This is a genomic window from Terribium retamae, assembly GCF_022347545.1.
GTDB lineage: Bacteria > Pseudomonadota > Alphaproteobacteria > Rhizobiales > Rhizobiaceae > Mesorhizobium > Mesorhizobium retamae.
In genome coordinates, this window is record NZ_JAKREW010000017.1 from 1 (window position 1) to 114,305 (window position 114,305).

98 protein-coding genes, 1 tRNA gene and 1 pseudogene are annotated in these 114,305 nt (G+C 62.1%); 48 read left to right on the plus strand and 52 right to left on the minus strand.

The features are described 5' to 3' along the window. Positions 1–141 precede the first annotated feature (141 nt). The 5 genes from L4923_RS16925 to L4923_RS16945 form a co-directional block, all read right to left on the minus strand. Positions 142–1,017 carry an alpha/beta hydrolase gene (locus tag L4923_RS16925; protein ID WP_239367150.1) on the minus strand — a complete coding sequence of 292 codons (876 nt, stop codon included), beginning with the start codon at positions 1,015–1,017 and terminating at the stop codon, positions 142–144. After that, a complete protein-coding gene (locus L4923_RS16930; RefSeq protein ID WP_239367151.1) occupies positions 1,017–1,385 on the minus strand; it encodes a DMT family transporter in 369 nt (122 codons plus the stop codon). Before L4923_RS16930 ends, L4923_RS16925 begins: the two co-directional genes overlap by 1 nt. Continuing rightward, positions 1,382–2,305 (minus strand): arginase family protein, encoded by a 924-nt coding sequence (locus L4923_RS16935; protein WP_239367152.1) that lies wholly within the window; start codon positions 2,303–2,305, stop codon positions 1,382–1,384. Before L4923_RS16935 ends, L4923_RS16930 begins: the two co-directional genes overlap by 4 nt. A gap of 278 nt (positions 2,306–2,583) precedes the next feature. Continuing rightward, entirely contained in the window at positions 2,584–4,011 is a 1,428-nt protein-coding gene (locus tag L4923_RS16940; RefSeq protein WP_239367153.1) for an aspartate aminotransferase family protein, read from the minus strand. 14 nt (positions 4,012–4,025) lie between these two features. Continuing rightward, entirely contained in the window at positions 4,026–4,727 is a 702-nt protein-coding gene (locus L4923_RS16945) for an HAD-IB family phosphatase (protein WP_239367155.1), read from the minus strand. Positions 4,728–5,022: 295 nt separating this feature from the next. Between L4923_RS16945 and L4923_RS16950 the strand changes: the two genes are divergently transcribed. The 9 genes from L4923_RS16950 to L4923_RS16990 all read left to right on the plus strand — a co-directional run bounded on the left by L4923_RS16950 (position 5,023) and on the right by L4923_RS16990 (position 15,563). Further along, positions 5,023–6,156, plus strand: coding sequence for a sugar-binding transcriptional regulator (locus L4923_RS16950; protein WP_239367157.1), 1,134 nt, complete (start codon positions 5,023–5,025; stop codon positions 6,154–6,156). Positions 6,157–6,527: 371 nt separating this feature from the next. Continuing rightward, the gene (locus L4923_RS16955; protein ID WP_239367159.1) at positions 6,528–7,838 is read left to right on the plus strand and encodes an ABC transporter substrate-binding protein; all 1,311 of its coding nucleotides are present in this window, start codon (positions 6,528–6,530) and stop codon (positions 7,836–7,838) included. Positions 7,839–8,053: 215 nt separating this feature from the next. Then, positions 8,054–8,926: a carbohydrate ABC transporter permease gene (locus L4923_RS16960; RefSeq protein WP_239367161.1), complete on the plus strand. Its 873-nt coding sequence runs from the start codon at positions 8,054–8,056 to the stop codon at positions 8,924–8,926. A 9-nt stretch (positions 8,927–8,935) separates the two neighbouring features. Further along, entirely contained in the window at positions 8,936–9,760 is an 825-nt protein-coding gene (locus tag L4923_RS16965) for a carbohydrate ABC transporter permease (RefSeq protein ID WP_239367163.1), read from the plus strand. 27 nt (positions 9,761–9,787) lie between these two features. Then, complete coding sequence (locus tag L4923_RS16970; protein WP_239367165.1) at positions 9,788–10,786, plus strand: ABC transporter ATP-binding protein; 999 nt, start codon at positions 9,788–9,790, stop codon at positions 10,784–10,786. 7 nt (positions 10,787–10,793) lie between these two features. Then, the gene (locus tag L4923_RS16975; protein WP_239367322.1) at positions 10,794–11,183 is read left to right on the plus strand and encodes a VOC family protein; all 390 of its coding nucleotides are present in this window, start codon (positions 10,794–10,796) and stop codon (positions 11,181–11,183) included. A 31-nt stretch (positions 11,184–11,214) separates the two neighbouring features. Beyond that, entirely contained in the window at positions 11,215–11,988 is a 774-nt protein-coding gene (locus L4923_RS16980; protein ID WP_239367167.1) for an L-iditol 2-dehydrogenase, read from the plus strand. Positions 11,989–12,151: 163 nt separating this feature from the next. Beyond that, on the plus strand, positions 12,152–13,630 hold the full coding sequence (locus tag L4923_RS16985) for a mannitol dehydrogenase family protein (RefSeq protein WP_239367169.1): 1,479 nt from the start codon (positions 12,152–12,154) through the stop codon (positions 13,628–13,630). A 367-nt stretch (positions 13,631–13,997) separates the two neighbouring features. Beyond that, complete coding sequence (locus L4923_RS16990) at positions 13,998–15,563, plus strand: FGGY-family carbohydrate kinase (RefSeq protein ID WP_239367171.1); 1,566 nt, start codon at positions 13,998–14,000, stop codon at positions 15,561–15,563. Between the two features lie 24 nt (positions 15,564–15,587). Here L4923_RS16990 and L4923_RS16995 read toward each other — a convergent pair whose 3' ends face one another. Continuing rightward, positions 15,588–16,274 carry a TetR/AcrR family transcriptional regulator gene (locus L4923_RS16995; RefSeq protein WP_239367173.1) on the minus strand — a complete coding sequence of 229 codons (687 nt, stop codon included), beginning with the start codon at positions 16,272–16,274 and terminating at the stop codon, positions 15,588–15,590. A gap of 198 nt (positions 16,275–16,472) precedes the next feature. On the opposite strand from L4923_RS16995, the gene L4923_RS17000 reads away from it, so the two are divergent. After that, on the plus strand, positions 16,473–16,910 hold the full coding sequence (locus L4923_RS17000; protein ID WP_239367324.1) for a RidA family protein: 438 nt from the start codon (positions 16,473–16,475) through the stop codon (positions 16,908–16,910). Between the two features lie 160 nt (positions 16,911–17,070). After that, positions 17,071–17,571: a GNAT family N-acetyltransferase gene (locus tag L4923_RS17005; RefSeq protein ID WP_239367176.1), complete on the plus strand. Its 501-nt coding sequence runs from the start codon at positions 17,071–17,073 to the stop codon at positions 17,569–17,571. Between the two features lie 5 nt (positions 17,572–17,576). Here L4923_RS17005 and dapA read toward each other — a convergent pair whose 3' ends face one another. From dapA to L4923_RS17025, 4 genes are all read right to left on the minus strand, one after another. Next, positions 17,577–18,569, minus strand: a complete 993-nt coding sequence (dapA, locus tag L4923_RS17010; protein ID WP_239367179.1) for a 4-hydroxy-tetrahydrodipicolinate synthase — start codon at positions 18,567–18,569, stop codon at positions 17,577–17,579. A gap of 92 nt (positions 18,570–18,661) precedes the next feature. Then, the gene (locus L4923_RS17015; protein ID WP_239367181.1) at positions 18,662–18,883 is read right to left on the minus strand and encodes a hypothetical protein; all 222 of its coding nucleotides are present in this window, start codon (positions 18,881–18,883) and stop codon (positions 18,662–18,664) included. Positions 18,884–18,889: 6 nt separating this feature from the next. Further along, entirely contained in the window at positions 18,890–19,051 is a 162-nt protein-coding gene (locus tag L4923_RS17020) for a hypothetical protein (RefSeq protein WP_239367183.1), read from the minus strand. 160 nt (positions 19,052–19,211) lie between these two features. After that, entirely contained in the window at positions 19,212–19,931 is a 720-nt protein-coding gene (locus tag L4923_RS17025; protein WP_239367185.1) for a type 1 glutamine amidotransferase, read from the minus strand. A gap of 158 nt (positions 19,932–20,089) precedes the next feature. Between L4923_RS17025 and L4923_RS17030 the strand changes: the two genes are divergently transcribed. After that, complete coding sequence (locus L4923_RS17030) at positions 20,090–21,400, plus strand: NAD(P)H-dependent oxidoreductase (protein ID WP_239367187.1); 1,311 nt, start codon at positions 20,090–20,092, stop codon at positions 21,398–21,400. A 7-nt stretch (positions 21,401–21,407) separates the two neighbouring features. Here the strand turns inward: L4923_RS17030 and L4923_RS17035 are convergent, their stop codons facing one another. Together L4923_RS17035 and proC are read right to left on the minus strand one after the other, a co-directional pair. After that, positions 21,408–21,740 (minus strand): hypothetical protein, encoded by a 333-nt coding sequence (locus tag L4923_RS17035; protein WP_239367189.1) that lies wholly within the window; start codon positions 21,738–21,740, stop codon positions 21,408–21,410. A 22-nt stretch (positions 21,741–21,762) separates the two neighbouring features. Further along, on the minus strand, positions 21,763–22,578 hold the full coding sequence (gene proC / locus L4923_RS17040; RefSeq protein WP_239367191.1) for a pyrroline-5-carboxylate reductase: 816 nt from the start codon (positions 22,576–22,578) through the stop codon (positions 21,763–21,765). Positions 22,579–22,807: 229 nt separating this feature from the next. Between proC and folD the strand changes: the two genes are divergently transcribed. Both folD and L4923_RS17050 read left to right on the plus strand, forming a co-directional pair. Next, complete coding sequence (folD, locus tag L4923_RS17045) at positions 22,808–23,698, plus strand: bifunctional methylenetetrahydrofolate dehydrogenase/methenyltetrahydrofolate cyclohydrolase FolD (protein ID WP_239367193.1); 891 nt, start codon at positions 22,808–22,810, stop codon at positions 23,696–23,698. A 60-nt stretch (positions 23,699–23,758) separates the two neighbouring features. Continuing rightward, positions 23,759–24,721: a GlxA family transcriptional regulator gene (locus L4923_RS17050; RefSeq protein WP_144378861.1), complete on the plus strand. Its 963-nt coding sequence runs from the start codon at positions 23,759–23,761 to the stop codon at positions 24,719–24,721. Between the two features lie 17 nt (positions 24,722–24,738). Here the strand turns inward: L4923_RS17050 and L4923_RS17055 are convergent, their stop codons facing one another. Continuing rightward, positions 24,739–25,539: an SDR family NAD(P)-dependent oxidoreductase gene (locus L4923_RS17055; protein WP_239367195.1), complete on the minus strand. Its 801-nt coding sequence runs from the start codon at positions 25,537–25,539 to the stop codon at positions 24,739–24,741. 77 nt (positions 25,540–25,616) lie between these two features. Between L4923_RS17055 and L4923_RS17060 the strand changes: the two genes are divergently transcribed. After that, positions 25,617–26,069 (plus strand): MarR family winged helix-turn-helix transcriptional regulator, encoded by a 453-nt coding sequence (locus tag L4923_RS17060; protein ID WP_239367197.1) that lies wholly within the window; start codon positions 25,617–25,619, stop codon positions 26,067–26,069. 108 nt (positions 26,070–26,177) lie between these two features. Continuing rightward, on the plus strand, positions 26,178–27,830 hold the full coding sequence (locus L4923_RS17065; RefSeq protein WP_239367200.1) for a vWA domain-containing protein: 1,653 nt from the start codon (positions 26,178–26,180) through the stop codon (positions 27,828–27,830). A 54-nt stretch (positions 27,831–27,884) separates the two neighbouring features. On the opposite strand, the gene edd is transcribed toward L4923_RS17065, so the two are convergent. The 3 genes from edd to zwf all read right to left on the minus strand — a co-directional run bounded on the left by edd (position 27,885) and on the right by zwf (position 31,933). Then, positions 27,885–29,702, minus strand: a complete 1,818-nt coding sequence (gene edd / locus L4923_RS17070; protein ID WP_239367203.1) for a phosphogluconate dehydratase — start codon at positions 29,700–29,702, stop codon at positions 27,885–27,887. Between the two features lie 61 nt (positions 29,703–29,763). After that, positions 29,764–30,459 (minus strand): 6-phosphogluconolactonase, encoded by a 696-nt coding sequence (gene pgl, locus L4923_RS17075; RefSeq protein ID WP_239367205.1) that lies wholly within the window; start codon positions 30,457–30,459, stop codon positions 29,764–29,766. 1 nt (position 30,460) lies between these two features. Continuing rightward, positions 30,461–31,933, minus strand: coding sequence for a glucose-6-phosphate dehydrogenase (gene zwf / locus L4923_RS17080; RefSeq protein ID WP_239367207.1), 1,473 nt, complete (start codon positions 31,931–31,933; stop codon positions 30,461–30,463). 244 nt (positions 31,934–32,177) lie between these two features. Here zwf and L4923_RS17085 point away from each other — a divergent pair, with 244 nt between their 5' ends. Next, positions 32,178–33,653: an aldehyde dehydrogenase family protein gene (locus tag L4923_RS17085; protein WP_239367209.1), complete on the plus strand. Its 1,476-nt coding sequence runs from the start codon at positions 32,178–32,180 to the stop codon at positions 33,651–33,653. Positions 33,654–33,817: 164 nt separating this feature from the next. After that, positions 33,818–34,564, plus strand: a complete 747-nt coding sequence (locus tag L4923_RS17090) for an SDR family oxidoreductase (RefSeq protein WP_239367211.1) — start codon at positions 33,818–33,820, stop codon at positions 34,562–34,564. A 34-nt stretch (positions 34,565–34,598) separates the two neighbouring features. On the opposite strand, the gene L4923_RS17095 is transcribed toward L4923_RS17090, so the two are convergent. Further along, entirely contained in the window at positions 34,599–35,444 is an 846-nt protein-coding gene (locus tag L4923_RS17095; protein WP_239367212.1) for an SH3 domain-containing protein, read from the minus strand. A gap of 480 nt (positions 35,445–35,924) precedes the next feature. Here L4923_RS17095 and L4923_RS17100 point away from each other — a divergent pair, with 480 nt between their 5' ends. The 3 genes from L4923_RS17100 to L4923_RS17110 are packed head-to-tail and all read left to right on the plus strand — an operon-like array spanning position 35,925 to position 38,458. Then, entirely contained in the window at positions 35,925–36,308 is a 384-nt protein-coding gene (locus tag L4923_RS17100) for a hypothetical protein (protein ID WP_239367213.1), read from the plus strand. A gap of 42 nt (positions 36,309–36,350) precedes the next feature. After that, positions 36,351–37,025: a response regulator gene (locus L4923_RS17105; protein WP_239367214.1), complete on the plus strand. Its 675-nt coding sequence runs from the start codon at positions 36,351–36,353 to the stop codon at positions 37,023–37,025. Then, positions 37,022–38,458: a sensor histidine kinase gene (locus L4923_RS17110; RefSeq protein WP_239367215.1), complete on the plus strand. Its 1,437-nt coding sequence runs from the start codon at positions 37,022–37,024 to the stop codon at positions 38,456–38,458. Before L4923_RS17105 ends, L4923_RS17110 begins: the two co-directional genes overlap by 4 nt. Positions 38,459–38,526: 68 nt before the next feature. On the opposite strand, the gene L4923_RS17115 is transcribed toward L4923_RS17110, so the two are convergent. The 3 genes from L4923_RS17115 to L4923_RS17125 are packed head-to-tail and all read right to left on the minus strand — an operon-like array spanning position 38,527 to position 41,721. Beyond that, a complete protein-coding gene (locus L4923_RS17115) occupies positions 38,527–39,813 on the minus strand; it encodes an NAD(P)/FAD-dependent oxidoreductase (protein ID WP_239367216.1) in 1,287 nt (428 codons plus the stop codon). Between the two features lie 54 nt (positions 39,814–39,867). Further along, positions 39,868–40,236, minus strand: a complete 369-nt coding sequence (locus L4923_RS17120; RefSeq protein ID WP_343303492.1) for a four helix bundle protein — start codon at positions 40,234–40,236, stop codon at positions 39,868–39,870. 51 nt (positions 40,237–40,287) lie between these two features. Beyond that, positions 40,288–41,721, minus strand: a complete 1,434-nt coding sequence (locus L4923_RS17125) for a glutamine synthetase family protein (protein ID WP_239367218.1) — start codon at positions 41,719–41,721, stop codon at positions 40,288–40,290. Positions 41,722–41,860: 139 nt separating this feature from the next. Between L4923_RS17125 and L4923_RS17130 the strand changes: the two genes are divergently transcribed. After that, a complete protein-coding gene (locus tag L4923_RS17130) occupies positions 41,861–42,583 on the plus strand; it encodes an HAD family hydrolase (RefSeq protein WP_239367219.1) in 723 nt (240 codons plus the stop codon). Positions 42,584–42,673: 90 nt separating this feature from the next. Here the strand turns inward: L4923_RS17130 and L4923_RS17135 are convergent, their stop codons facing one another. The 3 genes from L4923_RS17135 to aceA all read right to left on the minus strand — a co-directional run bounded on the left by L4923_RS17135 (position 42,674) and on the right by aceA (position 45,011). After that, complete coding sequence (locus L4923_RS17135; protein WP_239367221.1) at positions 42,674–43,129, minus strand: ANTAR domain-containing protein; 456 nt, start codon at positions 43,127–43,129, stop codon at positions 42,674–42,676. Between the two features lie 257 nt (positions 43,130–43,386). Further along, positions 43,387–43,629 (minus strand): SMc00767 family acetate metabolism repressor, encoded by a 243-nt coding sequence (locus L4923_RS17140; RefSeq protein ID WP_024926069.1) that lies wholly within the window; start codon positions 43,627–43,629, stop codon positions 43,387–43,389. Positions 43,630–43,721: 92 nt separating this feature from the next. Further along, the gene (gene aceA / locus L4923_RS17145; protein WP_239367223.1) at positions 43,722–45,011 is read right to left on the minus strand and encodes an isocitrate lyase; all 1,290 of its coding nucleotides are present in this window, start codon (positions 45,009–45,011) and stop codon (positions 43,722–43,724) included. Between the two features lie 252 nt (positions 45,012–45,263). Here aceA and L4923_RS17150 point away from each other — a divergent pair, with 252 nt between their 5' ends. Both L4923_RS17150 and L4923_RS17155 read left to right on the plus strand, forming a co-directional pair. Further along, positions 45,264–46,706: a helix-turn-helix domain-containing protein gene (locus tag L4923_RS17150; RefSeq protein WP_239367225.1), complete on the plus strand. Its 1,443-nt coding sequence runs from the start codon at positions 45,264–45,266 to the stop codon at positions 46,704–46,706. Positions 46,707–46,739: 33 nt separating this feature from the next. Further along, positions 46,740–47,207, plus strand: coding sequence for a DUF2167 domain-containing protein (locus tag L4923_RS17155; protein ID WP_239367326.1), 468 nt, complete (start codon positions 46,740–46,742; stop codon positions 47,205–47,207). A gap of 102 nt (positions 47,208–47,309) precedes the next feature. Here L4923_RS17155 and L4923_RS17160 read toward each other — a convergent pair whose 3' ends face one another. Continuing rightward, positions 47,310–47,879, minus strand: coding sequence for a TetR/AcrR family transcriptional regulator (locus L4923_RS17160; protein WP_239367227.1), 570 nt, complete (start codon positions 47,877–47,879; stop codon positions 47,310–47,312). A gap of 81 nt (positions 47,880–47,960) precedes the next feature. On the opposite strand from L4923_RS17160, the gene L4923_RS17165 reads away from it, so the two are divergent. The 6 genes from L4923_RS17165 (at position 47,961) to L4923_RS17190 (ending at position 54,303) form a co-directional block, all read left to right on the plus strand. Then, the gene (locus tag L4923_RS17165) at positions 47,961–48,338 is read left to right on the plus strand and encodes a nuclear transport factor 2 family protein (RefSeq protein WP_239367229.1); all 378 of its coding nucleotides are present in this window, start codon (positions 47,961–47,963) and stop codon (positions 48,336–48,338) included. Positions 48,339–48,703: 365 nt separating this feature from the next. Then, entirely contained in the window at positions 48,704–49,642 is a 939-nt protein-coding gene (locus tag L4923_RS17170; protein WP_239367231.1) for a DMT family transporter, read from the plus strand. Positions 49,643–50,081: 439 nt separating this feature from the next. Then, positions 50,082–51,182: a polyamine ABC transporter substrate-binding protein gene (locus L4923_RS17175; RefSeq protein ID WP_239367233.1), complete on the plus strand. Its 1,101-nt coding sequence runs from the start codon at positions 50,082–50,084 to the stop codon at positions 51,180–51,182. Positions 51,183–51,364: 182 nt separating this feature from the next. After that, a complete protein-coding gene (locus L4923_RS17180; RefSeq protein ID WP_239367235.1) occupies positions 51,365–52,504 on the plus strand; it encodes an ABC transporter ATP-binding protein in 1,140 nt (379 codons plus the stop codon). 10 nt (positions 52,505–52,514) lie between these two features. After that, complete coding sequence (locus L4923_RS17185) at positions 52,515–53,483, plus strand: ABC transporter permease subunit (RefSeq protein ID WP_239367237.1); 969 nt, start codon at positions 52,515–52,517, stop codon at positions 53,481–53,483. A gap of 1 nt (position 53,484) precedes the next feature. After that, positions 53,485–54,303 carry an ABC transporter permease gene (locus L4923_RS17190; protein WP_239367239.1) on the plus strand — a complete coding sequence of 273 codons (819 nt, stop codon included), beginning with the start codon at positions 53,485–53,487 and terminating at the stop codon, positions 54,301–54,303. Between the two features lie 43 nt (positions 54,304–54,346). Here L4923_RS17190 and L4923_RS17195 read toward each other — a convergent pair whose 3' ends face one another. Further along, positions 54,347–56,299 (minus strand): AsmA family protein, encoded by a 1,953-nt coding sequence (locus tag L4923_RS17195; RefSeq protein ID WP_239367241.1) that lies wholly within the window; start codon positions 56,297–56,299, stop codon positions 54,347–54,349. 171 nt (positions 56,300–56,470) lie between these two features. Between L4923_RS17195 and L4923_RS17200 the strand changes: the two genes are divergently transcribed. Continuing rightward, on the plus strand, positions 56,471–58,429 hold the full coding sequence (locus tag L4923_RS17200) for an acetoacetate--CoA ligase (protein ID WP_239367243.1): 1,959 nt from the start codon (positions 56,471–56,473) through the stop codon (positions 58,427–58,429). A gap of 522 nt (positions 58,430–58,951) precedes the next feature. Here L4923_RS17200 and L4923_RS17205 read toward each other — a convergent pair. Beyond that, on the minus strand, positions 58,952–62,872 hold the full coding sequence (locus L4923_RS17205; RefSeq protein ID WP_239367245.1) for a PAS domain-containing sensor histidine kinase: 3,921 nt from the start codon (positions 62,870–62,872) through the stop codon (positions 58,952–58,954). Between the two features lie 265 nt (positions 62,873–63,137). Here L4923_RS17205 and L4923_RS17210 point away from each other — a divergent pair, with 265 nt between their 5' ends. The 3 genes from L4923_RS17210 to L4923_RS17220 all read left to right on the plus strand — a co-directional run bounded on the left by L4923_RS17210 (position 63,138) and on the right by L4923_RS17220 (position 64,685). Beyond that, entirely contained in the window at positions 63,138–63,590 is a 453-nt protein-coding gene (locus L4923_RS17210; protein ID WP_239367247.1) for a phasin, read from the plus strand. A gap of 499 nt (positions 63,591–64,089) precedes the next feature. Continuing rightward, positions 64,090–64,166 (plus strand) — tRNA-His (locus L4923_RS17215). A 270-nt stretch (positions 64,167–64,436) separates the two neighbouring features. Next, positions 64,437–64,685 carry a hypothetical protein gene (locus L4923_RS17220; RefSeq protein ID WP_239367249.1) on the plus strand — a complete coding sequence of 83 codons (249 nt, stop codon included), beginning with the start codon at positions 64,437–64,439 and terminating at the stop codon, positions 64,683–64,685. Between the two features lie 55 nt (positions 64,686–64,740). Here L4923_RS17220 and xseA read toward each other — a convergent pair whose 3' ends face one another. Then, on the minus strand, positions 64,741–66,348 hold the full coding sequence (gene xseA / locus L4923_RS17225; protein ID WP_239367251.1) for an exodeoxyribonuclease VII large subunit: 1,608 nt from the start codon (positions 66,346–66,348) through the stop codon (positions 64,741–64,743). Positions 66,349–66,485: 137 nt separating this feature from the next. Here xseA and L4923_RS17230 point away from each other — a divergent pair, with 137 nt between their 5' ends. Continuing rightward, entirely contained in the window at positions 66,486–67,436 is a 951-nt protein-coding gene (locus L4923_RS17230) for a DMT family transporter (RefSeq protein WP_343303498.1), read from the plus strand. Positions 67,437–67,462: 26 nt separating this feature from the next. Here L4923_RS17230 and L4923_RS17235 read toward each other — a convergent pair whose 3' ends face one another. After that, the gene (locus L4923_RS17235; RefSeq protein ID WP_239367253.1) at positions 67,463–68,419 is read right to left on the minus strand and encodes a LysR substrate-binding domain-containing protein; all 957 of its coding nucleotides are present in this window, start codon (positions 68,417–68,419) and stop codon (positions 67,463–67,465) included. 171 nt (positions 68,420–68,590) lie between these two features. Here L4923_RS17235 and L4923_RS17240 point away from each other — a divergent pair, with 171 nt between their 5' ends. After that, complete coding sequence (locus L4923_RS17240) at positions 68,591–68,872, plus strand: DUF1127 domain-containing protein (RefSeq protein WP_239367255.1); 282 nt, start codon at positions 68,591–68,593, stop codon at positions 68,870–68,872. A gap of 145 nt (positions 68,873–69,017) precedes the next feature. On the opposite strand, the gene L4923_RS17245 is transcribed toward L4923_RS17240, so the two are convergent. The 4 genes from L4923_RS17245 to L4923_RS17260 form a co-directional block, all read right to left on the minus strand. After that, complete coding sequence (locus tag L4923_RS17245) at positions 69,018–70,052, minus strand: aldo/keto reductase (protein WP_239367257.1); 1,035 nt, start codon at positions 70,050–70,052, stop codon at positions 69,018–69,020. A gap of 389 nt (positions 70,053–70,441) precedes the next feature. Next, positions 70,442–71,350 (minus strand): DUF937 domain-containing protein, encoded by a 909-nt coding sequence (locus L4923_RS17250; protein ID WP_239367259.1) that lies wholly within the window; start codon positions 71,348–71,350, stop codon positions 70,442–70,444. Between the two features lie 89 nt (positions 71,351–71,439). Then, the gene (locus L4923_RS17255) at positions 71,440–72,813 is read right to left on the minus strand and encodes a glutamate--cysteine ligase (protein WP_239367261.1); all 1,374 of its coding nucleotides are present in this window, start codon (positions 72,811–72,813) and stop codon (positions 71,440–71,442) included. A 204-nt stretch (positions 72,814–73,017) separates the two neighbouring features. After that, positions 73,018–73,620 (minus strand): TetR/AcrR family transcriptional regulator, encoded by a 603-nt coding sequence (locus L4923_RS17260; protein ID WP_239367263.1) that lies wholly within the window; start codon positions 73,618–73,620, stop codon positions 73,018–73,020. Between the two features lie 91 nt (positions 73,621–73,711). On the opposite strand from L4923_RS17260, the gene L4923_RS17265 reads away from it, so the two are divergent. Then, entirely contained in the window at positions 73,712–74,623 is a 912-nt protein-coding gene (locus L4923_RS17265) for an alpha/beta hydrolase family protein (RefSeq protein ID WP_239367265.1), read from the plus strand. 3 nt (positions 74,624–74,626) lie between these two features. On the opposite strand, the gene L4923_RS17270 is transcribed toward L4923_RS17265, so the two are convergent. Continuing rightward, complete coding sequence (locus L4923_RS17270) at positions 74,627–75,358, minus strand: 16S rRNA (uracil(1498)-N(3))-methyltransferase (protein WP_239367267.1); 732 nt, start codon at positions 75,356–75,358, stop codon at positions 74,627–74,629. 149 nt (positions 75,359–75,507) lie between these two features. Between L4923_RS17270 and L4923_RS17275 the strand changes: the two genes are divergently transcribed. Beyond that, a complete protein-coding gene (locus tag L4923_RS17275; RefSeq protein WP_239367269.1) occupies positions 75,508–75,903 on the plus strand; it encodes a GFA family protein in 396 nt (131 codons plus the stop codon). Between the two features lie 3 nt (positions 75,904–75,906). On the opposite strand, the gene L4923_RS17280 is transcribed toward L4923_RS17275, so the two are convergent. Next, on the minus strand, positions 75,907–76,341 hold the full coding sequence (locus L4923_RS17280; RefSeq protein ID WP_239367271.1) for a GFA family protein: 435 nt from the start codon (positions 76,339–76,341) through the stop codon (positions 75,907–75,909). 178 nt (positions 76,342–76,519) lie between these two features. Here L4923_RS17280 and L4923_RS17285 point away from each other — a divergent pair, with 178 nt between their 5' ends. Both L4923_RS17285 and L4923_RS17290 read left to right on the plus strand, forming a co-directional pair. Then, entirely contained in the window at positions 76,520–76,897 is a 378-nt protein-coding gene (locus tag L4923_RS17285) for a winged helix-turn-helix transcriptional regulator (RefSeq protein WP_239367273.1), read from the plus strand. 201 nt (positions 76,898–77,098) lie between these two features. Beyond that, positions 77,099–78,541 (plus strand): MFS transporter, encoded by a 1,443-nt coding sequence (locus tag L4923_RS17290; RefSeq protein ID WP_239367275.1) that lies wholly within the window; start codon positions 77,099–77,101, stop codon positions 78,539–78,541. Between the two features lie 54 nt (positions 78,542–78,595). Here L4923_RS17290 and L4923_RS17295 read toward each other — a convergent pair whose 3' ends face one another. Further along, complete coding sequence (locus L4923_RS17295) at positions 78,596–79,564, minus strand: AraC-like ligand-binding domain-containing protein (protein ID WP_239367277.1); 969 nt, start codon at positions 79,562–79,564, stop codon at positions 78,596–78,598. Positions 79,565–79,782: 218 nt separating this feature from the next. Here L4923_RS17295 and capB point away from each other — a divergent pair, with 218 nt between their 5' ends. After that, positions 79,783–81,531: a caprolactamase subunit beta gene (capB, locus tag L4923_RS17300; protein ID WP_239367279.1), complete on the plus strand. Its 1,749-nt coding sequence runs from the start codon at positions 79,783–79,785 to the stop codon at positions 81,529–81,531. Positions 81,532–81,541: 10 nt separating this feature from the next. Continuing rightward, the gene (gene capA, locus L4923_RS17305) at positions 81,542–83,620 is read left to right on the plus strand and encodes a caprolactamase subunit alpha (protein WP_239367281.1); all 2,079 of its coding nucleotides are present in this window, start codon (positions 81,542–81,544) and stop codon (positions 83,618–83,620) included. Between the two features lie 51 nt (positions 83,621–83,671). Here capA and L4923_RS17310 read toward each other — a convergent pair whose 3' ends face one another. Further along, complete coding sequence (locus L4923_RS17310; protein WP_239367283.1) at positions 83,672–84,577, minus strand: LysR family transcriptional regulator; 906 nt, start codon at positions 84,575–84,577, stop codon at positions 83,672–83,674. 285 nt (positions 84,578–84,862) lie between these two features. On the opposite strand from L4923_RS17310, the gene L4923_RS17315 reads away from it, so the two are divergent. From L4923_RS17315 to L4923_RS17325, 3 genes and pseudogenes are all read left to right on the plus strand, one after another. Next, positions 84,863–85,663, plus strand: a complete 801-nt coding sequence (locus tag L4923_RS17315) for a 5-oxoprolinase subunit PxpA (RefSeq protein WP_275448451.1) — start codon at positions 84,863–84,865, stop codon at positions 85,661–85,663. A 3-nt stretch (positions 85,664–85,666) separates the two neighbouring features. Beyond that, entirely contained in the window at positions 85,667–85,909 is a 243-nt protein-coding gene (locus L4923_RS17320) for an acetyl-CoA carboxylase (RefSeq protein ID WP_239367285.1), read from the plus strand. Beyond that, a pseudogene (locus L4923_RS17325) lies at positions 85,906–86,409 on the plus strand (biotin carboxylase N-terminal domain-containing protein); the annotation flags it as partial. The gene L4923_RS17320 and the pseudogene L4923_RS17325, both read left to right, overlap by 4 nt. Before the next feature lie 291 nt (positions 86,410–86,700). Here the strand turns inward: L4923_RS17325 and ilvC are convergent. Then, positions 86,701–87,720: a ketol-acid reductoisomerase gene (ilvC, locus tag L4923_RS17330; protein WP_054308143.1), complete on the minus strand. Its 1,020-nt coding sequence runs from the start codon at positions 87,718–87,720 to the stop codon at positions 86,701–86,703. A gap of 4 nt (positions 87,721–87,724) precedes the next feature. Further along, on the minus strand, positions 87,725–88,414 hold the full coding sequence (locus tag L4923_RS17335) for a TetR/AcrR family transcriptional regulator C-terminal domain-containing protein (protein WP_239367287.1): 690 nt from the start codon (positions 88,412–88,414) through the stop codon (positions 87,725–87,727). A 171-nt stretch (positions 88,415–88,585) separates the two neighbouring features. Between L4923_RS17335 and L4923_RS17340 the strand changes: the two genes are divergently transcribed. After that, complete coding sequence (locus L4923_RS17340; RefSeq protein WP_239367290.1) at positions 88,586–89,305, plus strand: GNAT family N-acetyltransferase; 720 nt, start codon at positions 88,586–88,588, stop codon at positions 89,303–89,305. Between the two features lie 117 nt (positions 89,306–89,422). On the opposite strand, the gene L4923_RS17345 is transcribed toward L4923_RS17340, so the two are convergent. From L4923_RS17345 to L4923_RS17360, 4 genes are all read right to left on the minus strand, one after another. After that, a complete protein-coding gene (locus L4923_RS17345; protein WP_239367292.1) occupies positions 89,423–90,337 on the minus strand; it encodes a LysR family transcriptional regulator in 915 nt (304 codons plus the stop codon). Positions 90,338–90,457: 120 nt separating this feature from the next. Further along, positions 90,458–91,723 (minus strand): FAD-dependent oxidoreductase, encoded by a 1,266-nt coding sequence (locus tag L4923_RS17350; RefSeq protein WP_239367294.1) that lies wholly within the window; start codon positions 91,721–91,723, stop codon positions 90,458–90,460. A gap of 169 nt (positions 91,724–91,892) precedes the next feature. Then, positions 91,893–93,812 carry a potassium transporter Kup gene (locus L4923_RS17355; RefSeq protein WP_239367296.1) on the minus strand — a complete coding sequence of 640 codons (1,920 nt, stop codon included), beginning with the start codon at positions 93,810–93,812 and terminating at the stop codon, positions 91,893–91,895. Between the two features lie 106 nt (positions 93,813–93,918). Beyond that, positions 93,919–94,659: a pyridoxine 5'-phosphate synthase gene (locus tag L4923_RS17360; RefSeq protein WP_239367298.1), complete on the minus strand. Its 741-nt coding sequence runs from the start codon at positions 94,657–94,659 to the stop codon at positions 93,919–93,921. Between the two features lie 119 nt (positions 94,660–94,778). Between L4923_RS17360 and L4923_RS17365 the strand changes: the two genes are divergently transcribed. Further along, complete coding sequence (locus L4923_RS17365; RefSeq protein WP_239367300.1) at positions 94,779–95,666, plus strand: hypothetical protein; 888 nt, start codon at positions 94,779–94,781, stop codon at positions 95,664–95,666. A 153-nt stretch (positions 95,667–95,819) separates the two neighbouring features. On the opposite strand, the gene L4923_RS17370 is transcribed toward L4923_RS17365, so the two are convergent. From L4923_RS17370 to L4923_RS17410, 9 genes are all read right to left on the minus strand, one after another. Next, a complete protein-coding gene (locus L4923_RS17370; protein ID WP_239367302.1) occupies positions 95,820–99,743 on the minus strand; it encodes an autotransporter domain-containing protein in 3,924 nt (1,307 codons plus the stop codon). A 321-nt stretch (positions 99,744–100,064) separates the two neighbouring features. Beyond that, positions 100,065–101,192 carry an ATP-dependent DNA helicase gene (locus L4923_RS17375; RefSeq protein ID WP_239367304.1) on the minus strand — a complete coding sequence of 376 codons (1,128 nt, stop codon included), beginning with the start codon at positions 101,190–101,192 and terminating at the stop codon, positions 100,065–100,067. Between the two features lie 289 nt (positions 101,193–101,481). Then, on the minus strand, positions 101,482–102,045 hold the full coding sequence (locus tag L4923_RS17380; RefSeq protein ID WP_239367306.1) for an NADPH-dependent FMN reductase: 564 nt from the start codon (positions 102,043–102,045) through the stop codon (positions 101,482–101,484). 158 nt (positions 102,046–102,203) lie between these two features. Then, the gene (locus L4923_RS17385) at positions 102,204–105,362 is read right to left on the minus strand and encodes an efflux RND transporter permease subunit (protein ID WP_239367308.1); all 3,159 of its coding nucleotides are present in this window, start codon (positions 105,360–105,362) and stop codon (positions 102,204–102,206) included. Positions 105,363–105,368: 6 nt separating this feature from the next. After that, positions 105,369–106,658 (minus strand): efflux RND transporter periplasmic adaptor subunit, encoded by a 1,290-nt coding sequence (locus tag L4923_RS17390; protein WP_239367310.1) that lies wholly within the window; start codon positions 106,656–106,658, stop codon positions 105,369–105,371. Positions 106,659–106,972: 314 nt separating this feature from the next. Then, on the minus strand, positions 106,973–107,569 hold the full coding sequence (locus L4923_RS17395; protein ID WP_239367312.1) for a LysE family translocator: 597 nt from the start codon (positions 107,567–107,569) through the stop codon (positions 106,973–106,975). 101 nt (positions 107,570–107,670) lie between these two features. Then, positions 107,671–108,246, minus strand: coding sequence for an acetolactate synthase small subunit (ilvN, locus tag L4923_RS17400; protein WP_129414337.1), 576 nt, complete (start codon positions 108,244–108,246; stop codon positions 107,671–107,673). Positions 108,247–108,317: 71 nt separating this feature from the next. Continuing rightward, on the minus strand, positions 108,318–110,099 hold the full coding sequence (locus L4923_RS17405; RefSeq protein WP_239367314.1) for an acetolactate synthase 3 large subunit: 1,782 nt from the start codon (positions 110,097–110,099) through the stop codon (positions 108,318–108,320). A 340-nt stretch (positions 110,100–110,439) separates the two neighbouring features. After that, positions 110,440–111,762, minus strand: a complete 1,323-nt coding sequence (locus L4923_RS17410; RefSeq protein WP_239367316.1) for a DUF6600 domain-containing protein — start codon at positions 111,760–111,762, stop codon at positions 110,440–110,442. Between the two features lie 297 nt (positions 111,763–112,059). Between L4923_RS17410 and L4923_RS17415 the strand changes: the two genes are divergently transcribed. After that, on the plus strand, positions 112,060–113,859 hold the full coding sequence (locus L4923_RS17415) for an NAD(P)/FAD-dependent oxidoreductase (protein WP_239367318.1): 1,800 nt from the start codon (positions 112,060–112,062) through the stop codon (positions 113,857–113,859). A gap of 65 nt (positions 113,860–113,924) precedes the next feature. On the opposite strand, the gene L4923_RS17420 is transcribed toward L4923_RS17415, so the two are convergent. Next, positions 113,925–114,221, minus strand: coding sequence for a GNAT family N-acetyltransferase (locus L4923_RS17420; protein WP_239367320.1), 297 nt, complete (start codon positions 114,219–114,221; stop codon positions 113,925–113,927). Positions 114,222–114,305: the final 84 nt, after the last annotated feature.

Below are 114,305 nucleotides of genomic sequence, written 5' to 3' on the forward strand. Positions count from 1 at the left end.
GTGCCGTCCTCGGCCGCCGAGACCTCGCAGGCGGCGTGATAGTGGATGCCTTCGGCGTTGCTGCAGCTCGTCGCCGGCCACGAGGCCGGGTCGAGCGACGAGAGGCCCGCGACGATGTTGCCGCCCTCGATCCGCAACGCGTCAGGCGACGACCTGGAGCCGATCATGCTCATGTGCCCCCGCGCGTTCGTAGGACCGGGCTACGCTCTCCACGAAAGCAGCTGCCTTGGCGATGACCAGCCGCCGTTGCCGGTCGAGCGTGACGAGGTGATAGCTGTCGTCCAGCACCAGCGACTCGACCGTGCCGCCGAGATTGCGCTGCAGATATTCCAGGTTGGTGAGGCTGGCGATGTCATCCTCGCGCGCATGCACCACCATCGTCGGCTGGCGTAGTTCCGGCAGCTCCGGCTTGAGGGCATCGACAAGCCGCCACAACTCGCGCAGCGCCAGCGCCGGCGTCGCTTCGAGCCCGGCTGCGGTGGAGTCGCCGGAGAACATCGACTGCGCCAGCACCATGCGCAGGCGCTCGTCCTTCAGTCCGTAGGGCTCCTGTTCCACGAAACGGTATTTGCGGCCGCTCGGCGTGTTGATGAACAGCTTGAGCAGGAAACGGTACCAGGGGATCGACCAGCCGTCATACCAGAGCGTCGGTGCGAACATGATGAGGCCGTGCACGCGCTGCGGCTGGCGTGCAGCCAGCATGGCTGCCAGCACCGCGCCCATCGAAAGGCCGCCGACGAGCACGACACGGCAGCGTTGCTCCAGCGTGGTCAGCGCGTCTTCGGCGCTGGCGTACCAGTCCTTCCAGCCGGTGGCGACAAGGTCGGCCTCGGTGGCGCAATGGCCGGCCAGCATCGGGCACATCGCCGTATAGCCGCGCTCGGCGAAGTTGCGCGCGACGTTGTTCATCTCGATCGGCGTGCCGCCAAGGCCGTGCAGAAGCAGGATCCCGACATCGCCGCGCGGGAAGATGATGGTGCGGTCCTTGGATGTCGGCTTTGTGGATGTTTCAGCCATCAGATCGTACCTGCGACGAGAATGACGCCTGCCGTGATGAGCAGCGCGCCGAGCCATTGAGAGGGGCCGGTCTCCTCACCCAGCCACAGCCGCCCGACGAGCGTGATGGCGAGGATGTTGAGACTGGCGAGGGGAAAGGCGATGCCGAGCGGCGCAAGCGTCAGGATGCGCACCCAGATGATGAACTCGGCGACATAGATGATCAGCCCAAGGCCGACCCAGCGGTCAGCGATTAGAGCATGGGCGAAGGGCTGCCAGCGCTGGGAGGAAAATTCCGGCAGCGCGTCGGCACCGAATTTGAAGGCGATCTGGCCGAACACGTCGCAGACGACCGACAGCACGAACAGGACGACCAGCTCGGTGCTCATGCCAGCACCTGTTCGAGCCTTGCTACGATGCGGGCGTTGGTCGTGTCGTTGACGGCGGCCATCGCGGCGTCGAATTTCGGCTGACGCGGACGGTCGAGCCTGGCCAGCATGTAGCGGAACGGGTCGCGGAATTGCGGCGCCGAATAGTCGCCGCATACATCGACGCCGAGGATGCGCCGATGTGCAGCCAGGCGTTCGATGGCGTGCAACACCTGGTCGAGCCGCATGGCGCCCTGGTCCCAGTTAGTCACCGCTTCGCTGGTGGCCAGCACGTCTTTGTCGAAGGTGATCCACAGCGCTTCCGACCCGAGCTTGGAAATCAACTCGTCGAGGAAAGCCTGCCAGTCCTCGTCGGCGAGATTGCGCCAGATCAGCCGCTTGGCGAAGCCATCGCCAAAGGTTTCGGCGCCGCCTTTCTTGACCGCTTTGCCGACGAGCTGTGTCGCCGAAACGCGCCAGGCATACATCTCCAGTCGGCCGTCGCGGATGGCCTGGAGGTTGGCCGACTTGATCTGCGGCAGCACGAGGTCGGTGCTGGTCGGGCCAATGGTGATGATGCGGGCCACGTTGCGCCGTTCCAGCGTACGGTTGACCCAGCCGCCGCAGTTGGGCGTCGCCGGGAAGGTCACCCAGTCGGGATGGTTGTCGAACTGGATTACCGTCACCGGTTCCTCGACCCGGCCAAGGAACAGGTCGGCGAGGTGATGGAAGTCGCCGGAGCCGTAGAACATCAGTTCGGCTTCGCCGTTTGAGCGTAGACCGACCCGCTTGCCGAGCTCGGTTAGCGCGCGCCTGCTCGCAACGATGCGCAGCCGGGGCGCTAGGTCCCCGGCTGGCACGATATCGGCTGGTTCGGTCCGGGCGCTGTGGAAGCCCTGTCCCGTCACGGCGCCGTCGAGATCGACGATGCGCAGGTGCATACGGTTATCCTCTGGAGTGTTGGAGCATGGTGTTTGCGTAGATCGGTATCCACCTTCTGGCGTGGTGCCGCCCCTCATCGCCCTGCCGGGCACTTCTCCCCGTGAACGGGGAGAAGGAGGCTGGCCGCAACGCCGGTATTCCTGTTGCAACGCTGGTGATTGGCGAAACCATCGGCGACAGCCCCCTCTCCCCGTTCACGGGGAGAGGATGGCGGCAGCCAGGTGAGGGGCGGCGCCGACGCTTGACACGCTTGTCCGAACAGCCGGACCTTTCGGGATCATGCTCTGGTCACGCGGGTGAACAACTGGTCGAGCAGAGCGATCGCCAGGTCGATCTCGGCATGGCTGATGGTCAGCGACGGCGCCAGCGTGATGACGTTCTTGAAGTAGCCGCCGATGTCGAGCACGAGTCCGTAGGTCTGGCCGTTGTGCACGAGATCGCCCTTCAGCGACTCGTCGACCATGCGGTCGACCAGCGCCTTGGATGGCGTGTAGCTGTCATGCGGCTCGCAGATCTCGATGCGCAGCGCGAGGCCCAGACCATCGACTTCGCCAACGATCTTGTGGCGCCGCTTCAGCTCTTCGAGACCGCGCAGGAAGTAGGCGCCCTTTTCCGGCACCATCGTCTCATAGTCGTCCTCGGCCATCATTTTCATGGCTTCGAGCGCGACGGCGGTGCCGAGCGGGTTGGCGTTGAAGGTCGAGTGGGTTGAGCCGGGCGGGAAGGCGCCGGGATTGATCAGCTCCTCGCGGGCCCACACGCCGGACAGCGGGTTGAGGCCGTTGGTCAGCGCCTTGCCGAAGACGACGACGTCGGGATTGACGCCGAAATGCTCGATCGACCACAGCTTGCCGGTGCGGTAGAAGCCCATCTGGATCTCGTCCACCACCATCAGGATGTTGTGGCGGTCGAGCACCTTCTTCAGTTCAGTGAAGAAGTTCATCGGCGGTACGATGTAGCCGCCAGTGCCCTGCAGCGGCTCGACATAGAAGGCCGCATATTCGGCTTCCCCAGCCTTCGGATCCCAGACGCCCTGATACTCGCTTTCGAACAGGCGCTCGAATTGGCGCACGCAGTGCAGGCCGTATTCTTCCTTGTTCATGCCCTTCGGCGCGCGGAAATGGTAGGGGAATGGCACGAACTGCGCGCGTTCGCCGAAATGGCCGTAGCGGCGGCGATAGCGATAAGAAGATGTGATGGCCGAGGCGCCGAGCGTGCGGCCATGATAGCCACCCTCGAAGGCGAACATCAGGCTCTTGCCCTTGGATGCATTACGCACAAGCTTCAGCGAATCCTCGATCGCCTGAGCACCGCCGACGTTGAAATGCACGCGGCCCTTGTGGCCGAACTTCTGCTCGGCGTCGCGCGCGATCAGCGTGGCGAGCTCGATCTTCTCGCGGTGCAGATATTGGCTGGCCACCTGCGGCAGCTTGTCGATCTGACGCTTCAGCGCATTGTTGAGGCGCTGGTTGGCGTAGCCGAAATTGACCGCCGAATACCACATCTGCAGATCGAGGAACGGCGTACCCGCCGCATCGAACATGTAGGAGCCTTCGCAGCGGTCGAAGATCTTCGGAAAGTCGGTGTAATGCACGGTGTCGCCATGTGAGCAGTAGATGGCTTCGAGCGCGAGCAGTTCCGTATCGCCGAGTTCCAGCCTGAAATCGTTGCTGGCTTCGAGCCGAAGGGCTGCGTTGGTGTGCATGGATCAGGTCCTTGTTACAGAAGATGCGTGGATTGGACGGCCATGGCCTTGGCCAGCCAGTCGGAGAAAAGCGGCGGCAGGTCGGTGAAATTGCCGAAGCTGCGATGGGTGATGCCGTTGGCGCGGCAATGGTCGGCGAGCTTGCCTTTCGCGAACACCATGTCGGCGATGGACGCGGCGCAGAAATCGGAACGGCCGTCGCCGATCAGCACACGCAGCGCGCTATCGGGCGCGCGGTCGAAGCTGGTGCATTTGCAGTGCGCGGAGCGGGCGCGGCAGCTTGTCGAGGCGTGCGGGCAGCCGAGTTGCCAACGGTCGCCGCCCGCATGCATGAGTTCGTTGGCGAGAACCGGCAGGACCAGTCCATAACCCTTGAGCGCGTGGGCAATGACGCGGTCCAGCCCGTCGGAAACAATGGTAACGCTGATGTCGTTGGCCTGCAGCGTTTCGACGAAGCGCACAAAACCCGGATCGATGCGCAGGCAGTTGGCAAACAGGTCGAGCATGACCGGCTCGACCCGCAAAAGCTCCACCTGCCTGGACATGCATTCGCGTGAACCGATGACGCCACGCTCCCAGGCAGCCTCGATTGTGCGCCATTCCGGCTCCGCGAACTGGGCAAGCAAAAGGTCGGTCGTGTCTTCCAGTGAGATCGTGCCATCGAAATCGATGAAGCACTCGACGGGAGGCAAGGGGAGGAGGTCGATCTTGTTCATGCTGCACCGCACTTGCATGCCGCATGCCAAGTCGGAAAATGGAAGGAAATCAGGGGAAGAGGTTTCTCACACCGGGATTTCTAGCTACAAAAAATGTAGGAATCTGCCTGGAAGAGGGGGCGCCCCGCATTTCCTGGTGGAGTTGCTGCGTCGATCTGTCAGCCGCTTTTATGGCTTCCGCGTGGGGGCGTGCCGCAGAACGAACTCCGAACAATTGTCAGGCTAGTGAGCGATTGCGCATTGTCGAAAACCCTGCGACAGTAGCGGAGAGATAGTCACGTGAAGTGCCGACCCCATGAGTGCCCGGTCTGAAACCAGCAATCCCAGGCTTGATGATGCCGCGCGTGCCGGCTGGCTCTATTATGTCGCCGGCAATACGCAGGACCAGATCGCAACGAAGCTCGGCATCTCGCGCCAGACCGCACAGCGGCTGGTCTCGCTGGCGATGTCGGAGGGGCTGATCAAGGTGCGGGTCGATCATCCCATCGCCAATTGCCTCGACCTTGCCGCCCGGCTGAAATCCCGCTTCGCGCTGGACCTGGTAGAGGTGACGCCGAGCGATCCAGATTCCACGTCCTCGACCATCGGCGTAGCCCAGGCGGCGGCGGTGGAGATCGAGAAATGGCTGCGCCGGCCGGAGCCGGTCATCATGGCGATCGGCACCGGCCGCACCCTGAAGGCCGCGATCGAACAGCTGCCGCCGATGGAGTGCCCGCAGCACAAGGTGGTCTCGCTCACCGGCAACATCTCGCCGGACGGTTCGGCCGCCTTCTACAACGTCATCTTCACCATGGCCGACACCATCAAGGCGCGCAGTTTCCCGATGCCGCTGCCGGCGATCGCCTCTTCGCCGGAAGAACGGAAAATGCTGCACAGCCAGCAGCTTATCCAGCCAACGCTGGCCCTAGCGGCGCAGGCCGACATCACCTTTGTCGGCGTCGGCGATCTTGGTCCGCAGGCGCCGCTGCTGGAAGACGGATTCATCACCGAGGCCGATCTGAAGGCGTTGCAGAAGGCCGGCGCCGTCGGCGAGATCGTCGGCTGGGCCTTCGATCGCGACGGCCGCCTGATCGACGGCATCACCAATGACCGCGTCGCCTCCGCGCCGCTGCCATCACGGGAACGCTCCCTGGTCGTGGGGGGGGGGCGGGGGGGCCCCCCCCCCCCCCCGGGGGCCCCCCCCCCCCCCCCCCGCGCAAGGGCAATTGGGGCGAAACCCGCCGGGCGCCCCCCCCCCCGCCCCCCCCCCCCACCCCCCCCGCGCGCCCCCCCCCCCCCGCCCCCCCCCGCCCCCCCCCCCGGGGGGGGGCCCCCCCCCCGGGGCGCGCCCAAGCTGCCCGGTATTCTCGCCGCCGTGACGCGACGTCTCGTCAATGGCCTGATCACCGACGAGCGCACAGCCGAAAGCCTGCTGGCGGCGGCAGTCTAGGCGTCGATTCCTTCTCCCCTTCTGGGCTAGCGTGCGTACACATTTTTTGACGTGAGGGCGGTGCTGCCCCTCATCGCCCTGTCGGGCACTTCTCCCCGTGAACGGGGAGAAGGAGGCTGGCCGTAACGATGGTGCTCGTCCTGCAAAGCTGGCGATTGGCGAAATCCTCGACGGGAGCGCCCTCTCCTCGTTTATGGGGAGAGGATGCCGGCAGGCAGTGAGGGGGGGCGGCACCGACGATCGGTATCCAGATGTGTGCGCACGCTAGCAGCCAGAAGAGGTTCCGGATTCCGGCTTGACATAAATCCCGAAGAATGAATAATTGCTCACAGCTAAGGCAAATGCTCACTTGGCTCTTTGGGAGGAAATCGATGAACCTGCGCACCCTCGTCCTGGGGCTGTGTTCGGCCAGCGCTTTTGCGTTCGCCGCGCATGCCGAGACGATCACCATCGCCACCGTCAACAATGGCGACATGATCCGCATGCAGAAACTGACGGAGGACTTCACCAAGAAGAATCCCGACATCCAGCTCAACTGGGTCACGCTGGAAGAGAACGTGCTGCGTGAACGTGTGACCACCGACATCGCCACGAAGGGTGGCCAATATGACGTGATGACCATCGGCACCTATGAAGTGCCGATCTGGGCGAAGCAGAACTGGCTGCTGCCGCTGGAAAATCTCGGCGACGACTACGACCAGAAGGACATCATCCCCGCGATCGCCGGCGGTTTGACCGTCGACGGCAAGCTTTATGCCGCGCCCTTCTACGGCGAGAGCTCCTTCGTCATGTACCGCAAGGACCTGATGGAGAAGGCCGGTCTCAAGATGCCCGATGCGCCGACCTGGACCTTCATCAAGGAGGCCGCCGACAAAATGACTGACAAGGCCAACGGCGTGAACGGCGTGTGCCTGCGCGGCAAGGCCGGCTGGGGCGAGAACATGGCTTTCCTGACCGCCATGTCCAACTCATTCGGCGCGCGCTGGTTCGACGAGCAGTGGAACCCGCAGTTCGACCAGCCCGAATGGAAGAACACGCTGCAATTCTATGTCGACCTGATGAAGGCCGACGGACCGGATGGCGCTTCCTCCAACGGCTTCAACGAGAACCTCGCGCTGTTCCAGCAGGGCAAGTGCGGCATGTGGATCGACGCCACCGTGGCGGCTTCCTTCGTGTCCGACCCGAAGAACTCGACGGTCGCCGACAAGGTCGGCTATGCGCTGGCGCCGGATAATGGCCTCGGCAAGCGTGGCAACTGGCTTTGGGCCTGGTCGCTCGGCATTCCGGCCGGCACGCAGAAGGCTGCGGCGGCCGAGAAGTTCGTCGCCTGGGCAACCGGCAAGGGTTATCTCGACCTCGTGGCTTCGAAGGAAGGCTGGGCCAATGTGCCGCCCGGCACGCGCAGCTCGCTTTACGCCAATCCGGAATATGAGAAGGCGGCGCCTTTCGCCAAGATGACGCTGGACTCCATCAATTCCGCCGATCCGACCAAGCCGACGGTCAAGCCGGTGCCTTATGTCGGCGTGCAGTTCGTGGCGATCCCCGAATTCCAGGGCCTCGGCACCACTGTCGGCCAGCTCTTCTCCGCAGCGCTCGCCGGGCAGATGTCGGTGGACGATGCGTTGAAGCAGGCGCAGGACGCCGCCAAGGCCGCAATGACCGAAGGCGGTTACATCCAGTAAGGGCCTCCGGGCGCAAAGGTCCTCCTGGTGCCCGGAGCATCCTCCCGGTGCCTTGGCCGTCCGGGTCTTCCCGGTCCGGGCGGCCGCTTTGGAAAAAGAAGCGGTAATCTGTTCTCTCTCACCCGGCCGCTGGGCGGCCGGGATATCGAAAGGCTGGCCGCCGTCACGGCGGCGATAGCCAGGTTACGGCTCTTGGGCAGTGGTTGGAGGAGATCATGGCAACCAAACAGACCCGTACGCTTGCGCGTTTCATGGCCGCACCTTCGGTGCTGCTCCTGCTGATCTGGATGGCCGTGCCGCTGGCGGTCACGCTGTGGTTCTCCTTCCAGCAGTACAATCCGTTGAATCCGATCCGCGACCGTTTCGTCGGTTTTGCGAACTATGCGCTGTTCTTCAACAATCCTGCCTTCTCGACGGCCATCCTCAACACGCTGATCATCGTCGCTGCAGTGCTCGCCATCACCATCATCGGCGGCATCCTGTTGGCTCTGCTGCTCGACCAGCCGATGTGGGGGCAGGGCTTCGTGCGTATCCTGGTCATTTCGCCCTTCTTCGTCATGCCGCCGGTGGCGGCGCTTGTGTGGAAGAACATGATCATGCATCCGGGCTACGGCGTCTTTGCCGACATAGCGCGGTTCTTCGGGGCGCAACCGATCGACTGGTTCGCGCAATATCCGCTGTTTTCGATCATCATCATCGTTGCCTGGCAGTGGCTGCCTTTCGCCACGCTTATCCTGCTCACCTCGCTGCAATCGCTGGACGGCGAGCAGAAGGAAGCGGCCGAAATGGACGGAGCCGGCTTCCTCGCCCGCTTTTGGTATCTGACGCTGCCGCATCTCTCGCGCGCCATTACCGTTGTGGTGCTGATCCAGACGATCTTCCTGCTTTCGGTCTATGCCGAGATCCTCGTCACCACCAATGGCGGGCCGGGCTATGCGTCCACCAACCTGCCGTTCCTCGTCTACCAGAAGGCCCTGCTCGAATACAAAATCGGCCAGGCGTCCGCCGGCGGCATCATCGCCGTCATCCTTGCCAACATCGTTGCCTTCTTCGCGATGCGCGCCGTCGGCAAGAACCTGGACAAGTAGGAGGCAACAATGGCACGCGCCGTCACCAACCGGCACAAGACGATCGCAACGATTGCGGCCTGGGCTGTCGCGCTCGTGATCTTCTTTCCGATCCTCTACACCATCATCACCTCCTTCAAGTCTGAGCAGGAGGCGATCCAGGGCTTCAGCCTGATCCCGTCGGGCACGCTGGAGAGCTATGCGGAAGTCCAGTCGCAATACAATTACTTCAAGCCGTTCATGAACTCGGTGATCCTCGCGCTGGGCTCGACATTGCTGGCCCTGGTCGTCGCGATCCCGGCCGCCTGGTCGATGGCGTTCTCGCCCACCAAGCGCACCAAGGACGTGCTGATGTGGATGCTGTCCACCAAGATGATGCCGGCCGTGGCGGTGCTGTTTCCGATCTACCTGATCTTCCGCAATCTCGGCCTGCTCGACAGCCGCATCGGCATGACCGTGATGCTGATGCTGATCAACCTGCCGATCGTCATCTGGATGCTCTACACCTATTTCCGCGAGATTCCCGGCGAAATCCTGGAAGCCGCGCGCATGGACGGCGCCACGCTGTGGGGCGAGATCCTCTATGTGCTGACGCCGATGGCGGTGCCGGGCATCGCCTCCACAATGCTGCTCAACATCATCCTGGCCTGGAACGAGGCGTTCTGGACCATCCGTCTCACCACCACCAACGCCGCTCCGCTCACCGCCTTCATCTCGTCCTTCTCAAGTCCGCAGGGACTGTTCTGGGCGAAGCTGTCGGCTGCGTCGACGCTGGCCATCGCGCCGATCCTGATCATGGGATGGTTCAGCCAGAAGCAGCTGGTGCGCGGCCTGACCTTCGGCGCCGTGAAGTGATGGCCGGGAAGCATAAGGGAGGACAAAATGGGTAAGATCGCTCTCAGGAATGTCTCCAAGTCCTTCGGGACGACGTCGATCATTCCCAACATCGACCTCGACATCGAGGACGGCGAGTTCGTCGTGTTCGTCGGGCCGTCCGGCTGCGGCAAGTCCACGCTGCTACGCCTCATCGCCGGGCTGGAGGACACCAGCGGCGGCACCATCTCCATCGATGGCCGCGACGTCACCAACGAGGCGCCGGCCAAGCGCAAGCTCGCCATGGTGTTCCAGTCCTATGCGCTCTACCCGCATATGACGGTGGCCAAGAACATCGCCTTCCCGCTCAAGATGGCCGGCGAAAGCCAGGAGGTCATCGACAAGAAGGTCGGTGATGCCGCCCGTGTACTGAACCTGACCAACTATCTCGACCGCCGCCCCGGCCAGCTTTCCGGCGGCCAACGCCAGCGCGTCGCCATCGGCCGCGCCATCGTACGCCAACCCTCGGCCTTCCTGTTCGACGAACCGCTGTCGAACCTCGACGCGGCGCTGCGCGGCACCATGCGCCTCGAGATCTCGGAGCTGCACAACCAACTGAAGACCACCATGATCTATGTCACCCACGACCAGGTCGAGGCGATGACCATGGCCGACAAGATCGTGGTGCTGAATGCCGGCAACATCGAACAGGTCGGTTCGCCACTGGATCTCTACCGCAGCCCGAAGAACCTGTTCGTCGCCGGCTTCATCGGCTCTCCGAAGATGAACTTCGTCAACGGCGCGGCTGCTGCCAAACACGATGCCGCCACCGTCGGTATCCGCCCCGAACATCTCAGGATCACCTCCAACAGCGGCGAATGGCGCGGCAAGGTCGGTGTCGCCGAACATCTTGGCGCCGACACCTTCCTGCATGTGCATACCGACGATGTCGGCACCATCAATGTGCGTGCCGACGGCGAGATCGGCGTTCGCCATGGCGACATCGTCTACCTGACGCCGGACCCGGCAAAGCTGCATCGCTTCGATGCCGACGGAAAGGCGCTGTGAGGCGGCGGTGCGCTTCGTCAACCCGATCATCTTCGTCAGGAACGTTGGCGTTGCGACGGCTTTCTATCGCGACCTGCTTGGCCTGACGGTCAAGTCCGACCACGGCACGATCGTCATCTTCGAGCAGCGTTTCGCCATCCACGAGGCGACGGCGCTGATCGAAACCGTGTGGGGAGCGGCGGCTCCTCCAAGATCTGAACCGCTGGGGCAGCGGAACCTGCTGCTCTACTTCGAGGACGAGGACATCGACGCCTGCTTCGCGCGGCTGAGCGGCAAGGTGGAGCTCATCCATCCGATCACCGAGCAGGCGTGGGGGCAGCGCGTGTTCCGGTTCTACGATCCCGATCGCCACGCGGTCGAGATCGGCGAGCCGCTAGCTGAGGACAAGGACCCATGACGACCGTGACTTTCCCAACAGGTGCCGCCCGATGAAGCGTCTCGAAGGCAAATCCGCCATCGTAACCGGGTCGGCGCGCGGCATCGGCCGCGCCTTCGCCGAAGCCTATGCGCGCGAAGGGGCAACAGTGGCAATCGCTGACATCAACCAGCAGGCAGCCGAAAAGACGGCAGCCGAAATCGGGCCGGCAGCCTATGCTGTGCGGCTCGACGTCACCGACCAGACCTCGATCGATGCCGCGGTTGCCGCGGTGGAGAAGAGGGCAGGCGGGCTCGACATCCTCATCAACAATGCCGCTTTGTTCGATGCCGCGCCGATCGTCGAGATCAGCCGCGCCAGCTACGACCGGCTGTTCACGGTCAATGTCGCCGGCACGCTGTTCATGCTGCAGGCGGCGGCAAAATCGATGATCGCCAGGGGCAAAGGCGGCAGGATCATCAACATGGCCAGTCAGGCCGGTCGCCGCGGCGAGGCGCTTGTCGCGGTCTATTGCGCCACCAAGGCGGCGGTCATTTCGCTGACCCAGTCGGCTGGGCTCGATCTCATCAAGCACCGCATCAACGTCAATGCGATCGCGCCGGGCGTGGTCGATGGCGAGCACTGGGATCATGTCGATTCCCTGTTCGCCAGATACGAGAACCGGCCGCTCGGCGAGAAGAAGAAGCTGGTCGGCGAGGGCGTGCCCTTTGGGCGCATGGGCCGCGCAGAAGACTTGACCGGCATGGCGGTATTCCTGGCCAGCAGCGAAGCCGAATACATCGTCGCCCAGACCTACAACGTCGATGGCGGCCAGTGGATGAGTTGAAGACAGCGATCCTCTCCCCGTTCACGGGGAGAGGATGCCGGCAGGCAGGTGAGGGGCTGCGCCGTCCTGGCAAAAGGTGGCACCGCCCCTCATCCGACCCTTCGGGCCACCTTCTCCCCGTGAACGGGGAGAAGGAAACGGCCTCTACAAAAGGCGTTTTGACATGACGACCAAACTCTCGCTCGCCAATCTCGACAAGCTGCCCGCGAAAGTGGCCGCCCCCGGCTACAAGCGCGAAAGCCTCAAGGCCGGCATCCTGCATTTCGGCGTCGGCAACTTCCATCGCGCCCACCAGGCCGTCTATCTCGACGACCTTTTCAACACGGGCGGGGGGCATGACTGGGCGCTTGTCGGCGCCGGGGTGTTCGAGGGCGAGAAGGCTGGCCGCGCCAAGCTGGCCGAACAGGACTGGTTGACCACCGTCGTCGAGCAGGACGAAGGCCATATGGTCGCCCGGGTGACGGGTGCGATGATCGATTTTCTGGTGCCGGGCGAGACGGAGGCGATCATCGACAGGCTGGCCGATCCGGCGATCCGTATTGTCTCGCTGACCATCACCGAAGGCGGCTATTTCATCGACCCGGCCTCGGGCTACTTCAACCCGGAACATCCCGACATCATCGCCGACGCCAACGATCCCGACCACCCGAAGACGGTGTTCGGCCTGATCCTCGCCGGGCTGGTGCGGCGGCGTGATGCGCGCGTCCAGCCGTTCACGGTGATGTCCTGTGACAACATCCCCCATAATGGCCGCGTCACCTCGGACGGCGTCATCGGCCTTGCCCGCCTGTTCGACCGCGATCTCGCCGAATGGGTCGCCGGCAATGTCGCCTTCCCGAACGGCATGGTCGACCGCATCACACCGGCCACCACCGACCGCGAGCGCAACATATTGGCCGCCGATTTCGGCGTCGACGACAACTGGCCGGTGTTCTGCGAACCGTTCCGGCAATGGGTGCTGGAGGACAATTTCACGGCCGGCCGGCCTGCGCTGGAGAAGGTCGGCGTGCAGTTCGTGCCGGATGTCTCGCCCTATGAGCTGATGAAGATCCGCATCCTCAATGGCGGCCATGCCACCATCGCTTATCCGGCCGGGCTGATGGACATCCATTTCGTCCATGAGGCGATGCAGGAGCCGCTGGTGCGCGGCTTCCTCGCCAAGCTCGAGCATGACGAGATCATTCCGACCGTGCCGCCGGTTCCGGATACCGACCTCGAAGACTATTACCAGCTGATCGAGCGCCGCTTTTCAAACCCCAAGATCGGCGACACGGTGCGCCGGCTTTGTCTCGACGGTTCCAACCGTCAGCCGAAATTCATCATTCCCACGATCGCTGCCCGCCTGAAGGCCGGTGCTGGCGTTGCGGGTCTGGCGCTCGAATCCGCCTTCTGGTGCCGCTACTGCTTCGGCACCACCGATTCCGGCTCTGTCATCGAACCCAACGATCCTAGCTGGGAACGCATGCAGGCGACCGCGCGTGCCGCCAAGGCAGACCCCTCGGCCTGGCTTGCCATGGAAGATATCTATGGCGAGGTCGGGCGCTCGCCAGCTTTTGTCGAGGCCTTCTCCCATGCACTGAAGACGGTCTGGGACGTTGGCGCGCGCGAGACGCTGACACGTTATCTGGCGGGGAAGCTCTGAACCAGTCATCCATCTGGTCGAGGCGGTAGCGCCGGGCAAAACGCGCATATAGAGTGCGCACCATGCTGCGTGCCGATACCCGACTTCTACCTCTGTTGCTTCAGTCCGGATGGGCTTGGGGAACGAGCATCCTAAAGCTCGCAGATGGCGCAAGTGCCCCCTCTCCGTCTCGGGCTTTGCCCGAGCCACCTCTCCCCCGCTTTGCGGGGGCGAGGAACCGCTGTTGCGATGCCGGCGCTTTTCCAGCTTGGGTTCCTCGCCCCCATGGAATGGGGGAGAGGTGGATCACCCATAGGGCGAGACGGAGAGGGGGGCTGGTGCGCGCCGGCGCATCGCTCCTGACGGCTAACCGGGCGCAGCCATACTGATGGCGCCAGTGCTCGCCGCCATCGATATCGGCACTGGCAGCGCGCGCGCCGGCCTGTTCGATCCCTCTGGCCGCCTGCTTGCCCGCGCCGAGCGGCCGATCGCCATGAACCAGGCGGGCCCCGGTCATTACGAGCAGGATTCGGAAAACATCTGGGTGGCCGCCTGCGAGGCCATGCGGGCTGCGCGGCAGTCCGCCGCCGTGGCGGAGGAAGACGTCGTTGGCATCTCCTTCGATGCGACCTGTTCCACAGTGTTCCGCGGCCACAATGGCGAACAGGTCGGCGTTGCCAAGCAAGGCGGTGAGCGCTGGGACACCATCGTCTGGATGGACCATCGCGCCTTGGCCGAGGCCGACGAATGCACGGCCACCGGTCATCGTGTTCTCGGTCATGTCGGCGGCGTCATGTCGCCGGAGATGGCGACGCCGAAGCTGATGTGGGTGAAGCGACATCTGCCGGATGCCTGGGCGCGCACCGGCCAGCTTTTCGACCTTGCTGATTTCCTCACCTTCAAGGCGAGCGGATCGCTCGCCCGCTCGCAGTGCACGCTCACCGCCAAATGGACTTTCCTCGCGCATGAGGAAACCGGCTGGCAGCCGGATTTCTTCGAAGCCGTGGGCCTCGCCGACATCTTCGAACACGGGTCCCTGCCGGACCGCGCCAGCGCGGTGGGCAGCGATCTGGGGCCGTTGACGGAAGAAGCCGCAGCTGCGCTCGGCCTCTCTACGAACTGCCGCGTCGGTGCCGGCCTCATCGATGCCTTCGCCGGTGCGCTCGGCGTCATCGGTGGCCTTGGCGACATCGACCGGCATCTGGCGCTGATTGCCGGCACCTCGAGCTGCGTCATGGCGATGTCGGCCGAGCCCTGCGGTTTTGCCGGTGTCTGGGGCCCTTATTTCGGCGCCGCGCTGCCGGGTCTCTGGCTGAGTGAAGGCGGGCAGTCAGCCACCGGCGCGCTGCTCGACCACATCATCCGCTGGCATGGCGGCGAACCCGACGCAGCGACCCACAAGCGGATCGTCGAACGTGTCATGGCGCTGCGTGCAGAAGAGGGGCTGGATCTTGCTTCGCGGCTGCATGTCCTGCCGGATTTCCACGGCAACCGTTCGCCGCTGGCGGACCCGCACGCGCTGGGCGTCATCAGCGGGCTGACGCTGGACTCCTCCTTCGACAGTTTGGCCCGGCTCTACTGGCGCACTGCCGTCGCCATCGCGCTCGGTGTGCGCCATGTGCTCGAAGCGCTGAATGCCAACGGCTATGTCATCGACACGTTGCATGTCACCGGCGGCCACACCCGGAACCCGCTGCTGATGGAGCTCTACGCCGACGCCACCGGCTGCGCGGTGCAGGAATCCGAAAGCGGCGATGCCGTGCTGCTCGGCACAGCGATGTCGGCTGCGGCAGCGGCCGGGCTTTATCCAAGCCTTGCCGAGGCCTGTGCTGCCATGCGCCAGCCGGGACGGGAGCGGCGGCCGAACCCAGCGGCACGCAGCCGTTTCGACCGCGATTACCGCGTGTTCCTGGAAATGCACCGTCAGCGCCAGGCGCTGGACGCGCTGATCTGAGGCGGGAAGGGACGACGCAATCAGTCAGGTTTTCGGGGCGAGGCCATCGAGCAGGAAGTCGAGGCCCTTCCTGAAGACACCGTCCCAGTCGCTGTCGAGCAGGAGACGCGTGCTTTCGATTGTGGGGTAGTGTGCGCTGAGACGCGTAAGGGCCTGCTGCGCAGCGGCGAGGTCGTCGATCGAACGGTCGAAGCTCGCCCGCGTGATGGTGGCCCCCATCACATAGTTCCAGAGCGACCAGATCGCCACGTTCATGTTCGCTTCGATAACTCCGGCCTTGGACAAGGTCCTGCTCAACAGTTCCAGGCGATTGAGGATGTTCGGGCCGAGCGTCCGGCGCGGCAAAAGCGATGCCGACCAGGGATGGCGCAACATGCTGGCGCGCCAGTCCTCCAGCATGTGGACCACGTCTGCGCGCCAGTCCAGGGCCTCACCCCTTGGCGCCGGCTCGCGAAATGCGAGCACCGCGTCGAGCGCCAGATCGAAGACGCGTTCCTTGTTGTCGACATGCCAATACAGGCTCATGACGCCTGAGCCGAGACGATCGGCCAGCCGGCGCATCGTCAATCCGTCGACGCCATGCGTATCCAGCAGATCCACCGCGGTCGCGATGATGCGTTCCAGCGAGAGAGGCGGTTCACTGCGCAGTTGAGGCGTGGATTCTGCTTGTTGGGATCGTTTCTTTCGGGCGCCGCTGCGTTTGCCTGCCATTCATTTCCCTCTCCGGTAAGCGTTCCGATTTTGGCAGGCGACGTCAGCAATGTCGATGCCGGACGCTTGACTCGTACAACGTACTACACCATGAATCGTATGGTGTACGAGTCAATCGCATCGGTGTCGGGCTGGACCGGTCGAACTGGATGCGAAGGGTCGTCGCTCAAACGTCTTCTTATCGAAGGGCTAATCCTCATGACCATGGCAGCTTCCACTGCGGCGAATGCGAATGATCTCAAGCTGACCATCGTCAATCCAAAAAACCTCTACGACCCGTCGCCGAATGGCTATAGCACGGCGGTGATCACGCCGCCGGGAGTACGGGTGGGCTACATTTCCGGGCAGGGCGGCCAGGACAATACGGGAGGGTTGTCCCCTGACTTCGCTGCGCAAGTGAAGCAGGCCTATGCAAATCTGCGGGCTGCCCTCGAAGGAATCGGCGCCAGGCCGGATCAGGTCGCCAAGCTCACAGTCTTCGTGGTCGATCACGACATGTCGAAGCTCGGGGTGTTGACGCAGAACGTGAAGGAGATGTTCGGCGATGCACTACCGGCTCAGACCCTGGTTCCGGTCCACAAGCTTGCAATCGATCCGATGCTCTTCGAGGTCGAAGCCGTCGTCATTCTGGAATAACCCAAAGCAAATCGGCAGGGATTATCAGCTGTTCGAGAGCCATCGTTCGACATCTCGCTCGCGGTGATTTACCTCCTTGTCGATGACGATGCCTATTCCGGAACTCAGAAGCGACCGTATCGTTCTTCGCAGGCCTGTGCCTCGGGACGTGGAAACACGATTGGGGCTGGGCAGGCATAAGCAGATCGTCGAAGCCTATGGCGGGACCTTCGATCCCGTCGCCTCCTTCGAACGCGGCCATGCGGAAGCCGCCATCCGCTTCATCGAGCAGCAGGACTATGCCTGGGTGATCGATGCAGGGCAGTTCATCGGACATATCCGCCTGCATGGCATCAGCCGGCAGGACAAGAGAGCAGCCCTGGCCATTGGCATCGATGATCCTTCCTGCCTGGGCAAGGGATATGGCACTGAGGCGATCAGGCTTGTCCTGGCCTACGCTTTTGGCGGCCTTTTCCATCGCATCGGCCTGCGGGTCTTGGCGAACAATGCGCGTGCCATCGCCTGTTATCGCAAATGCGGTTTCGTCGAAGAAGGCAGGGAGCGCGAAGCGGCATTCGTCAACGGCGGCTGGCAGGACGATGTCCATCATGGGGTTGCTCGATCGGGAGTTCAGCGTGTCGTGAATTCTGCTGCGCAACTGGATACTTCTGCCAAGCGCTGATCTGGTCAGGATGTCCGAGCGCTGAACTCTGCCATATGGCGTCCGCGCACGAATGCCATTCGATCGGACGTCCTATCGCTGGCTGCAACCCGCTTGGGTTGGTCGAAATCGAATGGGAACAGAGCTGTTATCGCGTCCTCGACAGCGCGTTCGGTTTCGGGGCTGGCAGCTGTCAGCGGCAACCGCACTTCGGGGCTCTGACCCAGCAGCCGATGGAGCGCGTATTTCACCGGCACCGGGTTGGTTTCGCGTTCCAGCGCGGTGATCAGTGGCTCCAGCCGGTGCCGGATCGTCCTTGCCGAGAGCAGGTCGCCGTCGCGGCAGGCGCGGTGCATTTCCGCGCACAGCCGCGGCGCTACGTTGGCGACCACCGAAATCGTGCCGGCGCCGCAGATGTTGTTGAAGGCGAGCGCAGTCGCATCGTGCCCGGAAAATTGCAGGAAGTCCCGGCCCGCGAGCTTGGCCGTGCGCTCTGGCCTGTCGAGATTGCCGGTGGCGTCCTTGATGCCGATGATCCCAGGAAAGGCCGCCAGCCTGCGCACCGTATCTGGTAACAGGTCGACGCCAGTGCGCGACGGTACGTTGTATAGGATGAGCGGTATGGTCGCCGCCCCTGCGATCGCGGCAAAATGGCGATAAAGACCTTCCTGGCTGGGTTTGTTGTAGTAAGGCGTCACAACAAGGGCGGCATCCGCGCCGCAGGCGGCCGCTGCAAGCGTCGCGGCGATCGTCTCTTCGGTGTTGTTCGAGCCGGTGCCGGCGATGACCGGAACCTGGCCGGCGATGGTTTCGACGCAGCGGCGCGTCATGGTGAGGCGTTCGTCATGCGTCAGCGTCGGCGCCTCGCCGGTGGTGCCGCAGACGACGACGCCGTCTATGCCCTGGTCGAGTTGCCAGCGGATCAGGAAATCGAAGGCTGTCATGTCGAGCGCGCCATTGCGGAAGGGAGTCGGCAGCGCCGCGATGGCGCCTTTGAAGCGGGTTCTGTCGGTGTGCATGGAGGTTCTCGTTGGTGGGATTCGGAACCGCTGACACGCGCCACAGAGCTGGGCATGGCGCAGCGTTGCTAGCCGGTCCGAAACTGGTTCGGTCAGTTGAAGAGCGAAAGCTGTGCGCCATCCGGAGCGAGGCTGACGCAGCCGGCTTTGTGGTCGCTTTCCGTCTCGGCGAAGTGGATCGCCGATGCCTTGTCGGCGAACACGCCGCCCGTGAGGCCAAGCTCATCGCGGGCGATCCAGTGTCCCTCGCCATCGCGTCCAACCAGGAACCGGTGGCTCGCGGAGGGAGGCTCCGAAATCAGGGAGTTGCGCATCGCAGATCACCCCATGAACTGATGGAAACAGGCAATCGCGGTGAAGAAGATCGCGACCACCAGGAAGAGCCGGACGAACATCAACGGCTCGTCTGAGGGGGATTGCATGTGGCGCGCGACCGCATGAGGCATGCGGTCGTCGTCATCGGGGATATAGTAGCTGTACATGTCTCATTCCTTTCGCACTGCGCGTTGGAGCGTGTGCAGCCGGGAAGTTAGGAGCCCCGGCATAAGGGTTCGAGACAGAAGGCATCGTCAAAAAATAAGGATTTCATCAGGAACCGGGTGTGCTCTGGACAGCGTGCAACCACTTTGCGCTGTCCGTTCCTTATGATGCAGCAACGATCGCCATCAGATTGTCGTTCAGTCTTTTTGCCGCCTTGCGGAAATCGGCGAGCCGCGGCGCCACCGTCGCTTCAAGAGTTGCAGCGGCGTCGACACCCATCACCCCTTCCAGGCTCTTTTTGTATTCCGGGATTGCTGCCCAGTCGGCCACAGTCGTTTCCATGGCTTCCAGATGATACTGGAAACCATAGGCATGTTGCCCCCAGCGGATCGCCTGTGTCGTGCAGGCGGCGTTGCTGGCCAGGATCTCGGTGCCTTCGGGCAGGCGGGAAATTTCCGCGCCGTGCCATTGCAGGCAGTCCACGCTAGGGCCCAGCCCGGCAAAGATCGGATCGTTGCGGCCGGCTGCGGTCAGCTCGACCGAGGCGAGCCCGACTTCGGGTCTGGTCATCAGGCCGACCGTTCCGCCGAGCGCGGCGCCCAGCAATTGATGGCCGAGGCAGATGCCGAGATAGGGCCGCCCGAGTTCGCTCACCCAGCGGCGGATCGCCGCCTTCTCGGGCACCAGCCAGCGATGTGCCTCTTCCTGCCACACATCCATCGGCCCGCCGAAAACCGCGAGCAGGTCAAAATCGTCGAATGCTGGGATCGGCTCGCCGGCATCGAGTTCGACGGGCACCCACTCATGACCCTGTTCGGCCCAGAGGTCGCGGAAGATACCGGGATGTTCGACATCGACATGCTGAAACACGAGAATGCGCATGTATCGCTCCGTCAAGCTCGTTCGGGATTATGCCATAGACGGTCGGCGTTGGTTTCCCAATGATCCACGCTTAAGGTTCAGTCAGCGCCATGACCGTTTGTTGACAAGGCCGCGTGGTTTCCTGCAAGAGCCGCCGATCAAGCCACAGGACCTTGTTCATGACCAATGTCGCCCTGACCGGACTTGCCCGTGATCTCGCCCGGCGCGCGGAAGAGGACAGGCCGGTGCGCATCGGCGTCATCGGCTCCGGCGAAATGGGCACCGATCTCGTCACGCAAGGCATGCTGATGCCGGGCATCGAGGTCTGCGCCATCTCCACCCGGCGTCCGCACACGGCGCGCGAGGCGATCCGCATCGCCTATGGCGACGAGGCGATGGCGCGCGAAGCCGAAAACCAGGCGCAGGTCACCGCCGCGATCGAGGCGGGCAGGATCGCCATCACCTCCAACGACATGCTGGTCAGCAATCCATTGATCGACGTGGTGATCGATGCCACCGGCAAGCCCGGCGTCGCCGCCGATTTCTGCCTGTCGGCGATGGAACACGGCAAGCACCTGGTGATGATGAATGTCGAGGCCGACGTCACCATCGGCTGCCTGCTGAAGAAGGAGGCCGACCGGCTCGGCGTCGTCTATTCGCTCGGCGCCGGCGACGAGCCGTCTTCCTGCATGGAACTGATCGAATTCGTGTCTGCGCTCGGTTGCACCGTCGTCGCCGCCGGCAAGGGCAAGAACAATCCGCTCAACCATGACGCCGTGCCGGACGATTATCGTGTCGAAGCCGAACGCCGCAACATGAACCCGCGCATGTTGGTCGAGTTCGTCGACGGCTCCAAGACCATGGTCGAGATGTGCGCGATCGCCAACGCCACCGGCCTTGTGCCGGACAGGCCGGGCATGCACGGCCCCGCCGCCAACCGCGATGAACTCGCCAAGGTGCTGGTCCCGCGCGCCGATGGCGGCGTGCTGTCGAAGAAAGGCGTGGTCGACTACACCGTCGGCAAGGGCGTGGCGCCCGGCGTCTTCGTCATCGTCGAAGCCTCGCATCCGCGCGTCATCGAGCGGCTGGACGATCTGCATGTCGGCAAGGGGCCTTATTACGGCCTGTTCAGACCCTATCACCTGACTTCGCTGGAAGTGCCGCTGACAGCGGCCCGCATCATGCTCTACGGCAAACCCGACATGGTGCCGCTGCCGCGGCCCGTCGCCGAGGTCTGTGCGGTGGCCAAGCGCGACCTGGCCGCAGGCGAGACTTTCGATGCCATCGGCGAGACCTGCTACCGGTCCTGGACGATGACGGTCGAGGAGGCGCGCGCGCAGCGTGCCCTGCCGGTCGGTCTGCTTGAGGGCGGCAAGGTTCTGACGGCAGTGAAGAAGGGTGAGCTGATCACCGCCGACAACGCGGCACCGGACAGTTCGACCAGGCTTTATGCCTTGCGCAAGCAGCAGGACGAGATGCTTTACGGCTGAGCGCCGCTCACCGTCGCGTCAGCTGTTCGCCCGGTCCGCCAAGCCGCTCCGCCCCCGGAACATCCGCGACATCCACGCGGCGCGGATGCCAGGCAACCGCACGGGCGATCTCCTTGATCTTGGGCAGCTCGTCCGCTCCGACGTTGCGATCCAGCAGGACGAGCTGCGACCAATAGGCAGCGGAGACGTTCATCACCACGTCCAGCCATAGGCGGCCGTCAGCAGCTTGGACAAGGATCCACTGCCAGTCGGCAAGCGCCAGCACGTGTCCAGGCATTTCCGTTCCGTCGGCTTGAATCCGGACCGGATCGCCGACTTTCAGGGAGGCAGGTCCAGTCATTTCGGAAAGCTCGTTGGAGAGCTTATTTCCCCAGTTCCACAGATCGTGCCCGCGCGGCTTCCACGGCTTCAGCGACGAGGTTCTTCAGCCGGTCGCCGCCCATCAGCACGCCGAGCGCTGCAGCCGTCGTGCCGTTCGGGCTGGTCACCTGCTGGCGCAGCAGGCCGGGTTCTTCGCCGCTTTCCGCGGCAAGCGCGGCGGCACCATAGACGGTCTGCATGGCAAGCAGCTTCGCCGTCTGGATCGGAAGGCCAGCATGTTCGCCGGCGGCGGTCAGGCATTCGATGAAATGGAAGATGTAGGCGGGACCGGAACCGGATACCGCCGTCACCGCATCCATCAGCACTTCATCGTCGATGGCTGCGACGGCGCCGCTGGAAGAGAGCAGGTCGGCCACATCCTTCTTCGTCGTTTCGGAAACGAGGCTGTTTGAAAACATCACCATCATGCCTTTGCCGATGGCTGCCGGCGTGTTCGGCATGCAGCGCACGATCGGCGTGCGCTCCCCCAGGATGGCGGCGAAGGTGGCCACCGGCGTGCCGGCGGCAACGCTCAGGAAGGTCGTCTCGCCATTGCCGAATTTCTTGTACGCAGCCGTCGCCTCGCGGATCACCTGGGGTTTGACGGCCAGCACGACAAGCTCGGGCTTCGTGTCTGCCGGGATGCCTGTCGCGTCGGCCACTGCCAGGCAATCCAAGGCTTCGGCCCGGCTGCGCAGTGCCTCGGCCGGTTCCACCACCAGCACTTCCGCCGCCTTCAGCTTGGTGGATTTCACCCAGCCGGCGAGCATGGCGTAACCCATATTGCCGCAGCCAGCGAGAATGAGCTTGATGGTCATGAATGCCTCCCAGAAAGTCTCTCCATAGACGGTCCGACGATACGGGGGAAGTGTGCATAGCCGGGCCGGCTATGCCGCATCGCGACTCCGGGCTTAAAAGCACTCCGTGAGGTGAGGTTTCGAGTTTACGGCATGCGACGGCGTTTTGACGGGATTGCATCGGCGGATTTTCGTGAGAATGTCGCGCCGTCTGTTTTGGCTTGAACGTGATTTGGCTACCGGGTGAAGTATGGCTGATGTGATCGACGGAAAGAAAGTGGCCGAGGACGTTGTCGGCAAGGTCAAGGCGCTCACGGCAGCACTTGCCGGCACCAAGCCCGGCCTGGCGGTCGTCATCGTCGGCGAGGATCCGGCAAGCCAGGTCTATGTCGCCTCCAAGTCCCGCACTGCCAAGGAATGCGGCTTCCACTCCGTCCAGCATACGCTGAAAGCCGAGACGAGCGAGGCCGAACTGCTCGGCATCATCGCCGACCTCAATGCGGATTCAGCCATCCACGGTATCCTGGTGCAACTGCCGCTGCCGGACCACATCGACGCCGGCAAGGTCATCCAGGCCATCGCTCCGGAAAAGGATGTCGACGGTTTTCACTTCATCAATGTCGGCAAGCTCGGTGCCGGCGAACTCGAAACCGCCTTTGTGCCGTGCACGCCTGCCGGCTCCATGCTGTTGATTGAGCGCGTGCGCGGCAAGGACCTGTCGGGCCTGAATGCCGTGGTCGTCGGCCGTTCCAACATCGTTGGCAAGCCGATGGCAAATCTGCTGCTTGCCGCCAACTGCACCGTCACCATCGCGCACAGCCGCACGAAGGATCTGCCGGCACTGGCCCGCACGGCCGATATACTGGTGGCTGCCGTCGGCCGGCCGGAAATGGTCAAGGGTGATTGGGTCAAGCCGGGTGCCACCGTCATCGATGTCGGCATCAACCGAATTGCCGCGCCCGAAAAGGGCGAAGGCAAGACGCGCCTGGTTGGTGACGTCGCTTATGCCGAAGCTGCCGCCGTTGCCGGCGCCATCACACCGGTGCCCGGCGGCGTGGGTCCGATGACGATCGCCATGCTGATGGCCAACACGGTCATTTCCGCCTATCTTGCCGCCGGACTCGACCGACCATCCTTTTGATCGCCAGCATTTGAGAGCCCAGCTTTGCCGACGCCTCCTGTTCCCATAGAACGGCCCATCATGACGGACGCCGTTCAAGGCGGCAGGCGCTTCGCATTCCTGCTGGTCGACAAGTTTCCGATGTTTTCCGTGGCGGCGGCTATCGATGTCGTGCGCTCGGCCAATCGCTTGATCGGTCATGATTTCTACAGCTGGACCACCGTTTCGCCGGACGGCGATGCGGTTACCGCTTCCAACGACCTGCCGCTGAAGGTCGACTATGCCGTGGCCGACGTGCCGCCGGTCGATATCCTGTTCGTCTGTGCTGCGCTCAACCTGGAATTCCCCGGCAAATCAAAAGTGCTCGGCGCGCTGCGTGCCTGGGGGCGGCGCGGTGGCGTGCTGGGCGCGCTTTCGGTCGGCTCCTACGTCCTGGCCGAAGCAGGCCAGCTCGAGGGGCATCGCTGCACCATCCACTGGGAAAACCGCGCCGGCTTCATGGAGCGTTTCCCGGACATCGAGTGCACCGGCAACGTCTTCGAGATCGACCGCAAGCGTTACACCAGTGCCGGCGGCACCACCTCGATCGACCTTATGCTCGAGATCGTGCGCACCGATTTCGGCGCCAACCTCGCCAATGCCGTCGCCAATCAGTTCCAGCACGAGCGCATCCGCTCGGCCGGCGACCGCCAGCGCGTCGGGCCGGAGCGCGACCTTACCGGCAAGTCAGAGAAGCTGCGCAAGATCGTAGAGCTGATGGCCGATCATCTCGACGAGCCTTTGTCGGCGGTGCAACTCGCCAAGTCGGCCGGACTTTCGGTGCGCCAGGTCGAGCGGCTGTTCCTCAGGCACCTCACCGTGACCCCGGGGCGCTACTATATGCGGCTCAGGCTCGAGCGCGCCCGTGAACTGCTGCGCCAGACCAACATGCCGATCCTCGACGTGGCGATCGCCACCGGCTTCACCTCGCATTCCTATTTCGCGCAAAGCTACAGGCTGCAATTCGGCCGCCCGCCGAGCGAGGAGCGCCGTACCACATATTGATGCGCGATGATCGCGGCTCAACTCGCCAGGAAACCACCATCGGCGGCGAGGACATGCCCGACAATGTAGGCAGACCGGTCGGAAGCAAGCCAGACGACTGCTTCAGCCACCTCCTCCGGTTGCCCCATCCGGCGCAGCGGCAGGCCGGCGGCCACAGCTTCCATACCCCCGACACCAGCCGCAGCCTTCATCATCATGTCGGTCACGACGCGGCCCGGCGCGACGGCATTGATTCGCACGCCGTATGGAGCATAGGCCATGGCGGCGGAGCGCATCAGGGAAATCGCCGCTGCCTTGGACGCGGAATAGAGCGCAAAGCCCGGATTGGGATTGCGGATGCCGCTGACGGAGGCGTTGATGACGATCCTTCCACTTTGCTGTGCAAGCATGACGGCAAGTTGATGTTTGAGGGACAGGAAGACCGAGCGTACATTGGTGTCGAAAACAGCATCGAAGACATTGCTGGGCTGTTGTTCGAGAGGGGCGGGGTGTTCCTGGTAGCCGGCATTGTTGAAGGCTGCGTCCAGCCTGCCGAACCGCGCGACGATCGTCCGGACGAGCTGCTCGACGTCTTCTTCCCGCGTTACATCCGTGCGCAGGAAAACCGCATCCGCGCCGGCAGCACGGCAGGCCTGGGCGACAGCCTCTCCTTCTTCGTCACGACGACCCGCAACAATGACTGCTGCTGCTCCAGCCTCCGCCATCCGAAGTGCCGTCGCTCGACCAATACCGCTGCCGCCTCCGGTGACGAGGCAGACCAGGCCTTCCATCCGGCCCGCTTCTCTCTCGGCGCTGACATTGGAGACCTCGGCTGACATGATGATCCCGCATCGCCGGTTGGATTTAGAGGATAAAGTTGTATCATACAACCAATGGCGCGCAAGGATATATTGTGGTGAGTGAAAGCGAAACGTTCGAGATTCAGAAAGTCCGAGATGCATCGCGCAGGATCGTGCGCGAACTTGGCTTCATGAGGCCAACCGTGGCGGGCACCGACCTGCCGCCGTCAGCTGTCCATGCGATCATCGAGATCGGTTCCAACGAAAGGCTGACCGCGGGTGAGCTGGGGGAGATTCTCAATCTCGAGAAATCGAGCGTGAGCCGGATGCTGCGCAAATTGATCGATGCAGGAGAAGTCGAAGAGCGTGTCAGCCCGAACGACGCGCGCTCGAAGCTGCTGAAGTTGACGGCGCGGGGAGAAGCGACGCTCAAGGCGATCAATCGTTTCGGCCACGGCCAGGTCGCGGCAGCCTTCCTGCATCTGTCCGATGAAGAGCGGCGCATCGTCGTGGCCGGTCTGTCAGCCTACGCCGAGGCCCTGCATCGCGTGCGCACAGAAGAAGGCTAGGCTGGTCTCCAGGCTCCGATTTCACGGGTTATGCGGATTCCCTTCCGCTCGCCGAACCGCTATCTTCGCCGCTTCGTCGGATCGGGCCAGGCTCGCGAGGGAGATATCATGCCGATTTTTGCCAGATGGATGGCGGCTGTCGTGACGGCATTGCTGTTCAGCGCGCCCGCGCTGGCGGCCGACCGCACCATCGTCGTCCTCGATGCTTCCGGCTCGATGTGGGGGCAGATCGACGGCAAGCCGAAGCTGGAGATCGCACGTCAGTCACTGCGCACGGTCTTGCAGTCTCTGCCTGCCGACAGGGAACTCGGCCTGATGGCCTACGGTCATCGTCAGAAGGGCAGTTGCGAGGACATCGAATTGGTCGTCCCGCCGGCCGCCGGCACGGCCGATGCCATCACCGCTGCCGCGGACTCCTTGAAATTCCTCGGCAAGACACCCCTGACAGCTGCCGTTCGCCAGGCGGCCGAGGCACTGAAATACACTGAGGAAAAGGCGACCGTCATCCTGATTACCGACGGGCTGGAGACCTGCAATGCAGACCCCTGCGCGCTGGGCAAAGAACTGAAGGCGGCGGGTGTCGACTTCACCGCTCATGTCGTCGGTTTCGGTCTGACGGCAGACGAGGGCAGGCAGGTTGCGTGCCTGGCCGAGAACACCGGAGGCAAATACATCCAGGCGACCGACGCGGCAGGTCTCGAAGAAGCGCTCAAGCAGACCGTCGTGGAGAAGCCCGCAGCCGAGCCCAAGCCTGCCCCGGCGCCGGAACCGGCAAAGGTGGAATTCAACCTGATGCCCACACTGACACTGGCGGAAGGCAGCCCGGACATCACCACCGATATCGGCCAGTCCTGGGTGCTCTATAAGGCGAATGCCGACGGCAGCCGCGGCGACTATGTTTCGACCGAATATGGCGCGTGGAAAGGCAATGCCGAGCCGGGCAAATACATCCTCGTTGCCAAAGTCGGGCATGTCGAGCGCGATCAGGTGGTCTCGACCGAGGCCGACAAGGTTGCGGCGCCGCATTATGTGCTGGATGCAGGAACGCTGATCGTGCGTGCCCATGCCAGCGAAGGCTCGGAGATCGCCGACGGCGCCGCTATCCAGGTCAAATATCCGGGCGAGGGCACGGCCACCTATTACGGCCAGATGCAGGCTGTGTTCCCGGCCGGCGAACAGGAAATCACCGTCGAAGTCGGCGAAGGCACCGCGACCGAGAAAGTCACGCTGAAAGCCGGCGAGACGATCGAGAAGGACATCGCCGTCGGCGTCGGCAAAGTGGTGACCAACGCCTTCTATGTGGAAGGCAAGAAGGTGGATTCCGGTGGCCTCGTGGTGCGTGTCTTCAAGGCCGAGAAGAACCTGGACGGCCAGCGCGAGGACGTATCCACTTCCTATGGACCGGATCAGAAGTTCGACCTGCCGCCCGGCAACTATGTCGTCATGACCAAGATGGACGAGGCATCCGCCGAAAGCCCCTTCACCGTGAAGGTCGGCGAAAAGACCGACGTCAATGTTGTGCTCAATGCGGGCGTACTGTCTGTCGATGCGAAGGGCGCCAAGGAGATCGAAATCTACGGCGCCAAGAAGGACATCGAAGGCAAGCGACAGGCGTTCGGCAACTCCTATGGCGAGACTCACCAGTCGACCTTGCCGGCCGGCGACTATGTCGTGGTGGCGATCCGCGGCGACGACAACGTCAAGACCGAAATCCCGGTGACGGTTAAAGCCGGCGAGCGGGCCGAGGTGTCGGTGCCGTAGAGCGCCAGCGCCCTTATCTCTCTCACAAGGGATCAGGCGCTTCGCATGCTTAGTTCACCCGAACGCGCTGGCGCCATGGTCGGCGCGGCCAGCCATCTGACGGAAGCCGGCGAAGAGCTCGCGGCCGAGCCCGAATTCGTGTTCCGACAAATCGGCCGAAGCCGATGGCCGCACCGCGAATTCGTTGGCCGGAACCAACACTTCCAGCGTGCCTGCCTCGCCGTCGAGCCTGACGATGTCGCCGTCATGCACGCGGGCGATCGGGCCGTCCTCCAGTGCTTCGGGGGTGACATGGATCGCCGCCGGCACTTTACCCGAAGCGCCGGACATGCGCCCGTCGGTGACCAGCGCCACGCGCTGGCCGCGATCCTGCAGGATGCCGAGCACCGTGGTCAGCTTGTGCAGTTCCGGCATGCCATTGGCCTTCGGGCCCTGGAAACGGATGACGGCGACGAAGTCGCCGGTGAGCTCGCCGGCCTTGAAGGCGTCGTTTAGCCCCTGCTGGCTGTGGAACACTTTTGCGGGCGCCTCGATGACGCGACGCTCCGGCTTCACGGCGGAGGTCTTGATGATGGCGTGGCCGAGATTGCCCGCAAGCACCTTGAGGCCGCCGGTGGCCTGGAAGGCTTGTTTCACCGGCACCAGAACCTTTTCGTCACCGCTGGTAGCGGGCGCGGCCTCGCGCACGACCGAGCCGTCGCTGCCGAGCTTCGCTTCGACTGTGTAGGGGCGCAGGCCTTCGCCCCAAACCGTCTGCACGTCCTCATGCAGCAGGCCGGCATCGAGCAGTTCGCGGATCATGAAACCGAGGCCGCCGGCAGCGTGGAAATGGTTCACATCGGAAAGCCCGTTCGGATAGACGCGGGCAAGCAGCGGCACGGCTTCGGAAAGATCCGAAATATCCTGCCAGGTCAGCTTGATGCCGGCAGCCGCCGCCATCGCGATCAGGTGGATGGTGTGGTTGGTGGAGCCGCCGGTGGCATGCAGGCCGACGATACCGTTGACGAAGGAGCGCTCGTCGATCATGCGGCCGACAGGGGTGTAGGCATTGCCCATGGCCGTCAGGCTCAGCGCCCGCTTGGTGGCTTCGCGGGTCAGCGCGTCGCGCAGTGGCGTGCCGGGATTGACGAAGGAAGCGCCCGGCGTGTGCAGCCCCATGATCTCCATCAGCATCTGGTTGGAATTGGCTGTGCCGTAGAAGGTGCAGGTGCCGGGACCGTGATAGGATTTGGACTCGGCCTCCAGCAATTCGGCGCGGCCGCATTTGCCTTCGGCATAGAGCTGGCGCACGCGTGCCTTCTCGTCATTCGGAATGCCGGAAGTCATTGGGCCTGCTGGAATGAACACGGCCGGCAGATGGCCGAAGGTGAGCGCCGCAATGACCAGGCCTGGCACGATCTTGTCGCAGACGCCGAGATAGACGGCCGCGTCGAACATGTTGTGCGAAAGCCCGATGGCGGCCGCCATGGCGATCACGTCACGTGAGAACAGCGACAGTTCCATGCCGGGCTGGCCCTGGGTCACGCCGTCGCACATGGCCGGCACGCCGCCTGCGACCTGGGCGATACCGCCGGCTTCCGTCGCCGCCTGCTTGATGAGTTGCGGATAGGTCTCGAACGGCTGATGCGCCGACAGCATGTCGTTGTAGGAGGTGATGATGCCGAGGTTCGGCACGCGATCGCCCCCCAGCGCGACCTTCTCCGACGGGCTGCAGACGGCAAAGCCATGGGCGAGGTTGCCGCAGGACAGCACGCCGCGATTGGCGACGCGGCTCGATGCCGCCTCGATGCGGCCGAGATAGGTTTCGCGGCTGGCGCGGGAGCGCTCGCGGATGCGGCTGGTGATGGCTTCGATATCGGATCTGGCTGTCATGGCTATCGTCCTTTCGCGAAGGCGACGGCACGCCAGGCCGTCCGGCCTTCGCCATTCACAATCAGGGGGCCCAGAAGATCTCGACCGGGCTTGTTGCTGCGTCGATGACGCGGCGGATCGGCCACGTCGATCCCGGCGCCAGCGCCTTTTCGAGCGTCGCCAGCTTCTCCGCGCCTTCGATATGCAGGGCGATGAAATGCGCCCGGCGGATCAGCGAAAGCGTCAGCGTCAGCCGCAGCTCACCGGCGCTATCGGCATGGACAGCGGCGATCTCGTCGCGCGATGCCGGGTCGAGCAGGTGCTCCAGTTCCTTCGCATCCGGGAAGAAGGAGGCGGTGTGGCCGTCATTGCCCATGCCAAGGATCGCGACGTCCGGCGGGTTGAAGAAGGACGTCAGGAAATGCTCAGCGTCCTTCAGGTCCGCATCGAGTTCGCCGCTATGGTAGAGCGGCAGGAAGCGGGCGTTGGCTGCCTTGTTCCGGGTGAGTTTGGCTTTCACCAGCCCGGCATTGGAACGCGGCGAGGTGTCGGGCACATAGCGCTCGTCGATCAGCGTCAGGTTGACGCTGTCCCAGGCGATGTCGGTGTTCGACAGAACCTCGAAGAAACGGGCCGGCGTCGAGCCGCCGGATACCGCAAGGCTTGCCGCCTGCGTGGCCTGGATCTCGGCCGACAGCCTGCTGGCAACCGTCTCGGCGAGCGCCGCGGCCAGGCTTTCCCGGTCTGCGAAGTCGTTGCGGCGATAATTACCAGCCATCTTAGTTGCTTTCGTGCCAGGTGCGGCCATCCCGCTCGATCAGCGCGATCGAGGCGGATGGACCCCAGGTGCCGGCTGTATAGCCCTGCGCGTCCTGGCGGGCATTTTCCCAGGCGTTCTGGATCGGGTCGATCCACTTCCATGCCGCCTCGACCTCGTCGCGGCGCATGAACAACGTCTGGTTGCCGCGGATCACATCCATGATCAGCCGTTCATAGGCATCCGGGGCGCGGCCCCTGAACTGCTGCGCGAAGCTCATGTCGAGCGAGATCTGGCGCAGGCGCATGCCGCCCGGGCCAGGATCCTTGATCATGATATATTGCTTGACGCCTTCGTTCGGCTGCAGGCGGATGACCAACTGGTTGGCGAATATCGGCCCGGCATTGTCGCCGTTGAAGATCGAATGCGGGATCGGCTTGAATTCGATGACGATCTCGGAAACGCGTGACGCCAGCCGCTTGCCGGTGCGCAGGTAGAACGGCACGCCGGCCCAGCGCCAGTTGGCGATCTCGGCCTTGATGGCGACGAAGGTCTCGGTGTTGCTCTCGGCGCCGAGTTCCTCGACATAACCCTTGACGGGGCCGCCCGCGGAAGCGCCGGCGCGATACTGTCCGCGAACGGTCTGCTTCGGCGCCTCGGTGCCGTTGATGCGCTTCAATGCGCGCAGCACTTTCAGCTTCTCGTCGCGTACGGCGTCCGCATCCATCGAGGAGGGTACTTCCATGGCGACGAGACAGAGCAGCTGCAGCATATGGTTCTGCACCATATCGCGCAGCGCGCCGGCTTTGTCGTAATAGGTGACGCGGTCTTCCAGGCCGACGGTCTCGGCCACGGTGATTTGCACGTGGTCGATATGGGCCGAGTTCCACAACGGCTCGTAGAGCGCATTGGCGAAGCGCAGCGCCATCAGGTTCTGCACCGTCTCCTTGCCGAGATAGTGGTCGATGCGGAAGATCTGGCTTTCGTCGAAATCGTCGCCGACAAGGTCGTTCAGCGCCTTGGCCGAAGCAAGGTCGCGTCCGATCGGCTTTTCCACGACAATGCGCGAGGTTGGCGTGATCAGCTTGTGCTGCTTGAGCTGATCCGAGATAGAGCCGAACAGCGACGGCGAAACCGCCATGTAGAAGGCGCGGATTGCCTTCGAATCGCCGATCGCCTTCTTCAGCGCGTCGAAACCGGTGCCGTTGGTGGCGTCGGCCGGCACATAGGAGAGACGGGCGAGAAAGATCTCGAGCTCCTTGGCGTCGATATCGGCCGCCGCGACATGGCTCTCGATCGCCTTCTTGGCGAAGGCCCGGAAGTCGTCGTCGGTCATCTTGGTGCGCGATGTTCCGATGATCCGGGTCGGCTCGGAAAACTGATGATCGCGCTGGCGATAATAGAGTGCCGGCAATAGCTTGCGTTCCGACAAATCGCCGGTGCCGCCGAAAATGATGAAGTCGAACGGGTCGACGGGAATGATCTGGCTGGTCATGCTTCGTCCGATCTCGCGCAACCTTCGCCGGTCGTGGGCGTTGGTCGTGATGCGCTAACAACACTGCCGCAATGCGACGGATGCCGATATAATCTAATCGATTTAATTTTACCAGTGCTATGGTGTCACAGCATCGTGTTTGACACTGGTCCAGCACGGGCGCTGTTCGTTACGCGATAGTGCCGCCACTATCACGCCCTGCCGAGATAGGGCGCATTCGCCGGAAGGCCACAGGAGATTCAGCATGGACCGACATCTTTCGAGCACGGTTGCGGAAGGCCGCAGCTTTCGCCAGATCATCGGCGGCAAGGCGCTTGATGCCGTTTCCGGCCTCCGCATCGATGTCGCCTCTCCCTCGGATGGGCAGGTCTTCGCCTCCATCCCTGCTTCCGGTCAAGCTGATGTCGACCTGGCGGTGGCCAGTGCTCGCAGCGCTTTCGAGGATGGCCCGTGGGCCAGGATGTCCGCGGTGGATCGCGGCCGCTGCCTGACTCGGCTCTTCCAACTGGTGGAAAAGCACAGTGCCGAATTGGCGGCATTGGAATCGCGTGACACAGGCAAGCCTGCACGCCAGGGCAAGGCCGATGTCACCGCCACCATGCGTTATTACGAATTCTATGGCGGCGCTGCCGACAAGATCCATGGCGCCACCATTCCTTTCCTGGATGGTTACACCGCGCTGACCCTGCGCGAGCCGCATGGCGTGGTCGCTGGCATCATTCCGTGGAATTATCCGCTTCAGATCCTTGCGCGTGTGGCCGGTGCGGCGCTTGCCATGGGCAACACGCTGGTGGTGAAGCCGGCCGAGGACGCCTCGCTGACCGCCATCCGCATGGCGGAACTGGCACTGGAGGCAGGAATCCCAGAGGGTGTCTTCAACGTCATCACAGGCTATGGCCGCGAGGCGGGTGCACTTCTGTCCGGTCATCCGGATGTCGACTATGTCACCTTCACCGGCTCGCCTGCCACCGGCACCGCCATCCAGCAGGCGGCGGCAATGCACAACCGCGGTGTCACCATGGAGCTCGGCGGCAAGTCGCCGCAACTGGTCTTCGCCGATGCCGACTTGGAAAAGGCAGTGCCGGTTCTGGTCAACGCCATCATCCAAAACGGTGGCCAAACCTGCTCTGCGGGCAGCCGCGTGCTGGTCGAGCGACCGGTCTATGAAGAGGTCGCCAAGGCATTGGCCGAGCGGTTCTCGGAGCTGATCGCCGGTCCGCACGATGCCGATCGCGATCTTGGCGCGCTGATCAATCCGCGCCAGCAGGCGCGTGTCGCGGGCATGGTGGCGGATGCCGAGAAGGCCGGAATTCCGCTGCTGGCACGCGGTTCGATCGACAAGGATGCACCGGCGAGCGGCTATTATTTCGCGCCGGCGCTGTTCGGCTCGGTCGACCCTGCCTCCACCATTGCACAGGAGGAGGTGTTCGGCCCGGTGCTAACCCTCTTTGCTTTCGACAGCGAGGAGGAAGCGGTCAAGCTCGCCAACGGCACCGAATTCGGCCTTGTCGCCGGCATCTGGACCAAGGACGGCGCGCGCCAGCATCGTCTGGCCAAGCGTGTTCGTTCAGGTCAGGTGTTCGTCAACGGTTACGGGGCCGGTGGCGGCATCGAGCTGCCTTTCGGCGGTTTCAAGCGCTCCGGCCATGGCCGTGAAAAGGGCTTCGAGGCGCTGTACGACATGTCGGCGACAAAGACGGTCGTGTTCAACCACGGGTGAAGCGCTTTCTGCGCTTAGAGCAATTTCAGCAAAAGTGTATAGCGGTTTTGCGTCAGGAATTGCGAAAGCAAGGACTTAGAGCGTTTCCGGCAAAAGCCGGAAACGCTCGGTGTTGCGGGGGCAGCCATCTCCCGCTGACGGGAATTTCTGCATAAGGACAAAAGATGCGTTTGAAGGACAAGGTTGCCATCATCACCGGCGCTGCTTCCGGATTTGGCGAAGGCATGGCCAGGCGCTTTGCCGAGGAAGGGGCCAAGGTTGTGGTGGCCGATTTGAACGGCAAGGGCGCCGAGCGTGTCGCTGCCGAGATCGGTGCCGAGGCGATCGCCGTCGCCAGCGATGTCTCCAGCCGCTCGGAAGTCGACGAGATGGTCTATGCCGCCAAGAACACCTTCGGCCGCATCGATATCATGGTCAACAATGCCGGCTACACGCATCGCAATGGCGACATGCTTGCGGTGGACGAAGCCACTTTCGACCTGATCACTGCCGTCAACATGAAGGCGATCTATCACGCCACGGTTGCGGTGGTGCCGATCATGGAGCGGCAGGGTGGCGGTGTCATCCTGACCACGGCCTCGACTGCCGGCTTGCGGCCGCGTCCGGGGCTGACCTGGTACAACGCCTCCAAGGGGTGGGCGATCACCGCCACCAAGTCGATGGCGGTGGAACTGGCGCCGAAGAACATCCGCGTCAACTGTCTCTGCCCGGTTGCCGGGGAAACCGGAATGCTGGCCCAGTTCATGGGCGAGGACACGCCTGAACTTCGCGCGAAGTTCCGCGCTTCCATCCCGCTCGGGCGCCTCTCGACACCGCTCGATATCGCCAATGCAGCGCTGTGGCTTGCCTCCGACGAAGCCGAGTTCATCACCGGCGTTGCGCTGGAGGTTGACGGGGGAAGATGCATTTGAAGATGCCCTTCTCCCTCGGAGAGAAGGCAGGCGCTTATCCGCGGTTCAGGAAACCCTGATAGATCCAGCCGCGCTTGTTCTGGTAGACGATCTCGCACCATCTGTGCTTGCCGCAAGAGAGGACGTCGACGCTCGCCTTGGCTGGCACGGTGGTGATGACGCCGGCGCCCTTCTTCGGGCCTGAGCGCATCGTCACCGAGCGCAGGATCGTTCCATTGCCGTTTGCCTTTGCGGGTGCTGCATCCTGTTCGGGTTCTTCCGCGGCCGGGATGCCGGCAGTCGCCTCAGGCTTCGCCTGTGCTGGCTTTGCTTGCGGTACCGGCGGATCGACGATTGCGGCGTCCGCCGGCGAGCTTCCGTTTTCTGGTTCCGCATAGGCTTGTTCGGTCGTCTGGTCGTCTTCGGTGCCGCCGGGCCTGGCGACCACAACGGCCTTGGCCGCTTCCTGGATTGCGGCAGCCGTCTGCGGCTTTGGCGTGCCGTCCGGGTTGGTCCAGCGCGGATCGGTCTTGGAAAGCTCGTCGCTGGCCGCCGTTTGCGTGGCGGCCGGCTTGACTTGCGGGCCCTTCGCCGCGACGACCGTTGCTGCGGCATCGGGTGCCGGCTTTTTCTCGGTGACCTGCGCAGGTTCAGCGCTCTGCTCGGAAGCGGCGGCCTCCGAGGCGACGGGATGTTTGGCGAAGGCTTGTCGTTCGCCCGAAGGCAGCGCCAGCCAAAGCGCCGTTCCGGCCACGCTGAGCAGTGCGATGGTGCCGACAGCCGCGATCACCAGATGAGAATGGGCTCCGACTTTCTGCCAGAAGGACGGCTTTGTGTTGTAGCCGAACTGCATCGAAATGCGGTGCGGCTTGGAAGCTCCGAAACCGAGCGGCCGTTTCAAGACGGCCTCCGTTGGGCGCTTTGGGCTGCGTAGCCTGCGGTGTCGACAGTCCCGCGGTCAGCGAAACAGAACTGAACCAACTTGAGCATCTGAGGTTCTGGTTACCCCTGAACACGGCCGACGTTCTTCGATCAAGGGCAGCGCCGTGATCAGCGTCGGTCCCGAAATCCCTCCAGGCGATGCGAAGCTCCAATTCGCAATGCCCAGCCTGGATCATCTGGCAGACGATTGTGGCATCTATGCGCCTTTCAAGCTTAAACGACAACCGTTCCGCTCAAACTTATATGCATTTTTCGTGATGAGAGCCCGTTTGGAGGCTCTTTTGCACGATGTTCGTAAGTTAGATCTTACCTTTGGGTGGTGTCTGGCCGAATCAGTGGCAGGGTCTCGCGCCCGGTCGCAGCGGGCCCTTCGGCGCAATGTCCATGTAATGTAACAAGGCTAGCAGCAGCCGGGCCGGGATACCAAACAGGACTCATCATGCCCACGAACCCCGTTCAAGTTGCATGCATCGCTGCGGTTCTTGCCGTTGCGAGCTTTCTCGCCGGCTGCGCTTCCGACATCATGAAGAACTATGTCGGGCGATCGGTCGAAGAAGTCATCATCGATTACGGTCCGCCCTCGACCGTGCTTGAACTCGGCCGCGACGAGCGCGCCTATCAGTGGCGCAAGGTTTCGACCAATGTCGTAGCGGGTTCGACCAGCGGCGAGATCAAGGACACCAGGCGCGGCACGCGCTACGAAGAAACGGTGACGCCGGGTTATGTCGAGGAGCAGGAATGCTTCTACACATTTTACGCGCGCCGCTGGGGCAAGGGCTGGTATGTGACCAGCTTCCGCAAGCCGAAGCTCGAGTGCGAGTAGAGTTTGTACCTGTCGGGCCGGCAGGACGGGTGAGAGGGATAAATGCGCATTCTGCTGCTCGAAGACGAGCCGGAAATGGCTTCCGTGCTGAAAACGGCGCTGGAGCGCCGGCATGTCATCGTCGATCATGTCTCGACCATCGCCGATGCGGAAGCAGCGGCAGCTTTTGGCCCGTACGACGCGCTTGTTCTCGATCGCCGTTTACCGGACGGCGAAGGTCTCGACCTGATCCCGAAGCTGAGGGCCAGCCGCGTCGACGCGCCTATCCTCATGCTGACGGCGCTTGGCGGGCTAGGCGATCGTGTCGCCGGCCTCGATGGCGGCGCGGACGACTACCTGGCCAAACCCTTCGCGGTCGAGGAGCTGATGGCACGGCTGCGCGCCTTGCAGCGCCGGCCGGCGACGTTGCGTTCAGAACGCATTGTTGTCGGCCGCCTTACCTACGATTTTCATCATCGCGAGGCGATGGTGGACGAACGGCCGCTGGAATTGCTGCGCCGCGAGCAATTGGCGCTGGAGGCCCTGATCCGTCGTCCCGGTCGTGCGGTGCTGCGCTCGACGCTGGAGGAATCGGTCTACGCCATGGATGACGAGATCGGTTCCAATGCCTTGGATTCTCACCTCTCACGCTTGCGGCGCAAGCTCGATGAGGTCGATGCCGGTGTCGAGATCCGGGCGATCCGCAATCTCGGCTACCTGCTGCGCGCCGTGACATGAAGGAACCGCGTCCGCGTTCGCTGCAATGGGTGCTGGTGCGCAGGCTGATCCTGCTGCAGGCAGCGATGCTGCTCGTTTTCCTCGGTCTGCTCACTTTGGTGCTTTTCATCGCCCAGCCTCGCCTCCTGGTCGACAATGAAGAGGCTGCTGTCATCGTCGGCGAGGCGTTGAGCCGCGACGGAAACGGACAACTCGTGCTGAGGGAAACCGAAGATCTCAAGGAGTTCCGCGAGAGCTTTCCGTATCTCTGGTTCGTGGTGCGTGACCAGAACGGCCAGGAATTGCGGCAGGGCAACGTGCCTGAGGTTTATGCCGGCGGTAGCGGCGACGGCTTGCTCAACAGCGTCGATCGCGCCGCCTTGACGTTTGCGCAGAACGACCTGCGGCCGGCGGCTTCCTTTGCCAATCTGGATACCCCGGCCGGCCGCGTCGGCGTGCTGGCCTCCACCCTGTCTTCGCGCGCCGAGAACGATGGCGTCGAAGTCAACATTGACCTTCAGATCGAACTCGCCCGCAACCCCGATGGCACCATCAACTGGCTGCGCATCGGGCCGATCCTGGTTATCCTCACCGTCGTGATGCTGTTGCCGATCGTCATCGTCATGGGTTTCACCACGCTGGTAACGACGCCGGCGGTCGTGCGCCGTTCACTCGCGGGCCTCGTTGCCACCGCTGAGGAAGCCGGTGCCATCGACATCGACAACCGCGCCGTGCAACTGCCGACCGAACGCGTGCCGCAGGAGGTTGCTCCTTTGGTTCATGCGTTCAACCGTGCGCTTGCCCGGCTTGGCGAAGGGTATGAAAAGCGTAACCGCTTTCTTACGGATGCGGCGCATGAACTGCGCACGCCTATTGCCATATTGCGCACCCGCGCCGAATTGCTTCGGGAGGATCCGGAAAGCCAGCGGTTGCTGAAGGATATCGAGCGCCTGTCGCATCTGGCGCAGCAATTGCTGGACCGTCAGGTGCTCGACCATTCAGCCGGCTCGCGCGAGGTGGTCGACCTAGTTGATCTGGCCCGCACGCTCGCCGCCGATTTCGCGCCGCTGGCGCTGGAGGCCGGCTACGAATTGTCGTTCGAACCGGCCGAAGGCAAGGTGCCCGTCAGCATCCGGCCACAGCAGATCGAGCGCGCGGTGGCCAATCTTTTGCGCAATGCCATCGAACATGGCGGCGGCGCAGGCACCATCACCGTTCTGGTCGATGGCAAGGGCGGGCTGGAGATCCATGACGAAGGACCGGGCATTCCATCGGGCGAGCGCGAACGCGTGTTCGACCCGTTCTACCGACTGCGCCCGCGCCCGACCGGAGCGGGATTGGGCCTGAATATCGCCCGCGAGATCGCGCGCCTGCATGGCGGTACCATCGAGATCCTCGATGGCGACTGGAGGGGCACGCATATCCGGCTGCAGCTGCCTCTGGCGCAACCGTGAACCCTGCCGCCAGAGCGTTTCCGTTTTGAGCGGAAACGCCTAGCTTCTTACGCTTTTCCAGGATTGCTCTAGATCCGGTCGCGCAGCGCGAACCAGTTGAGCGCCAGAAACAGCAGCGGCGCACGGAAGCGACGTCCGCCGGGGAAGGGTGGAATCTTCAAGTCCTCGATCAGTCTGAGCCGATCGCGATTGCCGGATACGGTTTCGGCATAAAGCTTGCCGAAGAAGTTCGACAGCATGACGCCGTGTCCGGAATAGCCGCCGACGGAGATGACGTTCGGCATGACCTCGCGCACGAATGGCTTGCGCGGCACGGTGATGCCGACATAGCCGCCCCAGCCATGGGTGATCTCGACATCCTTCAGCGCCGGGTAGATCTCGGTGATCTGCTTGCGGATGTGGATATGGATGTCCTTGGGATCGTTGACCGCATAGACCTCGCGCCCGCCAAACAACAGCCGGTTGTCCTTGGACTTGCGGAAATAGCGCACCACGAAACGGGAATCGTCGACGGACTCGCCGCCCGGCAATACTTTCAGTTCGTCACCCAGCGGCACGGTCGCGCCGATGAAGGAGCCGATTGGCATGATGTGTGCCGCGCTAACAGGCTCGAGATTGCCGCCATAGGCGTTGGCGGCGAGCAGGCATTTGTCGGCAGTGATCGCGCCGCGTGCCGTCGTCACCTTCACCTTGCCGCCCTGCGCCGAGATGCCGGTGGCAGGGCTCTTTTCGAAGATATGCGCACCGGCAGCCGCGGCCACGCGCGCGGTGCCGATCACCAGCTTCAACGGATGGATATGGCCGGTGCCGCTGTCGCGGCTGCCGCCATGATAAAGCGTCGAGCCCAGCCGTTCTGCTGTCTCCCTGGCGTCCATGAATTGGATGTGCGGATAGTCGAAGCGCGTCGCCATGATTTCGGCATGCGCCTTGTAGTCGTCGACGTAGCGCGGCTTATGTGCCACCGATAGCTGCCCGGGCATGTAGTCGATCTCGATGCCGTTGGCGGCGGAGAAGTCGATCAGATGCGCCTTGGCCTCTTCGGCCAGGTCGAACAGCGCCTTGGCGCGCGTGAAGCCGTACTCGCTTTCCAATTCTTCCGCCCAGGCGCGCTGGCCCGTGCCCAATTGCCCGCCATTGCGGCCGGAGGCGCCATCGCCAAAGCGATGGCTTTCCAGCAGCACGACGTTGGTGCCGGCCTTGGCCAGGTGCGCGGCCGCCGAAAGACCGGTGAAGCCGCCGCCGATGATGACGACGTCGGCCTGCCGATCGCCGTCGAGTGCCGGATATTCAGGCCGCGGCCCGGCGCTGTCTTCGTACCAGGAGCGACCGGGAGAGATGGGGGATTGGTAGGGCATGAGGGCTTTCGGGAATAGGGCAATAAGGGATTAGGGCAGTAAGGCAAATGCCAGCTAATCCTCGGATAGTTTCCGCATCAGCAACCGCAAAAGCTTTCCGATGCTTTCACTTCCTTCAAGCAACGGGTCGATCGAAGATTGTGTTGCGAGCCCAACGCGTTGCGAGATTAAAAGATGCGTTTCCAATTCCTTCAGCGAGCCTTGTGCAATACGCAGAAATTGCAGGTACGAGCCCCGGTTCTCGCGCCCGTAACCTTCTGCGATGTTGGCGGCGACGGACACTGCAGCCCGCCGCACCTGGCTGGTCAAACCGTAGAGTTCTTCTTTCGGCCAATCCCTCGTCGTCTCATACGACGAGACGGCCAGGTCCATCGCTTGCTGCCAGATCAAGAGATCCCGGTATGACCGAATTTCGTTTGGCACGTTCGTTCCCCCACTCGCGCCATTGCCCTATTCCCCTACTGCCTTACTCCCCTAGACATTTAGCAACAGATATTCCCTCTCCCACGGGCTGATCACTTCCATGAAGGTCTCGAATTCCGCGCGTTTGATCGCCGCATAGGTGGCGGCGAAGGTGCGGCCGAGCATGGCGGCCAGTTCCTCGTCGCCTTCGAACAGATCGACGGCTTCGAGCAGGCCGCGCGGCAGGTCGATCTCGTCCTCATTGGCCGTGGTCAGCACCGGCGGTTCGGCCGGCACCTTGTTGTTGATGCCGATCAGGCCGCAGGCCAGCGAGGCCGCGAGCGCCAGATAGGGGTTGGCGTCCGACGACGGAATGCGGTTTTCCACGCGGCGCGCATTGGGGTCGGAACGCGGCACGCGGAAGGCGGTGGTGCGGTTGTCGTAGCCCCATTTGTTGTTGACTGGGGCGGACGCTGCCTGCGTGAGGCGGCGGTAGGAGTTCACATAAGGCGCGAACATCACCAGCGCATTCGGCACATGCTTCTGCATGCCGCCGATAAAATGGAAAAAGGCTTCCGTCTCGGTGCCGTCTTCCGCCGAGAAGATGTTCCTGCCGGTCTTCTTGTCGACGATCGACTGGTGGATGTGCATGGCCGAGCCCGGCTGGCCCTGGATAGGCTTGGCCATGAAGGTGGCATAGACGTCGTGCTTCAGCGCTGCTTCGCGCAAGGTACGCTTGAACAGGAACACCTGGTCGGCCAGTTCGATCGGGTCGCCATGGCGCAGATTGATCTCGAGCTGGCCCGCGCCTTCTTCGTGGATCAGCGTATCGATCTCGAGGCCCTGCGCCTCGGAGAAGTGATAGATGTCGTCGATCAGTTCGTCATATTCGTTGACGCCGGCGATTGAATAACCTGAGCCGCCGGCGATCGGCCGGCCCGAGCGGCCGACCGGCGGGGTCAGCGGATAGTCGGGGTCCGGGTTCTTGCGTACCAGATAGAATTCGATTTCGGGAGCGACGACGGGTCTCAGCCCATGCCGGTCGTAGGCGGCCACCACGCGCTTCAGCACGTTGCGCGGCGTGAACTCGACAGCGCGGCCATCCTGGTGGACAAGATCGCAGATGACGGAGGCGGTCGGGTCTTCTTCCCATGGCACGGCGGTCAGCGTCGAAAGATCGGGCACGAGCTTCAGGTCGCCGTCGTCTTCCGGATATTCGAAACCATTGCCGTCTTCCGGATACTGGCCGGAAATCGTCATCATGAAGGGTGCCGAAGGCAGCGCCAGCGAGGTGTTGGAGGTGAATTTGGACGACGGCATCATCTTGCCGCGAGCGACTCCGGCCTGATCCGGCGTGATGCACTCGATGTCTTCGATGCCGCGCCATTCCAGCCAGGCGCTCGCCTCCTTGAAGCTCTTCACTCCCCTGAGATTTTTCAGAAAGGCAGGCGCGCGGGTTCGTGTCCCCCGGCTCGACGGACGGACTTCCTTCTTGGCAGGCGGCATCAATCACCAGATTGTGGTTGCAGATTACCGAGTATAGCCGTGGCCCCAGACGGAAGAAAAGGGGGGATCATGCCGGTTCTGCTGGCACACGCGTTCTAAATGGCTGGTTTTGGGCTGTTTTTCGACTTAGATGCTGGTCATGACCACGCAGCCCGACACCCTTACCACCATTGGTTTCGATGCCGACGATACACTCTGGCAGAACGAGCAGTTCTTCCGGCTGACGGAACGCCATTTCGCCGAGTTGCTTGCCGAGCATGCCGAAAGGGAGCATCTGCTGGAGCGGCTGCTGGAAGCCGAGAGACGCAATCTCGGCGCCTATGGTTTCGGCATCAAGGGTTTTACTTTGTCGATGATCGAGACCGCCATCGACGTCACCGGCGGCAAGGTGCCGAGCGAAGTCATCGGCAAGATCCTGGTGGCCGGGCGCGAGATGCTGAGCCATCCGATCGAGACGCTGCCGCATGTGCATGACACGCTGGAAGCGCTGGCCGGGCGCTACCGTCTTGTGCTGATCACCAAGGGCGACCTGTTCGACCAGGAGCGCAAGCTTGCTCAATCCGGCCTCGGCGATTTCTTCCAGGCTGTCGAGATCGTGTCCGACAAGTCGCGCCCGACCTATGAGCGTATCTTTGCGCGTCATGGCGATGGCGCCGCGCAAGCGATGATGGTCGGCAATTCGCTGAAGTCGGATGTCGTCCCCGCAATCGAGGCAGGCAGTTGGGGTGTTTTCGTGCCGCACGAACTGACCTGGGTGATCGAACATGTGGAAGCGCCGAAAGCTGCGCCGCGGTTCCGCGAAATAAGCCATCTTGGCGAATTGCCCGGACTGCTTTCCGACATCGGCGACAGAAGGTCCTAGCGCCGTTCTAGCAAGACCGCGGTTTGGAGTCGGAATTGCGTGACAAACCGACGGAGTATTGGGGTCGGTTCCGTTTTCGCCGGAGATGCTCTATCGCAGGGGCGGGCGCTTCGCACTGCTCTTCAGCTTTTCGATGATCTGCTGCAGCCGGTCCGGTGTGATTGGCTTGGCCACGACGAAGTCCACACCGCCCGGCAGCGCAAGGCTCTCGGGCGTGCCCGTGCGGTTGGAAAGAAAGACGACACAGGGTGCCAATCGTCCGACTCTCCCTCGGAGCGCGGCAACGCCTGAAAGCACAGCGTCGCAATCACTGTTTTCAGGTCCGCCATCCAGGATGACCGCGCCCGGAATGACGTCTGTCAGGGCGGAGGGAGCATTCTCCGGCGATTCCGCTATGGCTTTAAGTCCGCTTTGCTCGATGATTCTGCAAACGACGATGCGGTTGATCGGAGATCGGCTGACCACCAGCACCTTGCTGAAGTCCAGCTTTGGTCCATCGCGCGCCACAGCGGAGTCGTCAGCAATCGTCATGTCGTTCCCAGCCATGCTCAAAAATCCGATCGCGCCATCTATTGCCGCGCAATGCTAGGTTGTACCCAGTGCGACAATGGGTTGAGGGCGTCGCCAGTGTCAAGAGTTGGGGTTACTAGCCGGGCTCGTTCTGGATCACAATAATATTAGTGGTATCTGTTCAACTAAAGTTGTACCTCATTGTCAAATAAAAGCATGCACAAACAAAAACCCGCCCCGTGCGGATCCACGGGGCGGGTTTTTGTTTCAGAATTGGTAAGTCTCGACTTTCCTCAGCCGTGGCTTTGCTGGGTGACGATCACCGGGATCAGAAGATCACCCCAGTTGCCGTCTCCGCCGTGGTGACGGGCGGAGCGGACCAGCTCGACCGAGACGCCGGCCTCGACCGCTTTCATAACCGACTGGTTGAGGCGATGCAGGTCGTTTGCGACGATACGGATCACTGCCTGCTGGTCGGCGCTCATGGTGGTGGCCTGTTCCTCGGCTCTTTCCTTGACACGGGTACGCGGTGCCATCGTTCTTCTCCTCGAATGTTCCTTCGCCTTCTGGGGCGGTTCCTCTGTTGCCACCCCGGCGCCTGAGCGCCGGGGATAATATGCAGGCCGGCTTACTCTGCGGCCGGGCGGAACTGCTCGTGCTCGGTCGAGTCGTGCATGGCGGTGGTCGACGACTTGCCGCCGGTGATCGCCATCGAGACGGCATCAAAGTAGCCGGTGCCGACTTCGCGCTGATGCTTGGTTGCGGTGTAGCCGTTGGCCTCGGCTGCGAATTCCGCCTCCTGTAGCTCCGAATAGGCTGCCATCTGGCGGTCCTTGTAGCCGCGGGCCAGTTCGAACATGCCGTAGTTGAGCTGGTGGAAGCCAGCCAGCGTGATGAACTGGAACTTGTAGCCCATCGCGCCCAGCTCACGCTGGAACTTGGCGATCGTCGCGTCGTCAAGGTTCTTCTTCCAGTTGAACGATGGCGAGCAGTTATAGGCCAGCATCTTGCCTGGATGCGCCTTCTGCACGGCCTCTGCGAACTTCCTGGCCTGGTCGAGGTCTGGCTTGCCGGTCTCCATCCAGATCAGGTCGCAATGCGGTGCATAGGCGATGGCACGGGCGATGCAGGGCTCGATGCCGTTCTTCACCTGGTAGAAGCCTTCCACCGTGCGTCCAGCATCCTTGTCGACGAAGGGCTGGTCGCGCTCGTCGATGTCGGACGTCAAAAGCTTGGCAGCCTCGGCGTCGGTGCGGGCGACGATCAATGTCGGCACACCCATGACGTCGGCGGCAAGCCGCGCGGCGTTCAGATTGCGGATATGCGCCGCAGTCGGGATCAAGACCTTGCCGCCGAGATGGCCGCACTTCTTTTCCGATGCCAACTGGTCCTCGAAGTGAACGCCCGCGACGCCGGCTTCGATGAAGGCTTTCATGATCTCGAAGGCATTCAACGGTCCGCCGAAGCCCGCTTCCGCGTCGGCGACGATTGGTGCGAACCAGGTGTCGACCGAAAGACCTTTGCCTTCGGAGGTCTCGATCTGGTCGGCGCGCTGCAGCGTGCGATTGATGCGCTTGGCGAGTTCCGGTGCGGCGTTTGCGGGATAGAGCGACTGGTCGGGATACATGGCGGAAGCTGTGTTGGCGTCGGCCGCGACCTGCCAGCCGGACAGATAGATCGCCTTCAGTCCGGCGCGGACCATCTGCATGGCTTGATTGCCGGACAATGCGCCGAGCGCGTTGACGAAGTCTTCTTCATGGATGAGCTTCCATAGGCGGTTCGCGCCCATTTCGGCCAAGCTGTATTTGATCTGCACGGAGCCGCGCAGCCGCTTCACATCCTCCGGCGAATAGGGCCGCTCGATACCGTCGAACCGGCCTTCGGCGGCCGAAGGGACGAGGTTGTAAAAATCGGTCATTGTCTGCTCCGCTTCACAAATTACGTTTCGCGAAACCGCCGCGCTTTCGTCACTCGATGGCGATCTCTCTGTGACTTGATTTACATTGCGGTGCGAAAACGGCCAGAGAATTCAGGATTATGACTGGAAAATAAGGGAAAATCTGTGTTGTGTTTGACAATAGCGCGATGTAAATTTGTAAAGTGTGTAAAAGGCGGGGAGGCTTACATCGCGTGTCTTTTGTGTCAATTTTTGTAAAACGGTTGCTCCTACATGGCTGAGCAGAAGATCTTCGCCGGGCCGCGCATCCGCCGCATCCGCAACCAGAAGGGGCTGACCCAGACGGCGATGGCCGAAGGACTGGGCATCTCGCCGTCCTATCTCAACCTGATCGAACGCAACCAGCGCCCGCTGACGGTCCAACTCATCCTCAAGCTGGCTTCCGTCTACAAGGTCGAGCCGGACGAATTGCAGGGCGAAGCGCGGGGTTCGATCTCGGCACTGCGCGAGGTCTTCACCGATCCGCTCCTGGCCGGCGAATTGCCGGGCGACCAGGAACTGGTCGAGATCGCCGAGGCCGCTCCCAATGCGGCAGCGGCCGTCATAAAGCTGTTCCGCGCCTATCGGGAGCAGGCAGAACGGCTGTCGGACTTGACCGAATTGCTTGCCCGCGAGGGCCATACCACAGCACTCTCCGGTGCGCGCCTGCCCATAGACGAGGTGCACGAGATCTTCGAGCGTCGGCAAAACCATTTCCCGTCGCTCGAGGAGGAGGCGGAAGCCTTCACCACATTGCTCGGTCCGGGCGATGATCTGTTCGGTGCACTGAAGGAATGGCTGCGGCGCGAGCATGGCATCGTCGTCAAGGTGCTTCCGGTCGCCACCATGCCCAACTGGCGTCGTCGTTATGATCGCCATTCGCAACGCCTGTTCCTCTCCGAGCGCCTGTCGCCTTTCGACCAACTGCGCGAGGTGGCGATGGAGGCGAGCCTCATCCGCATGCAGGTGGCGGTGGCGGCCGAGATCGGGGCGCTCAGACTGTCGTCCGACGAGGCGAGGCGGCTCGCCCGCTTCGAGCTAGGCCGCTATGCCGCGCACGCGCTGATGATGCCATACCAGGCCTTTCTCTCCGCCGCCCAGCGCGCTCGCTACGATGTCGACGTCCTGCGTTCGCGCTTCAGCGTCTCTTTCGAGCAAGCCGCCAATCGGCTGACGATGCTGCAGCGTCAGGGTGCGTCCGGCGTGCCGTTCTTCATGCTGGAGGTGGACAATGCCGGCAACCGCTTCCGCCGCGCCGGCGCGCAGGGCTTTCCGCACAGCCGTTTCGGCGGCGGCTGCCCCAAACTGCCGGTGCATGCCGCTTTTACCCAGCCTGGCCAGATCTTCGTCGAGGCGGTCGAAATGCCGGATGGCGCCGAGTTCCTCACCGTCGCGCGCACGCTGGAGGGGCCGCAAGGCGCCTTTTCGGAGCGGCCGCGCCGCACCGCCATCCTGCTCGGCTGTGATATCGCCTTCCGCGACGAGATCGTCTACGGCGCTGCACTTCCTGCGCTGGCGCTGGGCGGCAAGAGCGGCGCGGTGAAAGCAACGCCGGTCGGTCCTGCCTGCCGGCTTTGCGAACGCTCCGGCTGCCTGTCGCGCGCCGAGCCGCCGGTGACACGCCCGCTGGGGCTTGACGAGATGGTCACTGGCCTAAGCGCTTTCGATTTTCAGTAGCTAGCGTTGCGGATCTTCATCCATAGATTGCAGATGCTGGTCCCGGTTGTGCCGCATAAAAAAGCTGGTTACCAGCCTGTCACCCTCATCGGCTGGGCCCAGCCGCCGAAATATGATGCTGAAAACAAGCGGCTTTACTGGGCCAAGGAGCTGAAATTCGGCAGCGATGCAAAGAACACATTGAATTATGATGTCCGCTTCCTGAATCGCGACGGTGTGCTGGTGATGAGCTATATCGCCTCGATGGATCAACTGCCGGCGGTCAACAGCAGCCTGCCGGACGTGTTGAGCAGCGTGAGCTTCGAACCAGGCAAACGGTATTCGGATTTTGTTCCTGGTGCCGACAAGGTGGCGGCGGTCGGCATCGGCGGACTGATCGCCGGCAAGGTCGCGGCAAAGACAGGCCTGTTCTTAGTCGCGCTGGCGTTCCTGAAGAAGTTCGGCATTGTTTTACTGCTGCCGCTTGCCTGGGTGTGGGGCAAGATCCGCGGTACGGCTTGAGCACCCGCCGCCGGCGAGGATGCGGTGTTGGCACAGGCGCTGAAACTCGCGCAGTAGAGCCGTTCCGTCTGGCTCGGTAACCGCAAGACTGGCCTCACCCGGTCAGGTGTTAGGCAGGAGTTTGGCGAGGGCTGCCTCGATGAGTGAAGGGATCTTGGCCGGGTCATCCAGATAGCCACCCTCCAGCAAACCGTCCGACAGCGCGACGAGCAATCCGGCCGTCATCTCGGGAGACGGGTCGCCGCTGGCTGCACAGAGTTTCTGCAGGGTGTCGCGATACCACGCGCGGCGTGCATCGATGGCTTGCCGTACCGGACTGGCGCGCTCGGGATATTCTGCTGCCGCGTTGAGAAAGACGCAGCCCCGGTAGTCGGCATCGCTCGCGGCGTTGCCGATGCGTCCCAGGATCGCAGCGATCATCTCGCGCGGTGGCTGTGCCGGTAGCGCAGCGACATACGCACGTCCTGCACGATCCTGTTCTTCGATATGGGCGACAACGAGATCATCCTTCGACGGGAAGTGCTTGTAGAACGTCGCCTTGGCCACGCCAGCCTCGGCGATGATGCGATCTATACCCACGGCATGGATGCCCTCGGCGTAGAAGAGCCGGCTTGCCGTATTCAGCAGGCGGCGGGCTGGTGGGATGTCGTTGATGTCAGCAGTCTTTTTCATGGGATTGACGCTAACAGACAGGTCTGTATATTTCAATTGGCAGACAGACCTGTCTGTTCATGAGGTGCTTAGGAGGAAGACATGCAGTCGAACAACACACTTGAAATCATGCAGCGGTTCAACCGGGCGTTCCAAGACCATGATCCAACGCTGCTGGACGAGCTGATCGCCGAGGACTGCGTGATGGAATCGATCCAGCCGGCGCCGAACGGTACTCGTTACGAAGGTCGCGAAGCCTGTCTTGCCTTCTGGCAAGCCCTAGCCGCCGAGCGCGTTTCCCATTTCGATCTCGAAGATATTACGGCGATGGGTGACAGCGCAGTGATCCGTTGGCGCTTCAATTTCGGTGACGGCGGCTCGGTACGCGGCGTCAACCTGATGCGCGTGAGGGATGGCCTGATCGTGGAAGCGCTCGGCTATGCAAAATCCCCGGGACAAACGGCGCCCCTGCCGGAGTGATCTCTCCCGGCTAGGCCGTCGCGGTCAGGCATTCATGCAGCAGCCTCATGAGTAGCCGCGCGTGAGATGCGCCTGTGACCGATAAGTCTCGTCGCGCATCAGTGCCGCATGCATTCTGGGCAGATTATAGGTCGGCAGCCGTTCCAACCAGTCGGCGAGCAGGTCGAAAGGCGTACGGAAGTTCTTTTATCGCAAGCGCCACCGTGTAGCTGGCAAGTGTTGCTTCAGGCTGGCTTAAGCAATCTGCCCGCCCCGGTTCTTGCGGCAAACGACGATCTTCTCCACGCTTTCGGACAATACCGAAAATCGGCAAATTCTGTCGCCTCCTACACAATGCGACAGCATCCGAAAAGCAATAGTGATTCATGAACGCCACAGTGTCCGCTCAACCATCGGCAACGCGCGAGGAACGCATCGGCTATCTGCTGGTGTTCCTGTCAGCGCTGATGTGGAGCCTCGGCGGCACCATTGCGCGCTTCATCGCGGTCGAAGACAGCTGGGCCGTGGTGTTCTGGCGCTCGATCTGGGCGGCTGCTTTCCTCATTGCCTTCATGGCATGGCGCGACGGACCACGTGGAACTCTGAAACTGTTCCGCGACATGGGATTGCCGGGTTTTGCGGTGGCTGTTTGTTTTGCCACCGCTTCGACCTGTTTCGTCGTCGCACTCGCCTACACCAAGGTCGCCAACATCCTGCTCATGCAGGCCGGTGTGCCGCTGTTGGCGGCCCTGCTGAGCTGGCTGCTGTTTCGCGAGAAAGTCTCGGTCGCGACCTGGGCGGCGATTGCGGGGGTGATTGTGGGCGTCGCCATCATGGTGTCGGAATCGCTCGGCGGTACGGTATCACCCATCGGCGATGGGTTGGCGCTGCTCATTGCCTTCATGTTCTCGGTCGCCACCGTGATCACCCGCCGCTTCGCCCAGGTGCGCATGACTCCGGCCACATGCCTCGGCACGATCTTCGCGGCTATTTTTGCGGCCTCGCAAGCCACGCAATTTGCGGTTTCGCCGCGCGACATGGGTTTCCTCTTTGCGTTCGGCGTCATCAATCTGGGTGTGGGCCTTGCCTTTTTCGCCACCGGCGCCCGGCTGATTCCGGCGGCGATCGCGGCTTTGCTCGGCACTTTCGAGCCGATACTCGGGCCGATCTGGGTCTGGCTCGTGCATGGCGAGGTGCCATCCACCCGCACTTTGGTCGGCGGCATCGTCGTCGTCGTTGCGCTGTTTGTCCATATCGGACTGGAGCTCAGGCGGCAGTCGCGTCCCGGGCGGCCCGGCACAACGGGAATCCCGTCACCCACCTGACACGTTGCAAACTTATGGATTCGCCTGTCTCCGCGATCGACGTCGGTTCGACTTTTCGTGCCGAGGATCGCGGCATGGCGAGATTTGATTGTCAGGAGCGATTGGAACATCTTTGCCCATTGACAAGCCTGCTGCGCGACGGGCAGGCTGGGAATACGGCAACAACAAGACAGGCGCATCTTGCCACGTGACACAGCCGGCCAAACCAGGACCGAGCCCCGCCGCCATAGGCCGCCACTCAGGCTGCAACGGGCGGTAATCCATCCAGGCAGTACCGCGCCTAGCAGCGCCTCTTTCTATCGCACAGATCTCCGACGTCCCGGCTTGCGCGGGTCGTTAGCGTCGTGCGTTGCGGCAACGCCGTTCACCGATCTATGCCGTCGGATGGCCTCGATGCCATCCGTCGGCGAGGGAACACTGACAAAGGGAGTATGAAGAAATGATCCGCAAAGCGATTTGGCTGGCGGCTACGGCCGTGCTGTTGACGTTGCCCACGGCAGGGGCCCAGGCCCAGGAGCGCGTCGTCAACGTCTACAACTGGTCCGACTACATCGATCAGTCGATCATCGCCGACTTCACCAAGGAAACCGGCATCAAGGTCGTCTATGACGTCTACGACTCGAATGAGATCCTGGAGACCAAGCTGCTGGCTGGCGGCTCGGGTTATGACGTGGTCGTCCCGACCGCCACGCCATTCCTGGTGCGGCAGATTGCAGCCGGCGTCTACCAGAAGCTCGACAAGTCGAAGCTGCCGAACCTGAAGAACATGTGGGACGTCGTCCAGGAGCGTGTCGCGGCCTTCGATCCGGGCAACGAATATTCGGTCAACTACATGTGGGGCACCACCGGCATCGGCTACAACACCAAGAAGATCAAGGAGGCGCTCGGCGTCGACGCGATCGATAGCTGGGATACGGTGTTCAAGCCGGAGAATCTCGCCAAGCTCAAGGATTGCGGCGTGATGATGCTGGATTCGCCCACCGACATTCTGCCGACCGCGCTCAACTATCTGAAGATCGACCCGAACTCGAACTCGGCGGAAGATCTTGCCAAGGCGGAAGAGCTGATGCTGAGCATCCGCCCGTCGGTCCGCAAATTCCACTCGTCCGAGTATATCAATGCGCTGGCCAATGGCGACATCTGCCTGGCCGTCGGCTTCTCGGGGGACCTGTTCCAGGCACGCAACCGCGCCGAGGAGGCCAAGGCGGGCGTAGAAATCGCCTATACGATCCCGAAGGAAGGCGCGGAAATGTGGTTCGACCAGATGGCAATCCCGGCGGATGCCAAGCACGTGCCGGAAGCGCTCGAATTCATCAACTACATGATGAAGCCCGAAGTGATCGCCAAGTCGACGGACTATGTCTACTACGCCAATGGCAACAAGGCATCGCAGCCGCTGATCAACAAGGAGATCACCGGCGATCCCACGATCTACCCCGATGAAGAGACGATGAAGAAGCTCTTCACCGTCAAGCCATATGACCCCAAGACCCAGCGCACCATTACGCGCATCTGGACCAAGGTCGTCACGGGACAATAAGCATGCGAGACCCCGGCAGCCAGGCTGCCGGGGTTCTTTTCAGAGCGCCGCGCGTCCACCCGGATGCGCAAGGACGCCGATATTTTGATTTGACGCATGACGGGCGGCGCTGCCGCCTCGTTTCTGAAATCGATGCCGATTTCGGGAGCATGCGCCAGGGGACATGAGAACGGAGTGGGACAATGAAATCGCTTGGCAGCATTCGCAGGGACTTTGCGCCATGGAACGATCCGAACGCCAAGCCCTATATCCGGTTCGAGGACGTCACCAAGCGTTTCGGTGACTTCACCGCCGTCAACAATCTGTCTCTGACCATCTATGAACGCGAATTCTTCGCACTGCTTGGCGCGTCGGGCTGCGGCAAGTCCACGTTGCTGCGCATGCTGGCCGGTTTCGAGCAGCCGACTTCCGGCCGCATCCTGCTCGACGGCGAGAACCTCGCCGGCATTCCGCCCTACCGGCGCCCGGTAAACATGATGTTCCAGTCCTATGCGTTGTTCCCGCACATGACTGTCGAAAAGAACATCGCCTTCGGCCTGAAGCAGGAAGGCATGCCCAAGGCCGATATCGAAAAACGCGTTACCGAGATGCTGAAGCTGGTAAAGCTCGAGCCATTCGCCAAGCGCAAGCCGCATCAGCTCTCGGGTGGCCAGCGCCAGCGCGTCGCGCTTGCGCGCTCCGTCGCCAAGCGCCCGAAGGTGCTGCTGCTCGATGAGCCGCTCGGTGCGCTCGACAAGAAGCTGCGCGAAGAGACCCAGTTCGAACTGATGGACCTGCAGCAGGAACTCGGCCTCACCTTCGTCGTCGTCACCCACGACCAGGAGGAGGCCATGACCATGGCAGATCGCATTGCCATCATGGACAAGGGCGAGGTCATGCAGGTGGCGACGCCGGCTGAGGTTTACGAAGCGCCAAGCTCGCGCTTCGTCGCCAATTTCGTCGGCAATGTGAACATGTTCGAGGGCAAGGTCGCCGAGCGCACCGACAAGACCGCGACGATAACCGGTTCCACCGGCGCGCAGATCGTGGTCGAAAACGCCGGCGAAGCCAAGGCCGGTGCCGACGTCGCCTTTGCCATCCGACCCGAGAAGATCAAGGTGTCGTCAGCCAAGCCCGAAGGCTCGGTCAATGCACTGGAAGGCGAGGTCTACGACATCGCCTATCTCGGCGACATGACGGTCTACCATGTGCGCCTGACAGACGGCCAGATCGTGCGCGCCCAGAGCATGAACGCCGCCCGCGTCTCCGATGACCCGTTGACCTGGAACGATCGCGCCTGGGTCTCGTTCCGGCCTGATGCCGGCGTCGTGTTGATGCAATAAGGGGGCGATCATGGCAGGTGCTACCCTTTCGGCTCCCACAACCGCGAACGGCGCCGCCGCGGCGCAGGCGACCCAGCAGCCCACCAGCTTCACGGGCAAGCTGGTCATCATCATTCCTTATACCTTCCTGCTGGTCTTCTTCCTCGTTCCTTTCTTCATCGTCTTCAAGATATCGCTGTCGCAGGTGGCGATCGCGATGCCGCCCTATACGCCTGCGCTGGATTTCAGCGGCGGCATCTCCGGTGTTTTCAGCCAGCTGAAGGAGCTGAGCTTCGACAACTACGTCTTCCTCACGGAAGATCCGCTTTACTTCAATGCCTACGTCACCAGCGTCATCGTTGCGGGCATATCGACCTTGCTGACGCTGCTCGTCGGCTATCCGATCGCCTATGGCATGTCGCGGGCACCGGCGACGCTGAGGCCGACGCTGCTGATGCTGGTCATCCTGCCGTTCTGGACGTCGTTTCTGATCCGCGTCTATGCCTGGATCGGCATCCTGAAGCCGGAAGGGTTGCTCAATCAGTTGCTGCTGAGCACCGGTATCATCAGCGAGCCGCTGATCATCCTCAACACCTATACGGCGATCTTCATCGGCATCGTCTACTCCTACCTGCCGTTCATGGTGCTGCCGCTCTATTCGGCATTGGAGAAAATGGACTATTCGCTGATCGAGGCGGCGCAGGACCTCGGCTGCCCGCCCATCACCGCCTTCTGGAAAATCACCTTCCCGCTTTCGCTGCCGGGCGTTCTGGCTGGCTGCCTGCTGGTCTTCATTCCCGCCGTCGGCGAGTTCGTCATTCCCGACCTGCTCGGCGGTTCGCAGACGCTGATGATCGGCCGAACGCTCTGGAACGAGTTCAACGCCAACCGGGATTGGCCGGTGTCGTCCGCGGTGGCGGTATTGCTGCTGCTGGTGTTGATCATTCCGATCGTCATCTTCCAGCACGCCCAGGCACGTGCTCAGGAACAGGGGCGCTGACATGAACACGACCTGGAGCCGTTTCAACATCACTTCCGTCACCCTGGGCTTTGCGTTCCTCTACCTGCCCATCGTGCTTCTGGTGATCTTTTCCTTCAACGAATCCAAGCTGGTCACCGTCTGGGGTGGCTTCTCGACCAAATGGTACGTGTCGCTGTTCCAGAACAAGGCACTGATCGACGCCGCCTGGGTGACCATTCGCGTCGGCCTGATCTCGGCCACGGTGGCGACGGTACTGGGCACGATGGCAGCGCTTGCACTGACCCGCTACACGCGCTTTCGCGGCCGTGTGCTGTTTTCCGGCATGGTGTTTGCGCCACTGGTCATGCCGGAAGTCATCACCGGCCTGTCGCTGCTCTTGCTGTTCGTGGCGATCGGCCTCGATCGCGGGTTCCTGACCCTGACGCTGGCGCATATCTCCTTCACCATGTGCTTCGTCGCGGTGGTGGTGCAGTCGCGCCTCGTCACGTTCGACCGGTCGCTGGAAGAAGCCGCAATGGATCTCGGCGCAACACCGGTGGCGACCTTCTTCCAGGTGACGCTGCCGGTCATCCTGCCGGCCATCGTGTCGGGCTGGATGCTTGCCTTCACTTTGTCTCTGGACGATCTGGTGACGTCGTCCTTCACCTCGGGCCCCGGTGCAACGACGCTGCCGATGAAGATCTATAGTCAGGTCCGCCTCGGCGTCACGCCGGAGATCAACGCCGCCTGTACGATCCTGATCGCCATCGTTGCTACCGGCGTCATCATCGCTTCGATCGTCAACAAGCGGCGCGAAGTGCAACGCCAGCGAGACGAGCAGGCAGCGCAGCGGGGATAGCTCTGCCGGTTTGAAAGTGAAAAGGCAGCCTGGGCTGCCTTTTTTATTGGGCTGTCTTGCTTCGCGCGATCGGCGACACGAAAGGCGTGGTCCAGGTTCCCCCGACGAAGAAGGTCGCTTCGTTGCCGGCATTGCTTGGCGGAGCTGGCGTGGGAGGAGGCGGCGTCGCTGCTGTCGTCTGGCTACTCGTGGCTTGACCATCGGGGGCGGTGCCTGGCTCGGCCGGGGCAGGCTGGGCGCCCGGTGCGGGTTGGGCCGGCTGCGTCGGCTGGACGATGCCGCCAGAAAGCGCCAGCCCGCGCCCTGCATAGGGCACGATGCCCGAGAGCCAGATCTTGGTCTGGCCCGACTTCGCCTCCGCGCGGTCGACGCGCGCGACACCCCTGGCAATGCTGGCTTTGAGTTCGGCGCCATCGATCGGCAAGGTGCCGTCGGCCACCTCATCAAGCGCGAAGAACCCGCCTTCTTCCGTACGCTTCAGGAAGGCCGGCAGGTTGAGCGCCGTCAGATTGCCCGGGCCGAAGGTGGCGGAAGCGGAGCCATCGGCATTCTGGAGGATCGAGTTCCAGGATTTACCCGGGCCTTTGAGGATCAGGGACAGGTTCCCGGTTCCTGTCGGCATCAGCCGGGTCATGCCGGCTGCGGAGGCGAATTCGGCGCCATTGATATCGGAAGCCAGCAGCTTCATCTCGACCTGCGTTCCTTCCGGGCGCAGGTCGAAGCGCACGCCCGCCTGGATGTTGCCGCCGAAGGCCGCAGCGTCGGATATGTCGAAGACGGCAAGGCCGGTTTTCACCTGCGCCGTGGCAGCGACATCGGCAAGCTGGATCGGCCCTGCCGTCGCATGCGCCGCCGAAAGCCTGAGGTCGAGATTGAAGCGGTCCGCGAAGGAGGTGTCGATCGCGTCGAGATCTCCGGGCGTCGCCGCATTGGTGGTGAAGGCGGCCAGGAAGGCGGCAAGATTCACCGTATCGAAGGCGAGTGTGCCGGATATCACCGGCAATCCTTCCGAGAAGGAAAGGTCGAGCGCGCCGGTTCCCGGGCTCTTGTCTACATTGATCTCGGCGTTGTCGAACTTTACCCGGTCGGTGTTGCCGCTGACCTTGCTGCTGACGGAAATGGCACCGGTGGTGGCGCCGGGTGCGATGCCGGCTCGCAGCCACCACAGCGCGCGGCGCAGCGACGGAGCCGAGAATTTTGCCTGGCCGTCGAAGAACGATTTTCCGGAGAAATTGCCGTTGCCTTCGAATGAGAGATTGGCCGGCGGTGCCTTCAGCGACACCGTGAAGGGTGCCGCGCCGCCGGCGAGCAACAGCATCGGCTGTGGCGAATTGGCCTCGACGGAGACGTTCTCGCCCCGCCAGGTGCCGCTGGCGGTCAGTGAGCCGGATGTATTGAGCGCCTCCCAGTCGACCATGCCCGACAGGCCGGTCACGACGTCCTCCTCTGCACCGTCGATGCTGGCGATGACACGGCCATCTCGGAATTCGATGCTGCCGAAGCCTTCCGTCGGCAATTTGACGGCATTGGGCTTGTCGGGATTGGCCTTCACGGTTTCCCTGGCGGCGTTGATAGCGCGGGCGACACGTCCACCCGAAGGGGCGGGAGGCAGCAGCAGCCCATGCTCGGCCGGTTGGATGCGGAAGATCGGTTTGATCAGTTGCACGCCCGAAAAGACGACATCGCCGCGCAACGCCGCCATGGCGGAAAGATCGATATCGACGCGTTCGGCTTGCATGACCGGCGGCGCCTTGTTGTCGCTCCAGTTCGAGAGCGTGACACCTGACAGGGTGGCGCGGAACTGCGGCCAGATCGCGATCTCCGGCGTGCCTTCAATGGTGACGCGAAATCCGCTCCAGGCGCTCATCTCCCAGGCGATGCGGTCACGTACGATGCGGTTGGACGCAAAATAGGGCACGGCCACGAACGCCAGGACGGCGACAATGACCGCGATCGATACAGCCCAAATGGCCCGCCAGATCAGGGGTGATGGCATCTGGTCCTTAATGGTTCAATTTCACCGCAGAGAGGGTGTAAACCCTGGCGGCTGCATTTCAAGTCTTTGTGACCATGCGATGGCGAGAGCACACATGCTGTCGCAATCGCGTCAGCCTTGCGTTGTTGCAACGCAGTATGCTTAACGGATGGCTCTACGGGAGGATCATTCATGGCCGCAAACACCCCTCTTTGGACGCCATCGGAGGCGCAGATCGCCTCGGCGCCGCTAACGGAATTCATGCGCGCGGCCGAGCGGGCGAGCGGACGGACTTTCGCCGACTACCATGACCTGCATACATGGTCCGTGGCTGAACGCGAAGCGTTCTGGGATCTGGTGTGGGATTTCTGCGGCATTATCGGCGAAAAGGGCGAAACGGTGCTGGCCGATGGCGACCAGATGCCGGGCGCGCGCTTCTTCCCCGACGCCAGGTTGAACTTCGCCGAGAATCTTCTGAAGAAAACCGGTTCTTCCAACGCGATCGTCTTCCGTGGCGAGGACCAGGTCGAGCGGCGCCTGTCATGGGATGAGCTGCGCGCCAAGGTCTCACAGCTCCAGCAACTGTTCGTGAAACTCGGCGTGAAGCAAGGTGATCGTATCGCCGCGATGATGCCGAATATGCCCGAAACGGTTGCCGCCATGCTGGCTGCTGCCTCCATCGGCGCCGTGTGGTCGTCCTGTTCGCCCGATTTCGGCGAACAGGGCGTTCTCGACCGCTTCGGCCAGATCGAGCCGGTCGTGTTCATCGTGCCGGACGGCTACTGGTATGCGGGCAAGGCAATCGAAGTCGCGGACAAGGTCGCCGCGGTGGCTGTGAAACTCAGAACGCTGCGCAAGGTGCTGGTCGTCGATTATCTCGGCACCGCCGAGGACGTTGCCGCGACTATCGAGGGTGCCGAGGCACTCGAAACGGCGCTGCAGCCCTTCGCAGCCAAGGCCGTCACCTTCGAGCGGCTGCCTTTCGCGCATCCACTCTATATCCTGTTCTCCTCCGGCACGACCGGCATCCCGAAATGCATCGTGCATTCGGCCGGCGGCACGCTGATCCAGCATGTCAAGGAACTGCGCCTGCATGCAGGGATTGTCGAAGGCGATCGCTTCTTCTACTTCACCACCTGCGGCTGGATGATGTGGAACTGGCTGGTTTCCGGCCTGTCTTGTGGCGCCACGCTTCTGCTTTATGACGGTTCGCCCTTCCATCCTTCAGGCAATGTGCTGTTCGACTTCGCCGATGCGGAAAAGATGACCTATTTCGGCACCTCGGCCAAGTTCATCGATTCCGTACGCAAGGCGGAGCTGAAGCCGATCACAACGCACGATCTTTCCACGGTGCGCACCATCTCCTCCACCGGCTCGCCGCTGTCGCCGGAGGGCTTCCGCTTCGTCTACGAGGGCATCAAGCACGACATCCATCTCGCTTCGATCTCCGGCGGGACCGACATCGTCTCCTGCTTTGTCCTTGGTGTGCCGACGGAACCGGTTTGGGTGGGCGAGATTCAAGGGCCGGGACTTGGCCTTGCCGTTGACGTCTGGAACGACGATGGCCAGCCGGTGAGGCAGGAGAAGGGCGAATTGGTCTGTACCAAAGCCTTTCCGGCCATGCCGATCGGCTTCTGGAATGACCCGGACGGCAAGAAATATCATGGCGCCTATTTCGAACGTTTCGACAACGTCTGGTGCCATGGCGATTTCGCCGAATGGACCGAACATGGCGGCATGATCATCCATGGCCGATCGGATGCGACGCTGAATCCCGGCGGCGTGCGCATCGGCACGGCCGAGATCTACAACCAGGTCGAGCAGATGCCGGAAATCCTGGAAGCGATCTGCATTGGCCAGGATTTCGATAATGACGTCCGTGTGGTTCTGTTCGTGCGGCTGGCACCGGGTGTCGTCCTCGATGAGGAACTCGAAAAGAAGATCAAGGCCAAGATCCGCACCGGCGCCAGTCCACGGCATGTGCCGGCCAGGATCGTGGCTGTCACCGACATCCCACGCACCAAGTCGGGCAAGATCACCGAGCTTGCCGTGCGCGATGTCGTCCATGGCCGCTCGGTCAAGAACAAGGAAGCACTCGCAAATCCAGAAGCGCTCGACCTGTTCAGAGATCGGCCGGAACTCCAGAGCTGAACGATCCCCAGCTAGGGAAAAACAAGGTAAACAAAGCGTTGCGCGCAAATTTACCGCGTTTTCAGGAGTGGTACACTTTCGTAAATTTTTACGGGAGCAGGTAAGGATTTGTTTACGACCCGACCCTGATAGTCATGGGCAACTTGAGGGAGAAATCCCATTCCCGCCCGGCGGGAACAGTATCGCTCAAGCCCGTTGTGACAAATTCTTTTCAGGCGCCCGCTGGGCGCCTTTTTCTTGGAGCATGGTCCCGGCGCTATTTGTGCGGTGCGTCCTTCGAGGCTCGCCCGCATAATATTCGCTATAATTCCAATGTCTTGCGGGCTCGCACCTCAGGATGAGGACTGTTGCGTAAGGTCCCTTCATTCTGACACCTTGGAGAATTGAGGAGGCCTGGCACGACCGCCCTCATCCTGAGGTGCGAGCCCGCACCTTAATCAAAACTATTGCGCTGTGTTTTGCGGGCGAGCTTCGAAGGACGCACCAAAACACCGTACGGTCGCTCAAGCACCGTACGGTCGCTCAGTCCGCCAATACACGTGTCGAAGGGAAGGCGATCTCCACAAGCGTGCCCTCGCCGGGCGTCGAGTTGATGGTGAACCGGGCGCGGTTGGCCTCCACCATCGCCTTGGTCAGCGGCAGGCCGAGGCCGGTGCCGTCGCTGCGGCCTCGCTTCAAGGCGTTGACCTGCTTGAACGGCTTCAGCGCATGTTCGATCTCGGCCTGGGTCATCCCGACGCCCGTATCCCGCACCCGCATCACCACGTCGCCCGATGTCTCATAGGCGGTGGAAACGATCACCTGGCCGCCTGCCTGCGTGTAGCGCACGGCATTGGACAGGATATTGAGCGCGATCTGGCGGATCGAGCGCAGGTCCGCCACCACTTCGGGTAGGCGCGAAGCGAACGATGAGCGGATGATGACGCGTTCGCGATTGGCCTGCGGTTGCATCAGCGCGACGGATTCTGCCAGCGTGTCGTTCAGCGACACCGCTTCGTAGTCCATCTCCTGCTGGCCGGCTTCAATCTTGGAAATATCGAGCAGGTCGTTGACCAGATCCAGCACGTGGTTTCCCGATCGGTTGATGTCGCGCAGATAGTCGCGGTAGCGCTCATTGGCGATCGCGCCGAACTTCTCGTCCACCATCAGTTCGGAAAAGCCGATGATGGCGTTGAGCGGCGTGCGGATCTCATGGCTGATACGTGCCAGGAAGTCGGTTTTCTGGGAAGAGGCGCGTTCGGCAACCGCGCGCGCCTGGGTGAGTTCTTCCTCAGCGCGCTTCCACTGGGTGATGTCACGCACCACCGCGCAATAGCCACTGTCGCCGGGCAGGCGGCCGATGGTCATGAACAGGGGAATGAAACGTCCTTCGGCTTCGCGGCCGATCACTTCGCGCCCGTCGTTGAGCACGCTGGCGACACCATTGTCGGAAAGCCCGGCGAGATAGTCGCGCGCCGCTTTCTGGCTTTCGATGGCAAACAACGAGGTGAAAGGCTTGCCTGCGACATCGTCGCTGTCGAAGCCGAACAGGGCCTCGGCAGGCCGGCTGATCGAGCGGATGGCGCCGTCGCGATCCATCAGGACGACGCCGTCTGTGGCAGTATCGATGATGGTGCGCATCTCGGCGATGCGTGCCTTGAGATCCGCATTATCCGGTTGCGCCGTCTCGGCGGCGGGGAATGATATGACCCGTGCCGCCTGGCTCTCGCCAAAACCGTTCAGCACCAGCATCAGCGCCTTGCCCTTGCCCCAAGGCACAGAGCGCAGCACTGCGTCGACCGGGATTTCCTCGCCATCGGCTTTTTTCAGCCTCAGCTTGTGATCGGCATGGTCGGGTGCATCATCGCTGGCATAGGGATCGGCAAACAGCGCATCCAGTCCGCCTGCTCTTGCGAGCGCCGCAAGGTCGCCATAGCCGGTCAGAGCCAGGAATTCGCTGTTGGCGTAGTGCAGCACGTCGCCCGAATGGATCAGCAGCGGTACCGGCAGCCGTGCCAGCAGCGAAGTGTCCGGCGCGGTTTCGCCAGTGGAGAAGGCGGCTGGCACGAAGCCGCCAGCCTGCAGCGGCGGTGCCGCATGAGGGGGGGATGGCCGCAGGGGAATCGGCTGCGTCGATCCTGCAACGGTCGGATTTTCAACCTCTTCGCCAGGCTGCGTCAGATCGCCATCATCCTCCAGGCGGGCTAGGCCAGCTTCCTCTGCGCCGTTCTCGTCATGCTCGGTCCAGGTCTCCGCACGGAGTGCATTGCGGCGCTTTTCGGCCGCCTTCGCCGCGGCTGCCCTGACGTCGCCTGCGTCGTCCAGCGCAGGCATCGGCTTCTCGTCCTCGGCCGCCGTGTCTTCATCAGGGGGGACGAAAGCAAGGAGCGAGCGCGGTGCGGTTGGTTGGGTCTCGGGCTCTTCCTCGCCGGCAGCGTCGCCGGGGATCGCAGGCTCTATCTTGGATGCTGCCGGTACCCCGGACGCCGCGATAATGCCCTCTGCTTCCGGAGGCTGTTCGAGATCCGCGCCGTCGAGCCGGGCGAGGTCTTCAATCTCTTCGGCCACCTGCGCTTCGATCAGAGCGGCGCTGTCGTCCTCCGCAGCCGAATCCGCGGCATTTTCGTCTTGCGCTGCCGTTGCCTCCGGCTCGATGACGGCTGCCTTGTCCGCTGGTTGCTGCGGCTCCTCGGCAGAAGTCGCGGATGGCGTCTCGATCTCAAGGCTGCGTTCAGCCGACGCTTGCACAGCGTAAGTTTCTTTTGTCGTTTCGACATCGCTGTGGGATGCCGTTTCAACCTTGTCGGTTGCCGAAGTGACGGCGGCCGCTTCTTCGGCGTCATCGGACGTCGTTGCCGCTGGTGCGTCCTTGGAAGGGCGGGTCTCTACTGCGCTGTCTCTTTTCAGCCTCTCACCGATCTCTCGGAAAGCGGTGCGCTCGACGCTGGAAAGGCCGCCTTTGTCATTGGCCGATGGCCTGTGTTCCGCCAGCCGGATCACCTTGTCGCTGAAGCGGCGCTCCGGCGTCGGCGCGATGGCCAGCGCCGGGGTCTCGCCATAGAACGGGTTGTCGGCATCGCCTGATTGAGGCCGCCTTGTCTCGGTTGCAGCCGCCTCTGACTGCGTTTCCGGTGCCGTGGTGGCCTGTGTCGCAGCAGGAACCTCCGCCGGCGTCCAGCCGGGCGTCAGCGCTTCGCCGACCTTTTCGTGATCCTCGGTAGCATCGGCAAGCCGGGCGACGCCGAAGCCACGGAAGCCTTCGAAATTGCGGTTGCGGTCGTAGACGGGCAGGGCGGCAAGGTCGACCGGCACTTTCAGGCTGCTGCCGGCGATCGGCCAGGTGACAGACCGGCCGGACCAGGTGTCGCGGCGTTCCAACAGCCCGGCTATCTCGCCGGACGGGTCGAAACCGAACGTTGTGGCGACATCCCTGAAGCGCCGGCCGATGATATCGGCTGCCGCCTCGCCGACGACAGCGGCGAACTCCGGCGAAATCGCACTGAAACGGCCAGCCTCATCGGTACGCCATACAAAGCGCACCGGCGCCGCCCCCCGATCGACGGCCGGCTTCGGGACCGAAAGAGGTTCGGTCGGTTTGGACGTCGTCGGCACGGGTTCGCCGCCGCTCTTGTTGGCGTCGCTGAAATACCAGCCGTCATGGTGCTGATCATTTGAGGCAGCACCGGCGGACGCGCTGTCGTCGGCCGCGCGCCAGCCCTCCGCGGCGGTTGATGCGGCGTCCGTAGGCGATAGATCGGCAGAGGCAGCAGATGCAGGCACTGTTTCAAGTTGAGGGGCTTCGCCGTCGTCGATGACCACGAGCAGGTGGCGCGCCGGATCGTCCGTCAGCTTCGCCATGCCAGCGGGCAGGGAACGCCGTTCTGCTTGCACCCGCCGCTTCAGCGTGCGGTCATGATGGCGGCCGGTTTCGGCAACCAGCGAGGCAAGCGTTTCCGTCGTGATACCCAGCCCTGAAAATCCATTCGATGCGGCTTCGATATTGCCGCTGCCGTCGACGAAGGCGAGGAACTGGCCGTCGGCGGTGAAACCGCTTATGGCACGCTCGGCGATCTCGGCGGCATCGCGCGAACCGGTTTGTTGGGCCGGCACCGAAAGCAGGACAGCCGCTTCGCCGTCAGGCATGGTGACTGCGCTTGCCTGAAAACCGATCGCTTGCGTCGCCATCCACCTGGAAAGGCGCACCAGAAGCGCACGGTTGCGGCCGATGGCCGGGAAGCCTGCGGTCGCCATGATCTGGCGTTTCGCCACCGGGGGCAGATCGGCAGGCGCGCCGATCGCGGCCTCGATATCCGACTGGCCGAGCACGGCAGCGCCCGGGCCGTTGGCCCACAGCACCTGCTCGAGGTCGGCCGATAGGATGAGGAGCGCGTCGCCGGCGGCAAAACGCGTCCGCACCTCGTCGAGGACGGCAACATCGAGGAACGAATAGTTCTCGGACGGCATGCGCTCTGGCAATCCTCCAGGAGATGGCCGCGGTTAATGCTTCGTTAATAAATGGGTGACGCCGCAAGGTCCACAAGCCAGAGGACAGGCCACTTGAAAAGTAAGGTGTTTGGTTAACGCGGCATCCTCTTGTTTCTCTTCAGGAATGTTGCGGCGCAACATAGATATTGCACCGCACAATAAAAAATGCTAGGGTACTGACAGAAATGAACGAGACGGAACGGCGCCAGAAAGTGAACGTGTCCGTCCACCCTGAGGATGGAAAATGACCAAGACGAAGACCGCTGAGACCACTGAATTCCCGACCTTCGACGCCTCGCAGGCTGCTGACCAGGTTCGCGCTTTCGCCGAGAAGGGCGTCGAGCAGTCGAAGGAGACTTTCGCCAAGCTCAAGACCGGCGCCGAGGAGGCCAAGAAGGCTTTCGAAACCAGCTACGAGACCGCCAAGGCCACGTCGAGCGACCTGTCGCTGAAGGCGATCGCCACGCTGCGCGCCAATGCCGAAGCCAATTTCTCGCATCTCGAAGCTCTCGTCGGCGCCAAGTCGCTGTCTGAGGTCGTCGAGCTGCAGACCTCCTTCCTGCGCAAGCGCGTCGAGACCGCTGTCGAGCAGGCCAAGGAATTCCAGGCCGCTGCCGCCAAGGCCGCCGAAGAAGTTTCAAAGCCGTACAAGGCCGCTTTCGAGAAGGCCTTCAAGGATGTCTCCAAGGCTGCTTAACTGCGGCAAAATGGCAAGGGCCGGCCGGTGGTCTTGTAAGCGTTCTACCGGCTTCCTAGCTTTATGAGGCAAGAGATACCTGGGGTGGTTCCTCCTCCCTCCGCTCCAGGGAAAAGCCGGTACCTCCTCCCACCGGCTTCATATTGGAAAAAGGCCGGCTCCTCCTCCCGCCGGCCTTTTTCTTGAGTGGATGATGCCGAAAACCGGATTTCCGGAAGGGGTCATGCACGAAATAAAAGAGAGGGAAGGACCTCTTCCGAAATCGGTATTGCGTCTCGGCGGAGGCTTAGGTTCGATTGGAATGCGTCGGCAGCCCTTAAAGCAACCCTCTGAAAGGTCGGGTTCCGGGCGCCGGGTGAATACGGATGTGGGTGAGAGCGCCTTTGCCTTCGCAAGAGCCTTGAATTACGATCCGATTGCCCGTATGGACGCTTCGCCGGATGACGGAGCGCGGCTGACACGAGTGTAGCTGGTGTTTCGATCATCGACGGGCATGAGTGCCGTTGTAGCTCAGATGGTTAGAGCGCCGGATTGTGGATCCGGAGGTCCTCGGTTCGATCCCGAGCAACGGTACCACTAGTTTTCGCCGGGTGGATGCCCCGCAAACCAATCACTGAAATCAGGTCTTGTTCTTTGGTGCCGGTAAGGTTGCCGTGAGCTTGCGACTCGGTTTCAATTGAAACAGAGCAATTCCAGCAAAAGCGCCTAGCGGTTTTGCGTCCGGAATTGCGCCAAAAAAGATAGAGCGTTTCCGCGTTTCCGTGAAAGACGGAAACGCTCTAAAGACACCGGCCGCCGCGCGATCCGCGATGGCAGCCGGAAAGAACCGAAACGGGTAGTTCAATTATGAGCGTACACGCGATCGAATTTCTGCAGGACTGGATCGGCAAGGAGTGCTGTGCCCCGTCCGAGCCGGTAAAGATCGAAAAGCATGCCGAGGTTTTGGCCAAGCAGTGCGCCGCCAAGGCCGCTGAAGCGGGAATCCCGCTGGAAGACCTCCAGGAAGAGGTCGGCGATATCCAGGAACTCATCGCCTCCCGTCTCGAAGAAGCTGTCGAGGCCGAATCGGATACCGGCACCGACAAGGCGGCTTGACGCCATCTTCCTCGGCTTTCGAGTTTCGGAAGCGGCCGTGAACCTGCTCCGCGGCCTAGAACAGTGATCCCTGGCCGCTGGCGCTTTTGTCTTTTGGTGCCGCCTTGGGCCTCTGAGTAGCAGGACTGGGCGACATCGGATTTGATGCCGGTTCGCCACCCTCGGCGGTCGCATGTGTCGAGCCATCGGCAAAACGCAGTTCAAGCGTGGCGCCGGGTGTCACTTCCGCCGCACGTTTCACCAGCGTTCCGTTGGCATCCAGCACCAGCGCATAGCCGCGTTCGAGGATCGCCTGCTCCGACAGTTTCAGCGTCGAAAGCAGTCGGTCGGCTTGTGTGAGACGCGCGCGTAGCCGTTCCAGGCGCACCGTCATCGCCTGATCCTTGCGGCGCGCGAGCGTCGCCAGCGCATCGCTCTGCAATTTCTGTCGGCGTACGATCGGAGCGGGCGAAAGTCGCGCCACGGTACGCATGAAGCGCGCGCGACGTTCGCGCACGATGCCGAAGAACGCGGCTTGCGCTCGCGCCAGGTCACGCGCGGTCAGGCGCCGCGCCTCGTCCATGCGCCGCGATAGTGTCGCCGGCGTCAGGCGAATCGCGCCTAGACGGCCGCGCTTGCGCTCGATCGCCACCGACAGCGCTCGAGCGAGCCGGTTTTCCGCTTCGTCGAAACGACGTCGCGGCAGCGCCAGCAACTGATCCGGTGAGGGCAGGGCCCTTGCCGCCGCGCGCGCCGCCTGGCGACGGCGATCTATGCCGCGCGATAAGGCCGCTGCGAGTCTTGCCGATAGACTGGCAAGCGTTGCCTCTAGTTCGGCCTTCACCGGCACCGCGATTTCAGCTGCACCCGTGGGGGTTGGCGCACGCCTATCGGCGGCAAGGTCGATCAGAGTCCAGTCGGTCTCGTGGCCGACCGCCGAGATAATCGGGATGTGCGAGGCTGCGACGGCCCGTGCCAGCCCTTCGTCGTTGAAGCCCCAGAGATCTTCCAGACTGCCACCGCCGCGTGCCACGATGACCAGGTCCGGCCGCGGGATTGGCCCGCCCGGCTCCAGGCTGTTGAAGCCTTGCACGGCGGCGGTGACCTCGATGCCAGCCGTCTCGCCCTGCACGCGCACTGGCCACACCAGCACATGGAGTGGAAAGCGGTCGCGGATGCGGTGCAGGATGTCGCGGATCACCGCGCCGGTGGGCGAAGTGACCACACCGATCACCGAAGGCATGTAGGGCAGAAACCGTTTGCGGCCTGCATCGAACAGCCCCTCGGCGGCGAGGCGGCGCTTGCGCTCTTCCAGCATCGCCATCAGCGCGCCGGCGCCGGCGGGCTCCAGATTGTCGATGACGATCTGGTAGTTCGATTTGCCGGGATAGGTGGTGAGCTTGCCGGACGCGATCACCTCCATGCCCTCTTCGGGACGGAAGCGCAGCCTGCTCATCGTGCCTTTCCACACCACGGCATCAAGGCGCGAGCGATCGTCCTTCAGCGCGAAATAGGCGTGGCCTGACGAATGTGGCCCGCGATAGCCGGAAATCTCGCCCCGCACGCGCACATTGCCGAACATGTCTTCCACGGTGCGCTTCAGCGCGCCGGAAATCTCGCTCACCGTATATTCGGCGGCATTCGTCGCACTCGGCCTCGAATCGTCTTCGAAGAAATCACTCATTCGGCGATTGGCGCGCCGGATCGGGGCTGGGTCAAGCCCTTCCGCAAGGTTCAGGCGATGCTGGACCACACGAATGCATTGGACGTCCACCGCCCCGGCGGCCTACCCATGCGCGAATTCCGAGAATTGAAGCGTCCATGAACATGCAGCAATCCCGGCCGCCTGAAGCAACGCCTGTCGCGGCGCGCAGACCCAGCGAGCGTCCTTTCGAGCCGCTCGACTACGGCCTCTACGCGCTCACCGTCATTGCCTGGAGCCTGTCCTGGTACGCTATCGAGTTCCAGGTCGGCACGGTGGCCAACGAGGTCAACATCACCTGGCGCTTTGGGATCGCCACCCTGCTGATGTTCGGCTGGGTGGTTGTCAAACGGGGTCGGCTGCGCTTCACCGTGGACGACCATTGGCGCTTCATGGCCCTGGGCATCCTGATGTTCTCGTCCAATTTCCTGCTGTTCTACTACGGCGCCGGTTACCTGGTCAGCGGGCTGCTTTCGGTCGTCTTTTCGCTTGCTTCGGTTTTCAACATGCTGCTCGGCGCGGTGGTCATGCGCGAAAAGCCGTCGCCACGCATCCTGCTTGGCGGCCTCACCGGTTTCTGCGGCATAGCGTTGATGTTCCTGCCTGAGATCATTGGCCATGATCTCGGCGGCGGCACGCTGGTTGGGCTCGCTTTCTGCGTGGCCGGAACACTCAGCTTCTGCGTCGGCAACGTGATTTCGGCCGCCGGCATGCGTAAGGGCCTGTCGCTCGTCTCGATGAACGCCTGGGGCATGTTCTACGGCACGCTGTGGTCGGCGATCCTCGCCTTCGTAATGGGACGCACCTTCACCGTGGAGCCGACAGTGGCTTATTTCGGCTCGCTGCTGTTCCTGGCGGTTGTCTCAACCATCCTGGGCTTTGCCGCCTATCTGACGCTGCTCGGCCGTATCGGTGCCGCTCGCGCCGGCTATGCCACGGTGATGTTCCCCATCTTCGCGTTGCTGGTGTCCACCGTGCTTGAAGGCTACCAGTGGACAGCCTTCGCCATTGTCGGCCTGGCGCTGGTCGCGTTCGGTAACGTGTTGGTGGTACGCGGTGGCCGGCGCTAGCCCGGCGTCACCAATTTTTGACGGTCTTACCAGCCCGGCATGATCTGGCTTGGCTTGGTGCGCTTCATCTTGGTGAAGGCGAGCGAGGCGAAATCGAAACTGCCGGCCTCTTCATTCATCGGCACCGAGATGTTGTCGAGGCTTTCGGCGATGTGACGCGCCAGCGCCTCGACGATTTCCGGCCGGCTGGTCTGGCCGCGCATCAGGCCGATGCGGCAGTCCGGCAGCAGGCCGAAGCCGTCGGCTTCGCCCAGCACCCGCATGCCGGGGCGTAGCGCGCATTCCGGCAGCACCGAGATCGCCAAGCCCGACAGCACGGCAGCCGCGATGACAGTGGCCGAGAAGGATGAGAACAGGATGCGGTAGTCGCGCCGCATCTCGTCAAGCACGTCGCAGGCAGCGCGGCGCCAGATGCAGTTCGGCCGGCCGAAGGCCATCGGCAGCACTTCTTCCTCGTGGGTGGCGTGGTTGGCCGAAGTGACCCACAAAAGCGGCTCGCGCCGCACGACTTCCGATTGGCCGCGCGCATCATTGTGGGTGACCAGCGCAAGGTCGAGATGACCGCGCTTGATCTGCTCCACCAGGCCGGGCGTCGGTTCGCAGGTGACGGTCAGTTCGACACGTGGGTTGGAACGGGCAAAGCGTGCCATGATCTCGGGCAGGAAGCGGTCGGCATAGTCGTCCGGCGTGCCGATGCGGATGGTGCCTTCCAGCCGGTTATCGTCGAAGGCGGAGAGCGTCTCGCGGTTCAGGTAGATCAGCCGGCGAGCATAGGACAAAAGCCGGTCGCCATCTTCGGTCAGCTTGTTGGAGCGACCGTCCTTTTCGAACAGCGGCTTGCCGATGCGCTCCTCCAGTCGCCGCATCTGCATCGAGACCGCCGATTGCGTACGATGCACTTCTTCGGCTGCGCGGGTAAAGGATCCCGTGTCTGCAATCGAGATGAAGGTTTGCAACTGATCGAGATCGAGCGGCGCTTTCATGGCATCCATCCATCATCATAGTTGATGATAGAGATTAAAAACATTCGTTGGATTAATCAATCGCAACGTGGCATTTATCCAATCGTCCATTTGAGCGCGTGTGAAACGGCTTCGGGCCGCCTGTTTTGGCGGTGCGAAACACCTGTTGCGCGCGGTTTCGAGGAGAAGACCATGACCACGCCCATGACCACATATGACATCGCCCCTGAGAGTGCGCGCATCAACGCGACCCCGGCTGCTGCGACGCGTGTGTTCAATCGAGTGATCGGGTTTTTCCATACCTGGCAAAACCGACGCACCTTCTATCGCCTTGGCGAGATGTCGGATGCGGAACTGGCCGATATCGGCCTGACCCGGGCCGATCTTTCCGTGGCCATCGACCTGCCCTTCGGCGCGGACCCGACGGCAAAGCTGCGTTCGATCGCCAGCGAGCGCGTCCGCAAGGCTGCTTGATTTTTCCCCTGCGTCTCGATTTCCAGCGAGGCGCAGCGGAAACAGGATTGCTGCAGGTTTCCCACTCCCTTCCGGCTCGACCCAGCCGGGACCTGCGCATCGCCCGGTCCCCCCACGGACCGGGCTTTTTCTTTATGGGCGGCGTTTACACCGCGGGCGGGTTCAGACGGGCGAAACCTTCCTGCCGGTGATAGGGAAAATGCGGGTAGGGCGCGGTTACCGTGCTTGCTGCATCAAGCCTGGCGACTTGTTCCTGTGTCAGCGACCAGCCGACTGCGCCCAAGTTCTGTCGCAACTGCTCCTCATTGCGCGCACCGATGATCACGGACGAGACCGTCGGCCGTTGCAGCAGCCAGTTGATGGCGATCTGCGGCACGCTTTTGCCGGTTTCGTTGGCCACGTCCTGCAGTGCGTCGACGACGCGATAGAGATGTTCGTCCTCCACCGGCGGGCCAAAGCTGGCGGTCTCATGCAGCCGGCTGCCGGCGGGTATTGGAGCGTTGCGGCTGATCTTGCCCGTCAGGCGGCCCCAGCCGAGCGGGCTCCATACCAGCGCACCAAGACCCTGGTCCTGACCGAGCGGCATCAAATCCCATTCATAGTCACGGCCGACCAGCGAATAGTAGACCTGATTGGCGACATAACGTGACCAGCCATGCCGTTCCGCCACGGCCAGTGATTTCATGATTTGCCAGCCTGAGAAGTTGGAGACGCCGATGTAGCGCAGCTTGCCGGCGCGCACGAGACCATCGAGCGTGGACAACACCTCCTCGACCGGCGTGTGCGCATCGAAAGCATGCAACTGGAAAATGTCGATATGGTCGGTGCCTAGCCGGCCGAGCGCGGCATCCACCGCCTCGACAAGCCGGCTGCGCGACGATCCCCACTGGTTCGGCCCGTCGCCCAGCGGCAGGCTGGCCTTAGTCGAGATCAAGACTTCATTGCGCCGGCCCTTGATCGCCTCGCCGAGCACCGTTTCCGACGCGCCGTCGGAATAGACGTCGGCGGTGTCGAACAGATTGACGCCGGCCTCGAGACAGATGTCGACCAGCCGGCGTGCTTCCTCCACGCCGGTATTGCCCCAGGCGCTGAACAGTGGTCCCTGGCCAGCGAACGTGCCTGCGCCGAACGAAAGCACGGGCACTCTCAAGCCCGATTTGCCGAGATTGCGGTATTCCATCTTAGGAGTCTCCATCTGCCAATGATGGCTAGATAGAAGGCTGTCGTTTCGTGAACCAGAGTGATTAAAGGAACAGGATTTGTGAGGTAAATTCACAACCTTTTCTTCATCCAACTTTCGCAACTTGGCGCTGCCCTTCATCGCCCTGCCGGGCACTGGCCGGCCCTCCGCTATGGCTTAGGGCGTTCATCACTCGAAAAGCCAAGCATTTGGCTTTTCGTCCGCTTCGCGGACCGCTCTTCACCCCCGTAAACGGGGAGAAGGAGGCCGGCCGCAACGACGGTGCTCGTCCTGAAACGCTGGCGGTTGGCTAAGTCCTCGGCGGGGCGTCCCTCTCCCCGTATACATACGGACAGGATGCTGGCAGGCGGGTGAAGGGCCCCTCGGCGTTACCGCCGGTCCATGCCCTTGAGAAACTGGTCGAAGATACTTTCCACACCTTGCTGGTAGTCGTCACGCTGCTGGCGGCCGGTTTCGAACATCTTGCCGAAGATGCCGTCATAAGGGTTGCGCGCGCGTCCGCTCGGGTTCGGTTCGGGTTCAGGGGCACGGCGTTGCGGGGCGGGTTCCGGCGTTTGCTGTGTACCGCCCAGCATATCCTGCAGGATCTTGCCCCAGGGATTGTTGTCCCCGAACGGATTTTGCGGCTGCTGTTGCGGCTGCGGCGCCTGTTGCTGCGCACCGCCGCCGAACATATCCTGCAGCACCTTGCCGAGCGGATTGTCGCCCAGCGGATTGTTGCCGAAGGGGTTCTGGCCCTGCGGCGCCTGGCGCTGCTGTGGCTGGCCGCCCGTCATGCCGCCGCCCTGCCGCATCATCTCCTCGATGATCTGGCCGAGCGGGTTGTTGCCGCCGCCGAAGCCGCCGGCCTGCATCTGGTTGGTCGATTGCTTGAACAGTCCGCCCATCAGCATCGAGGCCAGCACCGGCAGCATCTGCTGCAGCACCTGCTGGCCGACACCGCTGGCCTGGGCGGCCTGCGCCGCGACGGCTCTCGACAGGTCCTTGGAACCGAACAGTTGGCCGAGCACATCATTGCCCTGGCTCACGCCCTGCGGCGAAAAGGCCTGCGCGGCATTGTCGAAATATTGGCCGTACTGGCCGCTGGCCATCGCGTTCATGAATGTGCCGAGACCATAGGGGTCGGCAGTGTTGCGTTTCAGGCCCTGGCTGAACGCCGGCAACAACGCTTCGACCGCGGCTTGCGTCTGCTGTTGGCTCAGGTTGAACTGGCGCGCCAGCGCCTCCATGCCGTTGCCGTTCTGGGATTGGTTCAGCATCTCGAACAGGTTCAACACGACTTATTCCTCCGCAGCGTATGCGCCTCGGAGGAGGGTAGTGCCTTTTGGATCGCGATAGAAGTGGTCTGCGCGACCTATTCGCAGCCTCAATACGCATATTCCAGGAACACCGGCTCGATCGAGTCGCCCCAGCGTGTGTGGTAGGCGGCCAGCATCTCCTCGGCGCTGGTGGTGCCGCGCGCCACGACCTCGTCCAGCGTCGACAAGAAGGAAGTCTCGTCGAAACCGTCGCGGTTCAGCTTGTTGCGGTTCTTCAGGCCCATGCGCGACAGCGCCAGCACTTCTCGTGCGATTTCCCGCAGCGTGGTCGAACGGAACGGTGCGCCGATGCCCTTTTCCGGCACCGCATCGCGCATCGCCCGGACTTCCTCGAAGCTCCAGTCGCGCGTCAGCGCCTCGGCCGCATCGAGTGCTGCCGCATCGTAAAGCAGCCCGACCCAGAAGGCCGGAAGCGCGCAGATACGCCGCCATGGGCCGCCATCGGCACCGCGCATCTCGAGGAATCGCTTGAGGCGCACGTCCGGGAACAGCGTCGACAGGTGATTTGCCCAGTCACCCATCGTGGGCAGGCCGTCCGGCACCTGATTGCGCGCCGCGCCGTCCATGAACTGGCGGAAGGTGATGTGCGTCATGTCGTGATAGCGGCCGTCGCGGATGACGAAATACATCGGTACGTCGAGCGCCCACTCGACATAGTCGGCAAAGCCGAATTGCGGAGAGAAGCAGAAGTCGAGCAGGCCCGAGCGTTGGTTGTCGGTGTCGCGCCAGATGTCGCCGCGCCAGCTCTGCAGGCCGTTGGGGCGGCCTTCGGTGAAGGGCGAATTGGCGAACAGCGCGGTCGCTAGCGGCTGCAGCTTCAGCGAGACTTGCATCTTGCGGCGCATGTCCGCCTCGCTCTCGAAGTCGAGATTCACCTGGATCGTGCAGGTGCGGTACATCATGTCCAGGCCCTTGGTGCCGACCTTGGGCATGTAGCGCGTCATGATCTCATAGCGCGACTTGGGCATTTTCGGCGTCTCGGCGAGCGTCCATTTCGGGCTGCCGCCCAGGCCGAGAAAGCGGATGCCGAGCGGCTCGGCGATCTCGCGCAGCTGCGCCAGGTGAGCATTGCCTTCGCGGCAGGTCTGGTGGATCGATTCCAGCGGCGCGCCGGAAAGCTCGAACTGCCCGCCGGGCTCCAGCGAGATAGCACCCTGGCCGGTCGGCTCGACCAGGCCGATGATGCGCCCTTCGTCGAGGATCGGGTCCCAGCCGAGCTTGTTCTGCATGCCTTCCAGGATGGAGCGGATGCCGCGATCGCCGCCGTAGGGCACCGGCGCGTGGCCGTCGACATAGAAGGGGAATTTCTCGTGTTCGGTGCCGATGCGCCATTCGGAGCGCGGTTTGTTTCCCTTGGCCAAGTAGTCGACGAGCTCGTCCATGCCCTCGATGGGTCGGAAATCGGTCGTGTCGCGTGCCATAAAGCCCCTCTTCGACGGCAGATCGGATGATCGCCGCGCGCTTGATGGACGAAATGTCAGGAGTGGATCAAGCAAAAAATCCTGAGCCAATCGTCAATAGGATTTGATCACGCCGCATTTCCTTTTTTCTCAAGCAATTCCAGCAAAAGTGTGCAGCGGTTTTGCGTCCGGAATTGCGTAAAACAGGATATTTCCGCGTTTCCGCTAAAGGCGGAAACGCCCGGCAGGGCGTTGCGCTTGCGCCGCCCTGACAAGCGTGGCGGCCGCAGCTCCCGCGCTCTCCATGTAGGACGGATCGCGGTTGAGCAGCACGGTTGCGAAAGAACCGTCGAGCAGCAGCAGGATCTGCCGCGCCAGCAATTCGGCCTCTCGAATGCCATCGGCTTCGAAAACGCCCTTCAGCCAGTCTTCGAAACGCTTCTTGTGCGCAATGCCGATGCGGATCGCAGGATGGCCCGGCATGTCGGCAAGTTCGGCAGCGGTCCGCAGGAAGCCGCAACCCTTCCAAGCCGGACGCCTGGCTGCTTGCCCGAGTGTCTGGAAGATGGCGGCCACCTTGTCTGCGAGTTCACCCTCGCATTCGGTGAACCAGTGCCGGAACAGCCCAAGATTGGGTTGGTCGCGCCGCTCCAGATACGCGGCGATCAGCTCGTCCTTGCTGGCGAAATGATAATAGAAGGTGCGTTTGGTGAGCCCGGCTTTTTCAGCGACGGCATCGACCGAAACGGCGCGAACGCCCTGACCATAGAATAGTTTTGAAGCGGCGGCGACGATGCGTTCCCGGGTCGTGTTCGCGGTGGGTTTCATGGCATCATGTATACTGACTAGTGAGTGTAACAACAAGCCGATCTGCATTATGTCGGATGACACGTTTTTTTGCGCTTCGAAGAGGCTTTGCATGTCTGTCTCCATGCTGGTTCAGGAAGCCCGGCCGATCGAAATCGTTTCAGCCGATGGCGTCGTTTTGGGCGGCCATCTCTGGTCACGGGTACGGGGCGTTGCCGCCGGCACCGTCATCATCAATCCGGCCACCGGCGTACTCGCCCGCTACTATCACCACTATGCGCGCTTCCTTGCCGCGCATGGCTTCGATGTCGTCACCTACGATTATCGTGGCATCGGCGCCTCACGCCCGGAGAACTTGCGCAACTGCAAGCACCGCTGGCGCGAATGGGGCGAAAAGGACTTTTCGGCAGTGTTGGCCTGGGCTCTCTCGCGGCCCGGTTCTGCTCCCGTTTCCGTCGTTGGCCATAGTGTCGGCGGTGCCTTGCCGGGACTGGCCGGCAATGCACCGGCCATCCATCGTCTGCTCTCCGTCGGCGGACAGTTCGGCTGCTGGCGCCATTACGCCCCGTCACATCGCGGCCGCCTGTTTCTGAAATGGCATGTCGCCATGCCGGCGGTGACGGCATTGTGTGGCTATTTTCCCGGCCGTCGCCTGGGTTGGCTGGAGGACCTTCCCGCCGGCGTCGCGTATGAATGGGCCTTTCGCCGGCCGCATCTGGAAGACAACTATCCGGAGCACGAGCGCGATACGATCCTGCGCCGTTTCGATGCGATGACGGCGCCGATCCTGGCCGTCACCATATCCGACGACGAGATTGCCACCGTGCAGGCGATCCGTGTAGCGCTCGATCGCTACCGCGGCGCGCAACGCAGGCAAGTGCTGTTGGAACCTGCCGATCTCGGCCAGGAAGAGGTTGGCCATTTCAGCCTCTTTCACAACCGTCATGCCACGGGCTTCTGGCTGGATACGCTGTTGTGGCTGCGTGACGGAGTCAATCCCTGGCCGGACAAGGAGGTCGGGTAGGCCCTACCAGTCCCCGACCGTTGCCTGCATTACCGCCAGGGCCGCGACGGCGGCGGTGTCGGCGCGCAGGATGCGAGGCCCCAGCGGAATGGCGGTGACGAAGGGCAAGGCGCGCAGCATGTGGCGTTCTTCCTCGGAAAAGCCGCCCTCGGGGCCGACCAGCAGCGCCAGCTTCTTTTCCGTTATCGCCTGCAGGGCCGGCAGCGGATTGTTGGTCGAGGCGTCCTCGTCGCAGAACACCAGCCGCCTTTCCGTATCCCAGCCGGCGAGCAGTCGCTCGAATTTGAGCGCCTCGCCCACTGTCGGCACAGCCAGCACGCCGCATTGCTCCGCGGCTTCCACCGCATTGGCGTGCATGCGTTCACCCGTGATCTTGCCCTGGGTGTGCTGGGTCAGCACCGGCTGCAGCACGCCGGCGCCCATCTCCACCGCCTTCTGGATGAGGTAATCCTGCCGTCCCACCTTCAGCGGAGCGAAACAGTAGACGAGATCCGGGAGTGGCGGCTGCGGGCGCTGCTGCGCCTGCACGGTGAGCCGCACTGCCCTTTTTGTTCGAGCGGTAACCGCGGCCGTCCATTCGCCGTCACGCCCATTGAAAACCAGGATCTCGGCGCCTTCGCCAAGGCGCAGCACATGCATCAGATAGTGGCTCTGCTGCGAATCCGGCTCGAACTCGGCACCGGCGGACAGGTCGTCCGGAACAAACAGACGTTGCATTTTGTAGTTGGCGCGCATGGCCGAGCAATGCGGCAGGCCTCGTCGAAGGTCAAGCTGCCTCGTTCTCTGCCGGCTTCATTGCCGGCAGCGACGTGCGGACGTCGGTTTTACCGTATCGCCGGCGGGACGGTCTGCTTAGCTTGCAAGGGCGATGAGGAGAGGCGCCCATGAGCAAGATCACACGCGGCGGCTGCCTGTGCGGCGGCACCACCTATGAGTTGCGCGGCGAACTGCGCCCCGTCGTCGCCTGTCATTGCCTGCAATGCCGCAAGACCTCGGGTCATTATGTGGCCGCGACACAGGTGGCGGCAGCGGATGCGGTGATCAGTGGCGATACGTTGACCTGGTTCCGTTCCTCGGACATCGCCGAACGCGGCTTCTGCAGGGTCTGCGGCTCCAACCTGTTCTGGCGACGGTTCGAAAGCGACCGGCTTTCGGTCTGGGCGGGTACGATAGACGGCCCGACCGGCCTCAGAATGGAAAGCCAGCTCTATCCGGAGTGCGCCGGCGATTATTACGATTTGCCGGATGTCCCTTCGGTCGGCCAAGAAACGCTGGAATAGTGCTTATTCGCTGATCCGTGTCTGCGGTCCCGGATCGAACCAGCGGTGCTTGCGCCGCGCACGGTGCAATGTCGAAGGCGGCGCGAAGTCCGGATCGGTAAAACCGCCGACGGAAACGGAGACTGCGCCGGGGAGGCCCTCTCCAGTCATGAACACCAGCGCGCCACAGCTTGGGCAGAAAGTCTGCTCTACCCAGCGCCCGGCATCGCCGGTACGCTGCCATGTCCGACGCTCGCCTTCCACGCTGACCACCGCATCGTCGGCGAAGACGGCGCGGTAGGAAAAGGCGGTGCCAGTGGCGCGCTGGCATTCCAGACAGGCGCAGGCGTAGACGCTGCGAGGCTCGCCCGCGACTGTGATGGCCAGTCCGCCGCAGCCGCAGCGCGCGGTCCTGGTTTTGATCTTCGCTGCTCGTTCCATCGTCGTCGCGCTGTCCATTGCTGCCGCCATCCTGTCAGGAGGCATCGGCCCGGACGCCTGGTGCGCCTTGCCGCGATGGGGCCGTGCCCATACCTCTCGTCAACCTGACTGTGGTGATAGGTCGCCCCCGGCTCGGGGGTAAATTACGCACTTTGAAGTAAGTACTACCCGACAGGCCCTGAAGGCGGAGGAAAATATGAAACATCTTGCCAAAGACGAATGTGGTTTCGCCACGGCGCTGAATGCCATCGGCGGCAAATGGAAGACGGAGATCCTTTGGGAGATCGCCCTCGCGCCGCGCCGGTTCGGCGCGTTGCGCCGGCTTTTGCCGGGCGTCAGCGAAAAGGTGCTCGCGCAGCAACTGCGAGAGATGGAGGCCGACGGCCTCGTTCGACGCCAAGTCTTTCCCGGTGCGGTGCAGAAGGTCGAGTATTCGGTGACCGACATCGGACGTTCCCTCAACGATGCGGTCTGCGTGATGTCGGCCTGGGGCAAGGCGCAGGAGCGTCGCATGGTCTTGCGTCCGGTCGTCGGCCAGGAGAAACCACGGCCGCTGATCCGCCTGCGGGCCTGACCAGAGCGTTTCCGTTTTTCACGGAAACGCGGAGCGCTCCCACTTCTTGTGCAATTCCCGGGCCGCTTACCGCCAGGTAGGCGCTTACATTCCGGTCAGCGCTAACATCATTGTCAGTAATTGCATGTCGGTGCGGCATGCATAATTTCCGCTCCTCGACGCGATCGGCCCTTCGGCCGCGCACCAATCGAGGAGACAGTCATGTCCGACGAAAATCGTCCTGCTGCAGCATCCGCAGCCAACCCGCCTGATCCGAGACGCTGGCAGGCGCTGGGGCTGCTTTGCGCCACATATTTCATGGTCTGTCTCGATGGGCAGATCGTCATCCTGGCGTTGCCGTCGATCGAGCGGCAACTGGGCTTCACCGTTGCCGGCGTTCAATGGGTGATGAGCGCCTATATGCTGACGGTGGGCGGCTTGCTTCTGCTCGGCGGCCGCATGGCGGACTTGCTCGGCCGGCGGCGCATGTTCGTCACCGGCACGGCGCTGTTCCTCATTTCCTCGCTGCTCTGCGGATTTGCCGGCGCGCCCGAATTCCTGGTGGCGATGCGTATCGTCCAGGGTATCGCGGCGGCGATCATGACACCGACTGCCCTGTCGATCCTGATGACTACGTTCGAGGAAGGGCGCGAACGCAACAAGGCGCTCGGCTTCTGGTCCGCCATGGGTGCCGGCGGCGCCACGGCCGCTCTTGTCGTCGGCGGTCCGTTGAATGACTGGCTGGGCTGGCCATGGGTGTTCTTCATCAACGTTCCGGTCTGTCTCGCACTGCTAGCGTTCAGCCCGTACTTGCTGAAAGAAAGCCGCGATACGTCGCATAGCCGCGGTTTCGACGTCGCGGGCGCGGTCACCGTCACTGCCGGCCTCATGGCGTTTGTCTATGCCATGGTCGAGGTGCCGCAACTGGGTTGGACCCACGCAAACACTCTCGTCGCCTTCGGCGCATCGGCCCTGCTGCTTCTGCTGTTCCTGGTCATCGAGATGCGTTCGGCCTCGCCATTGGTGCCGCTGCGTATCTTTCGTTCGGTACGGCTGGTGTGCGGCAATCTGGTGGTGCTGCTCGCCGGCATGATCGTCTTCGGGATGATCCTGGTCCTGTCGCTCTATATGCAGAAGGTGCTGGGTTATTCGGCGCTGCAGGTCGGTGTCAGCACGATGATCTATGCAGCCGCCTCGATCGTCATGTCCTACGCCTCGGGACCGATCGCCAGCCGCCTCGGTGCTCGCACCCTTGCCGTCATTGCTATGGCGATGATGGCGGCGGGCTGCCTGCTGCTCGCTCGGGCCGGCGGGAACTATTGGATCGATATACTGCCCGGGCTCATCATCTTCGGCCCCGGCATCGGCGCGGCCGTTGTGTCCGGCTCCATTGCCGCGCTGTCGGATGTCGCTGAAAGCGATTCCGGCCTGGCATCGGGCATCAACAGCGCAGCTTTCCAGCTCGGTGGCGCACTGGGCGTCGCAGTGATGGCGACCGTCTCTCTGTCATGGAGCGGAGGGTTGGAGACGCTCGCTGCCCTGACAACAGGCTATCAGGCCGGTTTCCTCGCCTGCGCGGCACTGGCCGGTATCGGCCTGCTGGTTGCCCTGTTTTTGCCAGGAAGGACGCTGGCTGGGGCTGCTTCGGTCGTTCATCACGGCTAGCGGGAAGGGGTCTTGCGCTGTTTTGCCCGATGATCGGGGTACGCCGGCGCCACGCTACATGGCGATGTTTCCGGTTTGCCTGAAGGCGTCCCGGTATTCACCGGGAGGCATCCCGTATCGCGCCTTGAAGGTCCGGCTGAATTGCGTCTGGTCGCTGAAACCCCAGCGGTAGGCAATCTCCATCACCGTCTGATTATTGGCGGGATCTTCAAGCGCTGCCTTGCAGGCAGCCAGGCGCAATTCCCGCACCCAGCTGGCCACGGTGCGGTCCATGTCCCCAAACAGTCCATGAAGATAGCGCGTGGATAGACCGCAGGCGCGGGCTATCAGGTCGGGATCGAGTGCCGGGTTTCTCAGATTGGCCCGGATGAAAGCCTCGATGCGTGCCAGATGGGCGTTGCGGACCGTGGAGCTCTTCGACACCAGGATACGGTCGTCCGCCCTGATCGCCAGCGCCAGCAGATCGACAAGTTGCCGTCCGACCGCGATGCGGGATTCGGCATTCATCGTGTCGAAGCGTGCCGGCAACAGATGCAGCATGTCGGTGAACAGGCCACCTGCGCCATTCGCCGCGTCGAACTGCAGCGAGCAGAAACGGTCCGGCCCATGGACGCGATCGGCGAGCGCACGAGACTCGACCTTGAGCACCCACAGATCGGCCGGATCGGCATGGCTGAATTCATAAGGCTCGTGGCTGCGCTCCAGGAAGAACCCGCCGGGCGAGCAGCTGATCTCGCTGCCCCCTTGTGAGAAGAACACCTCCGAACGTGCCGGCACGGTGACGAGGAACTCTTCCTTGCGTGCCGCACGGAAGTGGTGAGGCAGGCGCAGATATTGCAGGGCGTCGGAGGTCAGGCGCGAGATCGACACATCGCCGAACTGCCAGATCGTCAGATCGCCGGAAAAATGGTCGGAGTTCCGGAATTTCAGGTCGAGTGGAAAGTAGGCCCCAGCGATCGCCTGGTGCCAGTGCCGGCTTCGGTCTGCAGGGCGCGTTGCGCTTGTTGTGACACTCGTCTTCATGTTCGATCCGACGACCTTACCGAAGACTAGGCACCGCCGCTCCGTAAGGCAATCCGCGTCTCGGCGAATGCACGCAATGTCAATTTTTTGTTCGCGCAGCGCAAAGACCCCGCCTCGAAAACCTGTTTCGCTTAGCTGGCAACGGTGCACGAGACACCGGGCGGGAACAAAAAAGTGCGACGGATCACGGGCTTCGTCGCATGGAGGAAAAGGTTGCAATGACGAAAGTGGAAGTCGATCCGATCACGCTGTCGGTGGTGCGTGGTGTCCTGGAAACAACACAGCGCGAGATGACGCTGGCCTTGGAGAAAACGGCGCGGTCCTCCGTCTTCAACCTGGCGCATGATTATTCGACCGCGCTGTTCAATGCGCGGCCCGAGATGATCCTGCAGGGCCAGGACATTCCGATCCATCTCGGCTCGCTCATTCCCGCGATGAAGGCGGTGGCCGGCTTCTTCGAAGGCGACATCCACGAGGGCGATCTGATCCTGCATAATGACCCGGCCTTTGGCGGCAGCCACGCCATCGACACCTGCATGTACAAGCCGGTCTTCTACCATGGCGAACTGGTCTACTGGACCGTCTGCAAGGGCCACCTGACCGATATCGGGGGACCGGTGCCGGCTGGCTACAACCCCAATGCGACGGAGATCTATGCCGAATGCCTTCGCATTCCGCCGGTGAAGATCTGGGACCGCGGCAAACCGCGCAACGACGTGCTGAACATGATCTTCACCAACATGCGGGCGCGCCGTGACCAGGAAGGGGATTTCCGGGCTCTGATCGGGGCTTGCCAGGTCGGTGAACGCAGCCTGATCGCGCTGCTCGACAAATACGGCAAACCGACGGTCGATGCCTGTATCGACACGCTGTTGGACATGGCGGATCGGCACATGCGATCCCTGATCGCCACCGTTCCGGATGGCACCTATGAAGGCAAGGCCATCCTGGAGGATGCCGGCCACGGCTTTGGCGATTTCGAGATCGGCGCCAAGGTGACGATCAAGGGCGACAGCTGCCACATTGCCATCTCCAGCCCGCCGCAGGTGCCCTACTTCATCAACTCCTACGAGGGCAACTCGCATTCCGGCGTCTATCTCGGCCTTATGATGTTCGCCGCACTGCCGCCGCCCTACAATGAGGGGCTGTACCGCTGCGTCACCATCGATTTCGGGCCGAAGGGCACATTGTGCAATGCGCAGGAGCCGGCGCCGCACATGAACTGCACGACAACGCCGATGGAAACGCTGACGGACGCCGTGCGCCTTGCTTTCGAAAAGGCGATGCCTTCCAAGGTCGCTGCTTCCTGGGGGCATGCCAACGGTCTCAACATTGCCGGCAAGGACAGCCGCACCAACGAAGAGTTCGTCACGATGGTCCTGGCGACGATCATCTCGGGCGGAGGAGCGACGCCGCAACAGGACGGCTGGCACGCCGTCGGTCCGGAATGCTGTTTCGGCGCGTTGACCTCAGGTGATGTCGAACTGCTCGAATATTCCTATCCCATCATCATCCATCGCTACTCGTTGATGACAGATTCCGGAGGCGCCGGAAAATTTCGCGGCGGTTCGGGTACTGCTTGGGAAGTCGAGCCGCTGGATGGCGACATGCTGTGCATCGGTTTTGGTGAGGGCCGCCGAATTCCGGCCATGGGAGCCGCCGGCGCGAAATCTGCCCTCGTCGACAAGAAGGTTGGCCGTGTCGAGTTAAAACGCGCCGGCAAGGTGGAGGTCGAGCGCAAGAACATCATTCAGACGATCAGGACGGGCGAAACGATCACCAACCTCAATCCGGGTGGCGGAGGCTACGGCAATCCTTTCGAGCGGCCGATCGAGAAGGTGGTGTGGGATGTCCGCAACGGCCTCGTTTCGATCGAAGGCGCGCGCGCCGACTATGGCGTGGCCATCATCGACCCTGAAACACTGGATGTCGACTTGGCCGAAACCAAGCGACTGCGCGCAGCCTGAGGAGACGATCATGGAACACGCATATCGTCTCGGTATCGACGCCGGCGGCACCTTCACCGACTTTGTCGTGGCCAATCGCGCCACTGGGGAGGTGAAGCTTTTCAAGGCGCTTTCGACGCCATCGGACCCGACCAGGGCCATCGAGAATGGTCTCAGGCTGATCGCTGATGATCTCGGCGTGTCGCCTTCCGATGTGGTTTCCGACTGCGACCTGTGCGTCAACGGCACGACGGTCGGCCTGAACGCACTGATCACGCATCGCGGCGGCAAGACCGGCCTGATCTGCACGGCCGGCCACGAGGATTCCATCGAGATCCGCAACGGTCACAAGGAAGACGGCTATCGCTACGATCCGGAATATCCGGCGGCGACGATGCTGGTGCCCCGCTACCTGCGCAAGGGCGTCCGCGAACGGGTGATTTCGGACGGCTCCATCCGCATGCCGATGAACGAAGACGACGTTCGCGAAGCCTGCCGGCTGTTCCTGAAGGAAGGAATCGAGACCGTCGCCATCTCCTTCGTGTGGTCGGTGCTGAATGCCAAACACGAACGTCGCGCGGCCGAGATCGTGCGCGAGATGATGCCGGACGCCATCCTGACGGTCGGCAGCGACCTCTACCCTCAGGTGCGCGAATACACCCGCACCTCCACGGCGGTCACCAATGCCTATCTCGCGCCGGTCATGCGCCGCTATGTGACGGCGGTCGACAGTTATTTCCGCGCGCTCGGGGCAAGGCAGCCAGTTCGCTACTTCCAGTCGAATGGTGGCTTGGCGATCGGCCAGGCAATGACAGATCGCTCCGTCTACGCGATCAATTCCGGTCCGGCCTCCGCCCCGCAGGCGGGGCTGTTCGCCGGTGCGCCGTTCGGCAAGGATAATGTCATTACCGTCGACATGGGCGGCACTTCCTTCGACATCACGCTGACGCGCAACGGTCAGACCAACCTCAACAAGAATATCGACTTCCTGCGCTACCGCATCGGCGTGCCGATGATCCAGGTCGAGACGCTTGGCGCAGGCGGCGGTTCCATCGGCTGGATCGACAGCCTTGGCCTGTTGCAGGTAGGGCCGCAGTCGGCGGGTTCGGAACCGGGCCCTGCCTGTTACGGCCGCGGCGGCACGGAGCCGACCACCTCCGACGCCAACCTTGTGCTCGGCTATCTCAATCCCGACGGTCTGCTCGGCGGCAAGTTGCCGCTCGATCTCGAAAAGGCACGGCGGGCGGTGGCGACGATTGCCGATCCGCTGAACATCAGCATTGAGCAGGCCGCCTACGGCATGTTCACCATCGTCAACAACAACATGGTCAACGGCATCCGCCGGGTGTCCGTCGAGCGCGGCTATGATCCTCGCGATTTCGTGCTGGTTGGAGCAGGCGGTGCGACCGCCGCCCATATCACCGCGCTGGCGCGTGAAATGGGTATAGATACGATCATCCTGCCCAAGTTGGCCTCAGGCCTGTGCGCGTTCGGCCAGATCATCTCGGACGTGAAGTACAATTACATGGCTACCGCGCCGCTCAGGCTGGACAACGCTGCCGCCTGCGACAGGATCGAACAGCTGTTCGAGGAGATAGAGGCGCAAGGTATTGCCCATCTGAAAGCCGACGGTTTTCCGGGCACGCTGATCGAGGTCCAGCGGAGCCTCGAGATGCGCTATGTCGGGCAAGTGCACGAATGCACGGTCGATATCCCCAATTTCAAGATCAACGAGCAGAGCATCGACCAGGTCAAAAATGCGTTCCATGCCCGGCATGAGGAACTCTACACCTATGCAGAGCGCCACAGCATGGTCGAGGTCGTCAACATTGAATCGACCATCTATGGCCGTATCGAGAAGCCGAAAGCACCGAAATTGCATGACACAGGTGGGCTTCAGGAGGCGCTGAAAGGCCATCGCAATGCCGTCTTCGATGCCTCAGGCACACCGAAGCCCACCCCTGTCTATAACGGAGCCGCCCTTGGCGTCGGCGTTGCGGTGGCCGGCCCCGCAATCATCGAGGAAGTGACGACGACCATCGTTATCGAACCCGGCTGGGCTGCAACGCTGCATGAAAGCGGCAGCTATCTGCTGGTCCGGCAGGATTGATCGATGACACCGGCCTTCCGCTCATCGAGGAGCATGGCCGGCCCGCCGCTTCTACCTGTGGGAAGGCAGGAAGAAGGTCTGGTGGAAATAGGAGCGGAAGGCTTCCATGGCGGGGGTGAATTGCGCCCCGCGCCGCCAGGCAAGGCCGACGTCCATCGAAGGGATAGGTTCGGTCGGAACGATCGTCTCGATGCGCTTGCCCTCAAGAGACCATGGCCGCAGCACCATGTCGGACAGGATCGCGACGCCTTGTCCATCCGCCACCAGCGAGCGGACGGCTTCGACCGACGACGTCCTCAGCGTGACATTCGGCCGGTAAGAGGTGTTGCTCCAATAGCGCAGCGCCGTGTGCGCGGCCTCATCGACCGTCAGCATGATGTAGGGCTCCTCGGCGATCTCCTTGAGGCCGACGCTGCCTTGCGACAGCAGGCGATGCCGGGCCGGCACCCACAGCCTGCGGCGCGAACTCATCAGGGTTTCCGTTGCAAGATCGGAATTGATCACATTGGAGGTCAGCAGCACGGCCATGTCGTAGCGATTGGAGAGCAGCCCCTCCTCAATGGCCTCGCGGTTGAGCTCGAACAACTGGATGTCCAGGTTCGGCCAGGCGCGGCGAAGCCGTCCAAGATGGTTCGGAAGGAAATAGCCGATCACCGTATAGCTGGCGGCGACTGTCAGCTGTCCCGCAAAATCGCCGGCCGGCAACAAAAGGTTCGTCGCTTCATCGACTTTGTTCAAAATCTCATAGGCATGGAACAGGAATTGTCGGCCCGCCGTCGTCATTTCCATGCCATGTGTCGAGCGAACGAACAGGTCGAGCCCGACAGTCTGTTCGAGGTCCTTGATGGCCGTTGTTACGGCCGACTGCGAAATCCCCAATTCCGCAGCCGCCTGCGAAATCTGACCATGCTCGGCCGTGGAAACGAAATAGCGGATCTGGCGAAGACTTACCGGCATGGCCTCAGTATTCCAATTTTCAGATATTATGATGCTGTGTCAGGCAAAAAATCAATATGCAGTCGCGAGGGTAAGGCGAGAGGTAATACGAGATCTGAGCAATTCGACGGTAAAATGTGCCAGTCTGATGACGCTGTTGAGGAAACTCAGAGCGAAGATGATAAAAAATTCAGATATTCGATATCAATAAATAGAATTTTCCAAGCGCTCCCACCCTCTCTACCTTTCTCAATGAGGAATGACTGGAGCCCCTTTGGCTGCAGGGTGAGGAAAAGGGAGGCCTGCTTGCAGACAGCAGCCGTCGACATCAATTGCGACATGGGCGAAGGCTATGGTCACTGGCGCCTGGGCGACATTGACGATGCCGATCTGATGAAACTCATCAGTTCCGCTAACATTGCCACGGGCTTCCATGCCGGCGACCCCAATCTCATGGATGCCACCGTTCGATTGGCGGCCCAGCACGGCGTCGGCATCGGCGCTCATCCGGGTTTTCGCGATCTGCAGGGGTTCGGCCGCCGCCGTATCAACGGCACCAGCGAAGAACTGGTCAACGACATTGTCTATCAGATCGGGGCGCTGCGGGAATTTGCCCGCCGCTACGGTGCGACCCTGCAACATGTGAAGCCGCACGGCGCGCTCTACATGGAATTTGCCGCCAGCGAGGAGATGTCGCGCAACTTCGTCCGCACGATGCGCACGATCGCTCCGAACGCTTTCATCTATTGCATGGGAATCTCTGAAACCTATCGCGCGGCGACGGAAGTCGGGCACCCCGTTATCCGCGAGTTCTATGCCGATCGCGACTATGACCGGTCCGGTTCGATCGTTTTTACGCGGCGGACCGGTCGACTGGATCCCGCCGCAGTTGCCGAGAAAGTGGTTCACGCCTGCAGGACCGGCAAGGTCCGCACGGTCGAAGGCGACGAGATCGATATCGCCTTCGAGTCCATCTGCTTCCATTCGGATACGCCGGGCAGCCTTGCAATCGCCACCGCCATGCGCGCGGCGCTCGATACGGCAGGGATCAAGGTCAGGCCAGTGGCCGAACTCACGAATCATTTGAAACCAGCGGCAAGGGGATGACCGATGGCCAAATCCGAAATCAATTCACCCTTGCCCGGCGTTTTCTACAGGCGGCCTTCGCCGGACAGTGAGGTCTTCAAGAACGACGGCGACACGGTGGCGGCGACCGACATCCTCGGCGTCATCGAAGTGATGAAGTCGTTCCACGAGATCCCGGCCGGTGCTGCGGGCACCAATCTCAAATTCCTCGTCGATGACGGCGATGCCGTGATGGCGGGACAGCCGATCGCAGAGATCGACGCATGAACATCAAATCGGTCCTTATCGCCAATCGCGGCGAGATCGCCGTGCGCATCAACCGGGCCGCGAAGGCGCTCGGGCTGCGCACGGTGCAGGTTTACAGCGCCGCCGATGCGGATTCGCTGCCGGTCAGGCTGGCCGACGAGGCGATCCTCATCGGCCCGGCGGCGGCGAAGAAATCCTACCTCGACATCGAGGCCGTCATCGCAGCAGCGAAGACCGCCAAGGTCGATGCGGTGCATCCCGGCTATGGCTTCCTCGCCGAAAACGCCGACTTCGCCGATGCCGTCGTCGCTGCCGGCATGAGGTTCGTCGGCCCGTCGGGAGCCTCGATCCGGCTGCTCGGCGACAAGGTCGCAGCCCGCGCCGAAGCCGAGAAGGCCGGCGTTCCGACTGTGCCCGGCAGTGGTGGGCGCATCGCCGATGTCGAAGAGGCGGCTGCGATCGCTGCGCGCATCGGTTTCCCGGTGATGATCAAGGCCGCCGCCGGCGGGGGGGGGGGGGGGGCGGGGGGGGCCCCCCCCCCCCCCCCCCCGGCTCTCGTACCGCCGCCGGAGCCCCCCGGGACCGGTCGAATCGGCACGGAATGGTGGCTCCGGCTCCGCTTACGACATAACGGCCATCGCCATCCGGGCAGGACCATTTCTGGTCATGTCCTCATCGATCGATAAGAAGCGAGCTTCATGCCAGTTTATTATGTGCCGAAATGACACATGAAGAAGGCCGGCGAAGTGATTCGCCGGCCTGACATTTGTTGCTGAACGTTACGCGAGGATGTCCTCCCGCTCCTGCCGGGCTTAGTTCTTGGCTTTGTCGACCAGCTTGTTCTTTGAGATCCACGGCATCATGCCGCGCAGCTTTTCGCCGACCTGCTCGATGGGGTGTTCGTCGTTGAGGCGACGGGTCGCCTTGAAGCGGGCGAGACCGGAACGATATTCCTGCATCCATTCCGAGGTGAACCTGCCGGTCTGGATGTCGGTGAGCACGCGCTTCATTTCGGCTTTGGTCTCGGCGGTGATGATGCGCGGACCGGAGACGTACTCGCCCCACTCGGCGGTATTCGAGATCGAGTAGTTCATGTTGGCGATGCCGCCTTCATAGATCAGGTCGACGATCAGCTTCACTTCGTGCAGGCACTCGAAATAAGCCATTTCAGGTGCATAGCCGGCTTCCACCAGCGTCTCGAAGCCGGCGCGGATGAGCTCGACCAGACCGCCGCACAGGACCACCTGCTCACCGAACAGGTCGGTTTCGCATTCCTCGCGGAAATTGGTCTCGATGATGCCCGAACGACCACCGCCGACGCCGCAAGCGTAGGAGAGTGCGAGGTCGAGCGCGTTGCCCGATGGATCCTGATGGACAGCGACAAGGCAAGGCACGCCGCCGCCCTTCTGGTATTCGCCGCGCACGGTATGGCCGGGGCCCTTCGGCGCGACCATGAGCACGTCCACCGTCGCTTTCGGCTCGATCAGGCCGAAATGCACGTTGAGGCCGTGTGCGAAGGCGATCGCGGCGCCGTCGCGAATGTTCGGGGCAATCTCGTTCTTGTAGATGTCGGCCTGCAGCTCGTCAGGTGTCGCCATCATCATCAGGTCGGCCCACTTGGCGGCTTCCGCGACAGTGAGCACCTTGAGACCGTCGGCCTCCACCTTCTTGGCGGTCGGCGAGCCGGCCTTGAGGCCGATGGCGATTTCCTTGACGCCGGAATCCTTGAGGTTCAGGGCATGAGCTCGGCCTTGCGAACCGTAGCCGATGACGGCGACCTTCTTGCCTTTGATCAGATTCAGATCGGCATCGCGATCGTAATAAACACGCATTTCTTCATTCCTTCCCGTTGAAGTCAGTGGCCTTACGGCCGGGTGTTTGCCCGTAAAGAGCGAGAAACTGCTGGGTGGCGCGCTGCGCGTCGGCCGCGATCGTCGCTTCCGTGAGGCCTGGCCAATCACCAAGTAAAAGGCGGATCTGCACATCGCGCGCGACCAATCCGAAAAAGGTGCGAAAAGCGGTCTCGGCATCCTCGAAGACGAGAAGTCCGGCGCGCTTGCCCGCATCGAGGACAGGCTTCAGACGCTTGGCGAGCGCAAAGCGGCCATTTTCCAGGACGATGGCGCCGAGATTGTCCTTGCCTGAACCGGCATGACTGATCGCGACACGGTTCAGCGCGATAGAAGTGTCTGAAGCGATGACCTTCAGCCAATCGCGGGCATAACCTTCGAGGCTTTCCACCAGGGAAATCAGATCAGGATTGCCCTGGTCGACAGGAGTGACGCGCACCTTGGAGGCCTGCCAGCGCACGGTGGCAGTAAGCAGTCCGTCGCGATCGCCGAACCATTTGTAGAGGGTCTCTTTAGAACAGGAGGCACGCCGCGCCACCGTCGTCATGGACAGATGGTCGCCCTCTTCCACGAGAAGCCGCAGAACGGTATCCAGCACGTCTTTCTGGCGATCGGTCAGCGCTTCGGGCTGCGCATTCTGCGCCTCCGTCCCGCTCTGATTGGTATCCGCTTCCATTGCCGATCGCTGCCGTACCGTACGTTACGGTTCGGCTTTAACAATCAGAGCAGGCCCCGTCAATCCTGCTCAAACAAAATTGCATCTGTCCGGATATCAGATCGTCGGACATGTCGGCTCCCATCAATGCTTTGGCTCGACGCACGCAAGGCCAGCCGGTAACTTACCACTATGCAGCATTCCCCCTGGCTCGACCTCGACTACCGCACGCTTTTTCATCTGGATCAAAATCGGCGCATCGAACGGGAAAACGATCCGGACCGTTCGCCCGGGCCGCGCTTCTGGCTTGCGGGAGCTGCCGAGGGCAACATGTTCGGTATCGGCGCAGACGTGGATGATCGCACTGCCGCTGAACTGGAAAGCCTGGCATCCGCCGAACCAGGCTTCGCACATCCGGCCGCGCCGATACATCTCGACCGGTATCTGGAAACGCTTGCATCAAACACGCACAATCTCGGTCTGATCTACGAGCTTCCGCATGCACTGATGTTCCCCCTCCAGGCGCGTGTCGTCACTCACGAAAGCGAAGAAGGGCGTCACCTGCTGCAATCATTCACCAGCTATGGCATGCCCGAAAGCCTGGCCGAAGTCGGGTTCCACAGTGCGCAGGACTTCTGGGCGCCATGGTGCGTGGCCATCATCGACGATGAAATCGCATCGATCGCCTTCGCTGCACGATTGTCCGATGTCGGCGCGGAAATCGGCGTGACCACCATGAAAGCATTCCGCGGCCAGGGCTTCGGCGCAACGGTGACTGCTGCCTGGACGCAGTTGCCGCCCCTGCAACACCGAACGCTGTTCTACAGCACCGACCGCGGCAACCTCTCCTCGCAGCGTGTGGCGGCACGGCTGGGACTGCAGCAGCGTGGGACAACCTTGCGGGTGTACTAGAGCATTTGTAGCCAAGTGGAATCACTTGGCGTCACAAAAATGCGACGAAAACAAAAACTTAGAGCGTTTCCGCGTTTCCGTGAAAACGGAAACGCTCTAGGTCGCGTTTCGAATGCTCTACCGCAGCCTTACTTTCTCGCCCACGAAATCGAGAAAGGCGCGCACGCGCGCCGGCAGCACGCCGCCCTGCCCGACATAGACAGCGTGGATCGGCTCAGCCTCGCCGGGATTATAGTCTTCCAGCAGGGGCACAAGGCGGCCAGCGGCGATGTCTTCTTCCATGTGGAAACGCGCGGTGCGGGCAATGCCCGCGCCGGCAAGCGCCAGGCGCCTCATGGTGTCGCCATCGCTGACCACGGCGTTGCCTTGTGGTGCGATACGAACCACCTGACCGTTTTCGTCGAGAAACGGCCACCCTTCGATCAATCTGGGAAAGCCGAAGCCGAGCAGATTGTGACCAGCAAGATCAGCCGGCGTTCGAGGCATGCCGGCGCGTTCCAGATAAGCGGGCGAAGCCACCACCATTGCCCGACTCTCACCCAGCTTGCGCGCAATCAGGCTGGAATTGACCAGCGGCCCGACGCGGATCGCCACGTCGGCGTGTTCGTGCAGGAGATCCACCACCACATCGGAAACGACAAGATCGAGCACGATCTCCGGGTAGCGTGCCAGGAATTCCGGCAGGATCGGGGTGAGCTTCCACTGCGAGAAGGCTGTGTTGCAATTGACCCTCAGGCGCCCGCGCGGCACCGCGCCGGCCGCCGCCTCGCGCTCGGCGCTGTCGACGTCGGCCAGAATACGTATGCAGCGCTCGTAGAAGATGTTGCCTTCGGCAGTCAGCGCCAGCTTGCGCGTCGATCGATTGAACAGACGTGTACCAAGACGCGCCTCCAGCCGGGCGATCAGCTTGCTGACGGCGGAAGGCGACAGCCTGAGTGCCCTGGCGGCCGGTGAAAATCCACAAAGGTCCACAACGCGCACGAACACATCCATTTCGCCAAGGCGGTTGGTGTCAATGCGCGAGGATGCCATGTTTTGTGAAATCAATTCATGAATGGTTTGGCTGACGGCAGCCTAGTTCACGACAGCGACGGTGTCCATTTCCGGTGCGACCGTTCCGCGGCACCGGCTCTTGGCCACCGGTAGGCGCCGCTAAATGGCCTCGGCAGTCGCAATGTTCGGGCTTGCGCCAATCCTCGTCCAGTCTTGTTCGGTCAGGCCAATCGACCGGAACGGATCGACCATCGTTCCGGCGACCATCGAACCCAGCAACTGCGGCACAGGCGGTATCCGCGCCGCGGTTGCGACCAACCGATCGCGCATGAATGGCAAAAACGCCGAATCCGACTGGTAGAAGGGCGTGAACATCAAGGACAACGCCTGGAAAGTCCGAACATGCCGGCGCCGGGTTCTCGCATAGGACGCAAGTGCGTCCTCAAGATTGCTGTTCGTTTTGAGCGCATGGCTCAACGCCGCCGCATCCAGCAATGCCATGTTGGCGCCCTGCCCGAGCTGCGGGCTGGTCGAATGCGCGGCATCGCCGATGATGGCCAGCCGTCGGCCTGCCGGAACCTTCAGCGTGTGGTGGCCGTAACGGGCCAGCGTCAGCTGATCGAAGCTGGCGATCTGTGCGAGATAGGGCGCGCATTCCGACCACAACGAAACCACCCGCTCCTTCCAGCGGTCCAGTCCCTTCACCCGCAAAGCTTCGGCATCCGCCGGCTTAAGGCTCCAGAAGAAGGCTGCCATCTTGCCGCCGCCGCATTCCGCACGCCCGATCGGCAGAACGCCGATCATGACGGAAGCGCGGTCATAGCGCTGGGTCAGCGCATGTTCGTCGAATCCTTCGCCATGCCAGTCGAGCGAAGCCCAGAAAGCACCATAGGCGAGCGGGCGTGGCTCGGTTGGCGCAACCGCATGGCGGCGCAATGGCGAGCGGGAACCGGAAGCGTCGACCACGAGCTCGAACGGACCGATGTTGCGGCCATCGCCACAGACCAGGCGAACCCGTTCGCCGATTTCCAACTCGTCCAGTTCCACACCGGTCTCGATGGCGATACCTGCTTCGCGCACCTTACGATAAAGCAGGCCAAACAAGGCCGCCCGATGCACCGCCACGCCAAACCGGCCGCCCGGCCGGGCGTTGTAGCGAACATCCAAGACAGTGCGGCCGCTCGCGGCATCGGCGCCATGCAAACGCTCGATCCGGCTGCCGAGCGCGACGATTGCATCGAGAAGGCCGAGATCGGCAAGCACCGTCAGTCCGGTCGGCTGCAGGATCAAGCCGGAGCCGACTGGCGACGGCTCGGCGAACCGCTCGAAAACGGTGACGCGGTGGCCGGCACGGTGGAGATAGAGTGCCGCCGCAAGGCCAGCCGGGCCGGCTCCGGCGACCGCGATATCGAGAGATGCAACCACCGGCGACTACAGCGTGCTGGCGGATTGGTGGGGTTTCTTTGCTGGAGTTGGCGCGCAGAACAGGACGTACATGAGGACCCTCGTGAAAGCTGGCCGAGCGTTACCGCCTCAGCTTCCACTGTCAACGCGGTGATCGGCCGCTGATGCACGCCAAACCCAGCGGAATCTTCTAGATCGTCACCTGCGTACCGACTTCCACCACGCGCCCGGTCGGGATCTGGAAGTATTCGGTCGCGTCGGCGGCGGTTCGCGCAAGGCCGATGAACATCCGGTCCTGCCACAAAGGCATGCCGGAATTCGGCGAAGCCTTCAGCGAGCGGCGCGACAGGAAGAACGACGTCGTCATGATGTCGAACTTCCAGCCCTGCTTGCGGCAGATGGCCAGCGCCTTCGGAATGTTGGGCTGTTCCATGTAGCCGAAGGTCAGCGAGACCCGCATGAACAGCTCGTTGATGGTTTCCATCTTCACGCGTTCGCTGTCGGGCACGATCGGTTGCGGCGCAGTCACCACCGAAAGGATGACGTTCTGTTCATGCAGCACCTTGTAGTGCTTGAGGCTGTGCATGAGCGCAGTGGGAGCGCTGAGCGGATCGCTGGTCAGGAATACCGCCGTGCCGGCGACCACTTGTGGTTTCTTCTTCAGCAGATTGCCGGCGAGGAAATCGAGCGGAATCTCGTTGCGGCGGGTCTTCTCGAACAGGTAGCGGCTGCCGCGCACCCAGGTCCACATCACCAGCACCACCGAGAAGGCCACCGCCAGCGAAGCCCAGCCGCCCTCGAACACCTTGACGATGTTGGAGACGAAGAAACCAACGTCGATGAACGCGAACAGTGCCGTCAGCGCCACGGCAAGGCCGAGGTTCCATTTCCAGATGCGGGTCATGATCACGAAAAGGAGAACGGTGGTGACCAGCATGTTGCCGGTAACCGAAATACCGTAGGCCGAAGCCAGCGAACTCGACTGCTGAAAGCCGACGACCAGCAGCATCACGACGATCGCCAGGATGAAATTGACGCGCGGCATATAGATCTGGCCGGATTGTTTTTCGGAGGTGTGCTGGATTTCCAGGCGCGGCAGCATGTTCAGCTGCACAGCCTGGCGTGTCAGCGAATACGCCCCCGAGATAACCGCCTGGCTGGCGATAACGGTCGCGGCAGTCGCGAGCACCACCATCGGTATCAGCGCCCAGCCTTCGTTCATTTCAAAGAACGGATGGCCGATCTCGCCGCCTCTCGCCAGCACGAAGGCGGCCTGGCCGGCATAGTTGAGCAACAGACAAGGGAAAACGACCCACAGCCAGGCGAGCACGATGGGCTTGCGGCCGAAATGGCCGAGATCTGCATAAAGCGCTTCCGCCCCTGTCACCGCCAGGAAAATCGCACCCACAGTGACGAAGGCGACTCCCGGCGAATTTATAAGGAAGTGAACGATGTAATACGGGTTTATCGCTAGCAGCACTTCCGGATCGTCGACGATGTGGACAATGCCGGAAACACCGATGGCAACGAACCAGAGTGCCGTGATCGGTCCGAAGATCATGGCCACGCTGCCGGTGCCGAACCGCTGCACGGAAAACAGGATCGCCAGGATCACCAGCGTCAAGGGCACGACGTAAGGATCGAAGGTCGGCGTGACGACCTTCATGCCTTCAACGGCCGATAGCACCGAGATCGCCGGCGTGATGACAGCATCGCCGTAGAACAGAGAGGCACCGACCATGCCGATACCGAGCACGATCGCCGAGCGTTTCTGGAACGTCGCGCGTGCCAGCGCCATCAGCGACAGCGTGCCGCCTTCGCCGCGGTTGTCTGCGCGAAGCACGAACATGATGTATTTGATGGTGACGATGATCGTCAGCGCCCAGATCACAAGAGACAGGACGCCGAGCACGTCGTCGCGCTTCGAAAGTTCACTGCCGGACGCTGCGACCAGCGCCTCGCGAAAGGCATAGATCGGGCTCGTGCCGATGTCGCCATAAACGACACCGAGAGCGCCCAGCATCAGCACCTTGGTGCTGTGCTGTTCAACCCCTGAATGCTCGGGTTGTTCGGTTCCTTCTGCCTCAATGCCATTGTTGGCAACGGCCATCGGCGACACTCCGTTTCAAGCGCGCGGTGCTCTACGCTTACCGCAATGCAATATCAAGTGCCCCGGCGTCATTACCCTGACATTCGCGGGTTCGAACGGATCGTCTTTACCACCCGCACGCCTTCAGGAACCGCCCTATCGTGCCGGCCATGCCATACTCCAGCGCATCGGCTGTCAAGCCATGTCCGATAGAGACTTCCGCCAATCTTGGAATACGCGTTATCAACGGCGGGAGATTGGACACGACAAGGTCATGCCCGGCATTGACCTGAAGCCCGGCAGCCATCGCAGCGTCAGCTGTTTTCCCGAGCTTTTCCAACTCCTTGGCGGCGCTTCCCGAATCGGAATGATAACCACCATAAGGCCCGGTATAGAGTTCGATGCGATCAGCACCGATATCGCGTGCGGCGGTCACGCCGGCGGGATCGGGATCGGAAAACAGCGAAACGCGGAAGCCGCCCTTCTTGAGGCGTTTCACGATCGGTTCGAGAAAATCAGTCTGCTCGACAAAATTCCAGCCATGATCTGAAGTTGCCTGCGCCGGGTCATCCGGCACCAAGGTCACCTGTTCGGGCTGGTTCTTTTCCACAAGCTCAAGGAAATCCTCGGTCGGATAACCCTCGATGTTGAATTCGGCTTTGGGAAACTCGTCATCGATCAGCGCGCGAAGCTCCGGGAGATCAGAATGGCGGGTATGACGCTCGTCCGGCCGCGGATGCACCGTCAGCCCATGCGCACCCGCTGCAAGCGCGATGCGACCGAGACCGGTCACGCTCGGCCAAGGCAGGTCGCGGCGATTGCGCAGCAGCGCGATGGCATTGAGGTTCACGGAAAGCTTGGCTGGCATGATCGGCCTTGGGCGGTTGCGGGCAGCGGAAGCTATAGCCCAGCGCCAGCGAAACAAACATCCTTTTCGGCTGTTCCAGCCTCGCGCTTTCGGTTGCGTGTCATGATCGGATGGGCAACATGGGCGGCATCTCAGGGATTCCCATGCCGACGCTACGCATCCTCGATTCGCTTTCCGATCCCGGCAACGCGGCCCGTCGCAACGAGGATACTGCCGGTGGCAATACGTCTTGCGCCTTCGTCGTCGATGGCGCCACTGGACTGGGTGGCAAGCCCGTGCTTGACACCACCTCTGACGCGGCATGGTTGGCAGCCTTTGCCGCACGGGTTTTCGAGACGGAAATCGCCACAACGACCCCGATAGACGACACGGTTCGCGATTTGAACGCCCGAGTTCGGCGACGAATCATTGAAGCGGCTGGCGACGAGACGGTCGAGGCCTGGGCATTGCCGACGGCGAGCTTTCAACTGGTGCGCATGGAAGGCCGGGAACTGGCTGTCTATGGCCTTGGCGACTGCAGGCTGTTCCTGGTTGATGCGGACGGCAAGGCCTTCGAAACCAACGGCGATTACAGCAAGGCCGAGAGTGAAGGCGCTCGCCGCGCGGTAGCGCAGGCCGGAGGCTTGGCCGCCTGGCGCTCGCTCGCCGAAGAGCCTGTGGTGCGCGAAGCGTTGCGCCGCTCGCGGGCACGTCACAATCAGCCTGGTGGCGTCGTTTGGACACTTGGTAGCGCGCCCGAGGCAGCCGCACATCTCGCCACCTGGCGCCTCAGCCCTGCCCTGCCGACACGCGGACTTCTGTGCACAGACGGCTTCTCCGCCCTTGTCGACAAATATGGCCGTTATGACAGTGCCGGGCTAATCCAGACCGCTTTCGAACGTGGTCTGGCTAATTTGATGAGCGAGTTGCGTCGGATCGAACATGAAGAAGATCCCGACGGACAGCGATATCCCCGCTTCAAGGTCAGCGATGACGCGACGGCATTGCTGTTTGAAATAGCCCCGTAAGCATGTCGCGTAAAAGTGTGCAGCGGTTTTGAGATAGCGACATGTGTAGAATCAAAGACCTGCTCAAGGAGCGAATCTGAAAGATTGCGACGCGCATTAGAAGCAGGATGGCTCCAGGGGCGCTTCTGAGCCTGTGCTTAGCGATGCGAGCGGCTAAAAACGCACGGAAAAGTCGGCGCGAATGCCGTGATCGCGAACGCCATCTCCGAATTGCCCGCTGTAGGATAAACCAAGCCCTGCACTCGGAGAAATCACCACGTCCAGTCCGGCTTCCAGAACGGCTGCATTGCGTGCCAGCGGGACACCGGCAACGGTGAAGACGTCACCGCCGGCGAAGCTGAAGTCGGCATTGGGTGAACGCTCGCCAAAGGCGTGGCGCCAGCCAATCAAGCCATGCGCTGTCGCCGTGATTTCGCCAAAGACGAAACCTCTCTCTGCCCGCAGACCAAAGGTCGTGAGGGTCGCGTCGGTCGTCGAACTTGAACCTTCCAGCGCCGCAGACCCGTTGCTTTCCGAGAAGGCATCGGTATGCAGATTAACATAAGCAACGTTGGCAAACGGCTCCAAATCGAGATACCCAGCCTGCAGTTGATAGCCGAGTTCGCCGAACACCTGGGCCGTTCCGGCGTGATAGCCTGCTAGAAGCCTATCGTCGAAGCCCGCAAACGCGGTGCGGCGCCCAGTATCGATATCGTGCCAAGAATAGGCCGCGCCCATCCGCAAGGCGACCTGGCCAGAAACAACGCCGCCATAGATACCCAGATGCGCATTGTCACTCTTGCCCGAGGACAGACGCATATCCGCATCGAATGACGTTCGGCTGTATCCGCCAAGGATGCCCAGGCGCCATTCATCGCTGACGGCCGCGTCAGCGCCGGCCAGGAAGCCGCCCGTCGAGCGATCAAGCGTTGCTGCATTGCCGTCGCCTTCAATTTCACCCCAAGAGCCGACAGCTCTGCTCCAGAAAGCCAGACCACCGAGCATCGTGCCGGCCGAGTTGGTGCCCATGGCGTGGGTGGCCGGAGCATCAATCGTCCCATCCCTTAGACGATTGACTATGCTTTCGCGGACAAGCAGGCTGTCTTCCAGGAGGGCACTCTTAGCCGACGCATGCACGTCACCCGAAAGCAGGTCGAATGCAGCGCGCGCTCCGAGTGCATCTAACTGAAGAAGGGCCTCCAGCAGCGGATTGCCGTTTGCCAGAGAAGCGAGACCTCTCGCTGTCGCAACTTGGTTCGGCGTTTGGCCTACACTATCCAGGCTGGCTGTTTGGTTTATCGCCAGAAACACGTTGTTGGTATCATAACTCAACAACGGCGTGAGAAAGGCGGATTTTACTGGTCCTGGACGATCGAATGTGCCGAAGACGCCACCCTTGGCACTCAGGATTTTGTAACGGAAATCCCTACTGAATCCAGCGAGGGGTACAACCGCCACCGTTCCACCGCTCAATATTGCCTCGCCACTCGCCTCAATCAGATCACTGCGCCCATGCGCGCCGGCCTCAAGCTGATAAGTTGAGCCGGCTGCAAAACTGATGTCGCCGGCCACCGACAGTGTGCCAATCGAATTGCCGGGGGCGATCGTGGCTCCGGGCTCGAGAGTGGTCGTCCCAACCGTACCTGAACCGGCAAGCCAGCCGTTCGTATGAACGGCGAGCGTCCCCCCAAGCTGGCCGTTTACCACAAGCTTCGCACCATTTACCGAAGTCGTCCCCAGGAAACCGTTTGATTCTCCTGTCAGAACGGTGGTGCCTGAAAAGACATTGACGTTGCCGTGCCCAATCAACGTGGGCGCGAAGACATAATCTGTTGCGGTATGATTGAAATTGAGAGTGCCCGTGCCAACACCGAATACAACGGTGCGAACATCAAGTATTCCAGGCGCGACCGCCGCTTCGCCGAGGGTTCCACCAATATCAACCGCCCCCCTCGCTGAAGCCCTGACGGCGACCTCGATTGCACCAGCGCCGTCGGCTGCAACAAAACGACCGCCGTCGGCAAGCATCAATGTGCCGTCAGCCTCGTAGCCGACATAAATCGGCCCGGTCTCATCGCTGTTGGACCAGGTCGAGCCGGCGCCGCGCACGATCGCCAACCCCTTGCCTCGCCCACTGTCGCCGATCGAGGCAAATTCACTGACCACCGTGCCGCCATTCTCGACAATCATGGCGCCGGTGCCTTCATCACCGATGGCGATCAGGTCCATATCCCAGAGCGAGCCGCTGCCGCTCACCAACAACGAACCTGTCGAGCCGGCATTTCTCGCAATGCGTCCGATTGAACCGCCTGCAACTTTGCCGCCATCACCGACGACGAGCGAACCGGTACCGGACGTGCCGATATCGAGATCGTCGACCGCCGCCATCATCCAGGTCGAACCTGTACCGATCACGGAGACCTTGCCGACTGCGCTTGCAGCGTTGCCGATCACGACATTGCCGCCGGTAACCAGTGCGCCGCCATCTCCAACGGCCAGCGTGCCATTAGCCTCGTAGCCCACATAAAGTGAAATGCCGGCATCGACGTTGGTCCATATCGAGCCAGCACCGCGCACGGTCACAAGTCCCTCGCCCGCCCCGCTGTCGCCGATCGAAGCGAATTTACTGTTCACCTTGCCGCCATCCTCGACGGTCATGGTGCCTGTTCCTTCGTCACCTACGGCGATCACATCCATATCCCAGAGAGAGCCCGCGCCGCTGACCAGAACCGAGCCAACCGATCCTGCATTCCTGGCGATACGGCCAAGGAAGCCGCCCTCGACCTTGCCGCCATCAGCGACAATCAGCGAACCGCTGCCAGACGTGCCGATTTCGAGTTCGTCGATCGCCGCCAGTGTCCACCTCGAACCTGCGCCGGACACCAATGCCTTGCCTGTAGCACCCGCTGCATTGCCGATCACTGCATCTCCCCCGGAGATAATGGTGCCACCGTCCGCAATAACCATCGCGCCATCGGCCTCGTAGCCCACATAAAGCGAAATGCCGGTGCCGATATTCGTCCATGTCGAGGTGGCACCACGCACGGTTACAAGGCCCTCGCCTGCTCCGCTATCACCGATCGAAGCAAATTCACTGTTCACCGTGCCGCCATTCCAGATGGACATGGTGCCTGTTCCTTCGTCGCCTACGGCAATCAGGTCCGTGTCCCAGAGCGAGCCCGTGCCGCTGACGAGGACCGTACCCGTGGATCCCGCATGCTTGGCGATGCGCCCGAGAAAGCCGCCGCTAACCTTGCCGCCATCCACAACGAACAGCGAGCCGTTACCAGACGCGCCGATTTCGAGCTCGTCGGTCGCCGCCAATGTCCATGTCGAACCAGCGCCGGTCACGTTTGCCGTGCCTATCGCACTCACCGCATTGCCGATCGCGACATCGCCCCCGGAAATCAAGGCGCCGCCCTCTGAAACAATCAAAGTACCTTCGGCTTGGTACCCCACATAAAGCGAAGTGTCGGGTCCGACATTCGTCCATGTCGAGCCAGCACCGCGCACGACCGTGTATCCCTTGCCTGCTCCGCTGTCACCGATCGACGCGAACTCGCTCGTCACCTTACCGCCATCCGCGACGACCATGGTGCCGGTGCCCTCATCACCGACGGCAATCAAATCCATGTCCCAGAGCGAACCGGCACCGCTGACCAGAACCGCCCCCTTCGAGTCGACATCCTTAGCGACGCGACCGATGAGGCCACCGCCAACCTTGCTGCCACCTGTTATGAAGAGCGTACCGGTGCCAGAAACACCGATCTCGATGTCGTCAACGGCCGACACCGTCCAGGTCGATCCACCGCTCACATCGATAGTTCCGGAAGAACCCGGCGTTCCTCCGATCCGGCCGGATCCGCTCGCCAGGAGACCGCCACTCCCAATCTCGAGCAGACCAGTTCCGCCGACGTGAACGGTGCCAGCCAATGCAGTGGCACCTGCAATCCGGGCACCTGGATTGGACAGATCGATCATCACATTGTCTGTAGCGGCGGGCACGACACCGGTGCTCCAATTGCCGCCCTCGAACCAATTCGGCGAATTGGAGCCCAACCAGACTGTCTGCGCGCGCGCCTGGGAAAACAAGGTCATGGCAAATACGCCCGCCAGCAACGCTGCTTTCAGGTTTTTGGAACGGCTGGATCGGTTCGTGGGCTTGGAAGATGCTTCGGCATCCTCCTCCAAACACCGCGACGTTTGATTCCGGCACTGACCAAGCATGCTCTTCCCCTCAAAAGAGACCCGCTGACAGCAACTGAGGCGCTACGCCTGTACCCCATTATGAGTAGATAAGGCACGGTTGCAGACATACACAGTTTATAGGGAAATATCGATACTCGATGTCGAGATCGATCCTGACATGCGAACAGCCGCGATATTCCCGTGTCGTCAGGCCGTTGAGGTACGATGCGATTACCGCACCACCGTCAGCCGCTCGGCGGCGCGGGTGATCGCGGTGTAAAGCCAACGCTGGCGCGTGTCTTTGAAAGCAAAACTCTCGTCGAACAGAACGACCTCGTTCCACTGCGAGCCCTGCGCCTTGTGAACCGTCAAGGCATAACCGTAATCGAAATCGTCGAAGCGCTTCTTCTGCTGCCACGGGATTTCCTCTTCAGGACTTTCGAACGCGGCTTTGAGCAATTTGATCTTGGCAACGCCGCGGTCGGGGTCGTCCTCTTCCGGCGAGACCAGCAAGTTGATGCCCGGCTTTACCGTCTCGCGTGAGGAAGTCATCACCTTCCATAGCGAGCCGTTGAGCAGGCCCTTGGCGGGATCGTTGCGCAAGCAGACCAGCTTGTCGCCGGCCTGCGGATAGTCTGCGGTGAACCCCTTCAGCTCGCGCAGGCGCTGGTTGTAACGCCGCCTGGTCTGGTTGCGGCCGACAAGAACCTGATCGGCTTTCAGCACCAGATCCTGATTGACCTCCTCGCGGCCTATGACCTGCGCAGTGCCATAGTCGCCGCGCATGAACTCGCGTCCCTCCCGAACGTCGAGCGCAAGACGGATGATCGGATTGTCGCGCGCCTGACGATGGATTTCGGTGAGAAGGTAATCCGGCTCATGTTCGGTGAAGAAACCGCCGCCGGAGATCGGCGGCAACTGCGCCGGGTCGCCCAGTACCAGCACCGGCGTGCCGAAGGACAGCAGGTCGCGGCCGAGCTGTTCGTCCACCATTGAGCACTCGTCGATGATGACAAGTGCTGCCTTGGCAATCGGACTTTGCCGATTGAGCGAAAAAGTCGGGTTGATCGAGGTCTTGCCGGTGGTCTCGTCCTCGATGGCTTCTTCGCCGCGTGGCCGGTAGATCAGCGAGTGGATGGTACGGGCGTTTACCGCCCCCTTCGAACGCAGCACCTGGGCCGCCTTGCCTGTGAAGGCCGCGAACTGCACCTGGCCGTCGACATGCTCCGCAAAATACCGCGCCAACGTCGTCTTGCCGGTGCCCGCATAACCGAACAGACGAAACACTTGCGGGTTGCCGACTTTCAGCCAGCGCGCGACCGCCTTCAGCGCCTCATCCTGTTGGGGTGAAAGTTCCATGACGAAGGTGAGACCGGATTCGAACGGAAAACACAATACTGTTGGTTGGCAGAACAGATGCCTCCACCAGTGACCAAGATATCCGACGCAAAAAGGAACGTAAAGAGAACAAGCACATCAACGGTGACAAGCCAAGCGAAGCAAATCGAGGAATTCCAGCCCCTTTGCTTCACCGGCTTGCGCTGGCGAAACCATCGGTTCCCTGTTCGATCAGGAAGCGAAAAGCCCCGCAAAGCCATCAGCCGACGCCAAAAGAGAAAGGGCCGGAGTTTCGTCCGGCCCTCTCTTTTCAAGCAGCGGCTTGCTTATCCTCGGCGTGGAGGGCGATGTGCTGTTCAAACGCCTTGCCGAAAGTGGCGAGGAAATCTTTGGTGCCCTGACTGATCAGGTTCCCGGCCTCGTCGAACAGGCCGGCGGCTCCGCCAATATAAGCCTCGGGCTGCCCCATCACCGGCATGTTCAGGAAAGCCAGCGACTGCCGCAGGTGATGGTTGGAGCCGAAGCCGCCAATCGCACCGATCGAGGTGGAGATGATCGCTGCCGGCTTGCCGTTGAGCGCACCTTGGCCGTATGGGCGCGAAGCGACATCAATGGCATTCTTCAGGACACCCGGCACCGAGCGGTTGTACTCGGCGGTAGCGAACAGCACGGCATCAGCGTCTGCAATGTGCTTGCGGAAGGAGACCCAATCGGCCGGAGGGTTGGTATCGAGATCCTGATTGTAGTGAGAAACGGCACCGATATCGACGAAGTCGAATTCGAGGCCAGGCGTCAGCGCGGCGAGCGCTTTGGCGATCTTGCGATTGAACGAGTCCTTGCGCAGGCTGCCGACGAGTACGGCCACTTTGGTCATGGAAATTTCCCCTGAGAGAATGGTTTGTGAAGCCGCTGACGGCAAAGGCCGCCAGATTTACCTTGGTGGCCGCATCATCCCCTCGGCCGGACCAAGAGCCGCCGATTAAGTCATATCGCCCTCTCCGGCAATTCAACGTTTTGCGAACAGTGCGTCACTTATTCCGCTGCAACCTTGCGATCATTGCTTTCGTCGAACAGCGAAGGTTGTGCGACACCTTCAACAACGTGCAGGTCAGCCTTCCTGCCCTTTCGACCAAAGCTCAGCAGCCATTGCGATAGCCACTCCATGTAGAGATAGATCACGGGCGTCACGAAGAGGGTAAGTACCTGCGACACCATCAGGCCGCCGACCACGGCGACGCCGAGTGGTTGCCGCAATTCGGCACTGGCGCCTTCACCGATAGCGATCGGCAACGTGCCCATCACGGCTGCCAGCGTCGTCATCATGATCGGGCGGAAACGCATCACGCTGGCCTTGTGAATAGCGTCACGCGCACTTCGGCCTTCGCGCCGCAGCACCAATGCCACGTCGATCATCATGATGCCGTTCTTCTTGACGATGCCGATCAGCATCAAAAGTCCGATGACGGCGATGACCGAGACATCCATCCCGGCAAGCCGCAACGACAGCACTGCCCCGAGCAACGCCGAAGGCAGACTTGTCAGAATGGTCAGCGGATGGATGAAGCTCTCGTAAAGCATGCCAAGAACGATGTAGATGGTCAGGATCGCGCCGGCGATCAGCAGGCCCTGGTTGGCAAGCGAATCCTGGAAGGTCTTGGCAGTGCCCGAGAAGGACGTGGCAATCGTCTTCGGCACCCCGATCTCGGCTTTCAGCGCCTCGATGCGGGTCACCGTATCGCCAAGCGACACGCCTTGCGGGAGATTGTAGGAGATCGTCACAGCCGGCAGCTGGCCGAGCTGGTTGATGGTCAACGGTCCCGCGGTGCGATCAACACGCGCGAAGGCGCCAAGCGGCACCAGAGAGCCGCTCGACGTGCGGAACTGAATCGACAGCATGCGCTCGGGCGACCAGTCGATCTTCGGGTCGAGTTCGGTGATGACCTGATAGCTGTCGGCCGCACCGAAGATGGTGGTTACCTGATCGGTCCCGAAGCCGCCGTAAAGGCTGTTGAGCAATGTATTGGTATCGATGCCCAGCGTAGCCGCCTTGTCGCGGTCCACGATCAGCGACGCCTGCAGCGCCGTGTTTTGAAGGTCGTTGTTGACGTCGGCAAACATCAAGTGATCGGCCTGCATGGCCTCCGTCAGCTTCTGCGCCCAGTCATTGGTCTCGTCTGTCTTCAGACCCTGGACGACCAGTTGATAGGCGCTGGCCGACGAACGTGACCCAAGCCGCAGGTTCTGTACCGGCTGCATGAAGGTACTGATACCGGGAACGTCCGCCAGCGGACGCCTGAGGCTTGCCATCACATCCACCATTTCGGGGCGTTCGCTTTTCGGCTTCAGCTCCACGAACAGCGAGCCTTGGTTGAGCCCGCCGGAGCCGAAACCGCCGCCAACCGTCGAAGAGACATGCGCGACATAAGGCGATTTCTCGAAGACCTCGGCGACCTGTGCCTGCAGCTTCACCATGGCGTCGAAGGAGATGTCCTGGCGCGCGCGGGTCGATACGGAGATCTGGCCAATGTCCTCCTGCGGCAGGAACCCTTTGGGCGATACGGTGAAGAGCCAGACTGACAAGACGGCGGTACCGACGAAGACCAGGAATACGACCACGTGATGCGCCAGGCACCAGGTCAAAATCCGGTCATAAGCACGCGTCAGCCAGCCATGCTGGTGTGTCCCGCCCTGGCCCTCCGGCTTACGGCCCTTCGGCAAGGTCAACAGATGCGCCGAGAGCATCGGCGTCAACGTCAGCGACACGAACATCGAAGCCAGGATGGCCACCGTCACCACGACCGCAAATTCGTTGAAGATGCGGCCGATGACGCCGCCCATCAAAAGCACCGGAATGAACACCGCCACCAGCGAAATGGACATCGACAGAATGGTGAAGCCGATCTCGCGCGCGCCCTTGAGGGCCGCCTGGTAGGCTGGCAGGCCATCTTCCTCCATATGCCGGTAGATGTTCTCCAGCATCACGATCGCGTCGTCGACGACCAGACCAACCGCGAGGGTCAATCCCATCAGCGAGATGTTGTCGATGGAGAAGCCGAGCAGGAACATCACGCCGAGCGTGGCAATGAGCGAAATCGGCACCGCAACGGCCGGGATGATCGTCGCCGTCACACGACGTAGGAAGACGAAGATCACCAACACGACCAGAGCGATCGTTAGCAGCAGTGTGAACTGCACGTCATCGACAGCCGCGATGATCGAAGTCGAGCGATCGTTCATCAGCTGGATCGACGCGGCTGCCGGCATCTGGTCTTCGAAGGACGGCAGCATCGCCTTGACCCGGTCGACCACCTCGACGGTGTTGGCGTCGGGCTGGCGCTGCACGGCCAGGATGATGCCGCGTGTCTTGTCGAACCAGGAGGCCGAGGTCGTGCTCTGGACGGAATCGATGACACGCGTGACGTCGCCGAGACGGACGGGATTGCCGTTCTTGGTGGCGATGATGATCTTGGAAAAGGCGGCCGCGTCCTGCAGCTGCGTGTTGGTGGTGATGGTCAGTTGCTGCTGGCTGTTCTGCAGCACACCGACCGGCGCGTTGCTGTTGGCCGACTGCACCGCCGCCTGCAACTGGTCGATGGAAATGCCGCGCGCGGCCAGCGCCGTCGGATCGATCTGGATGCGCACGGCATATTTCTTGGATCCCCAGACCATGACCTGGGCAACGCCGTCGATGGTCGAAAGCGAAGGCGAAATGACGTTCTGGGCAATGGCGTCGAGGTCGGTCAGAGGCACCGTGTCACTGGTCAGCGCCATCAGCAGGATCGGCGCATCGGCCGGATTGACCTTCCTGTAGCTCGGCGGCGACGTCATTTCCGGCGGCAACTGCCGCTGCGTTCGCGCGATCGCCGCCTGCACATCGGCGGCGGCGGCATCTATGTCCCGGTTCAGGGCGAACTGTACGGCGATCGAGGTGGAACCCAGCGAATTGGTGGTCGAGATCGAATCGACGCCGGCGATGGTGGCGATCTGCTTGATCAGCGGAACCGCCACCGACGTCATCATCGCATTGGGCGATGCACCCGGCAGCGATGCCGAAACATTTACGGTTGGGAACTCGGCGCTCGGAAGCGCTGCGACCGGCAGGAACTTGTAGGCGAACAGCCCACTCAGAATGAGCGCGATCGACATCAGCAGTGTCGCAACGGGCCTGCGGATGCAGAATTCGGAGATCATCGTCGGTCAGCCCGCCGTTTCGTTTCCGTTTGCCTTGTCGGCCGCTTTCGGGGCCGTGCTCTCGCTCGCCCCACCACTGCCGCCGCCATCGACCTCGCGCACGGCGGAGCCCGGCTTCAGGCTCAGCTGGCCATCCACCACCACTTTCTCGCCGTCCTTCAACCCGCTCGCGATCGCACTCTCGTTCTCATGGCTGATCGCCACCTTGATCGGCCGCGCTTCGACCGTTTTGTCGGCCTTGACGACATAGACAAAGGAGCCCTGCTGGCTCGGCTGCACGGCCTGTGTCGGCACGGTGACAACCTGCGGCATCGTACCCGCATTGACCGTCACATTCACATATTGACCTGGCCAAAGCTTCAGGTCGGCATTGGGCACGGTTGCGCGTGCCGTGATGGTCCCCGACGCGGTATCCACGGTGGAATTCACGAAATCCACCGTGCCCGAGCCGATCGGTTCAGGGCTGCCGTCCTTGTGCAGCGTTACCGACACCGAACCTGGCTTGGCCGTCGCCTGCTGCAACAGGGCAAGATCCGCCTCAGGCAGGTTGAAGGCAACGCGCAAGGGATCCATCTCCGTGATCGTCACCAAAGGCGTTGCCCCCGTACCGCTGGCACCGCCGGCGGTAACGAGATCGCCGACGCTGACACTGACAGCACCGAGCCGGCCGGAAATCGGCGCAGTGATCGTGGTGTAGCCCAGTTGCACGAGATCGGCATCCAGAGCCGCCTGATCGGCTGCCACCGTCGCCTGCGCGGCTTTCTGCGCCGCTAAAGCCTGGTCATAGGCCTGCTGCGTGCCGGTTTGCCTGGCAAGCAGGCTCTTGGCCCGCTCCAGATCAGCGGCGGCACTGGCTGCCAGCGCCTGATCCTTGGCCAGCGTCGCCTTGTCCTTTTCGACCTGTGCTTTCAGAGCGCGGTCGTCGAGCGTGATCAAGACATCGCCTTGCTTGACCATCTGGCCATCCTCCACGGCGATGGTCATGACCTGACTGGCGACACGCGCATTGATGTTGGCCACTGCCGGCGACGCCAGGAAACCTATGGCGTAGCGCTGGATCGGGAAATCGGTGGTCTTCGCCGTTGCGGTCGCGACAGTGACGGCGCTGCGGCCACCACCTTGCGCGCGATTTTCACCGTTATTTCCGCCGGCCGCGGCCTTGGCTGCGACTTCCTTTTCACCGAACGGCAGCATCTGCCAGACCTTCGAGGCGCCCGTGGGCCACAAAAAGGCGCCGGCGGCGACAACGACGATGCCGCCGATAAGTCCGATCAATGCTTTGTTACGAACCGTCAATGCGCCCTCTCGATGTAAGGTCAGGACCGTGCCTGCCGGTCTCGGCGCATCCGTATTCACCTCATCGAATGAGGTCGTGCGCGATGAATCCCAGGCTAAGATAGCGCAACTTCGCGACCGAAAATGGTCAAAACGCCTTCATTACAAAGATTTAATGCACCGCACAAAATCACGGGGGCGTGATCGGCGCCCTGGAGCGCCGCGCGTCCTTTCGGACGCGCGAAGGTCGCTCAAACACTTCAATTTGGCATATGACGGGTGACGCATGTCACCCTGCCTTTCCGAAAATCGATCCCGATTTTCGGGGTCATGCGCTAGCGCAACATCGGCCAGAGCGTTGCGGCAAGCGCCAAGCCCATGGCGATGTTGAACCATTTCAGTTTGACGGGATCGGACAGGAAGCCACGCAACGCCACGCCGAAGCCGGCCCATCCCGAAATGGTAGGCAGGTTCACGATGGCGAAAGTCATCGCAATCACGGCCACGGACAGAAAAGGCCGATCGGGGTTGGTGTAGACCGCCATGGCGGTGATCGCCATCACCCAGGCCTTGGGATTGACCCACTGAAAGGCGGCCGCTTCGAGGAGTGTCATCGGACGCGCTTTTTGCTCGCCGCCACTTCCCATCGAGCGAGACATCGCGATTTTCCAGGCAAGGTAAAGCAGATATGCGCCACCGACGATCTTCAGCGCCGTATGCAGTGCCGGAAATGCAGTCAGCACCGCTCCCAGCCCAAGACCGACGGCGAGCGCCAATATGAAGAACCCGACACTGATGCCGACCATGTGCGGAATGCTGCGCGCAAAACCGAAATTAACGCCGGAAGCCAGAAGCATGAAATTGTTCGGTCCCGGTGTGACCGAGGTTACGAAGGCGTAGACGACAAGGGCAAGAAATGCATCGAAGGACATGGAGAATAAAGCGCCGGTAGACAGGTCAGGCTAGTTGACCTGTCTACCGGTCCAAGTCACGAAAATTGTTGTCTCGGTGACAATGCCGACGGAATGACGCCTCACATCCCCTGGGGGCCACGGTTCATCGCCGCCACGCCGGTGCGGCAGATCTCGACCAGGCCGAGCGGACGCATGATGGCGATGAACTGGTCGATCTTCGAGCCTTTGCCCGTGATCTCGAAGATGAAATGTTCGGTGTTGGCATCGATCACGCTGGCGCGGAACGCATCCGCCAGTCTCAGCGCTTCGACACGGCTATCGCCAGTTCCAGCCACCTTGACCAGTGCAAGCTCCCGCTCGAGCGGCCGCTCCTGTCCGAGTTCGGTCGAGCGCACTGTCAGGTCGACGACGCGATGCACCGGCACGATGCGCTCGAGCTGGTGCTTGATCTGCTCCAGGACATGCGGCGTGCCGCGCGTCACGATCGTGATGCGTGACAGATGCTTTTCGTGTTCGGTCTCCGAGACGGTCAGGCTTTCGATGTTGTAGCCGCGCCCTGAGAACAGGCCGATGACCCGCGCAAGCACGCCCGGCTCGTTATCGACCAGCACCGACAAAGTGTGGTTTTCCGGCTTCTCCGTCTCTTTGGCGATGAAATAGGCGGAGCCGGTAGGTTGAAGGTGCTGTGCGTTCATAAGATGAATCTCGATCTAAGGAATCTACGCTAACTCGTTGATTATACCGGGCGTGGCAAAGCCACGCTCCGCTACACCAGTTCCCTGCCCTTGGCGTCGATGGCGTTGGCGACCGCTTCGTCGGTGGCCTCGTCCGGCAGCAGCATCTCGTTGTGCGCCTTGCCCGACGGGATCATCGGGAAGCAGTTTGCGAGGTTGGCGACCCGGCAGTCGAACAGCACCGGCTTCTTGACTGAGATCATCTCCTTGATCGCATCATCCAATTCGTCGGGCTTCTCGCAACGGATGCCATGACCGCCATAAGCTTCAGCCAGCTTGACGAAGTCGGGCATCGCCTCGGTGTAGGAATGCGACAGCCGGTTGCCGTGCAGCAATTGCTGCCATTGGCGCACCATGCCCATATACTGGTTGTTCAGGATGAAGATCTTGATCGGCGCTTCATACTGGACAGCCGCGCTCATCTCCTGGATCGTCATCTGCACCGAAGCATCGCCGGCGATGTCGATGACCAGCGCTTCCGGATGCGCGATCTGCACGCCAAGCGCTGCCGGCAGGCCGTAGCCCATCGTGCCGAGGCCGCCCGAAGTCATCCAATGGTTCGGCTTGTCGAAATGGAAATGCTGAGCCGCCCACATCTGGTGCTGGCCGACTTCGGTGGTGATGTAGGTGTCGCGGTCCTTGGTCAGTTCATAGAGCCGCTCGATCGCATATTGCGGCATGATCACGTCGTTGCTCGGTTTATAAGCGAGCGAATCGCGAGCGCGCCAGCGAGCAATCTGCTCCCACCAGGGGTAAAGCGCCTTTTTGTCGGCCTTGGCAGTGGCGCGCCACAGCCGAACCAGGTCCTCCAGCACGTGGCCGACATCGCCCAGAATGCCGATATCGGCACGCACATTCTTGTTGATCGAAGATGGGTCGATATCAATGTGGATCTTCTTGGAGTTCGGCGAGAATGCATTGAGGCGCCCGGTAATTCGATCGTCGAAGCGCGCGCCCACGCACAGCATGACATCGCAATCATGCATGGCCATGTTGGCTTCGTAGGTACCGTGCATGCCGAGCATGCCCAACCAGTTCTTGCCTGACGCCGGATAGGCGCCAAGTCCCATCAAGGTCGAGGTGATCGGAAAACCGGTGAGGTCAACCAGCTCGCGCAGCAGGTGACTGGCTTCAGGGCCGGAATTGACGACACCGCCGCCGCTATAGATGATCGGCTTCTTGGCACCGGCCAGCATTTCGACCGCCGCCTTTACCTTCTCGAGATCCCCCTGCACCTTTGGCTGATAGGAGGTACGCGGCGCCGTCTGCGGCGGCGTATAGATGCCTTTGGCGAACTGCACGTCCTTCGGGATGTCGACGACCACCGGTCCGGGCCGCCCCGTGGTGGCAACGTGGAAGGCCTCATGGATGATGGCGGAGAGCTCGTTGACGTCCTTCACCAGCCAGTTGTGCTTGGTGCAAGGCCTTGTGATGCCCACCGTATCGCATTCCTGGAAGGCGTCGGAACCGATCAACGAGGTTGGCACCTGTCCGGTCAGGCAGACCAGCGGGATGGAATCCATCAGCGCGTCCTGCAAAGGTGTCACCGCGTTGGTTGCACCCGGACCGGAGGTGACCAGCATGACACCGGCCTTGCCGGTCGAGCGGGCATAGCCTTCCGCAGCATGGCCAGCGCCCTGCTCGTGGCGCACCAGGATGTGCTGAATCGCGTCCTGCTGGAACAACTCGTCATAGATCGGAAGGACCGCGCCACCCGGATAGCCGAAGAGATGCTTGACGCCGTTGTCGATCAGCGCCTGCACAACCATTTCGGCGCCTGTCATTTCACGCCGCTCGCTTTGTCCGTTGCTCATGGGTCGGGTTCCGTCGTTTTCCTGCTTTTTCAAGCTCTTGCTGGTCGTCTTGTCATGTTTTTGGATAATAAAAAAGGCCCCCGAGGGAGCCTGTGTCTTGCGCATGGGAGGACTTCGCCCGGCGGTCACACCGCCTTGCCCACGCGCCTTCCTACGAGAATGAGTACCGTCTTGTTCATCGTGGCGGACAATAGGTGCAAGCACGAAGCGCTGTCAACCAGGATATCGCCTGATTTTTGAGGATCGCTGGATATCCGCCCTCCGCGCCGGATGACACGGCCGCAACCGTTTTAACCGATTGCGGCGGAAGGCTTGGGCGGTAGCCTGCTTGGCGGTCTCGTCAGCCTCGCACTTTGCAGCGGGAATCGTGCGGATCGCACTTCACTGGCTTATGCGCGGTCGGTGCAGGCTTATGCGGTGTAGCCTGCGGCCGATGGGAGGTATTCATATGCGCCGTTTGACGCGTCGGCCGCGCAATCGCGGCGCGTTGCTGATGATCACCGCCTTGCACGACTGGCGTGTTGACGCGGTGACGCTGCGCAGCTGCCGTTGGCGACACGACCTTCAGCGGTTTGTTGTTCGCATGAATTGATCGCGGCATACTCCTATTCTGGCCGAGATCGGCCGCAACCCCAGGACCACTCTTGCCGGCTGCAGGTGGCGACGGCTTTTTGTGTGGCTGCCGCACCCCTCCTTCCACCGCCGCCGGTTTCGGCGATTGCCGCGGCTGGGAAGCGGCCGATGGCTTGGTGGCAACCATATTTTTGGGTTTGGCCGCCGTTGTATCAATCGAAGTCGTAGGCACCGAACCGGCTCCGCTTTGAGATTTAGGCGAAGGAACTGGCTGCCCCAGTTGCAGCGACGCAGCCCGAAGCTTGACCTCGTGGGCTTTCGAGACATCGAGTTTGGCCGGCGCCAACGAGCCCTTTGCCGGCGGCACGATGTTGGCCGCCCGAACCCTAGCAGCCACAGGCTGAGGCAACTGCGTCAGTATCGGTCCGGCATTGATCGGGATGACCCGGTTTTCCATTCGTACGGTCGGCTGGCTGTAATTGTTGTAGATGTTCTTCACCACCACGCGCTGGTCGATGATCGTGGTGTTGCGCACGATCGTCACATTGTCTTCTACCGGGCGCAGAGTCGGCAGGACTTCGGCGGCGCCGATTGCCACCACCGGCACGAAAGACCACCATGCGTCGCGGAACACCACACGTTCTTCGGGTGGCGGTGCAGGCACCCATCCGACATAGTCATGGCTTTGGCGCCAGACGACCCAAGCCGGTGCCCATTCATCGCCGGCGAGCCAGACCCAGCCCAGCTCATTGTCATAGGCCCAGCGCCCATAATGGAAGACGACGGCACCAAACGGCTCGCTGGACTCCCAGTACCAACCATCATCGGTCCACACCCAGCGACCAACCGTATACGGCCGCCATGAGGTGTTGACGGACGGCACCCAGACTTCGCCGTACCGCTGTGAGATTTGCCACACGCCATATCTGGTCAGCCGTTCCCGCACCGCCATCGACACGGTGGCGGCATGCGCCGCCTGCACTGCCGGCGCGACCAGCGGAACGCTCGTCGTTCCGCTGAAAGCAAGAATGAAAGCCAACGATGCCGCCTTCAGGCGGCGGCCTGTTACCGATATCTTTTTCGCATTCACGACACTTACTCCAATGCCCATGCCCTTCTGCGGAACGCGACCGGCGGCCATCCCTCAACGCGGATCGAGATATCGCTGCGCAGACGATTTCAAAGCAGCAGGACGCCATTGCGGCAGCCACGATCACGTTCCCGCGAGCACAGCTTCCGGCACTTGGAAAAGAACTTAACCCATTGAAATCACGACAAACTATGGTGGGGCGTGACGAAAGCGGCTGTCTCTGCCGATACTTTCCATGACCGCCGGGAGGATCGGCTAAGCCGCAACGACCATCATGTTTCCAAGGGAGGAATCCGCATGCTCGATAAGGCGCCCAACGCAAAGCTTTCCAAACTGCTCGCCGATTTCGGCGCCGCCCTCGCCGCCGGCGACATCGATAGGACAGTCTCGTTCTTCCAGGACGACAGCTATTGGCGCGACCTTGTTGCCTTCACCTGGAACATCAAGACGATGGAGGGGCATGATCAGATCCGCGCCATGCTGAAGAGTCAGCTGGCCACCATCAAGCCGGTGAATTTCGCAATTGCCGAGGGAGAAGACGCCACGGAAAGCGACGGGCTGCTGGAGGGCTGGATCACTTTCGAGACCGAGGCAGCACGCGGCTACGGCCAGATCCGCGTGAAGGATGGCAAGATCTGGACACTTCTCACCACCATGGCCGAGTTGAAGGGGCACGAAGAGAAGGCGGGCTTCACGCGCCCGCTCGGTGCCAAGCATGGCCAGGGCAAGAACCGGCTAAGCTGGAAAGAAGAACGCGAAAAGGAGCAAGCCGAGCTCGGCTTCACGACGCAACCACACACGCTCATCATCGGTGGTGGTCAAGGCGGCATCGCGCTCGGTGCGCGGCTCAGGCAGCTCGGCGTACCGACAATCATCGTCGAGCGCAATGAGCGGCCGGGTGACTCCTGGCGTAAGCGCTACAAGTCGCTCTGCCTGCACGACCCGGTCTGGTACGACCACCTGCCCTATATCGACTTCCCGAAGAACTGGCCGATCTTCTCGCCCAAGGACAAGATCGGCGACTGGCTGGAAATGTACACGAAGGTGATGGAACTGAACTATTGGCCTTCGACCGAGGCCAAGAGTGCTTCCTACGATGACAGGAAGAAAGAATGGACAGTCACCGTTCGGCGGGATGGCCAGGATATCGTGCTGAGGCCCAAGCAACTGGTGCTGGCCACCGGCATGTCGGGTCGGCCCAATCTGCCGAAATACAAGGGCATGGAGACTTTCAAGGGCGACCAGCACCATTCTTCGAAACATCCGGGACCGGACAGATACGCGGGCAAGAAGGCGGTCGTCATCGGTTCTAACAACTCCGCCCATGACATCTGTGCCGCTCTCTGGGAGAACGGTGTCGACGTCACCATGGTGCAGCGCTCGACCACGCACATAGTCAAGTCGGACACGCTGATGGAGATCGGGCTGGGGCCACTTTATTCGGAACAGGCGGTTCAGAACGGCGTCACCACCGCCAAGGCTGATCTGATCTTCGCCTCCGTGCCGTACAAGATCCTGCACGAGTTCCAGATCCCCCTCTATCAGCAGATGAAAGAGCGCGATGCGAAATTCTATGAAGGGTTGGAAAAGGCCGGCTTCATGCTGGATTGGGGGGATGATGGCTCCGGCCTGTTCATGAAATATCTGCGTCGCGGCTCGGGCTACTATATCGACATCGGCGCTTCGCAATTGATCATTGACGGCGAGATCAAGCTGCAGCGCGGTCAGGTCAAGGAAATCAAGGAACATTCCGTTCTGCTCGAGGACGGGACGGAATTGCCCGCGGACGTCATCGTCTATGCCACCGGCTACGGCTCGATGAATGGCTGGGCAGCCGAACTCATCAGCCAGGAGGTCGCCGACAAGGTTGGCAAATGCTGGGGTCTCGGCTCCGACACCACCAAGGATCCCGGTCCCTGGGAGGGTGAACAGCGCAACATGTGGAAGCCGACGCAGCAAGAAGCATTGTGGTTCCATGGCGGTAACCTGCACCAGTCACGCCACTATTCGCAGTTCCTGTCGCTGCAACTGAAAGCCCGGCACGCGGGTATTCCGACAAAGGTCTACGGACTACAGGAAGTGCACCATAAGGGTTAGGCGGTGGGCCGCCGGGCCGGCACGTTGGACCGGCCCGGTTTCTTGCGATGCTCTGCGAGCAAGCCTCAGCTCAGCCGTTTCTCCATGAAGACACTGAGCGGATCGGGACGATAATCGCCGAATGGCCCGATGCGAACGAACCCGCTGCGCTCGTAAAGGCCAAGAGCTTCGTGATTGGCTATGCCGGTCTCGAGTCGCAGCCAGGTGATGCCAGCGTCGCGCGCTCTGGTTTCCAACGCGACAAGAAGAGCCTTGGACAACCCCCGCCCTCTGGCCTGCGGCACCACCCACATACGTTTCAATTCCGCCCAACCGTCATTCAGCGCCAGCGCGCCGGTAGCGGTGGGGGCCCCCGCGCCCAACCCCCCCCCCCCCAAAAAGGAAATTTAGGGCCGCCCTTTGTGGGTCGACACGAAAATTTTTGGTTTGGGGGGGGTGTAGGGAGC

What these genes read in the sequence shown, in the direction of transcription:
- L4923_RS16925 (WP_239367150.1), bottom strand. Translation starts at nt 1,017, where the DNA reads ATGGCTGAAACATCCACAAAGCCGACATCCAAGGACCGCACCATCATC.
- L4923_RS16930 (WP_239367151.1), bottom strand. Translation starts at nt 1,385, where the DNA reads ATGAGCACCGAGCTGGTCGTCCTGTTCGTGCTGTCGGTCGTCTGCGAC.
- L4923_RS16935 (WP_239367152.1), bottom strand. Translation starts at nt 2,305, where the DNA reads ATGCACCTGCGCATCGTCGATCTCGACGGCGCCGTGACGGGACAGGGC.
- L4923_RS16940 (WP_239367153.1), bottom strand. Translation starts at nt 4,011, where the DNA reads ATGCACACCAACGCAGCCCTTCGGCTCGAAGCCAGCAACGATTTCAGG.
- L4923_RS16945 (WP_239367155.1), bottom strand. Translation starts at nt 4,727, where the DNA reads ATGAACAAGATCGACCTCCTCCCCTTGCCTCCCGTCGAGTGCTTCATC.
- L4923_RS16950 (WP_239367157.1), top strand. Translation starts at nt 5,023, where the DNA reads ATGAGTGCCCGGTCTGAAACCAGCAATCCCAGGCTTGATGATGCCGCG.
- L4923_RS16955 (WP_239367159.1), top strand. Translation starts at nt 6,528, where the DNA reads ATGAACCTGCGCACCCTCGTCCTGGGGCTGTGTTCGGCCAGCGCTTTT.
- L4923_RS16960 (WP_239367161.1), top strand. Translation starts at nt 8,054, where the DNA reads ATGGCAACCAAACAGACCCGTACGCTTGCGCGTTTCATGGCCGCACCT.
- L4923_RS16965 (WP_239367163.1), top strand. Translation starts at nt 8,936, where the DNA reads ATGGCACGCGCCGTCACCAACCGGCACAAGACGATCGCAACGATTGCG.
- L4923_RS16970 (WP_239367165.1), top strand. Translation starts at nt 9,788, where the DNA reads ATGGGTAAGATCGCTCTCAGGAATGTCTCCAAGTCCTTCGGGACGACG.
- L4923_RS16980 (WP_239367167.1), top strand. Translation starts at nt 11,215, where the DNA reads ATGAAGCGTCTCGAAGGCAAATCCGCCATCGTAACCGGGTCGGCGCGC.
- L4923_RS16985 (WP_239367169.1), top strand. Translation starts at nt 12,152, where the DNA reads ATGACGACCAAACTCTCGCTCGCCAATCTCGACAAGCTGCCCGCGAAA.
- L4923_RS16990 (WP_239367171.1), top strand. Translation starts at nt 13,998, where the DNA reads ATGGCGCCAGTGCTCGCCGCCATCGATATCGGCACTGGCAGCGCGCGC.
- L4923_RS16995 (WP_239367173.1), bottom strand. Translation starts at nt 16,274, where the DNA reads ATGGCAGGCAAACGCAGCGGCGCCCGAAAGAAACGATCCCAACAAGCA.
- L4923_RS17000 (WP_239367324.1), top strand. Translation starts at nt 16,473, where the DNA reads ATGACCATGGCAGCTTCCACTGCGGCGAATGCGAATGATCTCAAGCTG.
- dapA (WP_239367179.1), bottom strand. Translation starts at nt 18,569, where the DNA reads ATGCACACCGACAGAACCCGCTTCAAAGGCGCCATCGCGGCGCTGCCG.
- L4923_RS17015 (WP_239367181.1), bottom strand. Translation starts at nt 18,883, where the DNA reads ATGCGCAACTCCCTGATTTCGGAGCCTCCCTCCGCGAGCCACCGGTTC.
- L4923_RS17020 (WP_239367183.1), bottom strand. Translation starts at nt 19,051, where the DNA reads ATGTACAGCTACTATATCCCCGATGACGACGACCGCATGCCTCATGCG.
- L4923_RS17025 (WP_239367185.1), bottom strand. Translation starts at nt 19,931, where the DNA reads ATGCGCATTCTCGTGTTTCAGCATGTCGATGTCGAACATCCCGGTATC.
- L4923_RS17030 (WP_239367187.1), top strand. Translation starts at nt 20,090, where the DNA reads ATGACCAATGTCGCCCTGACCGGACTTGCCCGTGATCTCGCCCGGCGC.
- L4923_RS17035 (WP_239367189.1), bottom strand. Translation starts at nt 21,740, where the DNA reads ATGACTGGACCTGCCTCCCTGAAAGTCGGCGATCCGGTCCGGATTCAA.
- proC (WP_239367191.1), bottom strand. Translation starts at nt 22,578, where the DNA reads ATGACCATCAAGCTCATTCTCGCTGGCTGCGGCAATATGGGTTACGCC.
- folD (WP_239367193.1), top strand. Translation starts at nt 22,808, where the DNA reads ATGGCTGATGTGATCGACGGAAAGAAAGTGGCCGAGGACGTTGTCGGC.
- L4923_RS17050 (WP_144378861.1), top strand. Translation starts at nt 23,759, where the DNA reads ATGACGGACGCCGTTCAAGGCGGCAGGCGCTTCGCATTCCTGCTGGTC.
- L4923_RS17055 (WP_239367195.1), bottom strand. Translation starts at nt 25,539, where the DNA reads ATGTCAGCCGAGGTCTCCAATGTCAGCGCCGAGAGAGAAGCGGGCCGG.
- L4923_RS17065 (WP_239367200.1), top strand. Translation starts at nt 26,178, where the DNA reads ATGCCGATTTTTGCCAGATGGATGGCGGCTGTCGTGACGGCATTGCTG.
- edd (WP_239367203.1), bottom strand. Translation starts at nt 29,702, where the DNA reads ATGACAGCCAGATCCGATATCGAAGCCATCACCAGCCGCATCCGCGAG.
- pgl (WP_239367205.1), bottom strand. Translation starts at nt 30,459, where the DNA reads ATGGCTGGTAATTATCGCCGCAACGACTTCGCAGACCGGGAAAGCCTG.
- zwf (WP_239367207.1), bottom strand. Translation starts at nt 31,933, where the DNA reads ATGACCAGCCAGATCATTCCCGTCGACCCGTTCGACTTCATCATTTTC.
- L4923_RS17085 (WP_239367209.1), top strand. Translation starts at nt 32,178, where the DNA reads ATGGACCGACATCTTTCGAGCACGGTTGCGGAAGGCCGCAGCTTTCGC.
- L4923_RS17090 (WP_239367211.1), top strand. Translation starts at nt 33,818, where the DNA reads ATGCGTTTGAAGGACAAGGTTGCCATCATCACCGGCGCTGCTTCCGGA.
- L4923_RS17100 (WP_239367213.1), top strand. Translation starts at nt 35,925, where the DNA reads ATGCCCACGAACCCCGTTCAAGTTGCATGCATCGCTGCGGTTCTTGCC.
- L4923_RS17105 (WP_239367214.1), top strand. Translation starts at nt 36,351, where the DNA reads ATGCGCATTCTGCTGCTCGAAGACGAGCCGGAAATGGCTTCCGTGCTG.
- L4923_RS17110 (WP_239367215.1), top strand. Translation starts at nt 37,022, where the DNA reads ATGAAGGAACCGCGTCCGCGTTCGCTGCAATGGGTGCTGGTGCGCAGG.
- L4923_RS17115 (WP_239367216.1), bottom strand. Translation starts at nt 39,813, where the DNA reads ATGCCCTACCAATCCCCCATCTCTCCCGGTCGCTCCTGGTACGAAGAC.
- L4923_RS17125 (WP_239367218.1), bottom strand. Translation starts at nt 41,721, where the DNA reads ATGCCGCCTGCCAAGAAGGAAGTCCGTCCGTCGAGCCGGGGGACACGA.
- L4923_RS17130 (WP_239367219.1), top strand. Translation starts at nt 41,861, where the DNA reads ATGACCACGCAGCCCGACACCCTTACCACCATTGGTTTCGATGCCGAC.
- L4923_RS17135 (WP_239367221.1), bottom strand. Translation starts at nt 43,129, where the DNA reads ATGGCTGGGAACGACATGACGATTGCTGACGACTCCGCTGTGGCGCGC.
- L4923_RS17140 (WP_024926069.1), bottom strand. Translation starts at nt 43,629, where the DNA reads ATGGCACCGCGTACCCGTGTCAAGGAAAGAGCCGAGGAACAGGCCACC.
- aceA (WP_239367223.1), bottom strand. Translation starts at nt 45,011, where the DNA reads ATGACCGATTTTTACAACCTCGTCCCTTCGGCCGCCGAAGGCCGGTTC.
- L4923_RS17150 (WP_239367225.1), top strand. Translation starts at nt 45,264, where the DNA reads ATGGCTGAGCAGAAGATCTTCGCCGGGCCGCGCATCCGCCGCATCCGC.
- L4923_RS17155 (WP_239367326.1), top strand. Translation starts at nt 46,740, where the DNA reads ATGCTGGTCCCGGTTGTGCCGCATAAAAAAGCTGGTTACCAGCCTGTC.
- L4923_RS17160 (WP_239367227.1), bottom strand. Translation starts at nt 47,879, where the DNA reads ATGAAAAAGACTGCTGACATCAACGACATCCCACCAGCCCGCCGCCTG.
- L4923_RS17165 (WP_239367229.1), top strand. Translation starts at nt 47,961, where the DNA reads ATGCAGTCGAACAACACACTTGAAATCATGCAGCGGTTCAACCGGGCG.
- L4923_RS17170 (WP_239367231.1), top strand. Translation starts at nt 48,704, where the DNA reads ATGAACGCCACAGTGTCCGCTCAACCATCGGCAACGCGCGAGGAACGC.
- L4923_RS17175 (WP_239367233.1), top strand. Translation starts at nt 50,082, where the DNA reads ATGATCCGCAAAGCGATTTGGCTGGCGGCTACGGCCGTGCTGTTGACG.
- L4923_RS17180 (WP_239367235.1), top strand. Translation starts at nt 51,365, where the DNA reads ATGAAATCGCTTGGCAGCATTCGCAGGGACTTTGCGCCATGGAACGAT.
- L4923_RS17185 (WP_239367237.1), top strand. Translation starts at nt 52,515, where the DNA reads ATGGCAGGTGCTACCCTTTCGGCTCCCACAACCGCGAACGGCGCCGCC.
- L4923_RS17190 (WP_239367239.1), top strand. Translation starts at nt 53,485, where the DNA reads ATGAACACGACCTGGAGCCGTTTCAACATCACTTCCGTCACCCTGGGC.
- L4923_RS17195 (WP_239367241.1), bottom strand. Translation starts at nt 56,299, where the DNA reads ATGCCATCACCCCTGATCTGGCGGGCCATTTGGGCTGTATCGATCGCG.
- L4923_RS17200 (WP_239367243.1), top strand. Translation starts at nt 56,471, where the DNA reads ATGGCCGCAAACACCCCTCTTTGGACGCCATCGGAGGCGCAGATCGCC.
- L4923_RS17205 (WP_239367245.1), bottom strand. Translation starts at nt 62,872, where the DNA reads ATGCCGTCCGAGAACTATTCGTTCCTCGATGTTGCCGTCCTCGACGAG.
- L4923_RS17210 (WP_239367247.1), top strand. Translation starts at nt 63,138, where the DNA reads ATGACCAAGACGAAGACCGCTGAGACCACTGAATTCCCGACCTTCGAC.
- L4923_RS17220 (WP_239367249.1), top strand. Translation starts at nt 64,437, where the DNA reads ATGAGCGTACACGCGATCGAATTTCTGCAGGACTGGATCGGCAAGGAG.
- xseA (WP_239367251.1), bottom strand. Translation starts at nt 66,348, where the DNA reads ATGAGTGATTTCTTCGAAGACGATTCGAGGCCGAGTGCGACGAATGCC.
- L4923_RS17230 (WP_343303498.1), top strand. Translation starts at nt 66,486, where the DNA reads ATGAACATGCAGCAATCCCGGCCGCCTGAAGCAACGCCTGTCGCGGCG.
- L4923_RS17235 (WP_239367253.1), bottom strand. Translation starts at nt 68,419, where the DNA reads ATGAAAGCGCCGCTCGATCTCGATCAGTTGCAAACCTTCATCTCGATT.
- L4923_RS17240 (WP_239367255.1), top strand. Translation starts at nt 68,591, where the DNA reads ATGACCACGCCCATGACCACATATGACATCGCCCCTGAGAGTGCGCGC.
- L4923_RS17245 (WP_239367257.1), bottom strand. Translation starts at nt 70,052, where the DNA reads ATGGAATACCGCAATCTCGGCAAATCGGGCTTGAGAGTGCCCGTGCTT.
- L4923_RS17255 (WP_239367261.1), bottom strand. Translation starts at nt 72,813, where the DNA reads ATGGCACGCGACACGACCGATTTCCGACCCATCGAGGGCATGGACGAG.
- L4923_RS17260 (WP_239367263.1), bottom strand. Translation starts at nt 73,620, where the DNA reads ATGAAACCCACCGCGAACACGACCCGGGAACGCATCGTCGCCGCCGCT.
- L4923_RS17265 (WP_239367265.1), top strand. Translation starts at nt 73,712, where the DNA reads ATGTCTGTCTCCATGCTGGTTCAGGAAGCCCGGCCGATCGAAATCGTT.
- L4923_RS17270 (WP_239367267.1), bottom strand. Translation starts at nt 75,358, where the DNA reads ATGCGCGCCAACTACAAAATGCAACGTCTGTTTGTTCCGGACGACCTG.
- L4923_RS17275 (WP_239367269.1), top strand. Translation starts at nt 75,508, where the DNA reads ATGAGCAAGATCACACGCGGCGGCTGCCTGTGCGGCGGCACCACCTAT.
- L4923_RS17280 (WP_239367271.1), bottom strand. Translation starts at nt 76,341, where the DNA reads ATGGACAGCGCGACGACGATGGAACGAGCAGCGAAGATCAAAACCAGG.
- L4923_RS17285 (WP_239367273.1), top strand. Translation starts at nt 76,520, where the DNA reads ATGAAACATCTTGCCAAAGACGAATGTGGTTTCGCCACGGCGCTGAAT.
- L4923_RS17290 (WP_239367275.1), top strand. Translation starts at nt 77,099, where the DNA reads ATGTCCGACGAAAATCGTCCTGCTGCAGCATCCGCAGCCAACCCGCCT.
- L4923_RS17295 (WP_239367277.1), bottom strand. Translation starts at nt 79,564, where the DNA reads ATGAAGACGAGTGTCACAACAAGCGCAACGCGCCCTGCAGACCGAAGC.
- capB (WP_239367279.1), top strand. Translation starts at nt 79,783, where the DNA reads ATGACGAAAGTGGAAGTCGATCCGATCACGCTGTCGGTGGTGCGTGGT.
- capA (WP_239367281.1), top strand. Translation starts at nt 81,542, where the DNA reads ATGGAACACGCATATCGTCTCGGTATCGACGCCGGCGGCACCTTCACC.
- L4923_RS17310 (WP_239367283.1), bottom strand. Translation starts at nt 84,577, where the DNA reads ATGCCGGTAAGTCTTCGCCAGATCCGCTATTTCGTTTCCACGGCCGAG.
- L4923_RS17320 (WP_239367285.1), top strand. Translation starts at nt 85,667, where the DNA reads ATGGCCAAATCCGAAATCAATTCACCCTTGCCCGGCGTTTTCTACAGG.
- ilvC (WP_054308143.1), bottom strand. Translation starts at nt 87,720, where the DNA reads ATGCGTGTTTATTACGATCGCGATGCCGATCTGAATCTGATCAAAGGC.
- L4923_RS17335 (WP_239367287.1), bottom strand. Translation starts at nt 88,414, where the DNA reads ATGGAAGCGGATACCAATCAGAGCGGGACGGAGGCGCAGAATGCGCAG.
- L4923_RS17340 (WP_239367290.1), top strand. Translation starts at nt 88,586, where the DNA reads ATGCAGCATTCCCCCTGGCTCGACCTCGACTACCGCACGCTTTTTCAT.
- L4923_RS17345 (WP_239367292.1), bottom strand. Translation starts at nt 90,337, where the DNA reads ATGGCATCCTCGCGCATTGACACCAACCGCCTTGGCGAAATGGATGTG.
- L4923_RS17355 (WP_239367296.1), bottom strand. Translation starts at nt 93,812, where the DNA reads ATGGCCGTTGCCAACAATGGCATTGAGGCAGAAGGAACCGAACAACCC.
- L4923_RS17360 (WP_239367298.1), bottom strand. Translation starts at nt 94,659, where the DNA reads ATGCCAGCCAAGCTTTCCGTGAACCTCAATGCCATCGCGCTGCTGCGC.
- L4923_RS17365 (WP_239367300.1), top strand. Translation starts at nt 94,779, where the DNA reads ATGGGCGGCATCTCAGGGATTCCCATGCCGACGCTACGCATCCTCGAT.
- L4923_RS17370 (WP_239367302.1), bottom strand. Translation starts at nt 99,743, where the DNA reads ATGACCTTGTTTTCCCAGGCGCGCGCGCAGACAGTCTGGTTGGGCTCC.
- L4923_RS17375 (WP_239367304.1), bottom strand. Translation starts at nt 101,192, where the DNA reads ATGGAACTTTCACCCCAACAGGATGAGGCGCTGAAGGCGGTCGCGCGC.
- L4923_RS17380 (WP_239367306.1), bottom strand. Translation starts at nt 102,045, where the DNA reads ATGACCAAAGTGGCCGTACTCGTCGGCAGCCTGCGCAAGGACTCGTTC.
- L4923_RS17385 (WP_239367308.1), bottom strand. Translation starts at nt 105,362, where the DNA reads ATGATCTCCGAATTCTGCATCCGCAGGCCCGTTGCGACACTGCTGATG.
- L4923_RS17395 (WP_239367312.1), bottom strand. Translation starts at nt 107,569, where the DNA reads ATGTCCTTCGATGCATTTCTTGCCCTTGTCGTCTACGCCTTCGTAACC.
- ilvN (WP_129414337.1), bottom strand. Translation starts at nt 108,246, where the DNA reads ATGAACGCACAGCACCTTCAACCTACCGGCTCCGCCTATTTCATCGCC.
- L4923_RS17405 (WP_239367314.1), bottom strand. Translation starts at nt 110,099, where the DNA reads ATGAGCAACGGACAAAGCGAGCGGCGTGAAATGACAGGCGCCGAAATG.
- L4923_RS17415 (WP_239367318.1), top strand. Translation starts at nt 112,060, where the DNA reads ATGCTCGATAAGGCGCCCAACGCAAAGCTTTCCAAACTGCTCGCCGAT.